This is a genomic window from Rhizobium sp. TH2, assembly GCF_024707525.1.
Taxonomy (GTDB): domain Bacteria; phylum Pseudomonadota; class Alphaproteobacteria; order Rhizobiales; family Rhizobiaceae; genus Rhizobium_E.
Genome location: NZ_CP062233.1, coordinates 55,611 through 165,712 on the forward strand (window position 1 = coordinate 55,611; position 110,102 = coordinate 165,712).

The following is a 110,102-nucleotide window of genomic DNA, read 5'->3' on the forward strand; positions in this document are numbered from 1 at the left end:
TTGCCTGAGGTGGCCCTGCGCCAACGTGCGGCCAGCGTTCTTCCAGGGCTCTTCGGATAACGGCCGGTAATAGCCACTGTTTTCTTTGGTGACGGCGGAGTGAATGGCATGATGGAAATCATCGTTCCAGTCGGCTTTGTATAGGCGTGTTCCGTGCTCCGTTTCCACCAGGAGGTCGGTGCCGTTGGCGGGGTTCTCGGTGATGAGATGTATCGTCCTGTCCGTCACGGCGGCATGCGTCTTGGGCGAAAGTTCCGCCAAGAAATGAACATCGCTGTCGTCATCGATCTGGTCGATCGCGTCGAGGCGCAGACCATCGAGACGATACTCGGTCAGCCAATAGATTGCGTTTTCAATGAAGAAGCGCCGGACCGGTTCATTGGCGAACGCGATCCTTGATCCCCAGGGCGTCGGGTTATCTTCGTGGAAAAATTCGGGTGCGTATTTCGACAGGAAATTCCCAGTTGGACCAATGTGGTTGTAGACGACGTCCAGAAACACCGTCAATCCCAGGCCGTGCGCCGCGTCGACAAATGCTTTGAGGTCGTCCGCGCTGCCGTAGGGATTGAATGGAGCATAATGGAAAACGCCGTCATAGCCCCAGCCGCGACGACCCGGAAAATGCGCCACCGGCATGATTTCTATAGCGGTGAAGCCGTATCAGCGAGGTCATGCAGATGGCTGATAGCTGCGCGAAAGGTTCCCTCCGGCGTAAAGGTGCCGACGTGAAACTCATAGAAGACGCGGCCGCCCCTGCCACGTCTCGTGCGTCCATCGATATTGGTTTGGATCAATCAGGATGGATGGACCAAGCACGTCGATCTGCCACCAGGAGGCAGGATCTGGTACTGTCAAACCATCTGAGAGCACGAAGATATAATCCTGCCCGAAAGGCTGCGTGTCGATTTCAGCCTGGTGCCAGCCATCGTCCATGCGGTTCATGGAAATGTCGCGACCTCCAATCCTGAGCGCGACAGCCTTCTCGGCCGGCGCCCAAAGGCGGAATCTGGTGCCGCCGCCGGCCATGAAGGTCGGTCCACAGGTATATGCTCGCAGCTCGTCCTTCATCTCAACAGCCCCTGGCCTCCGTCGATCCAAAGGGGCGAGCCAGTGATATGCCGCGCCTTGTCGGATACCAGGAAGAGGATCGCCGCGGCGACATCCTCGCTTCTTCCCGGTTTGCCGCCCGTGATCGGAACCTGGCCTTCCGGCCACTCGACAGGGATTGCTGTTTCCTCTTCGCCGCGCAGGGAGGTGTTATCGTCAATATTGGTTTCGATCTCTCCGGGGCAGACCGCGTTGATACGTATTCCGTGGCGCGCCAGTTCCAGGGCGAGCTGCTGAACCATTGCCACCTGCCCAGCCTTGGTCGCCGTGTATGCGGTCGCGCCGGGCGTGGTGAACGTCCGCGTTCCATTGATCGAGGACACGACTACTATCGCACCGCCACCCACCGTCTTGAGGTGGGGAACCGTCGTGTGAATCGTGAGATATGTTCCCCTGAGATTGACAGCGAATGTACGGTCCCACTCGTCCGGCTTGAGGTCGTCGATCGGAGCCCATACGCCGTTGATCCCCGCATTGGCGATCACAACATCTAGCCTTCCGAATCCCGCGATGAGATGCTCGACTGCCTTGCGCATTTCGCTTTCGACGGAAATATCCGCCTTCAGCGCGGTCGCAATGAACCCGAGCGCCTTCAGTTCGCCGGCAAGAGGAATGACATCCTCGAGGTTGTTGCCGAGCAGCCCGACCGCATATCCGTCTGCGGCAAGCGCTGTTGCCGTCGCTTTGCCGATACCAGATCCGGCTCCGGTCACAAGCGCGACCTTGCGGCCCTCATCGAGTTTCATTTCGAGCCTCCAGGGGTTTGCGATCGCTGGCCGATGGTTCGGCCAACGCTGTTAAACCGATGTGAATAATAGCTAGTCGCTACTTCGGGGGGGCATCGACGCTTTGCCGAGTTTGACGCTCGGCTCCCGTGCCCAGACACGGAGTTTTCCCAGATCTTCAACGAAGGTTGCGAGGCTCTCGCCGGGAAGCTCAATCGTCCCCTGATCCAGCTTATCCGCGATGCCAGCCACTTGTAGGAGCGGCCTAGCGTCGCCAACATAACCTATAAACTTGCAATGCTGGAATGCGTCGGCGACGAAATCCCGCGCCGCCGCCTCGTTGACGAGGTCGTCGACTGCGGGAGCAGCGATGAGCAAAGCAACGGCGTCGAAGAGCACCGATGGGCCGCCGTCGATCATGTGGTTGGCAGGAACCCAACTCCCATTGGAGGCGGTTACACCGCCGACCTTGGGCGCAATGAGTTCGAACTGCGCCTTTGCGGCAACAATGGCATCCTGAAGACCCTTGAGCAGATTGGCATCTACTCCATCCGAAATCAGGATGCCGAGCTTTCGGCCTTCAAAGCGTTTCGGTCCGCGTTCGACGATGCTGAGCGCGGGTGACGGGTCTAGGTCCTGCCGCGTGGGCATGGCAGCATCGGCAGCCTTCGGCATCGATTGAAAGCCGAGTTTCTGCGCCACAGCGTTGGCCAGGGTCTCATCGATGTTCATAAGATGCGACACCACGCGCTCGCGGATGACAGGTGTTTCCACCTTGCTCAGCTCGAATGTCAGAGCCATCTGGATATGACGCTGTTCCGGTGGGGTCTGACTGATGTAGAACTGCCGCGCCTGACTGTAATGGTCGGCGAAGCTTTCTGGCCGCAGTCGTACTTTCTGTCCCTGCTCCTCGGCAGGAAAATGCGTGAAGCCGCTGATCGGAGACTCTCTTGGTCCTTCGCCCCAAGAGTTCGGCTGATAGTTCACGCGCCCGACCGGATTGCGCATTGTCATGTGGCCGTCCTGCTGGAAATGATGCATCGGACACTTCGGCGCATTGATCGGGATATGGGTGAAGTTCGGGCCACCAAGCCGCTTGAGCTGCGTGTCGAGGTAGCTGAAGTTGCGACCTTGGAGCAGCGGATCGTTGGAAAAATCGATGCCGGGCGGCACGTTCTGGGTCATGAACGCCACCTGCTCCGTCTCGGCGAAGAAGTTGTCCGGCATGCGGTCGAGGACAAGGCGGCCGACTGGCTTGGCAGGCAGGATTTCTTCCGGAATGATTTTGGTGGGATCAAGAATGTCGAAATCGAAGTTGTCGGCAAAGTCCTGATCGAAGAGCTGCAGACAGAGTTCCCATTCCGGGAAATTGCCAGACTTGATGGCGTTCCAAAGGTCGCGGCGGTGGAAGTCCGGATCGGCACCGTTGATCTTGACGGCTTCGTTCCAAGCGACAGACTGGAGGCCCAGCTTCGGCTTCCAATGGAATTTGACGAAAGTCGACTCGCCTTTTGCGTTCACGAGCCTGAATGTGTGAACCCCAAAGCCTTCCATAAAGCGGAACGAGCGAGGGATCGCGCGATCGGACATCACCCACATGATCATGTGCATGCTTTCGGGTGTCAGGCTGATGAAGTCCCAGAAATTGTCATGCGCGCTCTGGGCCTGCGGAAATGCGCGGTCCGGTTCCTGCTGGACCGCATGCACCATGTCAGGAAACTTGATTGGGTCCTGGATGAAGAAGACCGGTATGTTATTGCCGACAAGATCCCAGTTTCCCTCCTGCGTGTATAGCTTCACCGCGAAGCCGCGAACGTCACGTGCCAGATCGAACGAGCCCTTGTTTCCGGCAACTGTCGAGAAGCGGACGAAGGCCGGCGTCTTCTCACCGGGCCGCTGGAACAAGTCGGCGCGCGTGTAGGCGGCAAGCGACTCATAGGTTTCGAAAAAACCGTGCGCGCCGTAACCACGGGCATGCACAACGCGCTCGGGAATGCGCTCATGATCGAAGTGGAAAATCTTCTCACGGAAATGAAAATCGTCCACGAGAAGAGGGCCGCGCGCTCCGAGCCTGAGAGAGTTCTGATCGTCCGCGACCGGGCCTCCCTGGGCGGTCGTCAAGATAGGATATCCATCTTCGGCGACCTGATGAAGTTCCCCTCCATCTCCCCTCGACAGCGTCTGGTCGTGGATCACCGCCTCACCGCTGGCGGACTTTTTCGGTGATAAGTTTGGCGAAATTTTCTTGGCCATTGGAACGCTCCCAGGTTGCGCATAATTCGCTGGAGTCGAAAACACCGAAATGCGTGACAAGTTCCTGAGCGATACCGCACACTCGAACGTCCGGTTTTGCGACGGTGCGCGGCGAGCCGTCGACGACGGACAATCTCGGGAAACGATGAGGTCTGAGCGCCGGAGTTTTTTTCGAGTCTTGATTGGAATCGAGCTTCCAACCCTGCGAGGCGGACCTCTCGCAGATGGGTTGGTGTCCGTGTCAAAGGATCTATGGCGACGGTCGGCTCGCCGACCGAGTTTCCAGAGGGCACAGGCAGAGGCCGGCGATTGCAACATACGATCGACTTGCCCTGGAAACGGGGCAGCCTCCATCGCTGATGGAAAGCACGCTGCTGAAGAACTCTCCGTTTCTGGCTGACTTCGGAGTGGTCAGTCGCTGTTAGTCTGGTTGCGAAAGTCGAAGCCTGGGTGAGGCGAAGTCTTCTTGTCCGACGTGTACAAGGTGGCATCATCGTAGCCCGTGACTTTAGTGGGGATCGCATTCGCCACGCCGTCGCTGTTGGCAGCGGCTTGCGACTTAGCGAAATGTCCGCGTGCGTCAGCCTCGATTTCTTTTTTCGACATTACGTTTGTTCACTGACGAGTTCGGCTGGGCGAGCGACTGTGGCCCCGTCGTCACGACGGTGGTTTCCACTGGTCGCCCCGCAGGGCGGATGAGCTCCTCCAGAGCTTTCTGCCAATGGGACTCATGTTCGCCATCGGGCCGCCCGTCACGTTCCCAGATTTGATAGGCGCGCAGCCTTACCGCTTCTTCGCTATCGTCCATCGGAGCCTCCGTTCGGCGAAAATAACCGGGAAACCTCATGTATGTTCCTATTGAAACGGTGCAAGACAACGACCGTACGGTATCGCACTAAAAGTCGGTTTACAGCAAAGGCCAGTTTTGCCACTCTGGTTTCCGCTAGGCTTCTCCCCTGATTTTGCACTGCCCTTATTCCTCAAAAGGGGACCATTCCCCGCGAGCCGGGATTCATCGTTGACCGATGGCGGACGTGCTGTGGCGGCGAACGATCAATCGACTCCGAACCCGTGTCGTGTCATGATCGCAAAGGCTTCGTAGGGTGCAGATCGACAAAGAACCACTTTCGACTTCTCTCCCTGTTCCGGTTGAGCATCGGCTTCGACCGCTCGCCCTCGCTTTTGCCATCTTGTGCATTCCATTGCTCGGCGCCATGCGGTTGGCATTGGATTATATCCGGGCGTTGAATTTACACCGCGAAATTCGCGGAAACCTTAATGTCGCTCTCGTCGATAGCGTACCGAAAGCGTCCGTTCGCTCCCGTGTATGAACCATGGATGGGCCGGCTATACCCCAAGCGCCCTGATGCGCCCGCGCGCCCTCGCGGCGGCTTGCTGGTTCGGCCACCCACGCTTGACTCGAGAAGGACACCGGATCGTACGAAACAACCGGACAGGGAACTTAAACCATCCTCCGAAATTACGACGGCACACCGATCGGAGATAAGGGAATGAAGCGCTCTCAGGTCTTAACAACCACTGTGGCCCTGGTAACCTTGCCTGCCCGGGTTGCGCCCAATGTGTTCTCGCAATTGCGCGTGAAGAACGGCAGAAGCCAGACTATAAGAAATCCGGGAACAGTCAGTCGTCCGTTGGCGATGGGCAAGTCGTCACAACAGGATAGGACAGCGCTATGACTAACGAAAAGGATCTTGGCCATCCAAAAACCACCGAAGGCTCCGGGAAGTTTCACCAACCCGTGTTGAGGGGCGACAATGCCCTCCACATCGATCCAGAGACGAAGCTACCGATGGTCAAAACCGTCCAGCCGCCAAACGGTGGATCGCCGGGCACAAATGCCCAAACGCCGGACCTGAAAGACTGAGCGCACTATTACCCACCGCGCCCTCGATGATCCGGAAAGATCGAACTCAAGTCGGCCTTCGATGACCGCGTCTCTGAATTGCTGGACGAGCCAACAATGCAGGCTATAGCACTGACGAGGCGATCGAACCTTCGCGGGACGGGGTTGAAAATCAGGCCGTTATAGCGGGCAAAGACCCTGATCCGGCAAATGCCCAAGCAACTAAATGACCTACTAGCCGGCATCATCATGGCAGAAGAAAATCTCGATGGCGGCGGACGTGGCTGGATGAGATCGATTTGAATGGTGAACCGTTCGAGGACTATCGCGCGTTCGATCGCGATATCTATGGCGGTAGAAGCCGCGAGTTCGCATGCCTCGTACAGCCGTGCTGATTCGTGCCCTGACAACGCCGTGACCAGTCACGAATTCCATTTCAGATTATAGCCGCGCGATCAGTGAATCTCGATCCTTCTGATTGGTTTCAGGGATACGGATGGCGTCTGACACCAAATAGCGTGTCTGAGCGTGGGACCATCCGCGCTTTTTACTTCATCGGCATATTACAACATCTTGGGAGGAGTGGAGCCCAGCCGCCGAAGCAGCCGGGCAAGTCTGAGGTTTGGACGGCGCATGAACGCGCTACGATATTGACAGTTCCTTCAGGTCCTAAATGTCTCGCGAGCCATCCGCTCGCATGCTTCGAAGAGACGATCGGGATCGGTCTCACCCGCTTGATAGGTATGTAAACAGTAGCTGGCAAACTGCTGCTGTCTCACAATGTCTCGGCTGAACCAAGGTTCGCCCGCAAGCCGCTTGAACACGCCATGAACAATATCGAACTGCTCTGGCTGCAACGGTGTATTCATCTTCCCGCCCCCGCTTGAGATGACGTACATTATCTACTTACTTCAGAAATCGGCAATCAGAATGGCAGCGTTCGATCCTGAGAGTATATCGTTCCAATAGCGGTGAATCAGGCCCAGCACAAAACCGAGCCATGGCGTTTTACGGTCCCGTCCCTGAAACACGGCAGACCGAAATCTGCAAAACCGCCTGCCAAGATGTCGCACCGAGAGGCTCCAGAACAGCAACTGACCTGTGAGACCGACGCGTGTCAGCGCACCGAATGCCGGCTCTTGTACGGTTCCGGACTGAGACGAAACCTACTCACGTGTCCTCTGTTATTGGCGCGGGGAATCATCCCCTTTCCATGAGGAGTAAGAAAATGGCAAATCAAGGTGGAAACCAAGCTGGTAACCAAGGTGGTAACAATCAAGGTGGCAGCCAGGGCGGCGATACGTCCAAGCGCGGCTTTGCTTCGATGGATGATGACAAGCAGAAAGAGATCGCCAGCAAGGGTGGTCAGGCTTCCGGTGGAAACTTCAAGAATGATCCTGAACGCGCTTCGGAGGCTGGTAAAGAGGGTGGCGAGAATTCCAACGGCGGCAATCGCTGACCGTCAGCAATCGTGACCACGGATGTACTCGCACGATTGCGCGCAGGGCCGAGACCCCGTGACAACTAACATGGCAAAGCGACCGAGCTGGTCCGCTACCGTACAGGAACCTTCGTGCGATGAGGAGGTTATCGATCCCGCCACAACAGGAGAACATCGATGAACCGCAGACATATGCTCAAGACTACCGTCGCGCTGGCCGCCCTCCCCGCCATGCTCGCCTCCGTCGCCCGTGCGCAGGGCACCGCTATGACGCCCGAAAAGAAGCATGCCGAGGACACCAAGAAGGCCGGATCGCTGTCGCTTGCGACCAGCCGTGTCGCCCAAGAGAAGGCCACCGACCCGATGGTGAAGGCTTTCGCGGGATGGGAAGTCGCTGAACAGGAGACAATCGCCGACATCCTGAAATCGATGGAGTCTGAGGGCAAAGCTGAAGGCGCGTTGAAGCCTCCGTCCGATTCCGAAGTGGAGGCCATGCTGGATGCAGAGGGCAAGGCAACGCTCGACAAACTCAAGGCAGCTTCAGGCGCCGAGTTCGACCACGCCTATGTTGCCGCGCAGCTTGATGGGCATAGGAAGCTTCTCGCGATCCAGGAAGAATACCTGAAGGTCGGGCAGAACCGCGAGCGCCTGAGCGTGACCAAGCTGGCTCGTGGCCAAATCAAGGAACATATCGATCACCTGCAGATGATGACGGATGCGAAGTGAGCCCACGGCAAGAGCCGGACGGCCGTCATAGCTGCGCCATGCTCATGCATATCCGATCTCGCGCTCAGCGCCGGGTCGGACCCACGGCACCTTCTCTATCATAGGCGCGACAGGAAACCGTCGGTGGGCAACAATTCCAACTGAACGGAGAACCTGTCCCCGAGCAGTTTGAGCGACGCGTCATGGGTTTCGTCGGCGCTGCCGCAGACCGCGTCCGTTAGAACAATCGCGCGGTAACCGAGGTCGATCGCTCCCAGGACCGCGGCGAGGACGCAAACATCGGTTTCGCCGCCGGTAAAGACGATAGTTTCAATGCTCTCCGCTTGCAGCCGCCTGTCCAACTCTCCATTGACCCATGGAGAGTATGTCATCTTGTCGAATACGCGGCCTGGCGGTACGAAACGCGCCAACTCCGGCATCAGGCCGATCATCTCGGGGGAAAGGCGCTCTCGGGTCATTTCCTGCCATTTCCGATAGTAGGCGCGCCAAGCGCCGACTGCCTGTTCCGGGTTTTCAGGCGGGACGAACCGCGTGAAGATCGTTCGTTCTGGGTGACGGCCGGCCACCTCTATGACTTCGGGCGAAACCTTCTCCATCCATGCAACCCGCCACGGCGTGTCCTCGGCGAACATGCGTTGCATGTCTACGCACAGATGAATCCAATTGCCCGGGTGTCGCATGGTTATTTCCTCGGCATGTCGCGGCGACGGTTAGCTCGCGGATCCCTGACGGTTTGATTAGTTGGGGTATCAATCGCGTTTATTGGTCTGCGTGCGGACATCAAAGCCCGGATTCGGCGACTGCTTCTTCTCCGACTTGTACAACGTAGCATCGTCATAGCCAGTCACGTCAGGGGTATCGCATTCGCCACGCCGTCGCTTTTCGGGTCGGCCCGTGACTTGGCGTACTGCCCGCGTGCGTTAGCCTCGATTTCCTTCTTCGACATTTCGTTCTCCTCGGTACCTGAGCTTTCGACGTGAGGTCAAACGGCTCGTTCGACCCTTCATCGCCACTAAAAAGCGACAACGCCACCTCGGTTCCGGTCGACCTGTAACTTGAACCGAATTGTGCGCTATGGAACACTCCGGAGCCTTCAGGAACTCTCGCGCCATTTCGAAGTTGTGGCGAAATGGGTAGCAACAACGGAAACATCGAACATCTCCGTCAGGAGGAACTGCGCGAACTGGTCGATCTCGAGGTCGCCGACATCCTCGCGACGGCGACAAAAAGGCTTGTCAGCGCAAGAACTCTCGCGGCCTTGGCCTCGTCCGTCGCCATGGCGGCGAGCAAGCAAGGCTCCGGCCCCGAGGGGACATCCGATGAACTCCCGGCCGGAGCGGTCGAGGTTGATTCGGGTGTCGGCTGATCGAAGAAGGAGCGCCGAACTATGAAGATCGATACGGGGTCTAAAAACACGAGGATGAGAATTCTGGCACTCGCCGCCGTAGCCGCATGCGTAGCCCTGGTTTGCTACATGGTGCTTGGCTTGCCCGGATTGGAAACGCCAGCCGGCTATATGGCAGAGCGCTGAAAGGACGAAAGATGCCGCGGCCAACCGACCAAGAACTGCTGTTTCAGCCCAATCTTTCGATCAACGGATCGATCACGCCTGACACCGTTGGATTCGTGCTGGGTCGTCTGGAAGACATCCGCAGCAACCAGGCGCCCCTGATCGCCGAAATCAATACCGACGGCGGCGATGCCGATGCCGCGCGCCGGATCGCGCTTGAGGTGCGGCTGTTCCAAAGGCATTCGGGCCAGGAAGCCTACTGCGTCGGAAAGTCGAACGTTTATTCGGCGGGCGTAACAATACTCGCGGCGTTCACCCGCACGAACCGCTTCCTGACCGACGACGCCATTCTCCTGATTCACGAGCGCAGGCTGGACACCACACTCCAGCTCGACGGCCCGATCCGGTCATGCATGCAGATCGTTCGCGAAGAGCTCGCGCTGCTCGAGACCGCTCAGAAACTCGAACTCGCGGGTTTTGAGGAACTTGTCGAAGGCAGCGACCTGACCGTCGAACGGCTCTACAAGATGGCCACCACCAACTGCTACATGGTCGCCAAAGACGCGTTCAAACATGGGTTGATTGGGGGAGTCCTGGCCTGACGGCCAGAACGAAACACACTCACCTGCGTTTAGCCGTCCTCGGGAGGCTCCCGGTCCGCGCTCAGTGTGCTCACCTAAGTATTCGGTCTCGGCACAGGCCCATCGCACAAGCGTCCTACTCCTCGGCAGCAGCGAATACATTGCAGACGCTAGCAGGAACCGGTCATTCGACTATGAGTTGAACTTGCCTTGGGATGGAGAAGAGAATGTCGCGCATTTCAGATGATGCTGCCCCGTGTCACGGCCACCTGGACCAGGTCTGGTCATGCGGAATCGAATTGGAGCTCAAGCGGTGGGAAGTCATCGCCTCGACCGGCCAAGCCCTGCGGGCGCTGACTGAGCTCTGGCCTCCTAAACGTAAGACAGGTGTCCAGGAAGCCATTGAAATATGTAAGGCCAATCTGGCCGGTACCAGGACGACGCATGAATGCAAACGGGCCCTGTTGTGGGCTGCGTTGCAATCAAACGTAGAGGTTAATCGGCTGTGGGTGCGCGAGACACTCCCTGCTCGCAAACGCGCTTTGACCCGTCAGGAACAACTTCAAGATCACACATGAGCAGAGAACCCAGCCGAAAAGATCCAATTGACAGCCATCGACACGTTTGAGCCCTTCAGCGTGGGCATAGTCCTCGATCACCGCACGCATGCTGATGTGCAGTGGTAGGCTCTCCAAAATGAAGGACAGCAGCGGCGGAGCGACCCACATACTCCTCATGGCGGCTACGACTTCCAAGGGTGGACTACCTCTCAATCGCGGCCCTGATCGAACTCTGCGTCCACTATTGTCCATTAGAACCATACACCGAGGTCCGGTCGGCTGATCATTTGCCAAAAAATTGCAAGCACAGCTGCGAATGCCGGAAATCCGAAGGCGAACCAGCGCCAGAACAGATGGTGGTATTCAGGGGGCAAGGGGTCGTTGGCTTCCACCGACGCCTCGGCCAGCCGGCGCATTTTCATTTGCATGCGGACGACCGGCAGCCAGAACACGCCGGTAAAAACAGAATTGATCGTGAAAGTTTTCGAACGTTGCTGCCTGAACAACTGCGGTTAGTCAGGAATGTTTTCGTCGAAATTGCCCACAAGGAATGGTTCGACTCTCAGCGGAAAAATGAGCTAGCTCACTACGTGATTTCCATGTACCCAGCGGGGCGTGACCGATCCGATGAAGCTCAAAAGCCTCGGTACTGCTTACGCGACAGATAGATTTTCACGCGCGCTGAATGAAAGAAGGCAGTTTCAGACCGAGCTTGAAAGCGCACTGTGAGACACTCCAAACTTTTGATGCGTTCTGCCCGTTAGCCCTAACCTTCGGTGCAATTGCGTACCTCTCCGCGCCCTCACACATGGACAAAAACATTATCGCCTTCGACTGACACTGCAAATGTCCGCGCCCGGATTTTCTTGTCGACCAGGAACTCCCCGGTGCGAATGTCAAACTCCCATCCGTGCCACGCGCAGCGAACGATTTCACCGGCTCGTTCATAGACGAACTCCCGATCGTCGGTTTGACGTGTTGTGCCACAAACCGGTCCTTCGCACACGGCCGCGCCCTTGTGGGGACAGACATTGAGCATGGCATAGTATCCGTCCGGAAGCTTGAACACACCCACGGTAAGGCTCTTGACCCTGGCGATCTTTGCCGCACCGAGTGGCACCTCGAACGTTTTACAGGCAAAATGCTTCTCACGCATGCCGTCTCCTTATTCTGCCGCCATGGCGGCTGGACGAGGGATACGTGTGTAGACATCGAGCGCATTGAGACCCAGCACCTTCTCGCGCCATGCCGGAGGAATGTGGAGCTTGGTCACGTCATCGTAATCCCAATGCGGATAATCTGAAGCGAAGAGCAAGGTGTTTTCACCATCCATCGCCTCCAGCGTTGCCCAGAGATGCTGCATGTTGGCCGGCTGCTCGAGCGGCTGTGTCGACATGCGGATGTTGGAGCGGAAATATTCAGATGGCAGGCGCTTGAGCCAGGGCGTCTCCTTGCGCAGCGCGCGATAATTGGAATCCATGCGCCAGAGCACCGAAGGCACCCAGGCGACGCCGCACTCGATAATTACCACTTTGAGATCAGGCCACTTTTCGAAAACACCCTGAGCGATCAACGAAGCCAGGTGGGTCATCGCCGACTGAGGCAGAATCGCGTGCGTTTCCCAGAAGAAGGTTGATGGGCCGGCAGCGATCGCATTGGAATTTACACCGCCCTGCCCGCCCAAATGCATGGCAAATGGCAAGCCCATGTCGGCGCAGGCTTCAAAGATCGGATGATAGAAAGGATCGCCATAGGGGCGCTGAGCACCATGGCTCACGAGAACCTGGGCGATACGCGGGTGAGCGCCAAGGCGACGGATTTCCTCTGCGGCGAGCTTTGGATCCTGCGGTGCCACCACCAGCGATCCGAAGAAGCGTTCGTCCTTCGGCAGCCAGTAGTCGATCATGTAATCGTTATAAGCCTTGCAGAGTGCGTTGGCATAATAGGGATTGGCGAGGGTGGAGGCTTCGATCGGCTCGTCCCCAGTGAGGATTGCAACGTCAATCGCGTATTTATCGAGGTGCTTCTCTCTCATGATCCGATAGTTGTCGTCTTCCTCGATCGGATTGACGTCATGCCGGGAGAAGCCCTCTGGATGAAACCATGCGCGATGACCATGCGGAAATGCGCCCCGCGGCCCGGTCTTCTCACCGCGGATGAACATGTCCTTGAATACCCCTTCCATGTAGGGCTCAAGGACGGTGGCGCTGCACCAGTAGTTATGACAATCAGTGTCGACAATGAACATTTCGATTTCCCCATGCAATTGCGGACCTTTGACGAACCCCGCGTGACTCCAGTCTATTGACCCACGTCCCATCGGCAAATATCGTCCCAATTCGATTATCGATCGGAATTTGCGATTGAACCGATGAACATTCCCCTGCTGCTCACCTTCCTCGATGTCATGGAGACTGGCAATTTCAAGCGCACGGCCGAGCGCATGAACATCATGCAGTCGACGGTGAGCGCCCGGATCCGGCAACTCGAGGAGACCGTCGGCGCGCGGCTGTTCGAACGCGGCCGTGGCGGCGCGGAGCCGACGCCGGCCGGACGGCGCTTTGAAGGCCATAGCCGGGCATTCCTTACGCTTTGGGGTCATGCGAAACGGGATCTGGCAAGTGGTGCGGCGACCCGAAGACGGCGTCTCCACGTCTCTTGCCAGTACAGCCTGGTCCGGGCCTATCTGCTGGATTGGATCGACAGGATCAGGAGCAATGACCCCGATCTCGACCTGCATGTCGAAATCAACTTTTCCTCGCAAATCCAACGCGACATTCTTTCAGGCGAAACAGATATAGGCATCATGTTTGCACCGCAAATGACGCCCGATGTACAGATTGAGGATGTCGGAGCGGCGGAATTCGTCATGGTCTCGACCGATCACGATACGCTCGCCGAGGTGGATATCAGCCGCTACGTCAAAGTCGCCTACACGAGCGCGTTTGAGCGGGCGCTCGATGAGGCGCTTCCAGACTTTGCCTTTCCAGGCATGGTGATCGGCAGCGATGATCTGGCTATAGAGCTGCTGGCGCGCCATGGCGGCACGCTCTATCTCCCCCGCTTTGCCATCGCCGGTGCGCAAGCCAAGATTCTCGGCCTCGCGATGGTGCAGGACGCTCCGGCCTTGCTGCAGCCAGTTTTTTCGGCAGTGCATATCCGTCGACGACGGGATCCACTGGTCGTCTGGGCGCTGAAGCTGCTCAAGGATGTGAGCACGGAGAGATGAAAGCGGCAGGCCGAGACACTGGTCTGCTTAACGGTCCGCGAGAGCGCTGGGCAGTTGGAAATTCTAAAAACAGTCGAAAATGCCAGTCTGGTTTGAGAAGGATTGACCGAGGTTCCTTGATACCGACGGGTGTTCCGATACCGCCAGTGCCCGGGGGGGGAGCGCGCAGAAGGCAAGCTTCACTCCGTGCGTAACAAGTTAAGATCGTTACGGGAAATAACCCGCCATCGAGTACTGATCAGTCGGACGGATCGGATTTCCCTCCGTTGATAGGGCCGCCGCCGGGGATAGTGGTGGTCACTGTCGATACCGGATCGCTGGCCGGAAACGTCTCTTCCAATCCTTCGTCGAGTTGATCCCGATCCGTGGCCTCCGGTCTTTGAGCACGTTCGCGTTCCAGCGAGGCTACCGCGGGAGAGACGTTCGTATTCGACACTGCCGGATCAGCGGATTCGCATGGGTAATCAGGAAGATCGGCCGCGGCCACATGAAGCAACATCACTTTGGCGCGGTCCTCAGCATTGGACTTCGTCAGGTTGTCGTCTTCGGTATGCTTGATGTGAACCGAGACGACATCGCCACCTTCTCCGACGAATTCCACGGTCATGTCGCCTGAGGGCTCTTTGTGTACCTGTTTGCCGACAACTTCCATCTTAGTTTCTCCTTGCGCGTCACTGGAGCGCCTCCGCATGGACGAGTAAACGCACGGGGCTGAATTTCGTTCTGGTGTTAAATACGCTCTCGATCAGATTCTTTTAGAGGGCGTCCTTGGCAATTCTCGCTACAGTTGGCGGCGGCAGTCGTGTAAAGTTGTCCAAGCTCGGATCACAGCCTACCTGGACGGTTTCAAACTCTGACAGTTCGGAAACGACCTCATGCAGGACCAGGCCGGGCGATTGATTTGTTGGCCAGTCGTTCCGCTAATACACGCGCGACTTATCAATCAAATAGCTTCCTCGCCGTAATGCTTCCTGAGAGCCGCACCTATAGCGCGGCCCTGCGCCGCTTCCTCGGCCCCCTCATTTACGCGACAGTCGCGCATTGAAATCTCAAACTAGATTGTGCGTTCCCGTACAGTTTGGGCGGGCAAGGGAACGGGGTGGGGCTGGTCTTGTTGCAGTACGCTCAACAAGGATACCGTCAATGCTCTACAACGAAAACCTCATAATGTTTTGCCTTTGCGTTGGGACCATGACGGTCTTCGGTGTGCTGATCTCAGTCGCCCTTGGCCTCTCGCTCGAAGGTCAGGAATCCATCGCATCAGATTTCGCGTCGGTCTCCGAAATCTAACGCGGGGCCGTCTTCCGACCGTGCTCGATGCGTTTGCGACAGCGATCGGCATCGTCACAAAAGAATAGTGATAGTCTTTGGACGACCAGTCGCCATCAACTAAGGTGCTTGGACAATCGCAATGCGAGCGCGGTCAGCGTGCGCACCGGGTTGGCTGCAAGGCGAACAGGTTGACCCATGGGACCCGGAAGACAACTGTCGCGACTTTCGCGGCCAGGCCGATCATTACGCGACCGCTCTCGAGCTTATATCAAATTGCGTCCAGCTGCCCACCGCTGATCAGAAAGTTCGCTGCACCAACAAGGTGCTTTCCGAAGTGGAGTACTGACCCAGTCAACGCAGCCCGAATGTTCAGCCGAATTGCGCTACGAACTGCGGCGATCATTCAGGTGGCCTCAGCCGATGTTGGTGCCCCGTCTGAAGAGCGTGGTCATTAGCCCAACAACTGGATGGCGGCCGACCGTCGCTGTGGATTGCTCGTCAACACCAAGGGCATACACCCCTCTAGACATGCGGAAATGAACGCTTCACGCGCCGCCTCCGACGTCACGTATCGCTTCTGGGCTGCTCGGCAAAGATCCAATGCGCGACGATGATGATTCCCGAACCGAGTTGGCCACTCATTCTCGAGAAAGTCGATGGTATCTTCGAGGGAATGAAAGGTATGCAAAAGGCCGTTCTGCAGGCGCACGGTGACCGGCTTACTCCACAACGTATCAATCGCAAGCATCTTATCCTCCTTCCATTTCTTAGTAGTCCAACAACGAAGACGGTCAAGGAAGGTTACACCGCGTGCCAGCTTGGTCAGCTAGCGTACAGTGAGCGAGAAAATCTTTCAGGTAACAACATGGACACATTCCCAGCCACCCAGACTTCCAGGGGATACCGGCTTGTCCCTTTGTCGCATTCATGGCTGAAAGACGTTCGACGCTGTCGAGGGTCTTCCGGGGAAAGTAAAAGGGCCAGAAGGTACAGACATCGCGGCCCGGCTTTATCCATCCTGCTTATCGGTCCATCGACCTTAACAAAGCCCGACCGGCGCCTCCCAACGCCGATCGGGATTGAGCAGAGCAGCATGGCAGTGCGCTCAGGCTGGCCACAGGTGCCGTGAGGCACTTCTTGTGGCCTAACCTGGATAGAGCTCGGAATACGACCGACTGATAGGCCCGCTCATTCGTGCGTGACGGTCGCCTCGGTAAACGCCACTCTAAGAAGAACTTCGCCCGCCTCGTCACAAATTTCGATCGATCGCCCGGAAATATCCCAACCGTCAAGCATCGCGGCACTCATCAGAGCACGGGCGTCCTGCAACGCCTCGTCCCTTGCCGCGTCGAGGTCCATCAGTTCCGTGCCTTCATAGTCTTCAATGATTGTTCCGGCCTGGGCGGCTGCGGCGATCGGCACCCCCCTGCCCTGGCCGGCGCCGGAAAGCCTGCTCCTGAAATTCGTCGCCCATCATCTCTGGGACCCCATTCGCCGCCAGACCGACCCGCGGGGCTGGCCGAGCATCTCAAGACCCGTGGCTGGCTCAGGACCGACGGGCCGCACGCGCCGGCGACCGTCCGGCGCCGGCTGACCAGCTGGTCGATCCTCACCCGCTGGAGAGGGCTGACCGGTAATTTTGGTGCCCCCTCGCTGAAGAGCGCACTCCGGTTCGCGGTTCGCGCCACCGGCCGGCCACGGCAACGCAAGAGAAGAAGGCGGTGACCGGCGATGTGCTGGCCAAACTACTCGCGACCTGTGCCACTGACCGCCCTGTCGATATCAGGGATCGCGCCCTGCTGCTGCTCGCCTTTGCCTCTGGCGGAAGGCGACGCTCCGAAGTGGCCGGTCTGCGCGTCGAGGTTCTCGTCGATGAAGATCCAGTGCCCACCGATCCGAAGGTGTTGGATTCTCCCATGTTGGCCTGCCTGAGCATCCATCTCGGCCGCACCAAGACCACGGATATCGAGGACGACGCCACCGTGCTGCTGATCGGCCGGCCGGTGGTCGCACTGAAGGCGTGGCTGGCAACGGCCGGGATCGAAGCCGGACCGGTCTTCCGAAAGGTCGATCAATGGGGCAATCTCAGTCGCCGGGCGCTGACACCGCAGTCCGTCAATCTCGTGTTGAAAACCCGGGCCGTCCTGGCAGGGCTCGATGCCACCGCCTATTCCGCCCATGGCCTGCGCGCCGGCTATCTGACCGAGGCCCCCAATCGCGGCATTCCGCTGCCCGAGGCGATGCAACAGTCGCAGCACAAATCGCTCACCCAAGCAGCAAGCTATTACAACAACAGCGAACGCAAGCTCGGCCGGGCGGCGCGGCTGGTCGTCTGATGGCCGATATTCCTCCCAGTCCGTTGACGACGGCAGATTGCGCACTGTGTGTGATCCTTTCCAAATTCTCCGGCTGCATGGAACTCATTGGAGCCTCGTGACTTTTCCTGCCAACTGAGGATCATAGGTGAGAGCGAGTCCCGCTCTCCGGGGATGTAGAGGCTGGCGCCTCCGTCCACACTGCGAACCGACGGCCCAATGGCCCATGCCTGGCATGGGCCTCGGGAACGGTCGTCTCCGTAGCCATCTCCACGCATGATCCTGTTCATCCTGAGGACGGGTCCGCTCGCCCTCCGGACGGCAGCGCGACGGAGGCGTCGTCGGCCCAACCGCGAATGGACCCAGGGCCATTCGCTTACCCAACCATGCGTAAAGGAGAAATCCCATGGCAAAACTTCCCAAACATCTCGCGCTGATGGCGCTACTGGCTGGCACCGCACTGGCGACGGCGCCAGCTCTTGTCCACGCTCAGTCCGGCTCTGACACGATGGATCAGTCCCAGCAAATGGATCAATCGAACGACGGCGGCAAGTCTGAGGAAATGCTGCTCAAGAACCAGGATGACGCCAGTTCGGGCGAGCAGACGATGCCGGACGAAGAACAGCAGGACCAGGCGGTAACCGATGACGCGCAGGACCCCGCCACGCAGAACCAGGATCATGCTACCGACGAGGAACTCCTCAAGAAGAAGAACCAGTCAGAGGATCAGGCCCAGTCGCCGAGCCAGGAAGAACAGTCGGAAGATCAGGCATCCGACGAGAACCTGAGGAAACCGAAGAACCAGACCGAAGACCAGGCACAGTCGCCGTCGGAGGAAACCGAAAAGACAAAGACTGCCGATCGCGACCGCCGCAAGGACAAGAACGCCAACGAAGACACCGCGACCGACACCAATGCTAAGAAGACTGACGAAACAGCGTCCGACAGCAAGGCGAAAGCCGACAAGAACAGCGACCAGGCCGCGTCCGAAAAGCCCTCGGACGAAACCACTGGCAGCATAAACATCTCGAGCGAGCAGAAAACGGTGATCAAGAATACGATCGTCGAAACGCACGTGGAGCCTGTCAAGGTCAACTTCAAGGTATCGATTGGCGTCAACGTACCCAAGACCATCGAACTGCATCCATTGCCGCCCAAGGTCGTCGAGATCGTGCCGGCTTACCGCGAGTACGTCTACTTCATCATCGCGGACGGCAGCATCGTTATCGTCGATCCGGGAAGCTACGAAGTGGTCTACGTCATCTCGGTCTGACCGCAGTTCTCGCCTCCAACCTGCGGGAACCTTCCTTCGCTGGAGGCATTAGCCGTCCATCAACCGGAAAGGAGATATCCAATGAGGAAGATACTGTCACTGGCCCTTGCGGCAACATTCGCCAGCGCTTCGTTAGCCTACGCCGACAGCGTGACGATCCGGCAAACCGATCCCGAGCCCACCAGCAGCATCGTGGTCAAGGAAAAGCAGGATCCCGATCTCATCATCAAACAGAAGAAGAAGAAGGTGGTAATCAAGGAACACGACGATCCGGATGTTACGATCAAAGGATCGATCAACGTCGATTAAAGTCACCGCCCGCTCGCAGAACGAATCTGCGAGCGGGCATTTTATTTGGATGAGATCGGCAATTCATACAGCCGCCTGATCAAAGCGCCGCCCTTGGTGCCTAGCAGCCGGCTGAAATACCTTTTGGGAACAACTGGTGCTGTCGTGAGTTTTGTTCGCCAAGGAGACTTGGATGTCGTCTCGGACGGTATGTTGCCCGCTTGATCCTCTGCGCTGTTATAGTGCTTGCCTCGACATACGTCCAAGCGACGGCGCACGTCGATGAATTTCGGGCCGTTCCAACGGTCGAAATTGCCAAATCTAAGCTCCCGCCTTGTCATCACGCAATGAATGACGGCCAATCGGACAAAAATGACCGCCATAACAGTGGATGCTGCTCCAACTTTGCATGCGCTGTCGGCTTGGTCGTGGACTATGTTCCTTCAATCCAGCGACGCGGCATTATCATCCACGACATCGACTACGGCCATACCTCGCGTTCGACTTCGCGTCGGCCTCTCAATCCTCCACCCAAAACAATCTGACCCTCGGACAACATCGACCATCAGGTGCGCCGTCGAAACCGGCCCCCTCAACGATTCGAGGTACAGAATGAAAAAGCTGTCATTTTTGCTTGCCCTGGTGGCGAGCGTATTGGCCATGGCATCCCTGCAGGCTGTGGGTTCTAACCCCTCAACCGTCATCTGCCCCGCCCGTGACCTCCGTACTTGCAGAGCGCTGGTGCAAAAAATGGAACGGTCCGCCTCGATGAACACTTGGCGGAACCGCGTACTCAGTTGGAAATGAGCTCCTCCGACATCTGTCCAATACTTCGAGGAAAGCGCCTCCTTGTTGTCGGAACCGAGAATCTGCTCCCCTCACCGAATACCAGGCGTTGGAGCGGCTCGGCGCGAAGATCGTCGGTCCGGTCAGTTTCATGGACGACGTATTGATCTTGGTCGACGGTTGTAGCTTTGACGGAGCCATCCTTGAGTACAGCATGCACGCCGATCTCCGCTGTGCAGTCCATTCGCTCATGGAGCGCAAAAACATCGCCATCGTCGAAGCTTGCCGCTCTGCGGTTTGCAGCGGGAAGGCGGGCTGCGGCCGGCTATTAGAGACTGAGGGCGACCTTGCAATTCTCGCACGCACATTGTTCGCCGAACCGCCAAGGGGTCCCAAACGCGGTCGACTTCTTTTCGCGCCGGCGTGGCGACGCCATCAGCCAGCCGTTCGAGCGCGGGTGGATCTTTCCGCCGGTTGGAGCGGCATAGACCAAATGCGCGGTATCAACCCAACTGAGCCGAACCAGAGGAGCGAGTCATGAGACATCGAGTAAGGATCTTGATGGCCGCCGCGCTGTCGTTGCCTTCATTTAGCGCAATCGCCTCTGATTTCACAAAGGGTGAGGTAATCGCCGTTGATCAGGCGCAGCGAACCGTCACACTCGAGCATGAGGATACCCAACCGGAAATGCAGTTTTGAGACTGGATCAAAAACGCGCATGCAAGCGTTTATGAGCAGTTTCAATGAGGTACTCCGTGTCTGAATCCATTCATTCCTCAGCCCGTTTCCATGGTGATCTCCCCTCGGCGACGTCAGACAAGGCTTTTCTTGATCATAAGGAACTGGCAGCTACGGCGTTCGAGCGGACCCGGATGCCGATTACTATCGCCGATGCGCGGGCGCCGGACGTTCCCATCGTTCTCGCCAACGAGGCTTTCTTGCAACTGACCGGATATGGCGCCGACGAGGTCATTGGCCGCAACTGCCGATTTCTGCAAGGTGCAGGCACCTCACCGGTGGCTGTTGCAGAAGTCCGGGCGGGGATAAAGGAACAGCGTGAGGTCAGCGTCGAAATCCTGAACTACCGCAAAGATGGCTCAGCCTTCTGGAACAAGCTACACCTGAGCCCTATACACGACGACGACGGGCAGCTTATTTATTGGTTCGCCTCCCAGATTGACGATACCCAGTTTCGCAAAGTCCAATCGCTCGAAGCGTCTGAGCATCGCCTGCTCATGGAAGTCGATCACCGGGCAAAAAACGTGTTGGCGATCGTAGACAGCATTGTGCGCCTCAGCAATGCAAGTGACCCACATCTGTATGCCGCCTCGATCCAGCATCGCGTGCAGGCGCTTTCTCGCGTCCACGGCCTGTTTTCAGAACGTGGATGGAGTGACATCCCGCTTGAGGACGTGGCGCGGCTGCAGGTTCAGCCATTTGTAGGAAGCCGGGCGACCTTCAAGGGTCCGCCCGTTATGCTGTCCCCAATCATGCTGCAGCCGTTAGGGCTTATTTTTCATGAGCTTGCTACCAATGCGGCAAGCCACGGAGCGCTGGAGGATGGCAAGGGAACGGTTAGCGTGGAATGGACCACAAATGACGGCCAGCTCATCATCTCCTGGAGCGAGGCGCCTATTGCTTCGACGGCTGGTGCCCGAGCGAAGGGGTTTGGCACAGTCATGATCGATGCGATGGCAGAGCGGCAGCTGAATGGACAGATTGAACGCGAATGGGGACCAGACAGTCTAACGGCTGTAGTCACCCTGCCGCTTGGGGTTTTGGGCGCATAAGCTGTACATGATCAGCCAAAGCCGATAATCGATGCTTACACCGGTCTCCTCCGATCACTTGGCCGTTCCCAATGGAGAGCTTATGTCAGTGCAACACCGCAACAATGTTAAAGTCCAAGGTCATGGAAGACGTTTCATGATGTTCGCGCATGGATTCGGCTGTGACCAAAATATGTGGCGCTTCGTGGCGCCGGCATTCGAGCAGGATTTTAAGACAGTGCTTTTCGACCATGTCGGCGCGGGAGCCTCCGATCTTTCAGCCTATGATCCGGATAAATATAGCACGTTGGACGGCTATGCCGAAGACGTCGTCGAGATCGGGAAAAGCCTTGATTTCCAGGATGCTGTTTTCGTCGGTCATTCCGTAAGTGCGATGATCGGTGTCTTGGCATCACTTAGCGCCCCCAGCATATTTTCACACCTGGTCCTGGTCGGACCCTCGCCGCGCTACATTGACGACGAGAATTATGTTGGCGGGTTCAAGGCCAATGACATCGAGGAAATGCTTGAATTCCTGGCCGACAACCACATGGGATGGTCCGCGGCCATGGCGCCGATGATCATGGGAAATCCGGACCGTCCGGAGCTAAGCCAGGAACTCGAAAACAGTTTCTGTCGCACTGATCCTGATATCGCCAAGGCCTTCGCCAGAGTCACCTTCACGTCGGATAATCGTGCCGATCTTCCGAAGGTCACAGCCAGAAGCCTCGTTCTCCAATGTAGCGACGACGTTATCGCATCGGACGTGGTCGGAGAATATGTTCAGCAACATATCCCGGGTAGCCAGTTGGTCAAATTGGATGCGGTTGGGCACTGCCCTAACCTGAGTGCGCCGGACCAGGTGATCGCTGCGGTCCGCAGCTTTGTCTAGGATAGACGCTGAAGCACTCGGGAACGCGCCAAGCGAGGACCTGCTGGATCTCTACGAGAACGCGCCCTGTGGCTACCTCTCCCTGTTACCAGATGGGCGCATCTTCAAGGTCAACGTAACTTTCCTGAATTGGACAGGTTTTCAGCGAGAGGAACTGGTCGGCAAGCTGTTGCGTGATCTGCTGAGTGTGGCAGCACGCATCTTTTATGAAACCCATTTTGCCCCCTTGCTCAGAATGCAGGGCTTTTTCCATGAAGTTGCCCTCGATATAGCCGCTGCCGACGGGTCGAGGCTAGCGGTGCTAGCCAACGCCGTCGAGCGCAAGAACCCCGAAGGCGAGCTGGTTTTTATCCGCGTGACAATGTTCCAGGCGACAGAGCGCCGGCGCTACGAACGGGAACTGGTCGGTTGGCCTCGATTAAATCCGGTCTCCGCATGCTGTCACGCGAGCCAGCAAATGAGAAGGCCAGATCTATTCTCGCTCTCATGAGGGCAGCGCCGACCGGATGTCAGGGCTTATCAATGATGTCATGGACTTGGCACGTGGCCGTCTCGGCGGCGGCATTGGCCTGATGCGACAGAAAAACCAGGAACTGGAGCCGATTTTACGACAGGTAGTTTCGGAACTCCAGGCGAGCCGGCCCGATCGCGTGATGATCACTTCCTTCAGTCTGGCAATACCGGTCACCTGTGATCCAGCGCGTATCGGACAAATGGCATCCAATCTTTTGGGCAATGCGCTCACCCATGGTTCCGCTGAAAAGCCGGTCCGCGTCGAGGCATCGAGCACCAACGAGATCCTTGAGATCGAGGTCGCGAATGCTGGCAAGCCCATTTCGCCATTCACCATGCAGAAGCTGTTCCAGCCGTTCTTCCGGGGCGAAGGCTCAACGGCCGAGCAGCAAGGTCTTGGATTGGGACTATACATTTCTTCGGAGATTGCCAAAGCTCATGGAGGGAGTCTCACGGTCTCTAGTAGCGACGTTGAGACGAGATTCTGCTTCCAAATTCCGAACCGTTCCAACTGATCGCGCCGCCGACCTAGGAAAGTCAGCAACAGCGATAATTCGAACGTCGGGTCAAAGATCGTTCGGCATACATAGCCATTGTGCGACATGCATAGAAGGTACTAACTCCTCTGCTTATTTTGATCTGAGACCCACTAAGGGCCGCTTTGCTAGTCGTGACTAAGCAGCTCGCGCATGGATTCCACAAGTTTCGAAGGCAAGTAGGGTTGTGAAAAAAACATACTTCCGTCGGGAAGGTCCGTGACTTCAATCGTATGGTGCCCTGAAACAACGATGATTTTAACCGGAGGCCATCTGTCTCGAACAGCTGCCGCCAATTTAAGGCCGTCCATCGATCCCGGCATGTCGATGTCGGTTACGATCAGGCGAATATTTTTATGATTTTCCAGGATGACGATAGCCTCATCGGCATTGCCAGCTTCGTAAACAACGTAACCTCGATCAGCAAGATGATCAGCAATATCCATGCGGACCAGAAGTTCATCTTCCACCACCAGGATCTCGATCGTTTGGGGCATGTCAGCGCTCTCTGAAAGTGCAGCTCCCTACAATGCTGTTCGAGCGGCAAAGGTCCCTCGCATTACGATCTTTCTATCTTGTTGAACTTTTCTTGCGCTAATGTTGCTGAGCGCCTCCGCGGAATGAGAGATGGATTCGATGCCCTTTAGCGACCCTCTTCATCCACTTTGGAAAATCGAAAACCTGCGTCGCGCCATTCATGCAGCTGGTGTGGCACTATGGTCCTGGAACGTCACTGATGATCGCTTCGCTATGGACGAACAAGCCTTTCAACTCTGGGGCTTGCAGAAGAGTGGCGAAGTCAGATTTGAAGACCTTTCTGCCCATATCCATCCGGTGGATCGGGACCGCGTGCGGGCAGCATTCACGGCGACACGAGGGATCGTCGGCTCGTATGAAATCGACTTCCGCATCATCGTTGGCGAAGATATTCGCTGGATATCGGCTCGCGGAATCGGCGAGCGGTCTCACCAGTCCCAAGGGACGAGGCGTCGGTGGCATCCCTCAGGCCGCGTTGGACGCCCTGCCGGCGCGGTCAGGCCTGTTCGCCCTGACCTCACGAAGTCTGGGCGGCCTGCTGGATATCAACCCCGCCTAACGCTCAGCGGATATGGGGGTCGTTTGGTCGGCGTGCGCCAGCGGCGACGAGATAATCCACGTCCGGCGCGAGCAAATCCTGTTTGCGGGCAAAAGCCTCGAATGCGCCACGGGCGGTCGCGGCTTCGATCTCACCTAACACGGCGGCCTTGCAGGCTTTGAGGGCCATCAGCTGCGCCGGGTTGCGCATATAGTCGGGCGCATCATTTAAAAAGATGTAGGCTTCCAACGCGTTGCGGATTTCTCGCACGACGCCGAGTCCAACTAGAACGCGGACAGGCTTGTCGAATGTATCGGGTTTCATGACTCCTCTCCCTTCTTCCCGATGATCCAACACCGGGCAGGTAAGCCCGGTGCTCAACAGTCCTTGCCGATAGACGGCGCGATATCAGGCGGCCCGCTGGCCTTCGATCTGCTGGGGGTTTGCCGAGGTCAGCGAGGGAGCCACGGTCTGGATCTCAATCTTGTGCGGCTTCATTTCGTCGGGAATCTCGCGGATAAGATCCACAGACAGCAGGCCGTTGACCAGGTTGGCGCCGGTCACCCGCACGTGGTCGGCAAGCTCGAATTTGTGCTCGAACGGCCGGCCGGCAATGCCACGATGGAGATAACCTTCAGCCTTGTCTCCTTCCTTGTGGCCAGTGACGATCAGCAGGTTGGACTTGAAGGTAAGTTCGAGTTCCTCTTCGCTGAATCCCGCCACCGCCAGGCTGATGCGGTAGGTATCATCTCCAGTTTTCACGATATCATAGGGCGGCCAGTCACTGATGGGACGGACGCGCTGGGCATTTTCCAGGAGATTGAAGACCCGGTCAAAACCAACGCTGGACCGGAACAGTGGGCTGTAATCGTAAGATGTTGCCATAGCCATATCCTCCTTGAAGCAACATGGGTATTAAGGCAGTCAAGCCTTGTTAAACCGGCCCTCTTCGGCGCCGGCAAGGATCGATTTAGTTGGGCGAATTTTGCAGTTCAAGATCCACCGCAAGATTTTTTTGCGGGGCCGCTTTTGACCCATGCTGGCCAGCTCTGTTCATTCTCCTGGGCCACTTCAAAGACCATGAGCCCCGGATCTCAACTTGGGGTGCATCGAGCTGCTTCAGCGCGGCAAGAATATCCTGGACGCTCACCAGTGCATGGGACCCTGGGAGCTCGCGGAGGGCCGGAACGGATTCCACGGCATACTGATCAGACGCCCAGGACGCTAGAATAGCGCGCTTTTCCTGTGGCGAGAGCGTCGGCGCCTCCAGGACTTGCCTGGGGCTGGAAAAGTATTCTGCCGGGTTGAGTAATGCCACGAGGTCGATGCCGGCGTGGGTTTCATGCTTGGGGTTAAAGCTTTCTACCTTTCTCATAAAAGCCTCCTGACTGATGTTAGGATGGGAAAAATCTAAAAATGTCTGGAATTTTTTCAAGGCCTGCGCGCTGCTGCGAATTCAAAAAAGACACACCATTGAGGTGAAGGTTCGTGGATTATGGTGGACATGCACCGAGCGATACCGACCTGGGCGTGATCGGAAGACGGTATTCATATCTGGAAACGATCCGCTACTGCTCGTGTGCGGAGGCCCCGTGATTTTAGTAAAACGCGTCAGGCAAACTGGCGGCGGGCCAATCCCCCGAAATACGGTGCACATCTCGCTGTTCGAGGTGCTCTTAAAAGCTGGAGCGCTGGAGAAAAAGAACTGCGAAGTCGTGGACACCACGATGTGACGGCCCACTACGACCAATATGAGTACCCGCTTCCGGTCCTTGGTTATGTCGGCGCCTCCATCATTACGGCGAGGACATCTTTCCCCTTCGCACGACAACGAGCTGTACGAGACCCAACTTTAAATTTGGCGGGCCGCCTTGAGAATTCGCCTTCTTGACCCCTCCCGGCGCTTGATTATATCGACTGTCGATAACGACTGCACCTACAGGGAGGTTTGAATGTCTGGCGGGTCCATGTTCCGGCCCGGAGTGAACTGTTGGCGGGTCGAACGGGCCGACGATTTTTCGATCATCGTCGATGCGGACGATTATTTCAGTACAATCCGTACTGCGATGATAGCCGCGCGCCGCATGATTTTCCTGGTGGGTTGGGATTTCGACGCCGGCACAACGCTGGGCCGACCAGATGTCGATGACGGGGCGCCTCGAAAAGTCGGCGACTTCATCATCTGGCTTGCTCGGCAAAACCCGGACCTCGAGATTAGAATCCTTCTTTGGAGCCCTGCCCTATTTGCAAGCTGGATGCGCCCGGCGAACCTTCCCTATTTGCTTCGGTGGAAATTGCATCCGCGGATTTCCGTTAGACTGGACGGTAGACATCCGATCGGAAGTTCACATCACCAGAAGATGCTGGTCGTGGATGACGCGATCGCTTTCTGCGGCGGGATCGATGTGACCCTTGATCGCTGGGATACGCGAGACCACCTCGACGACAATCCGATGCGACGACGGCCAAATGGCACGCCATACGGGCCGTGGCACGACGCATCTAGCAGGTTCACAGGCAAGGCAGCGAGCGCGCTCGCGGAACTTTGCCGCATGCGCTGGCATCGTGCTGGAGGAACCGACGTCCCTCTTATGGTAGAGGAGGAACTGCCTGAGTCACCGCCCGCTCTTGGCACTTCGTTTGGTCCCGTCGACGTTGCCATTGTCCGGACAGAGCCCTCCCATCTCGACGAGCCCCGCGTGACTGAGATTGAGAAGCTCTATGTCGACATGATCGGCGCCGCCCGGACGTTGATTTACGCCGAGAGTCAATATTTCGCGTCGAGGAGCATCGCTCAAGCGATTGCGCGTCGGCTTGACGAACCTGACGGTCCGGAGGTCGTGCTGATCAATCCCCTCGCTTCTGACAACTGGCTCGGAGCGCTGGCGATGGACACGGCCTGAGCTCGACTGAGGGAGTCGCTGAGGCGGCACGATCCTCATGGTCGGTTCCGTATCTATCACCCGGTAACCGCAAAGAGCCAACCGATCTATGTGCATTCCAAATTGATGATCGTGGATGACAAGATCGTCCGCGTTGGCTCTTCCAATATCAATAATCGCTCAATGCGCTTTGATCGGGAGTGCGACGTCGCATTCGAGGCAAGTGGTTCAAAAGAGATGCACCGTCGTATCGCCGCGCTGAGAAACAGCTTGATTGCCGAGCACTTGGGTGTTTCCACCGAAATCGTTTCGCGCGAGGCCGAAAAGGGGTCAATGATCGCGGCTATCGAAACTCTTCGGAAACTGCGGCAGGGGCGCACCCTCGTATCCTATGAAACGCCCGAGGTCTCCGACCTTGAGCGATGGCTTGCCGACAACGAGATCCTCGATCCCGAGGGACCTGAAGGACTGTTGGAACCAATCGAGCGCCGGGGCCTGTTTCGAGGCCGTTTGCATTTGCCCCATGGAAGGCACAAACGCGAAAATTAAGCACACGCGCCGACGCTCGTGCCAAGTCGTTGTCGCCTCTGCGGCGCCCCAGCGCCAAGGTCGGAACTCCGTTCAGGCCTAAACGTTGCTGGGGGCTGGTGAAGTCCACAACGAAGAAATGCAATGGCTGTTCGACCAAATATTCAGTGGATCGCTCGGACAGGATACACCGCCCGAGCGGTCGTGTTCTTCCTCGTTGGTGGCCTAGCTCTGTTCGCCGGGATTGGTGGAGGAAAGTCCGATACCAAGTTAGCTCTCGACAGTCTCCTTGAGCAGCCGTTCGGCCGTGTGTGGGTTGGCCTTATCGCCGTCGGCCTGCTCGGCTTCGTGGTCTGGCGGCTCGCACAATCGGTCGGCAATGCCGATCACTTGCCTCACGACGTTAAAGGAACAGCGACCAGGACTGCCCTCTTTGGTAGTGGCGTAGTCTACGTCGGTCTAGCCTATTACGCTTTGGAACATGCGTTCACGTCGGGTTCGAACGGCGGCGGAGGCACCGAGAAAGGGTTGGCTGAATGGGCAATGTCGCAACCCTTTGGCAAATATCTGGCAGGAGCGATCGGCATTGGCTTCATCATTGGCGGTTGCGTCACCATTGCCAAAGGTGTTCTACGAAAATATGAGCAGTATCAAAGCGCAGAGGCGAGGCACAATCGTGCCATCACAGCCGTGTGCATTTACGGCTTGAGCGCCCGCGGCGTCCTCTTTGCCATTGTCGGCTGCTTTTTTGTTTATGCCGCATTCACTGTCAATCCTGACCAGGCGGGCAGCGTTCCAGACGCGTTGAATTGGATACGAGGCCTACCCTTTGGAGGAGTCCTCTATTCGATAGTAGCTGTCGGGCTGGCGTCTTTCGGGGCGTATAACTTGATCCAGGCTCGCTACCGCGTCGTCCGTGAGCCCGAGTTCCCGAACGAGTTTGAGACAGCTAATCACAGTCTTCACCGCGCTGGAATTATCCCGGAATAGAAAATATGGGATGAGGTTCTGCCCAGAATGATCGAGTAGCGCAAGCCGTGATGACCGCTTAGTCTGAACTCGACGAGGCCCCATTGAGCTTTCCAGTCGTCGGACCAGTGAGCGACGATCGTTCGACAACCGAACAGACCATTTTGTAAGGGGTGTGGCGGGAGCCGATCGTCGCCGAATGTTTTCCAAGTTGCTGAACAGCCCAGGCGCCCATAGGACGATGAGGAAGCTCTAACGTAGTTAGCTGGGGTCTAAGATGACGTGCGAGCTCGTCGTCATCATAGCCGACAACCGACATGTCTCGCGGGATGACGAGGCCTGCTTCTGCGAGAGCGATGAAGCACCCCATTGCCATCTTATCGTTTTGACAAAATATTGCCGTGGGTCGTTCTTCGAGCGAAAGCAGTCTCTGCGCTGCCTCAAATCCGGAAGTGGGAGACCAATTACCTTCAACAACAAGACTGTCTTCGTAGGTGATACCAGCCTCAGCAAGGGCTTCCCGATAACCTATAAGCCGATCCTGTGCTGCTTCCATAAAGAGCTCGCCGGTGATGGTCGCGATGCGGCGGTGCCCCAATTTGATAAGAGATCTTGTTGCGGTTCTACCGCCGATGACCTCGTCGGGCACGACAGATGGATAGCGATTTTCTCGGGTGTAGCAATTGAGCAAAACAAGAGGGATGGGAAGGTCTTCGAACACTCGTGCAAGCGACACACGTCGGGTGAATATCGACATGTAGACGATACCCTGAGCGCCGGCGCGCAACAGCCGCTCCACTGCTCGTACCTCATGCTCTTCCCTGGCTTGGGTTTGCGCCACAAGGATCGTGATATCATTTTCCCAAGATTCGTGCCGCGCGCCCTCGATGGCATTAACGGCTTCTGGCGTCGTGGCGAGCTGGTCGACGATAAAGCCTATGCAGTCTCCCTTGAGCTCATCCAATGCCGCATGCCGGATGACGCTACCGACGCCGTAGCCGAGCCCTCGTGCGGCCTTTATCACCCGTGTCCGCAATTCCGGGGAAATCTTAACGTCAGACACTCCATTCAGAACGACCGAGACCGTTGCCTGCGAGCAGCCTGCGGCTTTGGCCACGTCCATCATCGTTACGCGTTTGCTTGGCTTGCGTGTGCTCATGCTGGGCTCCTACCCACTCCATACGCCAACTGATAAAATTCTTCCATTGACTAATATTTATTAGCTGCCGTATTGTGCTCGCACCTGAGGAGGTATTTCCCCATGACGGCGAGCACGATCGATTACAATATTTCTGCACAGGTCAAACAGCTGGCCGATGACGGCATTATCGGCCTAAAGGGGGCATTTACGCCTCAATGGGCCGATGCAATGCGGGAAGATATGATGACTGCCTTCTGGTCGGCCATTCAACGACCCGGTGGCGCTGTGGGGCGCGGCCCGCGCCGCTGGTATGTCGAAATTCACCCCGAGAACTTCGGAGGGTTTGTAGATCTCGTGACCCATCCCTGGGTCGTGGACGTATGCAATAATGTGCTTGGCCCAGACTACCAGATCGTGGAAATCGGTTTTGACGTGCCGTTTCAGGGCGCGAAGTATCAACCGTGGCATCGCGACTTCCCCTCCCCAGTCGATACGTATCGCGATCGAAAGATCACGTCGCTAGCATTCAATCTCACGGGGGTCGATGTAACGGAGGACATGGGGCCGTTCGAAGTCGCCCCCGGCACACAATACGATGACGGGCGCGATTGGAAGCATGAGATGTTTCCCAACAAGTGCCTCTGGGGTCGCTTCCAGGAGCGGGCAACGCGGAAGTATCCTCGCCGAGGGGACATCTCTTGTCGTTCGGCCCTGACAGTTCACCGCGGCACCGAACACCTGTCCCCTATTGCGAGGCCCGTCATGGTGCTTGGCGTCGATGCCCCTGGCGCCGGCCATGCTGCCCTGCATGACATGATGGTCACCCAGGAATGGCATGCAGCGCTACCGCAAAGCGTCAAGAAGCATTTGATTTGCCGTGTGGTCGACGAGCTCGTGCCGGTCACTCAGAAGCATGACATCGAGGGGCTTGTCATGGGTGCTGACCCAGTGTGATTAGTTTGGACTCTGGTGGACTACCTAGGCTTCAGGTAGCAATTCGTCGGACACTTGCCACGACGCGTTTCCGATGCCTGGCCGTCCCTGCAATCTTCAGAGATGGCAGACACATTGGGCGATGCTGCGGCTCAGCAAGCACACGACAGGGATTCCTCCGTCGTCATAAGTTCAAGCTGATCCGCCTATCGCCGAGCACGGTAAGCGATGCGTCGTGCGTTTCGTCGGCGCCATTACAAACCGCGTCCTTCAGGACGACAACCCGATACCTCAGGTGATACCGCCGAGCGCCGTGGCCAACACGCATACATTAGTCTCTCCCCCCGCCACGACGATCATGTCGATGGCGACTTTGGAGGTATGCGTGCAGCCGCCCGTCCACCCACTGAGAGTAGGCGACTTTGTCGAAGACGGCTGCGGGTGGACAGAAGCCTATCAGCTCCGGCACTAGGTCCAGCATCTCCGTTCTGAGTTGCTCGCGCGTCATCATCCACCATTTCTCGTAATATGGGCGCCACATACCTCGGGCTTCGGCGGGGTTTGCCGGAGTGATGAACCTGGTGAAAATCGTTCGCTCGCTGTACCGTCAAGCCACTTGCAGCACCTGAGTGGACATGGCTTCCATCCCCGGCACGCGCCACGGCGTGTCCTCGGCGAACAATGGCGGACGCTGGACCGGCGGAACCCACTTAACGAGCATGACATGGACGAAGAGCCCACGCGCATAGCCGCGGAACCCCCGTATTTGCACCCGATCGCGAGATAGAATTTCGCGTCGCTTTTCCAGGCAGAATTACTCCTGGCTCGCTCGAACTTGCTCGACCATTGCCGGAACCCCGAGGCGTGCATGGCCGTTCATAGTCCAATGTCCAACAAGGAGTTCGCCATGGCCGCCCTGACGCTCGAAGACCTTTCCGAAAAAATGCGGAAGATCGATTTCTGCATGCTCTCTACGCGGGAGGGTGACGGAGCGATTTCGACGCGCCCGATGAGTAACAACGGAGACGTCGAGTACGACGGCGACTCCTGGTTCTTTTCCTTCGAAAATACCCGCAAGGTGGCTGCAATCTCGCGCGATTCGAGAGTGTCCCTTTCCCTCTCCGGGGCTCCGAGCCTACTCGGCAAACCCGGCATCTTCGTCGCCATTGATGGTGAGGCTTCTATCATCAAGAGCAAAGCGGAGTTTGAGAAGCACTGGGTAACGGACCTCGAAAGGTGGTTCGCCGACGGCATCGACACGCCGGGATTGGTTCTCATCAAGGTGCATGCCGGCCGGATCGAATACTGGGACGGCGAAGAAAACGAAGTCATCGCTGTAGATTGAGGGAGACGATCTTGGATATTAGGGATTTCGAGGACAAGGGACTGAGGCTTCGTCTCGAGGAGTTCTTCGCTGGCACGCTCAAGGGCTGGGGCTTCACAGTCAGCCGTTTCGGCAATTTCCAGAACTCGTTCCGCATCGACGCGCAATCGCATTGGGAGGGGGCTACCAACACGCTAAAGATGACTGAGTTCTACAAATTCGATGATGGACATCACGATCCGCTTAGCTGGTCCATCGTCAAAAAATCTGAGGAGGAATACGAAGGGTTCGAGAAGTCAATCGAAGGAAGCGCCACCGGACAACAGCGGGGCAACGCCTTCCACTGGCGGTACTCGAGAAACGTCCCCGATAAGGACGGAAGCATCTCTGGTTTTGGCTTCGATGATTGGTTCTGGCTCATTGAGCCCAAAATCCTATGCGTTTCGGCGTCGATCACAAAGCTTGGAATCGAAGTGGCCCGACTTTCGGGTTTTTATCAGAAGCTAAGTTGAATATTGCCAACCGGATTAGGAACGGCCGCCCGATCGTATCCAAGCGGCCGCTACCTAATATCCTGATTTCGGGATCAAGGCGAGATGCAGGGTACGAGATGCAGGGTAAGGGGTGCCTTGTTAACGCGAAGTTGCCATGGGCCACCTGCTAAGAAATTCGCGGAATGAAAGGCGAACATCTTTGGCGATGCGGGCGTTGCCAGCTTGTCCAGCGAATGTGCCCGGCCTGGGCATCGTCGCTCATCAGCTGGCCTCCTTAGGCATGCGCCTAACTGCGTACCGCGAGCGTTCGTATTTCCAATATTGATCACTCCCCTCTGCCAAATCGCTTCGAGCAGTCCGGACCGGGGCAGTTGTCAACATCGCGAAGGATGGTGGTTGGTCGCCGTCGCCTTCCGTCAGAGTCCGGCAATTACCTTCATCGAATGATCTGCCAGCGTGAAGCGATGCTTGCCCTTAGGTTATTTCGTTCCCGTGAATTCGAAGAACGCGGCGCTCGATGTGTCTTTTTGGAAGGCGGAACCGGAAGCTCGCTTGGCCGTTCGAATGGATTGCTCGTCGGGAATTGGAGATCTCATGCCTCTAAAAGCTGTCGCATTCAACGCTACTCTTAAAGCCGCCAGCTCGGAAGAGCCTTCTTCCACTGACCGGGTGTTGACGCTCATTCAAGAAGAGCTGAAGAAGTTCGACGTGGAGACTGAGTTGGTGCGGCTTGCCGAGTACAACATCAAACCCGGCGTGACATCTGATGAGGGCGAAGGCGACGACTGGCCGCCACTTCGGGAAAAACTTCTCAAATCCGACATCCTCATTCTGGGCACTCCTATCTGGCTTGGCCAGCCATCAAGCGTTTGCAAACGCGTGCTCGAGCGAATGGATGCTTTCCTTGAGGAAACCGACAAGCAGGGGCGCATGGTGTCCTACGGAATCGTCGCGTGCGTCGCCGTCGTCGGAAACGAGGATGGCGCTCACCATGTTTCGGCTGAGCTTTATCAAGCGCTCAACGATGTTGGCTTTACGATTCCTGCCAATGCAGTCGCCTACTGGGTTGGCGAAGCGATGAGCTCTGTGAATTTTGTAGACTTGCCCGAGGTGCCGGACGTTGTCACGAAATCCATTAGCATGTTGGCAAGGAATACGGCGCATCTGGCTCAACTCCTGAAGGACCAGGAATACCCGGGCGAATAAACGTTCATGGCGAGGAACAAGAGGCAAGTAGCCGCTGCTTTCACGGAAACCTGGACGCTCTCACCCTGCCTCCACGTTGGGATCGTCGGTGCGCGCGAAGGGCATCTTACTGGAACTGCGCGCTCACCTGTCCTTGGCAACGCGGAAGTCGCTAGATGTCAGTGGTAATATTTTAACTCTCGCAATGCCCGATGGATCCGACGATGAGTTTCGCTCGACCGCGCTCATCATTGCGCACTCCCTTGAGAATATAGAAAGCCTGCCGGTCATCCCTCGCGAGATTGAGGACATCTTGACGATCTCGACAACCGAGCGGCGGCGCTGGTTGGAAGACGGCCGCCTGCCCAGTGCCGGCACTCGAACAGTCAGATGGCGAGGTCGCGCAAGGCAGATCACGTTGCACGTTTTCGAGCCGAGGGTTGTAGAAGATCTGCTCAACAGCGGCACCGTCGATGAATGGCGTGAGGAAGACGTCGCTACCAGGTTGGAGAATAGGCGTCGGGCCGCATATCACGCGAAGCTCTCGCATGCGTCCAAGAAGGCAGGCAAAGCTAAGCTCAAGTCGGAACGGGGCCCTGAGGATGCTTCCTCGAAACTGGCCGGATGGGACGATTTCGGGCGGGACGGGCTCCTCCGCTAGCTTGCGGCCAGTGCTCATCGGGCGAAGTGCAGGTCGCCCGGCCGCTGAGATCACGTGCAATCCCTTCTTTCGGCGATATCTATCACCGAGCCATGGCGGCGGGGCGCGTGCGAAGTTGGCTTGCAAGTTCGGCTACGACGGTCTCCAACGCGTAGGGCTTGGAAAGGAAAATGACGCCTGCAGGTAAGGCATTTTCAGGAGGTATCGCCCGACCGGACGTGACTATGATTCCCATCGTTCGGGAAAATCCTGCGACCATGTCCACCAAGTCTAGACCGGAAAGTCCTCCGGGCATGTCGACATCGGTTACCACAGCATGGACATCGTACTTGGCTAGCATGGCAATCGCTTGAAGGACTGTTCGGGCCTCGACTACGGCGTAGTCTTCGTCCTCGAGGGCGGACACAAGCGCGAGCCGGATCAGGGGCTCGTCCTCGACGACGAGTACTGTGAGTTTAGATGACATCGTGATCGCCTGTCGCTCGATAGAGGGGCAACTCACCTCGACCGTTTCCAACCGATGCGTGGCCGACAGTCTTTGCTAACAATGTTAATAAAATGCAAAGCACCCGATTGGCTATGGCGGTTGAGCTGGCCCCGGAGAGAATTAATCGCCAGGTTCGAAGCCGCAGAGGAACTCTTACCTGTCGACCAGAAGCTCGACATTAACGGACTTATCATGAGTGCCGATCCAGTCTTAAGCAAAAGCGACATGGCTGTAAGCTTGTCATTGCGTCCAACGGACACTGCGAGGCGGGTGCCAACCAGTTGCACTTGACGAGCCGAAGGGAACAACTTGAGCTGCACAAACTTCTACGGTGATGAGAAACACGATCCGCCACCTAGCCCTTTCGACAGCTCTGACTCTCTGCAGTCCGGCTTTCGCAGCTTCGTTCGACGCGCAAGCTGTCAACGGTGCCGATATTGCCGCCTTGCCAGGTGAAGCGCCAAATGCAACACCCTCCGAGCCTGATCCCGCCATTGTCCATCTTCAGGTCCTGCTCGATCGAGCTGGTGCTTCGCCAGGAGTTATCGACGGATACTTCGGCGAAAACCTCAACAAGGCTGTCGCCGGGTTCGAGGCAATGCAGCATATGCCGGTCGATGGGAAGCTGGACAAGCAGGTGCTGGATAGGCTCGAGGACCAAATGCCTGTCATTCAACCGTATACAATCACGGCAGATGACGCCAAAGATTTGGTTGAGCGCATTCCAAAAGATTACGCGGAGCAGGCCAAAATGGAGCACCTGGCCTATACCAGCGTCGAGGAAAAACTCGCTGAACGGTTTCACATGGATGTGGGCCTGCTTAAGGCGCTCAATCCCTCCGCTGCCTTTACCCCAGGCGAAAAGATCGAAGTGGCTATGCCCGGCGCGGCAAAGTCCGGTACGGTCAAACGGATCGAAATTCGCAGAAGATCTGGAGAAGCGTTCGCGTTGGCGGAGGATGGATCGCTGCTCAGCGTGTATCCCGCCACCATCGGCAGTGAAGACTCCCCTTCCCCCAAAGGTACCCACAAGGTGAAGGGTGTCTCACGCATGCCAGTTTATTCCTACAATCCTAAGGTCAATTTCCAACAGGGCGACAATAAGAAAACATTAGAATTGCCAGGTGGCCCTAATGGTCCGGTTGGCACGGTTTGGATCGATTTGACGGAACCCACCTACGGTATCCATGGAACACCCGAGCCGGAACTCATCGACAAAGTCGGGTCGCATGGATGTGTTCGTTTGACCAATTGGGATGTCGAGGAGCTGGCAGACATGGTTAAGCCGGGGGTTGTCGTCAAATTCATCGACTAGCGGCTGATCTTGCTATCCAAAATCGACGGGCAGCAAGGGCGGGTTGTCTAGAGTCGGACGATAGGAAGCGCCCGGGAGCGCTTCCTTCGAACATTATAGAGATGCCCCGTCATGCTCTTCGGACGCACCGTGCATTCGTTCTTGCCAACCGTAAAACTCTGTGAAGAATTCAAGGCGGGAGGGAACTTCCATGAGAGGATCGGCATCGGGCAAATATCGGAGCCAAATCTGACACATCCATCGACGCCACCTTGGTGCCGATCAACTCCGTTAAGGGACCAAATGAGCGATGATAGGGAGTGACCTTCATTGTCACTGCGACCGAGCCATCTGTGTAGGTGAGTATATTTCCAAAAGTTGTCACTCCGAATACGAACGTAGCGATCAAAAAACGGAAGAAGAGCTGGCGGCACAGCACAAGCATGAGGGTGTCGAAGTTGCCCAGCCCTACGGGGGCGCCACGATCGAAGTGCCGGTGTTTTTTCGTCAGGAAAGCGATGCTATAGGGGGTCAAGTCCGCGTCTTCGAGATGTTCTTCCTGCAAACCCCAAGGTAGGTTTCCATCCTCCTGGCACATCTTTATGTCAGTCATCACTTTGTCGATTGCCAGATCGAAGGCATTCATCACCCCCGCGAACTTGATGCCGCGGACTTGATCTTCACCACCGATATCGTCCTAGAAGGCAGGCTCGTTGAGATCGAATTCGAACGCTAAAAGAAACAGGTGCGTTTCGTGATAGGCCTCCATTCGGTCTTCGTCGAAAGGACCAATGTCAAAATAGGTCTTGTTATACAGGTTCGTTAGGGCGGCAGAGGAGTAAGCATCGTGACCGATGTTCTTTAATGGGTTTCTCGGGTGGCTGTTCGGTCGGTAAGCTGCCGATCGTGTTTCCGATAGCGCTTGCCTGTGGATCGACCAAAAACACCAAGCGTCACACCCCCGCCGGTGGCGATCCCTTTGCCACACACGACGATTGCCGAAAGGATCTCTGACCCAAAGGTGACGCTGGACAACGGACGATCAATTAATTGGAGGTTCCGAAGGCGGTCTAGGAGTCAAAATGCCGCACGTGGCGGAGTTGCGCATGTGTATAATAACTTACATCGCATACACCCCACCACATTGGTGGTTTCCCGAATGGGAATAGCCGGACCCGCCCTTGCGAAAGCTTGGGCGGGTTTTGCATTTGAGTCCGACTGACCCTCAAATTCCGGTGAAGAAATCATCGAATGAAAGATCGGACTTTTCCATGTTTTTGATCAGTAGGGTATCTTTGCCGTATGTGATCAACAGATCATCGCCTTGCACCTTCAGGTGATGATCGAATAGGTTTCCGAATTCCGTTTCGTTGGTGACGAAATCGGAGAAGATCACGTCCAAGCCGTCTTCAAAGTCCTTGATCGTGTCGTGTTGGGTGTGGGCATTGAATTCGAAGATGTCGGCATTTGCACCCCCGATCATCAGATCATCTCCCTTGCCGCCCGCCAAATAGTCATCTCCATCTTTGCCTTTCAGGACATTGTCACCCTTGTTGCCGGTGATGGAGTTATTGCCTTCATTTCCGCTTCCATTCGTATCACCCTTGCCAAGTAGCCGAAGGTTTTCCAAATTTTCAGCGAGCGTGTAGCTGACTGTGGATTTGACCAAGTCCATGCCGTTGTCTTGCTGTTCGGCGATATCGATATTCGCACTCGAAATCAGGTAGGTATCAGCGGCCGATCCACCATCGACTTTGCCCTTCAGAGTCCCGTGACGGGTATCAAAAATATCTTGTCCAGCTCCAAGCTGTACGAAGCCATCGATGATTCCACGATTATAGACGGTGACATTGCCGCCCATGTCAGAGATTGCGGTGTCACCTTTGATCAGGCCACGATTTGATATCGTGCCGTTACCATCGTCCGTCAATTCGATGCCGAAATCGCCACCGCTGATCTTAGAGTTGTCGGCGTTCACAACGAGTGCATCGGTCGCCATAACTACTACGCCGGAATCCTGTCCTTGTATCTTGCCGTAATTCAGAACCGTCACGCTGTCGCCGGGTGAATAGACCGCATCCCCGCCCTTGATCGTCCCGGTGTTATGAACAAGTGCGCCATCATCGACATAAACCCCTGACAGTTTTCCGCTGATTTCACCGCCATTGTGAAACTTGAAATTGGCACCGGTTGCATAGAGTCCAGCGTTGGACGCCATCGACTCTACGACAGACCCCTTGGCGATCTTCAGAACAGTATCGTCAGCGAGAACCTCGATGATCTTCAGAGGATTTGAAACTTCTATGTCACCCTTAACGACAATGGTGTTGCCGGTGAAAGCATGATCAACAAAGATGGCGGAGTTGGCTCCGCTTGTGATATCAGCGCCTTCTGCCAAAACCCATTTTTCATCACTGGTATTGATGACCCACGTGTTTTCAAGATCGGTAGACTGTGTGTGCGTTGCCATTGGATGTTCCCACTTTTTGAGTTTTTTGTTTCGGTCCTTGGCGGAAGTGACGCCAAACTGAAACGGACATTACCCAATCAGAAAGACATGGATGTTCCTTGGGGAACTAAAGCGACACTTGCCGCCCGAAAAGGATATCTGAGCGGTCTCTTTCGCCGTTCGTACGGCGTCGAGGCGCCGTCTAAGGCCGTGTATTAGTCGCCAGTTGATGCAAACGTCCGTTTTACAGCGGTTACAACGGTCAAGACGTTGCACTGAAACATAAATTTGCAAATACTTTCTAGCTCGATTGCCCATGCGAGGCACCGAAGCCATGGATAAGGGAACAGATGACACTGAGGGAGTAAAACGATGGCACGCGTCACGGTTAGACTTTTTGAATCCATGTACACCGGCGATATGGATACGGATGACGTATATCTTGCTACCGGGAGGAAAACCAAAGCGGTTTTTATCGATAAGACCAGCGGCGACAAGGTAATTTTTGAAGGAGAGAAGCTCGATTATTCGCACGGCATTTTTGAAAGCGGGATTTTGGAAAAGATTACCGTGGTGGATGCGAACGGCGACACATTTAATATTATTGAAGACTTTAAGGTTGATGCGAGGTTCCTGTCTGGAACGACATTTGCAGAGCAACTATTTGATATGAACCCAAGACTCCTTTCGGGCAACTTGAAGGGCATTGGCACGAACGTTGAGGACGCAATACAAACCAGCGTAGGAAACGATATAATTTTAGGACGTGGCGGTGACGATTCCTTAGATGGCAAAGCCGGGAGCGATATACTAAGCGGCGGCCAAGGGAACGACACGTTCATATTCGCAGCCGGGTACGGAAAAGATACGATCAGGGATTTCGATGCCGATGGCGGTGTCGGATTTCAAGACTTGATTTCCGCGACGTTCGGCGACGTGGATGAAATCGTCAAATCCGGAAAAAACACGATCATCGACTTTGGTGGCGGCGACACCCTCACTCTCTTGAACATCAATCCCACGAAAATCGATGTGACCGACTTCGTATAAGGACGTTCTGGTCCAATGGCAGATACAACAAGCGGCCGCAAAGAACGAAGGTCCCGGTCATGAAAAATCGGGAGCGTTATCGCTCGCTTCGAAGGACCTTTGCCATTCCGGCAGTGCGCCAGAAACCAATTAGAATTCCGAAAATCAAACGCTTGTATTTTCGAAATCGATAATATTGAATTGCTCTAGCCAACCACGATCTTTGAGAGAAATGGTAAGCTATGACGATACAAAATCACGTCTTGACGGCAGACGAATTGGCCATGGTGCAGAGGGTCTATAATAACATCGTTTGCCAAGATTGGTTTGATCGAACGGATGAAAACGAAGAAGCGTGTGCAATTGATGTTCTCCATTTTTTTCATCAAGGCATGATCGTGGAAAGCATTCTCGCCCGCATATGCCAAAGTGCGGCAAAGGAAAAATTCACCAAGCCCGTTTGAATCCGTGTTAGATGGTATCTGAGGGGACCAGCACCGGGGAGGAAGTCATGACAGCGAATGGCAGCCATATCGGAAAGTGCTTCTGCGGGTCAGTTGAGATTGAGGTAAGTGGGGACCCGGCTGCCATGGGCTTTTGTCATTGCAGTTCGTGTCGAACATGGTCGGCGGGACCAGTAAACGCCTTCACGCTTTGGCCACCTGAGAAGGTTCCGATCGTCAAGGGCTTGAACACTCTCGTGGACTATCAAAAGACCGCCAACAGCAAGCGCATATGGTGTAAGATATGTGGCGGGCATCTTATGACCGAGCATCCGCTCTGGAATGTCACAGACGTTTATGCAGCAATCATTCCGACACTGCCGTTCCAAGCCGCGCTCCATGTAAACTATCAGGAGACGGTGCTGCCGATGGCGGACGGTTTGCCCAAATATCGGGACGTGCCAACGACCTTGGGCGGCACGGGAGAACTGATCGCAGTGTAAGTTCAAGTGCGCTGTCCTCCCGCTGACGGCATTTTAAGAAATCTCTGGCGCAATGGCGCCATGGCAAAGCGATCCAAACCTCCGAAGTCCGCACCGCTCAAACGCGATATCGACCTTCCGTTGGTCTCGCGACCGATCCTCCCACCCGATACGCGTCAGGCCCGTCTTCCATTCGATCCCATGCCAACGAGGATCGAGCCTTGCCTCGCGCGTCTGGCAGACAAGGTTCCTACCGGCGAGGAATGGCAATACGAGATCAAATTCGATGGCTATCGGCTCGCCATTCATGTCGAGCTCAATGGCATCCGTATTATCACGCGTGGCGGGCACAACTGGACTGATCGCTTTGCGGGGATTGCGGCCGCCGCGCGGGAATTCAGTCCGCGGACGCTCATTCTCGATGGCGAGGCGGTCGTGCTGGACGAGCGGGGCCGGTCAAGTTTCTCCGCGCTGCAAGAAGGCGCTCGGCGGCCGAGGCGGCAAGCGCAATGCCGGTGAGGCGATCTTGTATGCCTTCGATCTGCTTTATCTCGATGGCTATGACCTGACGAAGCTCGGCCAACACGAGCGCCGGGAGATGCTGCAGGATCTTCTCGAGGGCCACGATGGTGCAATCAGGCTGTCGGAAACAATCGAGGCCGACGGCGATGAGCTTCTGAAGCACGCCTGCGAGTTGGGTTTGGAAGGCATCATCGCCAAGCACGAGGATCGCCCCTACCGATCCGGCCGTACCGGTGACTGGCTCAAGATCAAATGCGTCCAGAGCGACAGCTTCGTTATCGTCGGCTATGACCCGTCGACCGCAGTCCCGGGTGCGATTGCCAGTCTCCTCCTCGCCGCCAAGCGAAAGGGTGGTTTGATCTATGTCGGTGGGGTCGGCACCGGCTTCAAGCGGACGCAAGCGATCGCACTTCGGCGGCAGCTCGACGCCATTCGCACGCCAAAACCTGTCGTCTCGACGAAGGGCAAGAACATGGTCTGGGTCGAGCCGAAGCTCGTGGCGGAGATCGAATATCGCGGTTGGACCGATGATCTCAGTTTGCGCCATGCCTCCTTCAAAGGCCTGCGAGATATCGAAGACACTGGGGAAATCTTCTCGATCAATTCGCTGCCCCTTGATCGCTGAGCTCAGCCGGCTATATGAGGCCCATCACCCGTATTGACGGCTTCCTTTCCGAACTTTCGGATGTTCGAAGCTGTCCGGGTCAAGGGCGCTCCCCCTAAAGGGTCGAGCGCCCTTTTCATTTGGCGTGAATCTTGGTCAGAGACATGTCGGTCACCCCGGTCTTTACCAGACCGTCATTTAGGCTCCAGAGACGAGCTCAGTCGGAATGCCATGGCTCACAAGTCTCGTGATCTCGATTTGCGAGGCTTCCTCGGTATAGAGGACACGGACAGTCGAGCCGGCGTCTGCCAATGCCTGCGCTTTGGCAAAGGCATCCTCGAATTCGAGCGGGTCAGCATCCGCAGCAGGAGTGCTTTCGTTCACGAGGTAGAAGCGCGCATCGCGTATGTCGCCGGTCATCACCAATCCTCCCTTGCCTGAATCTCGGCCTCAAAGCTAATCGACCGACTCAACGCGTCGGGTGGCCAAAGGATGCATGCGAGGCATGCTTTTATTTATTTCGGGTTGGATCACGATCAGCTCCTTCATCGTTCCGCTTGCCGGCTGTGCACATGGACATCTGGATATGAGGATGTTTGAATAGTCCGGTGTACGACGAGACCGGTGACGTCAGGGTACGGCTGAATGGCATTACAGTTCGATATGTTTTTGGATGAAGACGGCCAGCAGCCGCCAAAGCGCCGTCTTGGCACGACTTCAATCCGACATGCCCCTGTGGTGACCGAGGCCGGTATGGTCCAGCATCTCACAGAGACAGGCCGATACCGCATTCTGAGAAAGCTCGAGCCGAAAGCCGTTGCCGAATTTATCCGTCCGGAGTTCCCGTTGCGCGGCGTGATCCTGGACACCGAGACCACAGGACTTGATCATCGCAAGGATGAAGTCATCGAGATTGGTGCGATTGCCTTCACCTTCGATGCCGCCGGCAACATTGGCGATGTCACTGGCCTCTATGGTGGACTGCAGCAGCCCGGCATTCCGATACCGGCCGAGATCACAAAGCTCACGGGAATCACCGACGAGATGGTGGCGGGGCAGATCATCGACACCGCCGCGCTGCGAAACCTCATCGACCCGGCCGATCTAATCATTGCCCATAATGCCGGCTTCGATCGGCCATTTTGCGAGGCCTTCTCGCCGATCTTCGCCGACAAAGCCTGGGCGTGCTCGAACTCCGAAATCCAATGGCCGTCCCGCGGCTTTGAAGGCACGAAACTCGGATATCTCATCGGCCAGGCGGGCTATTTCCACGATGGTCATCGCGCGGTGGACGACTGTTTTGCACTGCTCGAGGTGCTGGCGCGTGAGGCGGAAGGCATTCCCGAGACAGCATTTGCCGAACTCTACCAGGCGAGCCAGCGGTCCCGCGTTCGCATCTTCGCCGAAAACAGTCCCTTCGACATGAAGGACCACCTCAAGGCGCGGGGCTACCGGTGGTCGGATGGCAGCGACGGCCGGCCCAAATCCTGGTGGGTCGAACTGGCCGAGGAGCTGCTGGACGACGAACTGCTCTATCTCCGCGCCGAGATCTACCGTTGGCCGGATGCCGATCCACCGATCCGCAGGCTGACGGCATTCGACCGGTTCAAGGCCTGAGCAGACCACATTCAGAAGATTTCGGCACGGCATGCAATTTCTGCATGCCTGAGGTGCCATCTTATCCATTATTTGGGAGGCTTGCCCGACCTATATCAACGTCATCGAAACGACGCCGGGACTGAACAAGCGGTAGCAAGCGTCACATCCTCTCGAAAGGGGACTATCATGAACGTTGCACGCACCTGCACCAACTGGGTCAAGTTTCGCCAGACCGTGAGCGAACTCGGCCGCATGTCGAGCCGCGAACTCCAGGATCTTGGCATCGACCGCGCCGATATCCGTCGCATCGCTCGAGGCTCGGCCTTCTGATTGAATTCAAAGTTCGAGCGGCTCACTCCTCCTCCCAAAGGGGCCGTTCGTCGGAATAGCGATACTCCTCCCCTGATCGCTATTCCACTTTATGAAGCCTGCCGCACCTCCTCCCGCGGCAGGCTTTTTCGTTTGAGCGATTTCCAGCCGCTTGCGCCGTGTTGAGATCGGTTCAGCAAGACTCCTGCACCGTTTTGTTGCATAGGTTACTCGACGCGCGATTCCTTGGGCAAGGCGAAATCGGTCAGCGATGACACACGGAAAAACCGGCTCCGCGAAAATCCCCCATCAAACGTGGACGTCTCCGATGGCAAGCTCGCCTTCCTCGTCCTTTGTAACCACGGCGACGCCAATTAGAACCGCGTAGAGCGCAATCACAATTCCAAAAACGACATACCCCGGCAACGGGCCAAGCGCAGCGTTGTTGACTGCCTCCAGGACCGAGGCGGTGAATTCTCGATTAGAGCCCTCGTCTTGCAGCTTGGGCGTCGAGATTTTCAGTATCCAGGCGAGCAGAAGTATCAGCAAGATATGGATGTAGTTTCTTTGCAAGCGACGGGCAAAAGCGATCCGCCTGGTGATCAAGAACTTAGGTGACCGGAGGGTCTCGCCGAGAATGAGCAGCCAGTTGGACGCAAAATCCGGCTGTGGTGAGAAGATTTGCGCGAAGTAGTGTCGCTCGAATTGCCGCACGCGGCTTCGATAAACGTCGAAAAATCGATAGCGGCGTGCCTCAATCCACAGCAGCACAAGAATAATCAGCATGGCGAATATGAGCACCCCATGATGCGAGCTTGGCGTTGACAGCGAAACCGAAAGCATGGCGGCCGCGACCGTAAGCGCCCAGTTGGTCGTTCGGTCGAGACGATCGCGCCACCCCGCCATACGGGCGATCTCAGCGCGATGGAAATGTGACATCGTCGTTATGAATTCGGATGAGGTCAGGGTTGCGTCCGGGAGGCTGGGGCCGGGTAATGGGGTGGGTTCCGACATGGCTCTTCTCCTTCACACTGACCAAACCAACAAAAGCATAGGGACCGCCACGGCAATCACAAGCAAAGAGAGGGGGAGGCCCAGGCGCCAGTAATCCCCGAAGCGATAGCCACCGGGGCCCATAACCAGTGTATTGCACTGGTGCCCAATCGGCGTGAGGAAATCACATCCTGCGCCGATTGCGACCGCCATCAGGAAGGCATCCGGCGCGAAACCAAGTTTGTCAGCGAAAGTAGCAGCAATCGGCGCCATGACGAGCACAGTCGCCGCGTTGTTGAGGAAAGGCGTGACGGCCATCGCCGCAATCAGGATCAGGGCCAGAGCACCGTAGGGCGGCAGAACAGCGGCGGTGGTTGATAGCAGTCCAGCAATGACATCGGTTGTTCCAGTCGTGCGCAACGCATCACTGACCGGGATGAGGGCCGCGAGCATAATCAAGATGGGAGCATCCAGGTAGCTATAGACGTCACGCAGTGGCATCGCACCCGTTACGACGATCAGGAATGCCGCAGCAAAGAATGCTGCTGCCACCGGCACTCCCCCAAAGGCTGTGCCAGCCATTGCCAGAGCCAGAATGGCGATCGGCACTATTCCGTTTCGCACGCTCCCAAGGCGCACGTCACGTTGGACAAGTGGCAAGCAATCCCACTCCCGCAATAGGTCCGGAAGCGTTTTCAGATGGCCTTGAAGGACCAGCACATCGCCGTTCCGGATCTTGATGTCGCCGAGCCGCTCCACGAAACGTTGACCGCGCCGGCTCAGAGCCAGAACGCTGAGGCCAGCATTGTGAAGCAAATATAGGTCTTTTGCACTATTTCCGATCAGACGTGAATTCTCGCCGACAATCGCTTCCACAGCGCCGGTCTCCGCCGTACTGGCGGGCTTGGCATCGCCCTGGGCTTTGAGCTTTAGCTTCCCCTGGCTCACTATTTTGTCGAGGGCTTCTTGCTCACCTTCGAGCAGAAGAGCATCCCCTAGCTTCAGTGTATTGTCTGGAAGGGGCGCGCGCTTGTTGCCGCCTTCACCGATGATGGCAATGATCATAGCATTTCCACTGCCGAATTTTTGCAGTGCGCCGACCGAACCTGCTGCGGCGAGCGTTTGCTCGGTAACCGCCGCCTCCGTCGTGTAGTTCTTGATCGCCACTGCTTCGTGGAGCGCTCGGTCAGCACTGCTCCTCGCAGGAAGAAGCTTATAGCAGAATACGAGGAACAGGAGGCCGACGATGGCCGGAGTGTAGTCGAACATGGTGAAGGGCGCGCCGGTGATCTCCTCGCGAACTCGTGAGACGATGATATTTGGCGAGGTGCCGATCTGCGTCATCAGCCCACCCAGCAAGGAAGCAAATGACATCGGCATCAGGAACATCGACGGAGACACGTTCGATGCTCGGGCCATCTGCATGGCGACAGGAATCATAATTGCAAGGGCGCCGATATTCTTGACGAAGGCCGATAGAAGGGCAACGACCGCTACGAGGATGAGAAGCTGGGTCCGGGGGCCTCGCCGTTCTGGCTTCAAACCACGGAGTGCGACATCCGTGATTCCCGAGCGCGAAATCGCACCACTGATGACCAGGGCGCTGCCCACGATGATAACAATGTCATCCGCCAAGGGACCGGCGTCGGCACGAGAATCGTGACCGCCATGGCGAAGAGCATGGGTGCGACCATTGACTACATCTCCAAGTCCCCCGGAACGGCTGCGCGCCTTTCGTTTCCGCTTGCCCCTGCGTGACACTTTAAGACTGGTCGCAACCCGCAAATTGATTCATAGATCCATCGTGGAGGCACGATGAAAACCATATTCAATAATTCCATAATCGCTTTGTTGCCGTTTGCCGTCCTTCAGCTCGGTGTGGATGTAGCGTTCGCGCAAACAAAGATCGCGACTGGCATCACCGAGCCGGTCAATCTGCCAGCATTCGATCCCTCGGCCCCAACCTGCGCGAGACCTGCCGGGTTGTCGCGGAAGTTGATCTTCTTCCAGGACAATAGTAGGGAGTTCATGCAAGGCGTGCGCTTCGGGCTGGAACAGGCGGCCAAGGCGCGCGCTCTGAGCTTCACTGTTGATCTGGCAAACGATGATGCGTCGAAAATGGCTGAGGGAGTCGATAAAGCGGTAAAATCGAAGACAGGCGCCCTCGTGGCGGCCCCGGTGGATGCAATCGGGCTGGCACCTCATCTTCAAGCCGCGATCACTTCCGGAACGTATGTCGGCACCGTGGTGCCACCGCCGGCCGTCACCATTCTTAACGCACCGCAATACCTGACAGGCGAGCGGTTGGCATTGGCAGCCTCCGACTACATCGTCCACGAACTGGGAGGACAGGCCAACGTCGTTCTGTTGACGCATGACAGCCTCCAATTCTTGTCCCCTCGCTTTAAGGCAATGCGAGACGTGCTCGGAAAGCTTCCCGGCGTGACCATCGTTGCTGACATCTCCCCCGCCACCGTTAATATGGAGGGCGGCTATGAGACAATGAAGCTAATCCTACTCGCTCACCCTAAAATCGATGTCGTACTCGGCGCAGACACAGTCGTTCTCGGCGCGCTGAAGGCGCTAAAAGAGGCAGGGCTTGCGTCGACGCGTCAGTTCCTAGGTGGCATCGATGGCGAGCCCGCCGCAGTTTCGGAATTAAAGGATAGCCAAAGCCCGTATAAGGTAAGCGTTAGCCTAGCCTCGCCCGTCTTTGGTTACGCTCTGGGCCACTACGCAGCAGACTGGCTGGAAGGCAAGAGTGTTCCCCAGGCAATGGACGTCCTTCCTAAGGTGCTCACGCCAGACATTTTGGCGGACTACGAAGCGGACTTGAAAGATCCTGCTTCGGTCTTCTCAGACCCGGAAAAACATAAGGAATATTTGAGGGAATATGGGAACATCTGTTTTGACTCCCGGGATCGATTCTTGAATTTTCCTTGGTCATCGGATCGTTGACTGTGTGCGATGAGCCTCGGCGGATAACTTGATCAGTCGCTCGCTCCTCCCTATTGGAACCTCTCCCTCTCGGACAAATAGCAAAAGCCCTGGGTCAGGCGTCCCTCGGGCACCCACATCAGGCAAACAGATGTCAATCGGTGCGTCGTATGTCTACCGAGGTGGCGAGCGTGCCAATGAGCTATTTCTCGGACTCGAGCCCTATTCCAGAAAACCGGGGAATTCGCATGGGAATCGGACGGGTCGATCCGACGCCTGAAGAGATAGATTGGTTGTGGATATTCCTGAAAATACCGATGGCCCATGAAAATAGGAAACCACCCAGCGGCCTCCTCACGCAGTTGTAGCTGGGACTTACGACTTCCGATGTGCGCGAGTCTCATGCTGCTCTAGAAACTTCTGAAAATCATTTCCAGACATCGGTCTGCCAAAGCGGTAGCCCTGAGCTGCAGGGCACCCAAACTTCCGCAAGGCTGTCTCTTGCTCCGCGGTTTCGATCCCCTCGGCGATGGTCAGTAGCCCGAGCTCGCCGCTCATTGTAATCAGCGCCTTCGTGATCGCGGCATCTTGCGGACGCGTTTGGATGTCATGAACAAAACCCCGGTCGATCTTGAGCGTCGTCAGCGGGTATCGTTGGAGCGAACTCAGCGACGCATATCCAGTTCCAAAGTCGTCGAACGCAATTCCGACGCCCATGGCGCGCAAGGCGGTCATGGCTTCCAGAGATTTGTCGTCGTCGTGAAGGGCTACGCTTTCTGTGACCTCAAGTTCGAGATCCCCCGGATCGATACCATACTTTTCGATGACCTCCGCGACCTTGCGGCATAGGTTCGGGGACCGCATTTGCGCTGGAAACAGGTTAACCCCCATCTTTATCGGATGCCCCGCCGAGGTCAGGGATGCCACCTGCCGGCATGCCTCGTCGAGAGTCCACCAACCGATCTCCAGGGCGAGCGCGCTTTGGTTTAACGCCGGCAGAAAAGCGCCGGGAAGCAGCAAACCTCGTTGTGGGTGGTTCCATCTGATCAGCGCCTCACAGCCGAAGACCTCGCCAGTATCGAGGTAGACCTGGGGCTGGTAGTGCATCACCAGTTCTTGGTCCCGAAGCGCTCTGTTCAGTTCATCTCTCAGAGACCGCCGGGCGACATCGTCACTGCGCATTGAGGGTTCGAATATCCGGATACTTCGCTTTCCAGCGGCCTTCGCACGATAAAGCGCGAAGTCCGCGCTCGCGATCAACTCCTCCTCGTCAGCGCCGTGGGCGGGAGACATCGCGTAGCCAATGCTTGTGCTGAGGTCCAGCACGTGACCGCCAATGTCGAATGGAGCCGAAAACCCTTCCATGATCGCGGACACTTCACGAGACGCCACGATCGGATCGCCCAGATCGGGGATCAGGATAGCGAAGTCGTCGCCGCCGAAGCGCGCTACCTCGCAACCAGGTTTGAGCATATAGGGCAACCTGACACCAACCGCCTGAAGCAGCGAGTCGCCGACGCCGTGGCCATGGGTGTCGTTTACGTCCTTCAGACCGTCAAGATCCATCAGGATCACCGTGGCCGGCCGGCCGGCGGCAAACTCGGCTTTCAGCAGATCGGTAAACCGGTGGCGATTGTGCAGACCAGTCAGCGTATCCTGGCTAGCCAGACGAAGCAGCCGGCTATCGCGATCCCGGCGTTCGGAAATGTCCTTGATGATAGCGCCTGCGAAAATTCTGTCTTTGTCATGCCAAATGGAAAGCGTGATTTCGATTGGAAACTCGGTCCCATCTTTACGGATTGCTGAGACTTCGACCGTCTTGCCGCCCAGGTTTGGCTTTTCACCTGCCGCCACCCTTGCAAGTCCACTGGTATGAGCGCCGCGCATCCGTTCCGGAATGATGATGGTTATTGGCTGGCCGAGCATCTCATTGTCGGAATACCCAAATAGCTTCAACGCTGACGCGTTCACGAATTCAATGCGGCCTTCGCCGCTAATTGAAATCAGAGAGAGATGCGTAGCGCGGGCAAAGTTCGATGCGATCTCGTTGTCCGCAGGGATAGAGGACATGACCTCATACGGTTGAATTGGACCCGAGGTTGTCTGATCGGCCGATGCCCATCGTCCCTTCCAGCAGCTTTGGCCCGGTAACACGCCTCGTCGGCGAGCGACATGAGCTTGGAAGCGCTGGTCTCGTCACCCGTGATGAACTTTGTACCGACGCTAACGCCAACGCGAAATACTGAGTGCCCAAATTGGAAGGCGTGTTCACCAATTGACTTCGTAATGATGTCGCAAAAGTCGTAAGCTGCGCGACCGTCGGTATCGGCAAGCAAAAGCCCGAATTCATCTCCCCCAAGGCGCGCCACAATGTTGCCTGTGCCGCAGCACTCGACGAGACTTTGCGAAATTCCCTGGAGAACCTTGTCGCCCGCCGCATGCCCCGCGCCATCATTGACCATTTTGAAATGGTCGAGGTCTAACATGCAAAGCGTATGCCCCCGGCCCTCAAGGCGCGCAGCGGTTACCGCTTGGTCGATCGCGGCCTCGAAAAAGATCCTGTTTGGCAGCCCTGTCAGAGGATCGTGCGTTGCTGCATGGTGCAGGCGCGCCTTGTACTCATGTTCATCCGTAGTGTCGCGGATAACCGCTACAAAACCTGTCAGCAGACCTCTGATCATTACCGGGGATATTGAACAGTGTGCCCGCCTGCGCGACCCATCGCGCTGGACGACCTCGGCTTCCTTCCAAAATGTCGAACCGTTCTCCAGCGCCCTGGCGTGGGTCACCACCGAGTGAGCGATTGGAATGTCCGCCGCCGAGCGGAGATCAAGAACCTCGGAAAGATTTCGGCCGACCGCATCGTCCGCTGACCAGCCGGTTAGTTCGGCCGCCGACTGGTTGAAACTGGTGATCAATCCGCCAGAATCCAGGCAGACAAGGCCCTCGCCGATTGATCTGAGCGTCACGAGCAGCCGCTCCTTCTCTTCGGCCAGAGCGAGTTCAGTTTCTTTCAAGGATGAGATGTCGGTGTCGGTGCCGAGTATTCTCGCAACCCGTCCGTCGGGCAGCCACGCAATCGGTCGGCCTCGGCTCAGTATCCAGATCCAGTGCCCATCACGGTGCCGCTCGCGGTATTCAAAGGAGTTGACCTGGAGTTCGCCCGTGTTCTGCCGCATGGTAGTTTCGTCTATGCGCTTCCTGTCATCTGGATGAACGCGGTCGATCCACGGACCGGCAACAATGTCCACGTCATCGTCTGGCATATAGCCGCGAAGCGTTTTCCATGTGGCCGAGTAGCGAACCGTTCCGGAGGCGAGATCGTGATCCCACACGCCTTGCTCCGCTCCCTGCAAGGCCGTTTCCAGCCGTTCCACCTCTTCGCGTAGCGCGTCAAAGTCCAGATGGGCTGCCTTCTTGGCAATCATTTTGGTTTCTCCCCAGCGCAATATTCACGCATGCTAAAGCATGCCTGAAAGGGGTGAACTGAACGTTACTTGTAGAAGCTCGAAGCTCACGCGGGAGGTGCGAAATGTACCTGACCCCTCTCCAATACCGTTGATATACTGGCGGCTGGTCATTGATCGGGCACTGTCAGAACCGCTAGCTGTAGGGAACCGGCCGCGTCCCAATGCATTTATATATCTGATGGGCGCAAGGAAAAATGAAATGATTGAAGAAACCGGCTCAATGCGGAGTGCGGAAGAGCGTTATCGGCTATTGATCGACTCTATAACCGACTATGCCATCTACATGCTGGACGTCGACGGTATTGTGTCAAGTTGGAACCCGGGCGCCGAGCGGTTCAAGCTCTATACAGAGAGCGAGATTATCGGAAAGCACTTCTCAGAATTCTATCTCCCTGAAGACCGCGCCAACGATCGGCCAGCAATAGCGCTACGCACCGCCGCTGAAGAAGGCCGGTTTGAAGGCGAAGGGTGGCGCGTGAAGAAGGATGGCACGCGTTTTTGGGCCCATGTCATCATAGATCCGATCCGCACCACGAGTGGCAAGCTAATTGGATTTGCTAAAATAACGCGGGATCTCTCCGAGCGGAAAGCCACACAGGAACTACTGAGAAAAAGCGAGCAGCAGTTCCGACTCCTGGTTCAGGGGGTAACCGATTACGCGATTTACATGATGGATGTCGAAGGCCATGTCTCAAGCTGGAATGGTGGTGCCGAGCGGATCAAGATGTATTCGGCCGAAGAGATAATTGGAGAACATTTTTCCCGCTTTTTCCAGTCCGAAGATCGAGAATCTGGCTTCCCGCAAAGGGCGCTGGACACGGCGGCAAAAGATGGCAGGTTCGAGTCCGAGGGTTGGCGCATCCGAAAGGACGGATCGAAATTCTGGGCTAACGCCGTCATAGACGCCATCCGTGATGAAAGCGGTACTCTCATAGGGTTCGCAAAGATTACGCGAGACATTTCGCAAAAGCGTGAAACCGAGCGGCAGTTGGAGACCGCGCGGGAAGAGCTATTTCAGGCCCAGAAGATGGAGGCGGTCGGTCAACTCACCGGCGGGGTAGCTCATGACTTCAACAATCTATTGATGGCCATTCAGGGAAGCCTTGAGCTACTCAGGAAGACACTTCCCTACAGTTCCCGAACCGCGCCTCTCCTCGCAAATGCCCTCCAGGCGACACAGCGAGGCGCGTCGTTGACACAACGAATGCTGGCATTTTCCCGTAAGCAGGAACTGACAGTGCACGCAGTCGATATACCGAGCATCGTAACCGGCATGACCGACCTTCTCCAGCGGACACTTGGGCCCTCGGTCATTTTGGAAAACAAAATTCCGTCCCACCTTCCTCTGGTCCATACAGATGCCAACCAGCTTGAAAGCGCGCTGCTCAATCTGGCCCTGAATGCCAAGGATGCAATGCTCAGAGGCGGTTTTCTGACGATTGGCGCCGATGTTCACGTCAAAGGCCGCGAGAATGACGCTGAACTGCAAGGCTGCCAATATGTTTGTCTTTGGATCCGCGATGAAGGGGAGGGTATGGAAGAAGAGACACTCACCAAGGCGACGACTCCCTTCTTCACGACGAAGGGTGTCGGAAAGGGCACGGGCCTCGGATTACCCATGGTGCATGGCCTGATGGCGCAGTCAGGCGGGAAACTTGTCCTCAAGTCTGTCAAAGACGTTGGGACAACGGCGGAGCTTTGGCTCCCCATTGCTGACGCTGCTACCCAAACCGTCGAGGATCAGAAACCCGCCACCAGTTCATCAGCGGATGACCGTGTCGTCATCCTTGCAGTAGATGACGATCCCTTGGTGCTGATGAACACGGTGTTGATGCTTCAGGATCTAGGCCATTATGTAGTTGAAGCAAATTCCGGAATCGAAGCGATGCGAATACTGGCTGAATCGGAGGTGCAATTGGTCGTCACTGATCACGCGATGCCAAAAATGACAGGGTCTGAGCTGGCGGCACAAATCCGCGTTAAGTGGCCGAAAACGCAGTTAATCCTGGCAACGGGGTACGCCGACTTGCCCCCGGGCGCCGATGCTCAACTCCCCCGTCTGGCCAAGCCCTTCACCGAGCAACAGTTGGCCGAAGCGGTGTCGAAAGCCATAAAAAGCATTTAGAGATGCCTGAGGCATGTTAATCCATGCTACGGCCAAGCATTCGTTGTCGTGGGCAATGCCCGGCAAACCCAACAAGTAACTCAATGAGTTACCAATGCGCTCGCTATGCGAGCCGTTATCAAAGGATATCAATGACTGTGAATTCTAACGAACTTCAGGCAATTAATACTGCCTGGCAGATAGCCATTCAGGAAATATTGCGGGTGGTGGTACGGGATCTTTACAAATCTGGAGACGAGGCTTCGTTCCATTCGCATATCAAGCGTATTGAAGAAGCTGCCGTAGACAGCATTTATTCCGGGCTGATGCTCCGAGGAACGAATGAGTGGACGGAAGTTCTCGTCAAGGAAAAGGCGAGCAATTTCGTCACCACCCTTCTCACCTCTTTTACTTACAACAAGGTATGATGTCTTGGGGTTCAGATATCCGAGGCATTGACGAGCACGCAGCTGTTCACCCGCAAAATCTCGCGGGTTGCCCCGCGAGATCGCATTGGCTAAAACACTGTCGAGCCTTCAACCCTTGTATTCTGGCTGCGCCTTGAGGTTGGCTTGGTTGGCGTCGATGTAAACCCGGAATTCGCTGCCATCATTGGTGCGAACGATGTTGAGCTCATCGAGTGATACGGCGATCTGGTGTTCGCCCATGCCTAGGAAGCCTCCGACATCGAGGACGACCTGCTCGATCTGTCCGCTATCGCTCAAGATGAGGCGGTTGATTTCCCCAACGTCTTCATCGTTGGGGCCGTACACTCGCGCTCCCTTCAGTTTGTCGGCCGTGAGTTCAGCAACCTCTGCCGCCTTGTAACCTTCACGTGTTACTTCCGGACGAACCAGCCGGGTACGGTTGTCATTGGCCATCGTTGTTGTGGCGTTGTCAGTGGTGGTCGAAGACGTCTTGGTCTCGGTATCAGCCGGTGCGGTCGTGCTTGCGTCAGTCGTGGTCTGCTGCGCGGCCTTGTCCTCACGCGCAACATAAGCCGGGGCGGCGGTCAGCGCGTCCTTATCGGCGTTCACCACAAGAAAGAAATCATCGGCGTCCTCGCCGTTCTTGATGAACTTGATATCCTGCATCGGCACGGCAACATCTTTCTCGCCGATACCGAGAAAACCGCCAACGCCGAGTACGACCGCTTTGATCTGGCCATCGCGGCCCAGAATGACGTCATTCACTTCGCCGACATTGTCCCAGTCCTTTTCGGCGCCGGCGGCAATGCTGGCGTCGTTGGCCGGCATTTTATCGGTTGCATATATGGTGAGACCGATAAAATCTGATGCCTCGATGTCCTGCGACTGCGCCTGATAGCTACCCATCTGGGCAGCCGAAGCGCCAGCAGCCATAATCATGACGAGTGCAGTCGTTGCAAAAATCCGTTTCATGGTTGTTTCCTCGATTGAATTGCTCCGAACGCATGTCCGGATTGCCGCTTCAACGAGTCACCTCAGCATCAGTTCCGTTCTGCCCGCCCCCAGTTTGGGATGGCGAAGCAGAAGCATCGAAAGATTTGGGAAGCCCCTCCACTGACTCCAGGTAGGCGCGATTTTCCCTGCAAGTTGACGGTGCTTGGTTATGCTGTGACGGTTTTTGGGACGTTGAACGGTAGCAAGTCGCCGATGTCGGCATCTTCGTCGCGCTGTGGCAACTCTGCAAGCACGTGGCGCAGCCAGGTGAGTGGGTCGACGCCACAGGCACTGCAAGTCAGCAGCAGACTGTAAATCACAGCGCTGGCCCTGGCTCCCTGGGCCGTGTCGCTGCACAGCTACGATTTTCTTCCGGTGGCAAAAACTCTGATGTCGTGTTCCACAATGTTGTTATCGATCGGCATCCGCCGGGTCTCTAGACGGCGCTCTTTGAGCAACTGGCGAAGATCCATGGCCCCCCAGCGGCACCTAACCAAAGCCATCCACGGCTTGGACCGTGAATGCAGTGGTGATGCACTCATATATATTTCTGATTGAATTCTGGAGATTAATACCTACATATCATGGATGGACAAATTGCGGACCACAGACATCAATGAACAGATCTTAAAACTTGGTGCCGCGCCTCCAATGTGGGGCTTGGAAGCGAACGATCTGGTGGAACTCTCGCGGAATGTGGAACGCGTTGCCGCGAACGTTAATGCTTGGTTTCGGAGGGGCGTTCCAGGGCTTCTTGAAACCACCACGGTCTGCCACGATACGGTGCTCTATTGGGAGGAACAGGACGCGGCGCCGGCACTAAGTGCAGACATTCGTGTTTTACGAGCCACCTTTGATTCGAAGCGCGCTGAAGTGCACGCGGCGGCTGCGCATTTTAAGTTTAACTAACCCATGGCAGATTCCAGCGACGACGATTGGCACGAATTCGGTAGGCAAGCAGGCCAGGCTGCAGTTGCTGGAAGCGTTGCTGAACTGAGCCAGGCGGGCACCAGTGCTTCCAGTTGGGACTGGCTGGACGGAGTCATCGATGGAGCAGAGGGCAGCGGTAAGCAAATTCGCCTTATAAGGATCGGCGGTGCTCATAGAGAGCAAATGGAACGCGTGTCTGAGAGGACATCCGGACAAACCTATAGGCAATACCCCATCGCTCACGATGAGCTTCTTGAGCCCGGAAACGGCATCCAGGTGGACTTCGACTAGATCTGGCTCGTTAGGGTCCAATCCGCCAGCGAAAGTGGCAGAGAGTAGCTCAACATGTGGCCGCACATGCCGTGTGGAAACATCTCCGGATCGGCTGGATTATCGCAGCCTCCGAAGCAGACCTACCCATCAAACTGGTGGAATGCGCAATAGAATCCATGGAGATCGAATATGGAACTTCCTTCGAATACGATTATAGCCGTCGCGGATGGCGAGAAGCTTAGCCTGTTTCAGAACAAAGGCGATGCAGCCAACGTGAAACTCACCGCGATGGCGAGCGCCGAGGTGGATAGCTCAAAAATCTCATCCGGAGCACGGCATGCCAGTAGTTCCGCGAACCCCGATGACAGTCAGCAGAACGAAGACGGCTTCAGCATCGGCGTGGCAGACATGTTGAACAAGCAGGTGCTTGACGGGAAGATCAAGAGTCTCGTTATCATCGCGGCACCCCGCACATTGGGTGAAATGCGCAAAAGCTACCACAAATCCTTAACCGCCATTCTCATTGGCGAGCTGGATAAGGATCTGACTGGCCATTCGGTGCAGGATATCGAAAAGGCGCTTGCTGCAGCCTGATCTCTACGGCACGCAGCGCACGTCCGGCCGGATCGATGCACCCGTTGTATGGGTCCGGCGACGGGGATTCAAGCGCGCGTGTGCTTCATGGCGTACGAGTCCATCCACTGCTGTCCATGCAGTGGTTGTAAGACTTTTCCGTGCGAACGGCATTCCGGAGCCTCGCGTCCGCGACGAAGTCAGGCGTGCCGCGGGCGTACAGGCCTCGCTGCTGGGCCAGTGCCGCCATTCTACACTGACTATCCGCTATCTCGAACGCATCACCAGGGTATGACTGAACCCATTCCGTCTTGGATGGGCTACTGTTTTGACACGATGCGGCGATCCAGGCGACCACGGTGACTGAGATTATCCTGAGCATCGCGTTCCTCTCGGCGGTTGGCCACTGAGTGATCAAGCCGCTCAGCTATAGGGAATGCAAATGCTAAAGCACAAAATTCAGAATAGCATTAACAGAAGATGCGCCCGGCCGCGTCGGCTGACTCAATGAGACATTCTGGCTCCAGCGGAATAAGGATACCAGCTTAGTCACGGAAATTTCCTCCGGTAGGGCCTCGACCGCACAAACAACAAGGCCGCCGTCGAGATTGCTTACTTTGACAGTGGCCACAGTTTTTGCTTTCGACATTGTTTGACTTGGCGTAGCCGTCTGGCGATTGAGCGAAAGTGCTTTTGTTCGCCTGGGTTGCCTGCGAACCTATCAAGTCGGCGCAACTCTGTTCGCCAGCGAACGGCGTGTGGCCACTCATACTGAGCAGTCATAGGTATGATAGGAACTTACCCGAACGCCGAGCGTTCTGGCGCCGCCACGCTTGTGCTGGTGAATCGTTTTTTGGACCGGGCTTTTTACCTTCATGGACTGACATGGCGCTGCGCCTCGGAATTTGACTTGGGCCATGCATTTTTCAAATACCGCTAAGGAGGCACCCCATGTCCATCAACCCGCCGCGAAATCCAGGGGCTTACCCAGAGAGGAATGAAGATTGCCAATCCGCGATCGAGCGCCACTTTTTGTATGCGACGGTGAACTCGTCGAACCCTTACGTTGATCTTGCCAGAGTGCTCACAGAAATCACCGACGAAGGTACCCAAGCGGGATGGTCTGAAGAGGAGCTGACCGACGCAGTCTTGAATTTAGCGAAGCGGCACGACATGAAACCATCGATTTAAGCAACGGTCGGACCGTCCGCTGTTTGAGGGCGTGCAAATCAAAGTCAGAAGGCTCCTCGATGAGACAGGCGCTCCCCCTTAGCTCAGTGCCTATGAATTTGATTTGAGGCGTACTTCAAGGCTTGTGAGGAGGGGGCCGTGACGGGGCGATTTTGCTGAGCACGCGCCAGATGGCGCAAACATCACCGCATTTCCCCTTTCGCATGATGTTGCGCCAGTTGACGACCGGCGGATCATCCTGCTTCAGAAGGTTAGATGAGCACCACAAGGGCCCGTCTCGTGCTTGACGCCTTGCCTCCCGCTGATCATCTGATTGCCGATTGCCGATTGCCGATTGCCGATTGCCGATGCGAGAGCGCCTAGGTCGCGGGTACCTCGAAGCCAGAGGTATTTAGCCGTGCATCCCGTTATCAAAGAGCTGCAAGCTGCCCTTCGCCTACGACAACATCCTCTTCCGCGCTACGACCGATATGCGCACGGCTCTTCTCAGCAATCTGCGTCGCAGCCGCCGTCATCTTGTTTGACCGATGATTCTGACCTCACCAGCACTGTTCGGAGGTTTGTTTGGAACCATTCCAAATCTCGGCCGTTCTTTGAGCAACTGTGGTCACATCCGTCCCCCCGAATGATCACAGCGGCATCCTTACCCTGGATGCCCTAGTCAGCGACCCGATGCCTCGCCCCGAGGCATCGGGTTTTCATTTGCGGATCGGAACAACCCCGGGCCAATCAGTTAAGGCGCGAAGGACCGCGCCATGCTCAAGCCCTAGTCGGCGTCGTAGAGACCGGATCTTTATTTTGTTGGCACGTCGGTTGGGATGTCGCCTTCAGTTTTTCGCCGCAGGCATCGATATCTTGTCGCGGAAGATTGCCGAGCCTGTGCGTGGGCCACCCGGTAAATGTATGAAGTTCTTTCGCTTGGGCGCGGGCGAGCGTGACGGAGGAGCTTGAATGGACATATACATCGTCACCTTGACGATCCTCGGCTTCGTCGTTCTTCTGACGGCTTGGTTGCCGATGCTATTGCGGCGATTGCCTCTGTCTCTTCCCATCTTCTGCATTTTCTTGGGCGCGGTCCTGGCCTGGTCGCCCCTCCCTCTACTGCCTGCCTTCAATCCGTTGGAAAACAGGGCGTTCACCGAGCATATGACGGAGATCGTTGTGATCGTGGCCCTCATGGGCGCGGGCCTGAAACTGGATCGGAAGATCGGGTGGCGGCGATGGAGCACGACGTGGCGGCTCCTTGGCATCGCCATGCCCCTGACGATCGCAGCCATCGCATTTCTGGGCCATTGGCTTCTGGGGTTGGGTGTCGCCTCTGCGCTTTTGCTCGGAGCGTCGCTGGCTCCAACCGATCCCGTGCTTGCCAGCGACATCCAGGTCGGGCCGCCACAGTCTGGAGAGGAGGATGATGTTCGGTTCGCATTGACATCAGAAGCTGGGCTGAACGACGGCCTGAGCTTTCCATTTGTTCACCTCGCCATTGCAATTGCGCTGGCCGCCAAGCACGGCGCGGACCTCTGGCAGGACTGGCTGTTGATCGACGTCTTGTGGCGGATAGCCTCGGGCGTAGGCATGGGATGGGCAGCGGGATCGCTATTTGGCCATCTTGCGTTTCGGCTGAGGGGTATCAGTCTCGCCCGATCACAGGACGGACTCGTCGCCATCGGCATGGCCTTTGCGGCGTATGGCATGACTGAACTGATCCTTGGCTATGGATTTGTAGCCGTTTTCATCGCCGCGGTTGCTTTCAGGGACTCTGAACGGGCGCACGATTTCCACGAGCAACTTCACGACTTTGCCGAACAGATCGAACGCCTGCTAATGATGGTATTGTTGGTCTGCCTAGGCTCCATCGCCGTGAGCGGCCCGCTGCTCAAGAACATCGATTGGCGGGTTGGTGTCGTGGCGTTCTTAACATTGGTCTTAGTCCGTCCGCTCCTGGGCTGGTTGAGCCTCTTGGGATCGCCGCGATCGACCGGGGAAAACCTTGTGATCGCGGTCTTCGGAATCCGAGGCCTGGGCTCTATCTACTACCTTGCCTATGCGACCGGTCACGCTGAGTTTGATAAGGTCGAGGTAATTTGGGCAACCGTAGTTCTGATCATTTTGACTTCCATCGTTGTCCACGGTGTCGCGGTAACGCCCACAATGCGTTGGATCGACGGAACGAGGAAAAGCAAGCAGCCCAGATCAGACACGAATTCCGCGTAACGACCCTGGAGATCGACAATTGACGAAACTTAGCATTCACCACCGGACGACCTATCGATACCGAGAGGCCGTTTCACTATCGCCGCACAGAATGATGCTGCGGCCTCGAGAAAGCCATGAGCTGAAACTCCTCAGTCATGATCTTTCGATCTCTCCCGAGGCGCAGATCAACTGGTCACATGATGTGTTCGGCAACGCCGTAGCGACCGCCTCCTTCAAGACTCCAGCCGACACCCTCGTGGTGGAAAGCGTCGCAGAGGTGGACCTCACGGCGGCGCAGTGGCCGATCTTCGATATCGACGTTTCAGCGATCAGTTACCCGTTCCTCTATTCGGACCGGGACCGGATCGATCTTGGCGCTTTGGCGGCGCCGCAGTATGTCGATGCGGACAACAAGCTCGGCATATGGGTCAATGGGTTTGTCGCTGGAAATCCGACTGACACACTTTCGCTGCTCAAGGACATCAGTCTGGGCATCGCATCTACGATTTCCTACCAAAGCCGGGAAGCGGAAGGCACACAGGGACCATTGGATACGCTTGCGCGCGGATGGGGTTCCTGCAGGGATTTCGCGGTCCTGTTTGCGGAGGCGGTGAGAAGCCTCGGCTTCGGTGCCCGCATCGTCTCCGGCTACCTGTTCAAGCCGGACGGGTCGCTTGCGGGATCGACAGACAGCGGCTCGACGCATGCCTGGGCCGAAGTATTCATCCCCGGTGCGGGCTGGATTACATTCGACCCAACCAACCGCAGCATGGGCGGCGCCAATCTCATACCGGTCGCGATGACGCGCGACATCGCACAGGCCATTCCCGTGTCCGGCAGCTTCACGGGCCGGGCGGATGCATTCCTTACTATGGATGTCGCGGTCGAAGTTCAGGAAATCAAAGCAGCGACATGACCGACGGCGGATCCCTTCCCTCATTTGTCCGCGCGAGCAATAGCTTAAGAAGATCGTTTTTGTGCCTAAACCTTGGACTGGCAACGCAATCGATGGGAATCTTATCGGTTGTCGTCGAGCATCAATTCTTGCCGTTTCTGGGAGCCGGCAGGCAGACGAGCATAAAAACTGCACCAATCGCGAGATAGGCGGCTAGCAGAGGCCAGGCTGTCGCAAGAACCAAAAGCCAAGCAGCTTGCCGAGGGTTTTCGTGATCGAAAGTTTTGGAAAAATAGATAAATATTAGCGATGAAACGAGTAGCCAGATGACGACAAAGCTGCTTTGCATGGTTGTCTACTCCATTATCGCATGCACGTACGGCCAAAAGAAGAATTTACCGCCGCCGCGGGGCATCGGTGGGCCCACACGGCTAACGAACACTCGTCACTTTCCACACAGACGTTGGAACACCGGGTGCCGAACGTTCGCCATGTGCTGGATGGCCGGCGGGCAGTTCGAGAAAGAGCGTTGGACCTTTCATCATATTGACCGCCAACATTTCGCCGCTCGCAGTCACAATCACGGCCTGAAATTTCTCGCCGCTTACCTCTATGCAAAGCTTGTCGTTTTCTGTCGGAACGGATTCGGTTTCGGCGCGGTCTTCCGGCGAAATCAGGAGGACGGTGCCCATCTCGAGCGACCGGCTCTTGGTTTGTCCAATCCAGCTACGCATTGCTTTTCTTCGATTTACCTGGAGCTTCATGACTATCGGTGGGCCAGTTGTGTTGGGGCGATGTGAGCAATATCGACTCCATATCCGGACACGGGGGGGCGGCCAAGGCTGGCGGCTGACACCAGTAGAGAGCTCGCAATAACGACCAGCGAGCTCACGGCGAGAGCAAGGGGGCGGAGTGGGTTTCGGGGCGAAGGCAAGCTCATTCTGATCTCCAACGGTTTGAAGCCGAATCCGCGAGCGTTCCAAATGTTCCGCCTGTTCTCCCGATATCGTAAAATGACCGTAAGATGAACACGGGTATCCACTTCTGAGTGCACGGCACGCGAGAAATCGAAGGGCAGCTCGTCGATTTTCCGGATGGTGGGAACAATCGAGCTCGCCGCCCGTTTGTCGCCGCACCACGCAATTCGGGCGATATGTCGCCCCTCTCCAGGAGAGAAAATATGAAGAACGTTCTAGCCGGCTCAATTCTAGCCCTGTCCATTTCCTTCCCGGTATTCGCTCAGGACGTCGTGGTCGTTCCTGATCCGGTGACGACTTGGGTAACCGAGCAGCCGATGGACGGCGATGTCGTGGTGGAAGAGAAGTTCGTTGTCGGCGACGCCCTGCCTGACAAAGTCGTGATCAAGACTGTCAAGGACCACGACGACTACGGCTTTGCCGTCGTCAACAAGAAGCGTGTGATCGTCGAGCCCAAGACCCGCAAGGTCGTGAAGATCATCGACTAACGCATAATCGTCCAACCGGGACGTCAGGGCGGGGCTGAGGGTATCAGTGCCGCCCCTCCTCAATTTCGAAAAGGAGAAAGCAATGAACCGAATTATTTGGATCATCGGCGCAATTGTGATTGTTGTTGCTATTTTGAGTTTTTTTGGGCTTCGCTAAAGGCGCCCGGTCAGCGCGGTCGGCATGAGCGAAGCCTCAGGATGCGATTGTTTGCGGCTACCTTTTAGCAGTTGCTTAAGTCGAATGGCCAACAACTTCCCGCTTACGCGAGCAACCGAACGAGTAGGACCTGCCATGCAAGATAAAGATTGGGACGCCACTCCTAACGCCGACCCGGAATCACGTCGTGAAGAAATCAACAGCGCGTATGCAAAAATAACAAACGAGGAGCGCCAGGCTAATCAAGCCAAGACTTTGCGCGAGCACAATATGAAACTACTTGGCTGGCCACCGCCGCCCAACCGAGGCTGATCAAATAACTGCCGCGGATGGAACATCACCGGCTTGTCGAAGGCTTAGCGTTCCGCTGGACGCCGAGCGCACCACGTTGCCGCCACGGAGGGCGTGGATTTAAGCACACACGTTCCATATCGAATTTCGTGATAGGCACGGATCGATTTTCATAACCCTGCGTTGTCTGCTGAAGACCTACCCTTGAGGTATTCGAGAGGGGCAACATTGATGATCCGGCGGCGTCCTAAACCTTGCGGCTTTATCCTTACCAGCAACGTCAGCTATCAAACTTTAATGATCGCACAACCCAGCAGGGCTGGTTAAGACCCTCATCCGTAATGCCAGCGGGGCTTCGGAGCCGTTCCGTGCAGTTTCACGCCTGCTCGCTCCCCGGACCGCCACCGGAGTTCACAGGCGTAGGCTACGCCGTCAACGGGCACGTAAAGTAAAAACCGTTCCGGTACCAACGCGCTGCTGCTTACTTTGAGTTCCGCGCCGTCCTTGTTCATATTACGAATGCTGCAAGGTATTTCGGAATTCGAAACGCCCGTGATGATGGTTGCGCCTTTTAGGACGCGATTCCGATGAGACCTGGGCGAAACGCTTGATTTCGTATCTTCCATTTTTCTAAATTACCGGATTAGGCGGTACGGAGCAAGCGTGCCGGAAGTGGGCCACTTCCTCACCAAACTGCCCCACGGGCGCTCCGAGGCTTGCCACCAAGCACCTGGTTTCGTGATGCGTTGAGCGCCACGCTTGGCTATTTCGACAATACATTCGTTTGTGATCTTGAGGACCCCGCCGAACAGGGCTTTGTTGCCAAGAAAGTGGAGCAATTGATGCGCGCCTTCCAGTCCAAAATGGACTTTAAAGGTGCGATCAGCGCGCCCGAGAGCGGATGATCAGCGCCAAATCTAAGAGACGTTACTCCGTCTCCGGAACAGCCATGTTGGCACTTCTTCAAGGATAACCTTGATCACAAGATCTGTACCTCAATCGAATAGTTTAAGCTGACCTGCCGCCGCATTGGCCTCATCCATAGAAGCGTCCAAAGTTGCCTTGAGGATGCGAAGCTCAGCCAGCAGGCGTGGGCTGAGAGGCTGCTTTTGCCAGTCGCTCAATTTTTGCTGCCACTCGGCAACTTCGACAATGAGCCTGCGCGAGCGGTCGGCTGTTTCAGGATTGATGTCCCTCGCGGCACGCTCGGCGTTTTCGGCCAATTCGACGAGTTCGACGGTGCTTATGACCCAGGTGGGTAGAGCGATACGCAATGTTTCGACCTGCGAGAGGACTGCTTGATCAGCGGAATAGTCGGGCATGTTTGGATTCCTAGAGTTTGAGGATTCGAGAATGCACGAAACATGGAGTCGATAGGAGTTTCCGCCGGTGAGGCCATTGCAATCCGGAGCGCACTTGCCGTTTTTTCAGCCGAACTTGGCAAATAGGCTTGCTTTTAGACCGCCGTCGGTTCCCGCGTGCACATCACCGGCCTACGAAGTCGTCAACCTGGAGCCAACATATTCCTCATTGTGTCTATGCGATGGACGTATCGTAGGGTTTGGCAAAAAACCTGCCTTCGACGGGAAGCAGCTCGTCGCTCAGGTGTCGATGTCCTGACGTGACGATTATCCTGATCGGCGGCCATCTGTCTCGCACTGCGGCGGCGAGCTTTAAGCCGTCCATACTTCCAGGCATGTCGATGTCGGTGAACATCAAACGAATTTCGATGTGCGTGTTTAAGACTTCGATCGCTTCATCCGCGTCGGCCGCTTGGTGAACGGTAAATCCCTGGTCTTCGAGAGCGAACACCATGTCCAAGCGGACAAGAGTTTCGTCCTCGACGACCAGAACCGTGATGCCGTTGTCGCCCACTCCCGAAACTCCGTCATGATGTAGCTACAAGACTCGATGGGTTAACGCGCGGATCATAGGAACGATCCACCGCAAAAAATAAACAGATTTCATAGAGTTAGTTGCGACCTTCGGAAGGCCGTCGCTTGATCCTATTTGGTCGACAATCGGCTCAAAGGACCAGCGACGCTGCATCGAAACCCACTTGGCGCAAAGGCGATCTCCGGAACTGATCCAAACACGGATGCCAGCGCTGAGCGGATGTAGCGCGTGCCGTAGCCTTGCCGTGTCGGCTCGACGACATCAGGGCCGCCGGCCTCCGTCCACTGTAGTGAGACAACCGGCTCGTTCTCTTCCGAAACCGCCCAGACGATGTCGACAACGCCGTCATCCTGCGAAAGCGCGCCATACTTGATGGCGTTGGTAATAAGCTCATGGAGACAAAGGGCGATCGTGGTCGCAGCATCACGGCTGATGGAAATATTCGGTCCGCGGGCACGGATACGATTCAAGCCCTTGCTGTTGTACGGCGACACCGTCAGTTCAACCATGGACGACAGCGAGACGTCCTCGCCATTGGCCTCAAAAACTGCCGTGTGGACACTGGAAAGTGCCTGCAGCCGACCGGTGAAATCACCAGCCAATTCGTCAACGGTCGTCGCTCCGCGTCGCGTCATCCGGAAGATCGAGCTAACGCTTGCCAGAATATTCTTGATCCGGTGGTTGAGCTCGAGGCGCAATTCCCTCTCGCGCTCTATGGCGTTGCGCACCTGGCGTTGCCGTAGCCGAACCAGCAGATTCGATTGAATGCTGTTCATCAATTCCAATCGCGCAATCGGGCGGATATGAAACAGAAGGCGCGCGCCCGGCCAGGAGCGTTCCAAACGACTGCGAATTCTGGAAATCGGCGCGGCGCGCTCCAGCAAGATGAGGATCGGTACTTCTGACCAATCGGGCTGCGAAGCGAGATGCTCGCCTATGCTGGCGAGTACGCTCGGATTCAGGGCTTCATGTGCGATGATGATCACGCCAGGAGACAAGGAGAGAAGATGGGTTACGTCATCGTCGGTCCGTCCGGCCTTCACCTCCACCTTCTGCTCGCCCAGCAGGGCCATGATATAATCGGCGTCCTTGCGGAACGGTGCAAGGATGAGCACCCAATCAAGCTCGCTCTCGATAAAAACTCCGTTCATTTCGGATCAGGAAGTGGATTGTAGGCGACGACGCTGACGCTTCCACTTTCGATCAGAAGTTCCTGGACGTTGAGATCGTGTGGCCCGTGACGTTTTTTGACCACGGTGATATTCCGGCGCAACCGGCCTTCATGCTCCACGATCCGCAGGAGGAGAACTGTGTCACCGAGGAAGCTGACGTCGACATCGATGCCCACGTTTTGCCCGAGCAGGCCATGCTGAGCAACAATCAGCATGGTCAGGACACCGGAGCGTGCGAGGAATTTGAGAAGAGACTGGATATCACGAACGGCTTTATCCCGGTGCGGCAGCGAGCTCAGATATCCCGTCAGGCTGTCGATGACGACGACTCTCACCTTGTTTTCGGCGACTGCATCCTGAACGATCTGGCCGAACTCACCGGGCGAGATTTCGTTCGGGTTGAAATCGCGCAGGATCAGTTTGCCGTCCTTGTGGAATTGTCTCAGCTCCATCCCCAAGCCCTCGGAGCGACGAAAGAACGTCTCCAAGCGCTCTTCGAACAGAAACAGCGCGACACTCTCACCACGTTCAAGCGCCGCGGTTGCATAGAGCGACGACATTGTCGACTTGCCGGTGCCCGACTGACCGATGACAAGCGTCGTGGTTCCGGCCTCCTGACCGCCGCCGAACATATCATCGAGCGCTGCGACGCCAGATTTGATCAGGTCAGGTTTCGTCGTCTCCGACGCGGTGCTCGGCATGATCCGCGGAAACACGACCACGCCCTCACCTTCACGAATTGCCATATCATGATAACCGTCGGCCACCGGAACGCCGCGCATCTTGGAGACTTCGACGCGACGGCGGACTCCCCCATACTCCTCCAGTGCCTTGTCGAAGCGAATGACGCCGTGGCCCAGGCCTTCCACTTCCTCACCGCTGCGGTCGCTGCCAGGGGTCTGCGTATCAAGCAGAAGGGCTACCACTTTCCGTTTGGAAAGGAAGGACTTAAAGCCGATAAGCTCCCGACGAAAACGCGGCGAGTCACCTGTGATCAGGCGGATCTCCAACAGCGAATCATAGACGAGGCGGCGCGGTTTATGTTCATCGATGGCAGCTTCGAGAGCCTTCCGCGTCTCATCAAGCCGCAGGTCCGATGTGAGAAATATGCTTTGGTCATCCGCTTCATTCACGGTGCCGGAGGTGGTCAATTCTTCGACGCGAATGCCATCGAGCGTCCAGCCGTGCGAAACGGCAATAGCCTCCAGCTCAGCGGCCGTCTGTGACAACGTCACATAGAGACAGCTTTCGCCGGCCTCCACGCCGGCACGCAGGAACTGCAGTGCTGCCGTCGTCTTGCCGGATCCCGGTGCTCCCTGAAGCAAATAGAGATTGGATGCCGGCAAGCCCCCACGCAGGATCTTGTCAAGTCCTGCAATTCCGGTGCTGACAACAGCGGGCATTTTTCGTTTTGGCATGGCTCGTCCCGCATTGAGGTTTGGCGTATTCCCGAAATAGAAATCGCTTGCCATCCTAGGAAGATGCATTGCGTTATATTTGTGTTTCTAAAAACATCAATGACGTCGGGGTTTTATCGTTGGCTGCTGGCCAACACGAGCTGCGGCTGGAAGTGGAGCAATGTTAGCAATCGAGCGAGTAAATCATCGCTCCCACCAAACAACATTTCCGGTGCAGTGGATTCGAGCTCAAAACTAGACGTTGACAAAACGGATCGTAGTCTCTATCTGAGGTTTATCGAGATTTGCTTGCTGAGCTTTGGTTACCGCGCGATTGGCACCGCGCCCTGAACGAACCTTTCCTTTCAAAAATCGCTACCACCATCCGCAGCGCGTTTGCGCTTGCGGTCGTTCAATATTGCTATGAAAGGGTTCATCATGACCACTGGCACAGTTAAATGGTTCAATTCCACCAAGGGCTTCGGCTTCATTCAGCCTGACAATGGCGGCGCTGACGCGTTCGTTCACATCTCGGCCGTCGAACGCGCCGGAATGCGCGAAATCGTCGAAGGCCAGAAGATTGGTTACGAGATGGAGCGCGACAACAAGTCGGGCAAGATGTCGGCCTGCAATCTCCAGGCTGCTTAATATCGGCATCTGCTCTCCCTTGACCACGGATGTACTGGCACTGTTGAGAGCGTGATACCGACCAAGGTCAGGCAACTTGCCTGGCCTTTTTTGTTGCTCGCCCGCCGAGCTTTCCATCCAGGAACACCATCATGACACAGACACACAGCAGATCCCGCCAGCAGGCGGAGGTTGCCTTCGGCAAAACCCAGACCGAATTCTTCGCCCGGGGCCAGGCCATGGATGCACTGGATTCCATCGCTCTCGCCCGCGACGAAAAGACCGTCCGCCTGCGGGAAGCCCGCAAGGCCAAGGAACTGGTGGATCGCCTATCAGCCACACCCCTGGTCATCGGCAAGCGCAAAACGCGCGCCTGATCGAACGACCAGGCTCATATCCAACAGGATCCAGATTTGAAAAACTCCAAAGACACCGATCTAACCGATCGCCGCACTGCGGCTGCAGAGGCCAAAGCGGCACTGCTTAACGCCTACCGCGCTGCCAAGGATGCCGCTGGGCCGGAACAGGCCGCCAGGCAGGCCGAGCGCCAAGCAGTCGCCGTTGCCAGAGACCAGCGTCGCGCCGAGCGCGAACAATTAAAGACCGAGGAACAGGAACGCGTTCAGGCCGAAGCCATCGAACGCCAGGCTGAACTCGATGCTGCCGCGAAGGCCGAGGTCGAAGCGCGCGAAACGGCGGAGAAAAACCGCGTTGCCTGGTTGATCGAAGACGAGGCGTCGCGAAAGGCCGAACGCGACCGGCGTTATGCCGCCCGCAAAGCCCGCCAATCGTAATCTGTTCGCAATGAAGTACCCTTATAGCCAGCTTCCGAGCACATCACTTCGCATGAACATGATGCTGTGAAGTCCGGGGTACCCGGATATAGAACTCGATTTCCAAATGTAGGGCATGATGGTCGAATCGAAACTCTTCGTTGGACTCAGATCCACTCGAAAAAAGTCAGCGCCTCATCGCGAATCCACCGGCCCCAAATGTCAGTGGGATTGCTGCGAAAAGAGCGGGACGCACCGTGCGCCTGTCGGACAGGATGCCGAAGGACTGTACCTGCTCTTCTGTCCGGAGCACGTGAAGGAATACAATCGGGGCTATAATTACGCGACGGATCTCTCCAGCCCAAATACCGCCCGCTACCAGCGCGAAGCCGCAGCCGGCGGGCGTCAGACTTGGGGAACCGCTGTCAAGCAATCTCCACACGTCCCGATGCCCTCCACGGCTCCCTCCGGATCGGCGAGAGCTTTGAACGCCCGCATGACCGCTGCGCAGCGCCTCGCCCACCGAGCTGACTCACCGGTTCGAAAACTAAAGACGTTAGAAGTACGCGCGTTGGAGACGCTCGGCCTCCCAGCCAACTCGACACCGCAGGAGATTCAGAGCCGTTATAAGCAGAAGCTTAAAATGCACCATCCGGACGCGAATGGTGGAAGCCGTGCCTCTGAAGAGGCTCTTCGCCTTTCGATCGAGGCCCATAAGATCCTCAGATTGAACGGCTTTTGTTGAGACCGACATTCTCCGGCCATCAGGTTTTGTGCGGTCCGGTTTTTGATGACGACTTTTGTGCGACTGGAAATGACGAATATACGGCTTGGCTTGGCAATCGATAAGGAGACGCACCTCTTCAATCCTTGAAAGCTGGCGAACGCCTCCCACATAAAGGCCGCTCCCCTGGTCCGGGCCCCTCTGGCGAATCTTCGGCACTTTCGTGATGTCGGACCATTTCCGACATATTGCCGGACCCAGAGAGAGTTTCATGATCTCAGATATCGCAGCTTGGCTGTTTGCTCTTTTCGTGATTGATCCGCTTCAGGCGGAGATGCGCGAGCGCCTCGATGGCGCGAATGTTCCCGTTGCGGCCGTTCAGCAGTCGCGGCAGTGTGCGCCGGGGCTTCTGCAACGCGCTGGCGAGGAACCAGGGTGGGCTGTCACCACCGCTTTGGGTGTGGCGATCGGCTGGACGGCGCCCACCCAGCTCTTGGACGCGAACGATCCAAATTGCACCGTCCTCATCCGCAGTTTAAAAAGCGCCCATGATCAGGAAGGCGAAGCCTGATAGTGGATTTGGAGCATGGCAAAGCGAGTATCACTCGCGGTGGTATCCACAGCGCTTATGCAACTTGCAGAGCGCGCCCGGGAACGGGGTGGCTTGACGATCGGCGATGCACTTGCCTCGACCGGAGAAGCAAGCTTCGGCTTCGATCGCGTTGTCGGCTCTCATACCAATCCCAGGTCCGTTTGGCATGGTGTTTGGATCGGCCATGGCAATCGTCGCCTTGCAGCATGCGGTTGGCGCTGGTTCACTTTGGCTTCCATCGTTCCTGAGAAACTGCAGAATCTCCGCATCGGCGTTCGCTGCTCTCCAGCGATACGCCGACCCGATCGTCAGCAGGATCGAGCGCATCATCAGGACGAATGCGGTTGCTGACAGGTCGCGCCCTGCCCTACATCCTGGGGCTCCCCGTCTTTGCTCTGGCGGTCGCGATTGCTCTTCCCATCCCGTTTGGCAATATCGTTCCGGTCATCGCGGTGTGCGTGATAGCGGTTGGGCTGATCGAGAGAGACGGCTTCATTGGGGTTGATATCTTGGCCCTCTTCGTGACCGTCGCACTTCTCCACGGAGCGCTATCCTTCATTTCCACGCTTTGACCGTAAAGATTTCACGGCGACGATCGGTGGCCGGGGGCAGCGTCGTTCCCTGAAACACAGGCCACGCAGTCGTTGCCCAAACGGCCAGCGCACCCCGTCCATCGACATCATGATCTCGCCCGCCACTGCAGGGAGTAGTAGTTCAGGCGCGGAAGCGACGCCGAAAATTGACAACGACGACATTGGTTTCCGGTGGAGGCGGCTCAGAAGGCGGTTCAATTCGCTTGTCCCCGACTTCGCAGTCTGCCAGCGAGAATACTGATTCATTCTCCTGCGCGTCTCGCAGCTTTTGAATTGTCCGGCGCAGATCTGCGACCTCCGTCGCATGGTCATCGACCATCTTCTGGTATTCGGCACGGGGCACGAACCACAGGCGGAACCAATAGCACATCGTCTAGCCTCCCTCGCTGGATTGACGGGAACGCGCCTGATTCGATGCAGTTCCCGCAGGGGCGGCGGTCATCTAATAACCTCTATTGCAGTGCAATAAGGCGAGGAACCTAAGGAAACCATTTTGAAAAAAGCCGAAAAGCATCAAATCATCGTTGGAGCATTTTACAACGCTCGTTACGGAGTTTCACCAACTGCCACCCGCGGAGCCGTTGAAGGTCACGCAAGCAGGCACCAGCTGCGAGGGGCGGAGTACATCCGAGCGCTCGAAAGCGCTATTGCGGACGGTCTGGTCGTACCCATGGCCGACGCCGCGCTTTCCATCAGGAACGTCGGTCGCAAGATGTTGCCGCGGCGGTAGTCTGTACGTTATACGGGGCATCCGTTTAGCGAGGGATAGATGGCCTCAGTCAAGACCAACGCCGAGAAGGGCCGCAATATTCTCAACGCCTTTCGCCACAACTATCTCAGAGCGCACGAGCTGATCACGGTCCGAATGCTCACCGACTACTTCCGGGCCAACGGGCTGGATCTGGATGACATGGAATCCGGGCTTAACTACACCCGCCTGCAGGGCTGGACTGAGAACGGGTCCAACCAGTCCGCGACATTGACCGAGGAAGGTCAGAGGCAGCTGTCAGCTTAGCCAAGTTTCGAGCATCCGCTCCGGTCGCTTGGTCTCGCAATAGCACACTCTCGTTTTCACCTGCACTCTAGGCTCCAAACCCAATCAAACTATTGATTGTATTTTTGCCTTGTGATTCACTGCCATGACAATGGGAGCTTTGGATCATGGCAGGAGAGTTCTGGCTTAGCGATCAGCAGTGGGCCGTCATTGCGCCTCTGCTTCCGACCAATCAACCCGGCGCGCATCGCACTGACGACCGCCGGGTGATCAGCGGGATCATTCATGTGCTACGGTCGGGCTGTCGATGGCAAGATTGCCCTGCCTGCTATGGACCGGCAACGACAATCTACAACCGGTTTCATCGCTGGTCGGCACGGGGAATCTGGCGTCGGTTGTTTGAGGCTTTGGTGCAAACCAGCGATCGGGATATCCATATGATCGACAGCACCACTGCCAAGGCCCATCGATCAGCGGCCGGCGGAAAAGGGGGGCGGATGGCGAAGCAATCGGTCGCTCGCGAGGCGGCAGATCGACAAAAATCCATGCTGTTGTCGATGGTTGCGGCCGTCCCATCGCACTGCGAATAACGCCTGGACAGCGTGGCGACGCACCCGTTGCCATTCCGCTGCTCGCGCCTCTGCCTCCGAGCCGCCTATGCGCCGCAGACACTGCTTACGACAGCAATGCTTTACGCGACTTCCTCATCAAGCGCGGCACCGAGCCGGTCATTCCCAACAATCCTACTCGAAAGAGGATGCAACCCTTCGACCCTGTCGCCTACAGGCGCAGAAATATTATTGAACGCACCTTCTGCCGTCTCAAGGATTGGAGGCGTGTCGCGACACGATATGACAAGCTGATGCTCAACTTCGCAGCGACATGCTACATCGCTGCTCTTGTCATCTGGTGACCTTGATTGAGTCTGGAGCCTAGACCGAGATGAACCAGCAGACCACCCATCGCGGTTAAGGACTCCCGGACCCGAAGCGATGCGTATTTTTATTTTCATAATAATGATTTAGGGCGAAACGGATGTCATGCAAGCGGGTTGCCTGACCAGGGTGTCCACGTGCGATGCCCCGAGACGTCACCCGCTCATCGCGTAGTGCTGGTCCGGCCCGGTCCGTCGGAGATTCGGTGCAGGCCTGCGTTGATGTTTTCATCTCCGGTCTTGACGGATCCGAACCACTGGCCGTGTTATCTTTCTCGAACTTGTTCCCGCGAGATCGCTCAGAGCATAGACAATGCTTGACGCTCGCGCTGATTCCCGATGGCGCGGGAGGTACGATACTCCTACTACAGCATCAATGTTGCTGTCCTATCGCTCATGTAGTGGTCGATCACCCGCCTAGCGGGCGGTGAAGAATGTCAAAAGGACTTTTCCCTTCTCGCCGAGCAGGCAAACGAACCGATCGGCTTTTGCCGACTGTTCTTTTCGGCTGATATAGGCTTCTCCAAGGACCACAGCTGTTACGGGAATGTTCTCGATCTTGGTATCCGCGGCGCTGACAGCCAGCGTCTCCATATCGAATATCAGGTCGGTTATTTCAGGTGCCTGCGCCTGTAATGCAAGGAGCCCAGTCGCCTTACACGCAGCTATGGTGGGATCGTCTGGTGTTTGCGCGGCCGAGGAATTGGCCACCGTGGCTAAAATCAAAGATGCATAGGCAATAAAAGATAACCTCATTCGGCTGCCACTTTCAATGTTCATATTAAGAAAGATTGGTGAGAGAGCACCGCTGGAACGCGCTCATCTTGATACAGTTCCCGCTGACCACTTCCCTATGAAATTCTCCAAGCCCGTCCCAGCTGGCCTTAGCGACGGACGGAGTAGAGCACTTGCCCGATCAACTCTTGGGTCTGGGTCTTGCTGAGCGCCGCGTGCCGGCGGCTGGCAGTTCCCTCAAAGCACCCTACGTCCGATCTGCTGCGGAATCGACGGTCGCCTTGAACTGTTCGAGCAGGCCGGTAAGGTATTCGTCGAACGCCACCTCCTCGACATTGCTGTCGTCATGAAGGCGCTTGTGGACCATGGTAATTGCCTTCGCATCACGCACTTCCAGGACGTCGCGCAAATAGCGACGGGCGCGTTCCACCAAATGTTTGTCGCAACGACTGCCAAAAGCGCCAGGAAGCCGATGGCAAGCAGCGCGAGCTTTGAACTGACGAATTGGCAACTGCCAATCGGCATCCTAATGACAGACTTGGCTCCAGCTGACGAGGTGGATTTCCATCGGGCTACCGTCGTGCACTGCACCAGGTGCATTACCCGCCGCACGATGGAACTCGAGGGGCGCCATTTCTGTTACCTCGCCAACGAGACGATCATGTTTCGCGTAAAGGAGAATGGACATGGGCAGCACTACAGACAAGGTCGTGGGCAAGGCAAATGAAATCGCCGGTCAGGCCCGTCAGGACGTGGGCAAAGCGGTCGGCAACAAGGAAATGCAGGGCAAGGGCATGGTCCAAGAAGCCAAGGGCGATGCCCAGCAGCTGAAGGGTAAGGCCAAGGACGCCCTCAAGAATGTCGTGGATGGCGCCTGAGCATCACTCTTTCCCAAAAAGTGGAAGAGGCGCTTGACCAGAAATGGGAGCGCCTCTTTTTATCACCATCCGGTACCAGCAAGGCTGATCCACGTCGTCGGTTCCGGCGGTAGATAGTCTCTCAGCGCCATTTCGATGGCCCGACGCTGCACCGCTTCTAGCAATCCTATTCATACAACGCCTGTCGGCGTCCAACCAGCTTGGTTGGCGCCGCGTCAACCAAGGACGATTTCCTGTGAAAACTCTTGCCGAACTGTTCGAGCATACGCTCAAGGACGTCTACTATGCCGAGAACGCCCTTACCAAAGCGCTCCCCAAAGTCGCCGGCGCCGTCAGGAATGCCAAGCTGAAAGCGGCGGTCGAGGCCCATCTTGAAGAGACCAAGGAGCAGATCGAAACGCTCAAGAAGGTCTTCAAGACGATCGAGGTCAAGCCGGAAGGCGTGAAGTGCGACGCCACCGATGGCCTGATCAAGGAGGCCGAGGGGTTGATGGAAGAAGCAGAAGGCGTCGCTCTTGATGCCGGGCTAATCGGCGCCTGTCAGGCCGTCGAACACTATGAAATCTCGCGCTATGGATCACTGCGCGAATGGGCCAAGGTGCTCGGCAACGAGAAGGCACATGTGCTGCTGACCGAGATTCTTGACCAGGAAAAGGCGGCTAACGCCAAACTGACAACGCTAGCAATCACCACCATCAATTCAAAATAGGCGGTTCCTGACTTTGAAATCTCTGGCCTCGTCGCAACAGCGTCGGGGCTCTTTTTCATTTTCATACCAATCAAGGAGTGGCTTTCATGACCCGCGATCCCGAGGTAGATCTTGCGCAGGTGAGTGATGTCCCGCAGGGATCAACCAGGCTACAGAAATATGTCGGGTGCATGTTGTTCCTGATGGTCATCTACAGCCTCTACATCGGGCGAGAGTTTCTCACACCGATCGTGCTCGCCTTCCTGCTGGCGCTCACTCTGACACCGGTGGTTCGCTTCCTAGCCAAACGATCCATTCCGTCGGCACTTTCCGCAACGCTGCTGATAGTCGTGACCGCTGGGGCGATCGCCGTACTCGTCTACGTCACCAGCGGGCCGATCTCGGCCCTTGTCGCCGATGCGCCGGCCATCGGCCAGAAACTGCAGAACAAAGTCCACACTCTCCAGACGACGGTGGAGAAGGCGATCAAGGCAACCGCTCAGATCGACTCGGCCACGGACGCCGTCTCCGACACCAATGTCCAGAAAGTTGTTGTCGCCCAACCCGGCATTCTGTCTCGCGCGGCCGGCAACGCCGTATCCATCGGCACGACACTCGCCATTACATTCGTGCTCTCCCTGTTTCTGCTCGCATCGGGCACGATGTTCTACGAGAAGATAATCCAGAGCGTGCCCAAGCTGAGCGAAGAAGCGAGCCCTGAAAGTGGTCTACAGCGTCGAGCGGGAAATCTCCCGATACCTTTTCACGATAACCATCATCAACGCGGCGCTGGGCGTGGCGGTCGGCGTGGGCCTGTGGCTGATCGGCATTCCCAACGCGCTCGTCTGGGGCGTGGCAGCGGCGATCCTGAACTTTCTTCCCTATATCGGAGCATTGGTGACCATCCTGCTAGTCGCGGTGATCTCGCTCGCAACCTTGGACGGCATTGTATTGGGTCTCGTGGCACCAGCGTTCGTGCTCGCATGCAACCTTGTCGAAGGGCAGTTCGTCACACCGCTGATGCTGGGCCGTCGGCTCGAGCTGAACACTGTCGCCGTCTTCATCTCGATCTCTTTCTGGTCCTGGATCTGGGGTTTCATCGGCGCGCTACTGGCCGTTCCCATCCTTGTGGTGATCAAAGTCGTCTGCGATCATTTCGACCCGCTCCAAGCCTTCGGCAACTTCCTGTCGGCACAGCAGACGATGCAGAAATCCGAGGAGTCAAGGGCTCCTCTACTTTTGGAACCAAAGTGGCCGCATCGGTGTCGCTCTATAAGGTGCGAACGCATTTCCGCCGCAGAGAACAAACGGTCTCCGGCAAACCCGGCGCGGTTCACACCCGACAGGCCCCGGCGAACTTACATCGTGCCCGACATCGGCAATAGATATGTCAGCATCAACGCCCAGCCAGGGAGTTTGAACGTGAATTACGAGGCAGAGGTGACACTCGATGTATTCCGGGCCGTTCCCTCGACGATCGACGAGATGCCGCTCGCCGAAATACCGCTCGACATTATGCCGTCCCTGCTGCCGTCGCGTTTCGTTCCTTCGGACCGCCTGGCAGCCTTCGCCGAGCGGGAGTTTGGCCACTTGCCCAAGGGCCATCAGCGCGTAACGGCGATCTGCAACTGGATCTACGACAATCTGGAATATCGTCGCGGCTCATCGAACGAGCAGACGACTGCCACGGAGAGCCTGCTGTTGCGGGCCGGGGTCTGCCGCGACTTCTCGCACCTTGGCATCGCCTTCTGCCGGGCGCTCGACATTTCCGCCCGCTTCGTGAGTTGCTATACCTACGGCCTAGAACCACGGGATTTCCACGCCGCCTTCGAATGCTTTCTGTCGGGCCGCTGGTGGCTGTTCGACGCGACGCGGCAGGCCGATCTGGATGGCCTCGTCCGTATCGGCGTCGGTCGCGACGCCGCGGAGATCGCCTTCGCCTCGCCCTTCGGCGAAATGGAAGCAGGGCCGATCAAGATCACGATCGAACATGCGGATGGTTCGCCGGAACTGCCGGGCAGGACCACTGACGCGATCTCGACCGAAGAGCACGCTCCGAACGCAGGTGCCAACTGATCTTGGCCAGTCTACTGGTCCGGTTTCGTGCACAGCTCACGCTGGGCTCAGGGATGAGTTGCCCGGGTGATGTCAGGTTAACTTTCCTTGAAGGCGTTCGTTGTTAGCTCGCCGCATGAGCCAGAATCCTGTCAGCTACAAACGCCCTCGTTACCCGGCTTCGGTGATCGCGCACGCGGTCTGGCTGTATTTCCGATTTCCGCTGAGCCTGCGTCTGGTCGAAGAGATGCTGCTGGAGCGCGGCGTCGTGGTTTCCTATGAAACGATCCGGTGTTGGGCGAAGAAGTTCGCGCCAGATTAAGCCGGCCGCTTGCGGCGGAGAGCGCCGAATCCAACTGATGTATGGCATCTGGACGAAGTCGTGGTGACGATCGGCCGCCGCAAACATTGGCTCTGGCGCGCCGTCGATCAGGACGGCTACGTTCTCGACGAAATCGTCCAGGCGCGCCGCAACACCAAGACTGCCATGCGCCTGCTGATCCGGCTGATGAAGAAGCAGGGATGCCTGCCGAAGCGCATCGTCACCGACAAGCTTGCCTCCTATGGCGCCGCACGGCGGCAGGTAATGCCCACGGTCGAGCATCGATCGCTAAAGGGATTGAACAACCGAGCCGAAAACTCGCATCTGCCGCTGCGGAAACGGGAGCGGATCATGCAGCGATTTCGCTCGCGGGTTCGCTGCAACGTTTCATTAGCGTCTTCTCCGCGGTTCGAAATCTCTTCGTCCCTGCCAGCTCCAAACACTCAGCAATGCCCTTCATCTGCATCGCCTCGGAGCGATGGCACATTGGAAGGCGGTCACGTCGACAACCGCCTAATCCAACCAGCGTGCCGAAAGTGTACGTGATCGAGTTAACCTGACATCACCGCTCCAGCTGCAAGCGCGCGCTGCATCGCATCATCAATATTGCTGACCTTGAGTTGAAAAATCGAGCTTACCGCGCCCGGGTTCTCTCGGAAAGAACGGTCCACCGTAGGAAGGGATCTTTTCGCGGTTGGGCTTTGAGCTTGCGACCCACATCGGAAGACTTCAGATCCGCATCTCGACGCCGCTAAATCGCCCGTAAAATTCCCTGCGCGTGGCTTCGGCAGAATCTTGAGTGACGAGATACGAAACTTTACCTCGCCTCATGTCCCGAGCAAATGCGGGCCGCTTTCGATTCGACGTCCTTCGGATCCAGCGTTGCGCTTCCGCCTTGGCGATAAATGTCATCCGAAATGATTTTCGAACAGGCCTCGAAATCAGATGGGCGAAGCAGCATAGCGCTCACAATACTGGCCGCCGAGAGCGCGATTGCCAGCAAAAAAAGCCCGGCAACGCCCAGCCTGAAGCGCCCCACCGTATGGATTCACTTTTCCCGACATATCTCCAGGTTTCGTGATAGCGGCCCACCTATTCAGTTTGACTTTTCCTCGGCGATCTCGGCCATATCAAGCCGCCAGCATGGCATCGAAGAGGGAGTTGAAAACATGGGTATCGAAAGTCTCGTCATATTTCTGATCATCGGAGCAGTCGCAGGCTGGTTAGCCGGTGTTATCGTCAAAGGTTATGGCTTTGGCCTGCTGGGAAACATCGTCGTGGGCATTGTAGGCGCCCTTATCGCAGGCCTGCTGTTTCCGCGTCTTGGCATAAGCCTGGGGGCTGGCTACGTGGGTGCTATTTTGTCTGCCGCACTCGGCGCCATTATTCTGTTGCTCCTGCTTCGTCTGATAAGACGGGCTTAACTTCAACGATCGTCCAATCCGGCGGTACTTCGGTTTCGCCGGATTGGGCAAAATCGTCCGCACTTGGTCCTCGAGTTCTTTGACGAGGAGATTTCCGCGTTCCAACACACAGGCAAGCGAAGGTCTTAATGGGAGCAGAACCTGAGACCCGTCATTGCTCTGGCTTGGTCCTGATCGGGTTCGACCCCCCGACTTCGTTATAAGTGCCAAACGCTCTCAATAGTAGAGTCCAAGACCCATTCAATCTGTTGCGCTTGTAGTGATCACGACATATCCGTGATCAGCAAGGTTCGGCCCAGCGCGGCGCCGAATGCCGCCAGGCTCGCCCACTGTAGGACCATGGATCTTCGGAACCAAGCATGTCGATACAAAGCTGAACGCTCGATCGATGCTCTGTGGGACACCGTCTGAGATATCGAATGCACCACTATTTTGCCGCCTGCGGAGGTGATCCTGATTAAAGTGGGCCTGTTTTATCAGCACACCAAGACGGATCTAATGTGATTGCAACTTCTTTATGAACTCGGCGCGGGCTGCGAACCGCCGTTGAAGAATTAAGCCGGCCGCCTCAGACACCGAGATATCTGTCCTGGAATTCCGGTGTCAGGGCGTCGGGCGGGCCTTCGAATACCGTCACGCCCTTTTCCAGCACGAAGCACCGGTCGGCGACCGGCAAAAGTTCGGACAGGGTCTTATCGACGACAAGGATCGATTGGCCGGCCTCTTTGAGGGCCCGGATCGCCGACCAGATATCGCGGCGGATGACAGGTGCGAGACCCTCAGTCGCTTCGTCGAGAACCAGAAGGGCCGGATTGGTCATCAGCGCGCGGCCAATGGCGAGCATTTGCTGCTCGCCGCCCGAGAGAGTATTGGCATATTGGCTGCGTCTTTCACCCAATCGGGGAAAAAGCTTGATAACCCGGTCGAGCGTCCATGCGCCGCCGCGCGCGGCGGCGACCAGATTTTCCGTCACGGTAAGGTTGGGAAAGCAGCGGCGTCCCTCCGGCACGAGGCCGAGGCCGAGGCGCGCGATGCGGTGCGGCTGCATGCCGGCCACTTTGCGGCCAGCGAACGTGATGCTGCCGGCGCGCGGCCGGACCAGACCGAGGATGGAGTTGATCGTCGTCGTCTTGCCCATGCCGTTGCGGCCCATCAGCGCCACGACCTCGCCCTCGCTGATATCGAGAGATACGCCGAACAACGCCTGGGAGGCACCATAGAAGACTTCAAGTCCCTGGACAGAAAGCATTGTCATGCCGTCTCTCCTAGATAGGCACGGCGGACTTCGGGGTCGTTGCGGATCTGATCCACCGTGCCGGTGGCGATGATCCGTCCATATACGAGGACCGATATCCGGTCGGCCAAGGCGAAGACCGCATCCATGTCGTGCTCGACCAGCAGGATCGGCGCTTCATGCCGCAGGCCGTCGAGGAACCTTGTCAGGGTCTTCGAGCCTTCGGGGCCCATCCCGGCCATCGGCTCGTCAAACAGGAACGCCTTCGAGCGGAGTGCTAGTGCGATCGCGATCTCGAGCTGGCGGCGTTCGCCGTGTGACAGTTCGGCGGCCGGCAAGCGGGCGCGGCCGGCCAGGCCAACGCGCTCCAGTACGGCCATCGCGGGGCCGGTCAGGCTCTTGTCGCCGGAGACGGACCGGAAGAACCGGAAGCTTGAGCCCTGGCGTGCCTGCACGGCGAGCATGACATTGCGCAACGCCGAGAATTCCGGCGCCAGAGACGAGATCTGGAAGCTGCGGCCCAAGCCTGCTCGTGCCCGCGCGGCCATATCCATGCCGGCCATGTCCCGGCCGAGAAAATGGATCGCGCCGCTGTCGAGCCTGATCGAGCCGGAGATCTGGTGGATCAGCGTGCTCTTTCCCGCACCGTTGGGGCCGATCAAAGCATGGATCTCGCCCGGCATCAGGTCGAGGCTGACGCCATCCGTGGCCTTCAGCGCGCCGAAGGATTTTCTGAGGTCGCGTATTTCGAGGACCGGCTCAGCCATGGCGGACGTTTCCTGACAGCAGGCCGAGAAGTCCGCCCCGCGCGAACAGCACGACGCCGAGCAGAACGAGGCCGAGGAAGAACTGCCAGCGCTCGGTCAATCCGCCGAGTGCATATTCGAAGAGCACATAGAGCGCAGCACCGGCGACCGGGCCGAAGAGCCGGCCTTTGCCACCCAGGATGATGAGCACGATCAATTCGCCGGACATATGCCAGGACAGCATCGAAGGACTGACGAACTTGTTGAGATCGGCGAAGAGCGCGCCGGCGACGCCCGTGATCATCGCCGAAATGACGAAGGCAGTCAGCCTGATGCCGAACGGCGCGATGCCGACCGCGGAAAGGCGCGTCGCATTCTGTCTTGCCGCCTGCAGCGCGGCGCCGAAGCGCGAGCCCTGGAGCAGCCAGAATAGGCCAAGCGCCAGCATCAACATGCAATAGCAGATGAGGAAATAAGGCAGCGGTTTGGCCGTGTTCAGGCCCGGGAACTCATTCCTGATATAGATGGACAGCCCGTCTCCGCCGCCATAGGCAGGCCATGACTCGGCGAAATAGTAGATCATCTGCGCGAAGGCGAGCGTGATCATGATGAAATAGACGCCTGTCGTACGCAAACTGATCGCGCCGATCGGGAGGGCAATCAGGGCGCAAACCACGACCGCGATCAGCCAAATGACCGGCATGGATGTCGTGCCGTCGAATCCGAAAACCAGCGGCGTCGCTTCGTAGGCATGCGTCGCGAGAATGCCGGCGACGTAGCCGCCCAATCCGAAGAAGGCCGCGTGTCCGAAGGACACGAGCCCACCTAGGCCGAGCGCGATATTGATGCCGACCGCCGCCAGCGCCAGTACCGCGATACGTGCAGCGAGGGTGACGTAGAACGGTTCGCCGAATGCAGACGCGCCGAGCGGCACCGCCAGCAAGAGCAGGGCCAGCAGCGTGTTGACCAGGATTTCTCTGTTCATGCCGGGGTGGCTCACCATGACCGCCTCATGTCTGTGCCGAAAACAGGCCGCTCGGCCTGAAGGCGAGGATGAGCGCCATTACGATGTAGATCAGCATCGAAGCCACTGCAGCGCCGATCGTGCTGGCCTGCGCCGCCGGAAGGGCCAGGGCGAGCATTTTCGGAAGTAGGAAACGGCCCATCGTATCGACCAGTCCGACAAGGAGGGCACCGAACATCGCGCCCTTTATCGATCCGATGCCGCCGATGACGATGACGACGAAGGCGAGGATCAACACTGGCTCGCCCATCCCGACCTGAACTGATTGCAAAGCGCCGACCAGGGCGCCCGCGAGACCGGCAAGGGCCGCTCCGAGCGCGAAGACCACGGTGTCGAGCGTCCGGATATCGACGCCGAGTGCGGCAATCATTTCCCGGTCGGACTCGCCGGCGCGAATGCGCATGCCGAGACGGGTGCGCGAGATCAGGACATAGAGGCCTACCGCGACCACTACGCCGACGCCGATGATGGCAAGACGGTAGAGCTGGTATTGACCGACGCCGGGTAGCGGGACTGCGCCCTGGAGAAGCGGTGGGATGTTCAGATAGAGAGGAAACGAGCCGAACAGCCAGCGCGTGCCCTCCGAGAGGATGAGGATCAGCGCGAAGGTGGCGAGCACCTGATCGAGATGATCGCGTTCATAAAGCCTGCGGATGACGACGATTTCGATGATCGCGCCGGCGGCCGCCGCCGCGACCAGGCTGGCCACCAGCCCGAGCCAGAATGAACCGGTCGCCGCAGCGACGGCCGCGCAGGCAAAGGCGCCGATCATGAACAGCGAGCCGTGAGCGAGGTTGATGAGGCCCATGACGCCGAAGATCAACGTCAGCCCCGCAGCCATCAGGAACAGCATCACCCCCAACTGCAGCCCGTTTAGAATTTGCTCTACCAGCAGTGCGATGGACATGGGCGATCGTCTGTTCTCGATTCAGGAAACGATGCGAGTGCGAGGCATGCGCCGACAGTCAATCTGCCGGCGCGCGAGCCCGTGAAACGCCGGTGATGGCGGAGCCTACATCTTGCACTGTTCGGCGTAAGCGTCCTTGTGCTGCTCAAAGGCTGTGGCGATGATCTTGTTGGTCAGCACGTCGCCTTCTTTCACAACCTCGCGGACATAGATGTCCTGGATCGGATGGTTATTGGTGTTGAAGGAGAACTTGCCTCGCACCGATTTGAAGTCCGCGGCCTTGAGTGCGGCACGGAACGCGTCCTTGTCTTTGACGCTCGCCTTGGACAACGCCGAGAGGATCAGGTTGGCCGTGTCCCAGCTCTGGGCAGCATAGACCGAGGGCAGACGATCGTATTCGGTCTTGAACGCTTCGACGAACTTCTTGTTGGCTTCGTTGTCGAGATCCTTCGCCCAGCTTGCTGAATTCTTGACCCCGAGGGCCGCGTCACCCACGGCCGGTAGAATGTCCTGGCTGAACGAGAATGCGGGGCCGAGAAGAGGTGTGTTGACGCCCGACTGGGCATATTGCTTCATGAACGCGATGCCCATACCGCCGGGTAAGAAAAAGTACACCGAATCCGCGCCGGAGTCGCGGATCTGGGCGATTTCCGCAGCATAATCCGGCTGGCCGATCTGGGTATAGATCTCGCCGGCCAGTTCGCCCTCGTAATAACGCTTGAAGCCGGTCAACGCATCCTTGCCGGCCGGATAGTTCGGCGCGAGGATGAACGTCTTCTTGTAATCCTTGTTGGCATACTCTCCCATCGCCTCGTGGAAATTGTCGTTCTGGTAGGCGACGTTGAAGTAGTTCGGATTGCATTTGGCGCCGGCAAGCGTCGACGGCCCGGCGTTCGGCGACAGATAAATGATGTCCTGCCCCACCACACTCGGCACGACCGCCATGGCGAGGTTCGACCAGATGATGCCGGTCATCAGGTCAACCTTGTCGCTTTGGATCATCTTTTCGGCAAGCTGGACGGCGATTTCGGGCTTTTGTGCGTCGTCCTCGATGACCAGTTCGATCTCCTTGTTGCCGGAAAGCTTAATGGCGAGGGTGAATGCATCGCGCATATCGATGCCGAGGCCCGCGCCGCCGCCCGAAAGCGTGGTGATGATGCCGATCTTCACCGGCTCGGCATATGCAAGGCTTGATGCAGCCAGCGACAGGCCGACGATGCCGGCTACGATGATTTTCCTCATTATGGTCCTCCTCCTGGTGTTCCCGATATTCAGTCGTCACCTGTTCCAAGCACGGTGCAAACGTCCATGCGGTAATGCGTTCCGCACTGGCAACGGATTGCGCCGCCACCGGCAGAAACGGATTCCGAAATCGAACCGACCGATCTCCCTTGCATGGGTCCCGGCGCCTTTTATGCACGGGACCGCGATGGTCGATCAACCGGCCTCTCATATGCGCTGCCTGCCTTGAGAATCTACTCAAGAGTCGCATCAGTCAGATGATAGTTCAAGCATAAAATTTCGCAGGCTCAGCGGAAACGGAAAATAGAGGCGCTGGTGCACGGACCAAATTTCAACAGTTCCCGCCTATGTAGCTTCGATTGAAAACAGCTTGATTGATCATCCATGCCACACAAACATAACGCCGCTCGCCGTCATCACATCAGCAAGATGAATTAAGGTGACGAACTGGGCCGAGTATGATGCGGGTCTGCGCCAACGTGGCAGTCTGACCATTTGGGTGACGTCGGAGGCTGTGGACGGTTGGGCAGCACCACGACGCAAGACAAGAGGAGGCCAGCCGCGTTATTCCAATCTGGCGATAGAGACCGCCCTGACCCTGGGCCTCGTATTCGGCTTGCGGCTGCGCCAGGCGGAGGGCTTTCTGACATCAGTGCTGCGGCTGATGGGACTGGATCTCGCCGTTCCCGACCATACGACGCTGAGCCGTCGGGCGAACAAATGGCGATCGCCGAACAAGCGGCAAGGTCATCGACTCCCAGGAAAAGGGCCTTTCCATGTTCTCGTCGACAGCACCGGGCTGGAGGTCTACGGCGCCGGCCAATGGCTGGAAGAGAAGCATGGTGCCAACTCCCGTCGGCGATGGCGGAAACTGCACCTGGCGCTGGATGCCGACAGCGGCGAGATCATCGCTCACGTCATGACCGACCAGGATGACGGCGACGCCTCGCAGGTGGAGATGTTGCTCGACCAGATCGACGACCCCATCGGCCAGTTCACGGCCGATGGGGCTTACGACGGCAACCCAACTTATGACGCCGTGACCAAGCATAGCGCCGGCGCTGCGGTGGTCATTCCGCCACGCGCCAATGCGGTGGGACGGCCAGACACCGATCTCTCCTGCCAACGAGACCGTCATATCGCTGCGATCAACGCCGATGGACGGATGAAATGGCAGGCCGCTACCGACTACGGCAAGCGATCTCTGGTCGAGACCGCGTTCGGTCGCTATAAGTCGATTATCGGGCACCGACTGAGGGCACGCTCATTCGCCGCGCAACAGACGGAAGTCGCCATCGGCTGCGCCATCCTCAATCGAATGCTGGCATGCGCGCGCCCGAAGTCCGTCCGGTGCGTGACAGCTCCCGCATAGACACAGCATCAAAGACGGAAATCCGTTCAGTTATCGACCGATGCACCAACGCCGGACGCGATTCAAAAAACTTTCGCTATGGCCGGAAAGTCGGACAAGCATGCGGAACGGCAGCCGCCTTCTTGCATTGTTCCGGCATAAGAACTCGGATGACGTCATGCTTGAAAAGGCAAACACCAAACCGGAGGAAGACCCTCACGGGCGACTAGCCGAACGGCCTTCCGAGATACCCGCTCTTGGTCTGTGGGATGTGATTGTCCGGGTTTATAGCGAGGTGGTCGCCGACCGCGTAACCTTGATCGCCGCCGGCGCGACTTACTTTATTGTTCTGGCGCTGTTTCCAGGAATGGGCGTTCTCGTTTCAATCTACGGCTTCATGTCCGATCCCTCCGATATTGGCGAGCAAATGGGGTTCGTCAGCTCTTTTCTGCCGCCAGGGGCGTTCGACCTTCTTTTGCCGCAGTTGCAAGCGCTTTCGAGCAAAGGCCGGTCAGAGCTGAGTTTTGCCTTCGGGTTGAGTCTGCTGCTCGCCTTTTGGAGTGCCACCAGCGGTGTGAAAGCACTATTTGATGCCATGAACATCGCGTACGCAGAAGTCGAAAAACGCAGTCTGGTTCGCCTCAATCTCATGGCATTCGGGTTCACATTAGGCGCTATAATCGTGCTCGTACTTTTGCTCGCGATCATCGGGGTCATCCCGCTGATATTGAAGGCGCTTTACCTCGACCAATGGGCGGAACTGCTGGCACGGGTCGCGCGATGGCCGTTCGTGCTGCTTCTGAGCGGATGCGCGACCATGGTAATTTATCGATACGGACCGAGCAGGGAGAACGCCAAGCTACGCTGGATTACATGGGGAGCGGCGTTCAGCACGCTTACATGGGCAGTTACTACGGTAGCGTTTTCAGTCTATTTACTCAACTTTGCCAACTATAATGCTACCTACGGAACGCTGGGCGCTCTTGTTGCCTTTATGATCTGGATCTGGTTGTCAATCGTAATCCTTATCGTCGGCGCGGAACTGAATGCCGAGCTCGAACATCAAACAAAATGCGATTCAACAACGGGCCCGCCCCGTCCTATGGGCGAACGAGGTGCAGTGATGGCCGACACATTGGGTGAAGAGGCAGGTTAACAACCTTCATGGATTTTCGCTGGGTGAAGGTGTCGTAATACTCGACCATCTTCCAATAGGAATGCAGGGGCGGACGCGGTTACCCCGGCGATACTCATTGCCGCTTCACGGAACGCCCCCGAAATCACAATGCCCGCCGGATGCCTGCCCTTAGAAACTCATCGGCGGTCTTTCGGCTCGGTGATCAGTCCGGGAACGTTCGAACGCTATCACTGTTGTATCCTGTCCAATTCGGAAGGAAAGTTCATGCGCGATTGTGTTATTGTTGGCGGGGGCCCAGCCGGGTTGACTGCAGCGCTGTACCTTGCACGCTACCATCTCTCATCGACTCTAATCGATGGTGGAAAAAGTCGTGCAGCTCTGATCCCGCTGTCACACAATCACGCCGGATTCCCGGACGGGATAAGTGGGCGTGACCTTCTGGAGCGAATTCGCCGACAGCTGGCATTATACCCCGCGGAACTCATTCACGGGCAGGTCGAAAGCATTGATCTGGAAGACGGCATTTTCCGCCTCAAGGTCGAAGGGAGCCTGCTGGACGCGAAGAAGGTCCTCCTAGCGACCGGAGTGATCAACCATCGGCCGCAGATGCCGGATGATCTTCACGACGCGGCGTTAATGCGCGGACTGCTGCGCTATTGTCCCGTCTGCGACGGGTACGAAATCACCGATAAAGACATCGCCGTGACGGGTTCGGGAAGCCGTGCATACGCTGAGGCGAAATTCCTTCGCAGCTATACGGCGTCGATTGCGGTGTTTCCCGATCACGGTTCGCTGGACATGTGCGAAGAAGAACTGGCCGAACTCTCGGACCTCGGCATTACGGTGCTCGATGAGCCGCCGCTCGGCTTTTCGATTGCGGAGGGCGCGCTGGAGGTCAAATTCTCCGACCTGACCCGCCGGTTTGCTTCGGTTTACCCGGCGCTTGGTTCGGACATTCAATCCGACCTCGCCGTCTCATTGGGAGCCGAGCGGTCGGAAGGCGGGTGCCTTTGGGTCGACAAGCATCAGCGCACAACTGTACCCAACCTCTACGCTGCAGGCGACCTGGTTCTCGGACTGGACCAAATATCCCATGCCATGGGTCAAGCGGCGGTTGCCGCGACCGCCATTCGGAATGATCTCTCGTCAGAGAAAGTCCTGCAGCGTTAATCGCGCCTCTGATGGTCAAGCTGCTGGCGCGAACGGCGGTGTCTTTGATTGAGTTGCTGCGATCGACGATCAAAGTAGCCATCCCATTCTCACTTTTCGCTTTGCCTGGGAGCCGGCAGAAAGATCAAGGTGAAGATTGCTGCGGCGGCGACACAAGCGACCAGCGGCGGCCAAATAGCAGCGAAGACCAATAGCCAAATTACTTGCCGAGGGTTATCGCGATCGAACGGTTTTGCGAAATGGACAAATATCACCACTGTAACGAGTAGCCAGATCATGACGAGGTTGCTTTGCATGCGCTTTGCTCCTGATGTAGATCTCCGTTGAAAGCACGGCCGCTAACGCACAATCTTGACCTTCCAAACAGATGTTCGAACACCGGTCGACGTACGTTCGCCGTGTGCGGGATGATCAATGGGGACGGGCTCAAGAAGGAGCGTGGGACCCTTCATCATACTGATGCCCAGTAGCTCAGCGCTCGCGTTCACAATCGAAGCTGGAAACTTCTCGCCGCTCACATGTATGCAAAGCTGGTCATTCGTCGAGGGGATGGACTCGGTCTCAGAGTTATCCTCTGGCGAAATCAGCAATACGGAATTCAACTCGAGAGACCGGCTTTTGGTCTGTCCGATCCAACTGCGCATACCTTTGCTTCGCGTTGCCTGGTGGTCCATTTCTATCGGCTAGCCATTTGCGTCGGTGCGATTTGTGCAGTGTCAACTCCGTAACCGGAAACCGCGGAGCTACCGAAAGTGGCGGCTGACACTAGAAGTGAGCTCGCGACAATGATCACCGAACTTACGGCGAGAGCAAGCGGTCTGAGCGGATTTCGGGGCGTCGCGTCCGGCATTTTGTTTCTCCAATGATGTGAGAGTCGAATCCTCGGGCAAGCCAAATGTTCCTAACGATCTAGCCGTTTCGTAAAATTGCGAAACTTGGACGCTTGAATCGACTTTAAAGCTTACGAGAACACTTGGTAGATTACGTTGAATCTCCGAGTTTTCCGATCATATATCCCGACCGGTTCATCTCGCCGTAACCCTCGCCTTCCCTGTCCTCGCTTAGTCGTCGTCGTTTCCAATACCCGATACAACCCGTGACCGAGCAGCCGGCGGATTATTACGTCGTTACGGAAAAGATCGTCGTCGGTAACGCGCACTGCTTGACTTTGTCGCAATCAAGAGCGGCAAGGACCACACCGACTATGGCTTTGCCCTCGTCAACAACAGGCATTTGATGGTCGAGCCGCCGCCCTTTTCATTCAGTGATACAAAAAATAGAGCTTGAGCTTTCGGACTCCTCAGTGGATCGACAACGCCCGGCCGTCGATCATTGCGACGAATTGATGGTCGCGCCCTATGTCATCGGTATCAAAGCCCAGTCCGCACCGACGTTGTGCCAGCAAGGTTTTCACGGTAGCCTTGCGCGGATAGCCAGACACTTCGCATTAGCCTGCGTGGCATACCCGTTCGATCACTAGGAGTTTTTATGAAAAAAGGCTGACTGCGATGTGACGCCTGAAGGCGCTCCGGACTAGCGCGGGATGAAACTAACCAGGCATTCGCAAAAAAGGCAAATGAAGAGAACAGGCTAACCAAGCCAAGACGCTGCGCCATCATAATATGAAGCTTCTCGGTTGGCCCCTACGACGAACCGCGGGTAGAGAGTACGATATCCTGAAGTAAATCACGACGGCGGCGGACGATGTACATAAAAGTCGGCCGCCAGTTATTGACGGCCGACTGACCCTAGTTGTTGGCAATGGACTTTAATCGACGTTTACAGTGCCTTTGATCACGACATCCGGATCGTTGCGCTGTTCCTTGATAATGATCTTCTTCTTGACGACGACATCCGGGTCGCGTTCCTTCACAACGATGCTTCCAGTCGTATCCACATCGGTATCGCGCTTGATGATGGTTACATCGTCGGCGACCGCAAAGGTGCCGAACGAAAAAGCTGCCGCAAGGCCAAGTGCAAGAATCTTCGTCCTTCAAACGATTGGAAAAGCGGGGCCTCCTTCAGGCGAGCCAATACGTCCTTTATTGAGCCGTATTGCGTCCAAGTCCTACCTGCCACCATCATCATTTTCGCTTGGGGGTTCTTCCGGTGGGCGATCCGCCGTCAGAAAAATCCCGATCGGACGCAGCGCCTCGAAATTGTCGCACGCCACTTTGAGAATGACGAGGATGGGCACCGCCATCAAGGCGCCAATAAAGCCCCACAGCCATGACCAGAAAGAAATGGAGATGAAGACGAACACAGCGTTTAGCTCCAGCCGCCTCCCCAAAAGCATTGGCGTGAGGAATTGACCTTCGAGAATATGGACGAATAAAATAAAGGCTGGGGCGATCAAGCCGTAGGCGGTGTTGTCAAACGTCGCAATCGAGATGCTGCCGACGAGAACGATGGCAATCAGCGCCCCGATGTAGGGTAGGAAGTTCAGCACCGCCGAAGCGACTGCCCAAACAAGTGGATTGGGTATTCCGAGTGCCCATACCCCCACGCCGACGACAATACCAACGATTATGTTGATAATGGTAATCGTGAAAAGGTAGCGGGAGATTTCTGTCTGAATGTCGTAGATGATTTTGAGCGCCCGCTTCTTGTCGCTCAGATTGGGAAACAGCTGGAGTATTTTCTGGTAAAACATCGTGCCAGAGGCGAGCAGGAACAGCGAAAGCACAAAGGTTACCGCCAGCGTTGTTCCCACCGACAAAAGATTTCCGGCGGCCCGCGATAATATGCCAGGCTGAGCGACCACGACCTTTTGAGTGCTCTCTCCCGATACATTTTCCGAGACGGCGTCGATCTGGGCTGTTGCCTGGATGGCCTTGTCAAACATCCGGCGCACCGTTTCCATGCGATCGCGAAGCTTGGCTCCTATCTCAGGGGCGTCAGAAATCATCTGAGAAATCGGCCCACTGGTCGCGTAGCTCAACGCTCCGAACGAGCCAGCAGAAAAAATGATGAGAATTGTCGCGGCCACAGCTGGCCGCATCCCCCATTTGCCCATGTATCGTACGACCGGGGTTAGCGTCGTCGCAAGGATGAATGCAAGGAATACCGGCGTAAGAAAGTCTCGCCCGATGTAAAGGCCATAGACCGCAAGCATCAGGAAGATGCCGACGATATAGGGATGAGATTTGCGACTTACCTGGAAGGGCAGGTCCGATGGTTTACGCGATTCATCGTTCGGCATTGCCACCTCGGGTAGTCATTTGCGATCAAAAGTGCAAATCAGGCGGATCCCGAAAATATCCCGTCTTCACAGCGACTGACCGCCGTGAGACAGGAATGTCATACTTGCGGGCTTCTCATAAAAATGCGGCGACCTAGCGGGCCGCCGCAATCCGATTTAAAAGTTTCAGACGCGGGGGTAGCGCCCGCGCTCCTTGGTGATCTCGTCGGCGTTGTAAGGGTCCCGCGTCGGATCGAAGCCAGTCCAGCCTTCCTGCTCGTAGCTGCGGCGGCGTGCAACTGGATCGACCCAGCTTTCGCCTTTGAGAATGCCATCGACTTCAGCGTAGCGGGAGTCGTCAACACGCGCGGTTACCAATGTACCGCCACGCCGAACACCTTCGGCGTAAACATGCGCCTCAGATTCGGACACGCCTTCCTCTGTCAAGGCGCCAACAATGCCACCAGTCGCACCGCCAACTGCGGCGCCCGCCACAGCACCGACGGCCGTTGCAGCCAACCAGCCAGCCGCGACCACGGGTCCGACGCCTGGGATGGCCATCAGCCCGAGGCCGGTAAGCAGTCCACCGGTGCCGCCGACGAGGGCTCCGATGCCGGCGCCCGTGCCCGCCCCTTCAGCGGCGTTGGATTCGTCGGTATAGCGCCCGTCGCCATTGTTGGAGACGATCGAAATGTCGTCAGCGACGATGCCGGCGCTCTCAAGCCTCGAGACGGCAGACTCGGCATCACGGTAATTGTCAAAGAGTCCGGTAACTGTTCTCATGGAAATGCTCCTTGGGTTACAAGCTTATTGGGCGACAACATTACCTTGATAATCCAGTCCCACCGGACCGGACTTGCCGTCTTTCGTCGCCGTGCCGCGCCACACGCCCTGGTCATCGAGTTTGAGCGAACCGACGTCAGTGTAGCCCGCCTCTGCGATCCGTTCCTTGGCCTGCGCCTCAGTAAAGCTGTTGGCGCCTTCCACGGGAGCCGTGGCGTTTTTGGTGTCAGGCGTGGTCACCGCAGGCGCATCTCCCTGCATGCCAAAATGCTCGCAATTTGTGCTGTTGTTGCCGAGATTTAAACAATGTCAGCAGGGACGGACCGCAGACCGTTTGCACCGTCGTTTTATCGAAGGCCGAGGAACGAAAGAATTGCGATAACGACCACAACTGCGCCGACAATCCAGATAATACGATTCATAAGGCTCTCCCAACTTTCAATGCTTAGATTAGCGCGCCTCCAGACTACTAGCGGCGTGCGGGCATTAATGAAATCGGTCGGCTTTTGTTCCAAATCAGCATTGAAATTCGAAAGAATCGACGGCTAAACCGGCTATCCGTGGTGACCAGAGGAGGAACGGTGTACTCAAAGCGACAGCGTCCGCAAAGCTGTTGGATGCAAAAACAGATTCCCTCCTCTACGAACCTACCAACCAGCCTATTGAAAAAGGCGCTCTAAAGCGCCTTGTTCAATATCTTTGACGGGGTCATTAGTCAGGGGTGGGTCGCTGCTGTTTCGCTAGATGTGACGGCATCGGCGATCTTGTCGAACCCTTCATCCACACGCTCCCGAGCAACATCCCGTACATCGGAAACAACATCGGCGGCGGCGTCCAAGGCTTGCGCGGCAATATCACCACCCTTTTCCATCGCCTTATCAGCCTCGACTTTAACGGCATCCTTTACCTTCGTCGCTGTGTCGCCCATCAACGCATCTTCCTGATCCGTGCGTGGCAGAGCCGCGCCAATCGCAGCGCCGAAGGCGAAGGCCAAAGCCCCACCCACCAGCGGCTGATCACGAAATGTAGTCTGGATCATATCGTTGAAACGGGCTGATTGATGCTGCGCGGCTCCAAACGATGACGAGGCAGCTTGCGACACAGATCGACGGCCGTCGGAAACGGTTGAGCCAACTTCCGCCACAGTGTCGGTAATAGCCGTCCATGTACGTTGCGCCCAACCCGATGCCTCATCAAGCGCGCTCCCGGCTTCGTCCACGATGCGGTCGATCTGCTGACCACTCGCATCCACGAAACCGCGGAAGGTGTTTCCGGCATCGTCCATGAAGTGGCCCGCCCGACGGCCGGTCTCATCGGCAAGTGCCCGGAAAGACTTCCCCGAGCTGTCTTGGAAGTGACTGTAACGCTTGTCACCGTCCAGGACGGCTGATCGTGAGCGACGCAGTTCGCCGACGATCGGCGCGAGCGGATAATCGAGTTCCTTGACCGACGCAGCTTCGTTGGTGCTTTGTTGGACTGATGGCTTGGCCATCAGCCAGGCAAGCCCTATCCCAATCAGTGCGACCGGAAGCGGATTGCTCACTGCGGAGCTTTTCAGGTTAGATGCGAACTCCGTGCCGCCATGGCCTTTGGCATAGGCGAGCGCCTCGTCGATCAACTGTCCTGGCGATAGCTTGTCCTGAATGGCGCCGAGCTTGTCCTCGATGCGACGGCGGTCCTGCTCTATTTCCCGCTCAATCTGCGAGCTCTTCTCATCAACATGGATCATGACATTTTCTCCTTGACGACTTCCGCGTCACGACGCAGCGAATTGGCGGTCCGCGGCAGTGTGGGGCTGGTGTTGCGGACGATCGCGATGCCACGAGAAATCGCTACCCACGCGGCCAAGCCGACCACCAAAGCAACGACGAGTGATGCGATGGCGTCCGCATTGGCTTCCCTGAACCCCATCGCGACCAGAATGGCGCCAAGCCCGTTGACGATCGCCGCCAGCATAATGCCTACCGCGCCGATCGCGAGGACGAGCCCGATTGCAAACATCTCCAAACCGGAAAGGGCGTTTGAGAGCTTCGACGACGCCTCGGTCTTCGCCAGCTCTATTTCCTTGCGGAACAGGCCGGAAATGTCCGAGACCAACCCCGATATCAGTTCCCCTAGGGGACGTGAATCTCCATTAGTCATTGTAGGTCTCCCTCTGCTGATTTGATTGTGAAGCGGTCTGCATGGAAGATGTCGTTCGATCGTTCGACGCCATCAGAAACCGGCTGGCAGCCAGTCCGGCGACGGCGGCAATCCCCAAAAACGCAAAGGGCTGGCGGCGACCGAAATCCTCGGCAACCCCCGCGATTTGACTCAAATTCTTATCCTTGACCTTTTCGGCGAATTGGCGAGCGGAGGCGCCGAGTTGGGCCGTATAGTCGCCTATGGCTCCCGCATCTTCTGACTGCATCTCCTTGCCAACGCGTTCGAGTGCGCCGGCTATTTTCTCGATCTGTTCAGCAGCGCGGCTCTTTTGCTGTTCGGCGACGTCAGTTGCCTTTTCGGTCGCCTTGTGGGCTACGTCTTCCACCGTCCGCTTTACGCTGCTAACATCTTCCTCGATCTTGTCTCGAAGCGTCGAGGTGGCGTCTTTCGCAGCGACGGCGTTACGGGCAATTGAACGCTCGAACTCTGTGTTCTCGCCGCTAGGCGGTGCGACGGGGCTGTATGAATTTCCGAATGTGTCTGCCATGAAAACCTCCCAAAAGGATGTGGTTCGCATGACCCGTCTAACGCGGATCATGGATGGACAGAGAATTCTAAAACAAGCGCTTAGTTCCAAACGCCTTAAAACGGCTCGGAAACTGGGCGCCGTTGGTGCACTCGGGAGGCGTTGCTAGCTCGTGCTTTCCGATCAGTCGTCCTGCGAGGTCCGATAGCTCGATCATGGGTTACTCACGTGCGTGATTGGAACCTTGCGCTGCGATATTGGTTCGACCTCGCCATCAAAAACAGATGATAAACAACGCAACACGCTTGGCACGGGGACTCATATGTCGCTGACTAAAATCTACGCTAATCTGAGCTGCTCGGATCTCGCCGCCAGCGCGGCTTGGTTCGGCAAGCTTTTTGGCCGTTCACCCGATGCGCGCCCCATGGCGGGACTGGCCGAATGGCACCATGCAAGTTCGGCAGGCTTTCAGCTTCACCAAAACCCTGACAACGCGGGTCGAGGCACCATAACGCTTATCGTCGATGATCTCGTTGTAGAAATAGCCCGGCTGGGCGAGGAAGGCATTATCACAGGCAAAATAGAAGAGGCGGACTATACGAGCATCGTTCGCCTTCAAGATCCAGATGGCAATCTGGTGGTTCTAGCCCAACCAAAAGCGTAACTCGTTCATCGCTCAGCAAAAGGGGTGCTCAATGATCATTCTGGCAGTCTGCATTGGGCGTCCCGAGATTCTTCCTGGAAAACGTCAGAGGACCGGCATCAACAAGCATGCGGTTATTGGCTCGCTGTCCGTTGACCAAGGGTGGTTTAGCAGGTGACGCGATCTGTGATCGAAGATATCACGGCGACCCTGATCAGGCGGTCTACGTGGAAGGTAGCCGAAGCCTTGATCAGTGGCGCGCCGACCTGGGCATGTCGATAGCGTACGGAGAGTTTGGGGAAAATCTCGTCATCAATGACCTCGACAACAAAATCGTGGCGGTTGGGGACAGACTAGTGATTGGAGAAGTCGTTCTCGAGGTGACGGCACCAAGAATGCCCTGTGCAACCTTCGCAGCCAAAATGAACGATCCGCAATTCGTGAAGCGTTACCGAAAGGCGGAGCGACCCGGCTTTTTCTGCAGAGTGATCAAGGCGGGAGAGGTCAAAGCCGGAATGAGCGCCACGCTGAAACCTTACACCGGAAAACGGATCACCATGCCCGACATGATGAGGGATTACGGCAGGACGATCGCTGGCGAGAGGTTAGCCGACTACTTGGCTACTCCAATTCATGAAAAGCTGCGGGCATCACTAACCACTGGAAAAGTTAAATTCTGAAAGCCACGAGCAAGCACGTCTCCGTATGGCGCTCAGTGGGACGTGTGCGTTCAAGATGTCGGCGGACAGGTGAATTGTGGGGCGCTGGACTGCGCCGCATCCAGGATCGCCGCTGGACCAACATCGCCGCGAGCAACAGACCTAGGCGAGAAGTCGTGGTCAGACGTGCAAGAAGCGGTGAAAACGCGGGGTTTTCGATGAAAGTGTTCCAAAACGATGCTTTAGGAAGCTGGAGTAAAAATATTAGCCACTGCACTCGGTGTTAACGTCAGCGATGATCATCTTGCGCAATAACGATCGGCGTCGAGCGATTTTCTATCGGCGGTTTGGTAATTTTCCGCCTTAATGCGTTTACTCTTGGGCGCCATGGTAAATGATGGTGAGACTCTGAATTTGGAGCGGGCTTTGAGCGGGACTAATAACTTGGGTAACGCGGCGGCAGGGGTCCCTAACGGGTCGGGTTCTCTAGCGGGGAAGACGCTCTCTGGTCGAACTATCCTCACTCTCGTCGGAGTTGCGGTCGTACTCTACGTTGGTCAGGAAGTGTTCGTGCCCCTGGCGCTGGCACTGCTTCTAACCTTCACACTTGCGCCAATCGTGTCGTTCCTGCGCAAACGTTATGTACCCCGGATCGCGGCGGTCCTATTAGCTGTTACCGGCGCTTTCCTTGTGATTGTAGCATTTGGGTTCATCGCTGCGGGACAGGTCGCAAATCTCGCTGAAAACATTCCAACCTATCAGCGCAATATTGTCGCCAAGGTCAACGCGCTCAGCAAAGCTGGATCAGGCAACGGCGTGCTCGAACATCTCAGCAAAGTCGTTGAGCGGATCGGCTCGGAAATGCAGGACACGGCCGAGGAAAGCAAGCAGAACCAGAGCGGACCTGATCCTGTGCCCGTGGAGATCATCACGCGCGCCAATCCGGTCCAAACGCTGGGCAATTTCATTTTGCCGCTGATCAGACCTTTTGCAACGGCCGGTCTTGTTATCGTCCTCGTGATTTTCATGTTGCTGGAGCGTGAAGAGTTGCGGGACAGATTCATCCGCCTGGTTGGATTGGGAGATCTCCACCGGACGACCACAGCACTTCAGGACGCCGGGACACGGCTGGGCAAATACCTGTTGATGCAGTTGATGGTGAATACTCTGTATGCCCTGCCCATTTCAATCGGCCTGTGGATGCTCGGCATTCCGAACGCAATTCTTTGGGGCCTGCTCACCCTCGTTCTCCGCTTCGTCCCCTATATTGGGCCTGTTATCGGCATGATCTTGCCGTTGTTTCTAGCACTTGCAATCGCACCGGGCTGGTCATTGGTGGCCTGGGTCGCCTCTCTTTTCATTGTTACTGAGCTGATCAGTAACAACGTCGTTGAACCCTGGCTTTACGGAAGCCACACTGGACTTTCCCCGTTTGCCATTATCGTATCCGCAATCTTCTGGTCGTGGCTCTGGGGGCCAGTAGGGCTTATGCTATCGACGCCGCTAACCGTGTGCCTCATGGTCCTTGGACGATACGTTCCGCAGTTCAGTTTCCTCGACGTGCTTTTTGGGAACGAGCCCGTGTTGCAGCCTCAGGAGAAGCTTTATCAAAGGTTGCTCGCGGGCGATCCGAACGAGGCGACGGACAATGCCGAGGATTTTCTCGAAGATGAATATCTTATCAATTACTATGAGAAAGTCGGCCTCCCGGCTCTGCTGCTTGGCGAGCTGGACCGCCAGCGGGGGGTAATGACGGAGGCTCAGATCGCCGTGTTCGCATCCACCAGTCAAGTTTTAATAGGCAACCTTGCAGACATCGCGATAGAGGAGGAGTCGGAGGACGAGGACGTCGAAGCCGCCATACAAAGTCAACTTGACCTTGAAACCAACCTGCCGGATGGCGAAGGGAAAACCGTACTTTGCGTTGGCGGCCGAGGTGCGATCGATGACGCAGCCGCCTCGATGATCTCTCAGATTTTGGCGGTCCAGGGCGCGTCGGTTTCGCAGGCTGACCATTCGGCGTTGAGTGGCAAAAACCTAAACGCTTCAAGTCTCTCTGAGATCGACACCGTTCTACTGGTGTTCCTCAATGCAGGCTCCAAAGCTCATGCCCGGCAGAGCGTCCGTCGTCTGAAGAGATTAAAGCCCACGCTTCGTGTTGGGATCGTAATGCCTTCATTGGACAGTCAGCGCGCTGCTCCGATATCGGCGGACGAAATCGATGCCGACTTTATCGCCTCTAACATCACGGAAGCAGTTCGCGATGCGCTGATCGTAGTCGAAGCTGTTGTGGTAAAGCCGATCACGAGGCGGGTAGTGAAACGTCGTCAACGTCGCAGTGGGGCACCAAAACCGAACGACGTTGTGGTTTGACTGAACCGCTCCGGGTTTGCCGGAGGCCATTTCGTTTTTATGCGGCCATGGCTGCTTCGTCCGGCATGGCGTGACATCACTCTTCAGCTTCGGCTCGCGGTATATCCTTCTGATAGGAAGAGCGTCCGAATATGGCTCTGCCGACGACGCCCGTGAGACCGGCGTCCTCAAATGCGTCCGTCAAGACGCACCAACGCTTGAGTGCCCTTTCGGGACGCTCCATCGGGCAGTCCGGTGGCTTCCGACAAGAAGGCCTTCAACGAGCCACGCCTGTCTCGGCGGTAGCAGATGGCGCCCACCTGCGCGACGTCGAACTCGACGATTTCATCGGAAACTTCGTTCTGGAAATCGTCGTCAAGCATGTTCGCCTCCGGTTGATGGGGCGACCCCCAGATACATTAGTACGCACCCGTAATCGATACCATCTGGGCTGCTGATCGACAGGGGTGTATTAATCACCTCTCAAGCAAGCGCCTGGCGGCCGGTCACGACATCCATAGATATCGAGTAATAGGTCGGCGTTCGGTCGCCATCTTTGTCGCCATGATGAACGACCTGCCCCCCTACCTCCCACCAGTCATTGTGCCGTTGAAGGATTTTCCAAGCCTGCTGTTTCTCATCGTCGCCAGTAAATTCATGAAATAGGCCCTGCACGACCGCACACTGCCATTTGTCGCGCCTCTCGATGTTCTCTACTTCAAGACAAACAACTGGATTTGACCGCATGAATTCGAGTTTCTGCCCCGGCATGGAAAAGGAATATATAAGTCTATTTGAACACACGAAGGTGATTGGAACAACGTAGGGCCGACCATCCTTGCAGCAGCCAAGCCGGCCTATGCGTTGGCTTTCAATGAACGCAACGCAAGCGCTGTCCGACATATCTTTGATGTTCATGGATGCTCCTCAATGGCAACAACGGTGTCTGGGAAAGCCCAAGCCCTTGGCTTCAGCTCGATCCCTCTACAGCCGATACTTAGGAACCGCCTTCTTCGCGCCACCGATCAAGCGCTTCAACCTTAACCTGAACGGGCGTGCTGTCGCCGGGGCCGACACTAGCGCCCCGCGCATTGAGCGCGGCAGTCAGCTCGGGTTCTGTAGTGACGCCCGACTGAAACAAGCTGATAAGAAAGCGCGCCGCGTCTCCGGTGGATTCCGGATCGACTTCGGCCTCCGTCCCACGGAAACCTGCCTTAATCAATATGGTATCAAGCATCGTTAGATTAGCCGATGTGAGGAAATGGCGGTGATTGGATACGGACATTGGTTTTCCTTTCAGTCTGGCACAGAGTTTTGGAAGTCACGCGCGCGCGCCATCATCGAATCACGGCTGTAAAGCTCGTGGATTGTTTCCTCGTCGGAAACGAGAGCCGCGTCCTTTTCGAGGGCCACGTCCAGATCCGTGGGCGCAACATCGATGAATTGCCTGACGGCTGTTCCAATGCCCATGGCAGGGATTTCGAGCACTGTCGAAAGCCGACGATAGGCCAAGAAGGACAGGCCCTCGATTAATTCCTCCTCTATCACGAGCTTGTAGGCTCCGGCCGGTTGGCTGGATATTTCCTTACCGACTGAAAAAGGGCGCCTGAAGGTTAGAAAGGATTCCACCGATCGGTTTGCCATCGGATTAGCCACCGGCCGCTGGGGCTATATTGTGCGCTTCGGAAACTTGGCCTGCGTAGCCTTCGACCATCATTCGCCCAATGGGCGACGTGCCGGAGCCATGGCGGAAAAGACGGTCGTGGGGCGAGGCCTGGTTCTTGCTCACTTGACCCCCGAAACGATAGCCGGGCCGTGTGCCGAGCATCATCAGATCGCCTGCCGCCAGCATTCTCATCGGCACTTCCACCGGGGATTTCGTGGGCAATTCCATCGGGGTCAGATCATCTACGAGCGCGGCATAGAGTCGGTGCTCTTCGATGATTCCGGCCTGGAAGTTTCTCAGCATCCCCATCGTTCGCGATATTATAAATGCCTGCATGATGGGAACGCGTTCCAGCATGCCAAGGTCATCATTTGTGAAATATTGGCGAAATTCGGAAGACATGACGTCCTCCTTCGGTTGGGGCTAGGGTTTCTGGTGTCCTACAAAAGCAGCGCCCGCTTTAAATGCTGCCAACGAATCCACGCTGCACTCAATTCGCGAACGAGGCAACTGAATTCCACATTGCGTTGCAGATCCGTGGTAGAACGTAGACGAGCTCTGCCCAGGACAGGCGAAGCGTGAAGCGACTGCACATGCTGCCTCCTTGCCCCGCTCTTCGGCGAGGCGTCATCGACCGCCTCTGATGTAGCGCAAAATTGCCAGAGTAAGGAATACAGGCCAGAACACGACCTCCGCCAAATCCATTGGCCACGATCACTTGGCCCTGCCGCCAACGCGGAAAACAAATGAAATCGGGGTAAGGTCACCTGCAACTCGCGGGTCGCAGGCTGTGCCAATACGGATCGACACGACAAAGTTCTTCTAATTGAACTCTCGTGAGTTTCGGTTCACTATGCTTCGGGCAAGGGCGCTTTCATGGCACAGGGTCACACACATGAGCAACCGATCGAGCTGAGACTTGCGCTGCGCTTTGCCAGGGTCGGGTACTACCTTGCGGCGATAGTAGGGGCCGTCTTCACGCCCATCGGATATTTCACCTTTCAATCCCCAGATTTCGCGATAGTCAGTATGTTCTTTGCACTGTGCTATCTTGTCTGTGCAATTATTGCGACGACGAAGGTCGCCGCCTGGGCCAGACTGCTCATGTGCATCGTCGGTGGCGCTCATTACGCGACGACTCTTTTCTTTGTCGGTCCGTACGCCGGACTTCAAGCATTCGTAGCCGTGCTGATGGCGATGCCGATGGTCATGTTTGCCCGCAGCGAGCTGCGGCTGATAGTGCCCGCCTATGCTCTACAGCTGTCCTGTATCATTGCTGGCGACGTCCTCGTGCACCGTTAGGGCGCACTGCTCGATCTGCCTTATGAGGCGCGACGGACCGCCTACTATAGCAATTTTCTCGCGGCCGCCGCGTTCATAACTTTCCTGCTGTACACCTACTCGCGATCTTCCATCCGCAACTATGTCAAGCTGCTTCATGAACGGGAGAAGACGGAACTGATGCTATATGAACTGGTTCCGGCTGTGATCGCGGACAAGATGATCCGTGGTCAAAGCATTGATGCTGAAAGCCATGGCGAATGCTCTGTCTTGTTTGCCGATCTTGTCGGCTCCACGGACCTAGCCGCGCATTTGTCGCCGATGCATCTGGTCGAAGTGCTCAACGGCATTTTCAGCGACATTGACCAGGCATGCGAGCAGAACGGCATCGAAAAGATCAAGACGATTGGCGATTGTTACATGGCCGCGACGGGTGTTTTTCCCGGCCAGAACGGGCTGGGAGCCCTTGTTGTCGTTGGACTCTCGATCATCGACATCGTCAACTCTTGGTCGGATCAGATCGGGCACCCGCTTGCCGTTCGCGTTGGCATCAGCACGGGTCAGGTCGTTTCAGGAGTCATCGGGCGCACGCGGCCCTTGTTCGACGTGTGGGGCCAGACGGTCAACAACGCCAAACTGATGGAGGCAAATTGCGACCCCAACAGGGTCCTGGTCGCGGAGATGACGCATTGGCGTGTCAAGTCCAGCTTCGAGTTTGAACCCGCGCGCTCCATCACAGCCAAGAACAAAGCCGTATTCAAAGCCTACCTCGTGACCGGCCCCAAGAAGCTCGACACAGGCGCATGAACGGAACCCCGGCCCGCCGCATTTTTTCTAGCAGTACCTCAAGGTCATCGCATCCATGTTGCCGCGTGACGTGAACTTGACCGTCAACCCGGTCGGCGAAATGACAGATGAGGAATTGCTTGAGCGAAAACGAGACCTCGACGAAGAGATTATGCCAAAGCTGTTAGATCGGCCAAAAACCCATTGATGTGACGATTTATAGGTTTTCAAAGCGCCCACGGGCGCGCGCGTTAGGTGATCCAATGATTTGCAGCGTGGCCGGGCTGTTCGGCGTCATTCTCTTCATTCGCTAGTTCGATCGGCGAAACCGCCCGCATCACCCCCAGACGACTAGCCACGCTGACCGACATAATCGACCACATCTCCTCGATGGCAAGCGCCTCATCAATCAATGGGTGCTCAAGGCCGAGTGCGTCGGACATCGCCAAGAAAGTCGCGTCGAACTGCCTGGCTTTCTCCTCCACATCGCGATACAGCTTGGAAACCGTGTCAAGGCTCGCGTCCTGATCGGTCAGCATAGTCGTGACGACATTCATTTTGATATTCGCGATTTCGCGCTGCTCTGTCATGCCGGCAAGCCAGTCGCGTTCGATTTCCTCGTCGACCACGACCATCAATCCGCAGCCCGCTTCGAGTAGCGCTCGCGTGCCCCGGCCTCGCAGGCGCTCAAAAGTTCGTCTGCGCCAACATGACCCATGCGATACTGGCGCATGATGAGGTCAGCAAGATCCTGTCGCGTCTCCTCGGTGTCGTAAAACCAATCCGCTGAGATGAGGGTGCCATATACGTGCTTGATCGATTGGAATTGCACCGGATCGATGCTCGTCGCTAGGGGAGTGGCATGCATGTCTGGCTCCATCATGTCTTGCAGCGGGACGACATACTGAACTGCGATTTCCACGCTAAATACGTCGAACCAAGTGAACCTGACATGCATGGATGGGCTCGAAGGGAACGCCAGCAGTCGCGCGCCTCAAAGCAGGGCTGCGTGAGAAGACCGGGGTAATCTTAGGCAAAGGCCTGCGCGCTTAAGTATAGAACGCGCGCAGGCGAGCTTTGGTTCAGATATCAGGCCGGCGAGCCGCTATCAGCTTAGGGGTAGACCGCCGACTGATCGCTTGTACTCTGAAGTGATTTGGTCGTATGCGCAATCGCTAAGATACAACGCGACAAAATATGCCAGTTCTACTTGGCGGCCTCAGCGACCAGCGTTGCCATCGCCGCACGGACCTCAGCTTGGGGCCAGCCCTCAGCGACCGCTGCCGCGATCAGGTGCGCGCCGCCGCCAGTCTTCATCATAACGAAGTTGCCCCGCAAGGCCGCCTGGCACGTGACAGCGCGATTTGGGTGTCTCCGGGGGAGCAATGGGGGAGCGATCGGCAGCATCGCGTCGTCCTTCCTACGCGCATTTATCTTCGGTTTTCATCGTGTGTGGCGGCGATCTGAAACCGCCAACTTGTACATAGATTCGCATACTTCGTGTTCGAAGCTTGTCACGAAAGTAACTTGCTGCCTGACGTCAGCCGGATGTAGCTGCAATCACAAAAAACCCGATCGTGAGCAACGCAAAGACACATGCTTTTAGCCTGGCGCCACGGTGGTTCCTCCTCTAGGCCTCCGGAAGGTTCGAGAACATGCAGAGCGAGCGAAAACGCGGCATCCGGTAGCTCAGTTGGAGTTCGCAGCCATATGCCTGTGGTCGCGGGACCTCACCAAGTGCAGGCAGTAGTCATCCATTGCGTCAGCAAGCGACAGCGCGGCGTCGGTCTCGCGCCAACCTGATTGCACCATCGCCAGAACGGCCTGCCGCGCAATGTCCCGCGCCTCGCTCGCAGTTGTTGATCTTGATGCTTTAATGAACTTTGGCATGCGCAAGTCCCTCCTTAGGTCTCGGCATTGATCGTCCCGGGCAGTGCGTGGATGCGTGGGCAGTGTAGTCCACCGGCTCTGTTTGCGCAGATCCAACTGCCCGGGATTTCACGATGCCACAGGTGAGGAGCGTCGCAACCGAAACCAATCCTTAACCTTACCGTCAAACGACTTTCCCAGCCTTGACCACATGCTGACTGCCATGCCATTTGTTTTGGGACGCGCCTGTTTCATTTTGATATCGCGCATCTGCACCTTGCTGGCGATCAAATTTGGCCGAGAAGCTCAGCGATTCGACAACCTCATCACATGATGGACAGTATGAGGCCTATCCCGATCGGGAAGGGCTGATCCTGCGCACGGGCGACCGGAAGCGAGGGGGCTCCTGTTTCGTTGTCGGACCCGACTGGAAAGGAGAGAAGCCCATCGCCATCAAGCAGGTCTTCATCTCCTTCACCTCGTTTGATTTGCCAACTTCGCACTTCTGAGAGTTGACAGCGGCATGGTCTACGGAACCTTTCCGGAGCCGATCCATTCTAGATGCACAGCTGTGGATCGTCCCCCGCCTCTTTTGACCACAGCCAAGAGCATCCTTCCCCCCGTGGGATGACTCCAGTCAAATAACCCGATGCCTTCCCCCTGAGGCGTCGGGTTTTTCATGGGAAGATTACGTTCGTTGCCTTGTTCATGCACCGAATACAAATGCTAGTCTATTGAATAATATATAAAATACTGAAGGGATATTTTTTCAGTCCACCCAATTATCCACCATGGCATTCGATGCTACCTGACACTTTTGACCAAAAGGGCCGCGCGGAGTTAGAGCTGTGGATGGCGGTGCGCTTATAAAGGGACGGTGTTTTCCGCAAGGGTCTTTGATTGTGCGCCGCCAATCGTTTGCAATGCGACTCCAGTCAGGAAAAAGAGCATTGCAAATGTTATGACTGCTGCACCGATACGGACTATCGAATAGGTGCTCATGCGTTCAAACCTCCGTCGTGAACGAGGGTAACCGGCCGCCAGAGTTTGTGCGTGTCAGGCGGTCGGCTCCTCAGGAGAGACGTAGTTGAACGCGGCAACCATCGACTGGTTCCGCTCTCAGGATCCGCCTCCGGCGACCCTGTGCAGTGAGGGTGGCTGGAGCGGGTAAGCAAAAAAGAACCGGCCACTGGGACCGGCAAAGTTTGGACGGGCTCATAATGCGGATCCCGGAAGGTTGTTCCAAGCGGCGCCCAATGGGAGTGACACCGGTTGCCATCTGATATCGATTTGGATAAGAAGAAGGCGCAGGAGCGCGCGGCCAAAATCTATGGAAACGCGATCGAGCTAGGTGCGATTGCGCCATGCTCCACATCTACGGCCTGGCACAAATGAGTACCTGAACACGCGCTGGTTTGGAGATTGCATTCCAACCCAATAGCCTACCGGCCGGCATCCGGCACTCGTGGGAGTAAAGTTATCTGGCTAGCGATGCGAACCGGGTTCGGGCGCGGCGCTCCAAGATATGGTCGTGCTCCTCCTGGGTCAGGTCCAAGCTGATCAAGTCGGGGGCGTCATTTTCGCCGACCTGCGACGCTGTGTGCGGCTCAAGTGTCTTAGAATCGCCGGCGATTTCCATCATTTCAGCGACTTTGGTTTCGAGGGCGTCCGCGCCGTGGGGAAACAGCCCTGCGGCGATGGCCTCGTCAAAAGTCCTCGCATTTTCGTTGTTATTGGTCATGCGCTTTACCTTTCGTGTGTGCGTTATGCGCCAGGCGTGGTCGCGCTGATCAGTGGTGTTGCAAGCTAGCGAGTATGAGCGCCATTCAAGGTGACACCAAGGCACGGTGGCCTCACTTCCCACTGACCTCAACGTGCCGGACCAAGGCTACGGCAAAAGAAATGGCGCGATTATGAGCGCGTTCTCGTGCGGGCTTTCATCCGATCCCAATAGTCCTCAACCGCCTTCGCAGCCTCAGCCGCCGATAGGCTATATCCGGCATTTGGCATGATAGGCGAGCCGCGAAATCGCGGAGGATAACTGCCAGACCACCGCCACTGACCTTTTTTCAGGCTCTCTCGGTCAAGTCGGATTCTTCCTGCGTTCATATCGCCATCAAACGCGCAGTAGTCTTCGAATGGCTTTCCATCAATGTCTTGTTCATCCTGCCAGGTTCGGCGCCAGCGGTATTTTTTCTGCCAGTCGTCAGCCATGATCAATCCGGATCATCTGCGGGGTCTGGTTCTTCGGCAGCAATTGCTGACTGGTTCTTCACGACCGCTTGCAGGGCGTTCATTGCTTCCACCGTGCTGTAGCCGGCGTCATTGGCTTCGGCCATCAATTCAGAGACGCGGTCATCCATGGTGGCTTGAAGTTCGGTCTTCCTATCTGGGTCATCGAGGGCGCGGCGGGCAAGTTTCATGGTCAATCCTCGCTGTTACGTCTGTCTCGAAAGAAGCGCTCTCGTTCCGCCTTGAGCTTGATAACGGACGCCTCGATCGATTTCATCATCGTTTTCTGGGCAGCCATGAATGCCTTCGAATTGGAAGACGGGAGCGAAGCCGCGCCCTTCATATGATCGATCGGGCGCGGCCGGCCAGGCCGGGTACTCTCTACATGTTCGGCCATATTGAAACCTCCGAAACTCAACTAACGCGAGTCAATCGAATCACTGGCGACTCGTTCCGCAAGAGAGAAAAGAATCTTCGAAACCGTGCAGACCCGACGATTGACTAGTCGGCATTGGATGCAAATATTTCTGACAAGGAGGCAATTCATGTCGATCAACTCGCCTCGACATCCTGGACCATACATTAATCGAGCCTTGGACTGCATGGCTGCGATAGAGCGCGATTTTCTTCGTGAGACTGTGAACTCGACAACGCCTTATGTAAATCTCGATCGAGTGTTGACTGAGATTGCAGAAGACGCGACCCGAGCCGGTTGGTCCGAACAAGAACTGACCGACGCAGTGCTCAAGCTTGCTTTGCGCTACAACATGAAGCCGCCCGTCAAGGGAATATAGGCGGCTGTCGGATGCATAAGGAGCGTTGATTGCCTTCGATTGCTGCCCCGGCCGACTGGGATCCATGTTTTCATGGGCGTCGGCCGGGGTGCACTCCGCGATTGAGGCGCGGAATTAGTCAATCTAGAACAGATACCGCAGCAAGCTTACTACGGTACCGCCGGCCATCGCGCTTCTTCCGACACCTATCAATGCACCCGCGCCAAGCACGACGAAAGCGATCCGCCGAAAACCCATTGGTATAAAAGCTTGCCCCCTGTCCTTCCTAGCCATGGTGGGACGACGATTACTTGTCGCAACAAGCTTGTAGGAGATATCTGGTTCGAGTTTTGAAGGAATTTTACTCATGATACACTCCGCTTGACGCCTGAAAATCCCGCCCAAATTGCCCGGCGGCGGTTCGTCCCTAGTCTTAGAACAAAATTGGGGAGCTCGGAACGCGCGTCCGCCTCTGTCTCTCAGGTTCGCCGTCTGTGCCATCGTTACGCATGAAATCATTAAAAAGCGCGATCAGCGTCGTGGCAAGATAGGCGTTCGACCAGCCCGCTGTCCGGCCCTCGTTAACAATGGCAATCACCAGAGGCTCCAAGGACTCTAGGGAGTTGGAGCGATGGTCACGGTTACGGGCGAGCATTGGAATTTGCCGCGTTCATTCCGGCCGAGGGTTCTTTGGAGAGATATACGCAATAATCATCGCAGGCATCAGCAAGAGCGAGTGCCGCTTCACTTTCGCGCCAACCCCCCATTACCATTTGGACAATCACTTGCCTGATTGTTGATCGGGCCTCTTTTTGACAATCGATAGGCCTTGCGAATGATGACGGCGCCGTCCTCGGCTCCCGAACTTTAATCCTCTCCAGCACAACGATTTCCTCCAGTTGCACTACTCAGCCGACTATTAACCCCTAAAATTCTAGGGGAATCCAGAAGATTTTTGTTTTGTACGAAAACGAACCAGGCGGTCGAACCAGCGAGCCGCACGAGGCGACTGGGGTAAAGCCGGACGACCGATTTTGATACGCTTGTGGATCGTACGCTATCGCACGGTTCGGGCTACACGGCGCTTTAATTAATCTGTGGCGAAATGGCGCCATGGTAAAGCGTCCGAAGCCTCCGTCCTCCGCGCCGTTGAAGCGCGATGTCGATCTGCCGTTAGTCTCACGGCCGATCGTTGCTCCCGATCCTCTCCAAGCGCGTCTCCCCTTCGATCCCATGCCGGCAAGGATAGAGCCGTGCCTGGCTCTATTCTCGCAGAAGGTCCCCAAGAGCGAGGAATGGCAATACGAGATCAAATGGGATGGCTATCGCCTCGCAATCCATGTCGAGCTCAACGGCATTCGCATCATTACGCGCGGCGGCCACAACTGGACTGACCGATTTCCCCCTATCGCAGCGGCGGCACGAGCCTTCAGCCCCAGGACGCTCATTCTTGACGGCGAGGCCGTTGTGCTGGACGAGCAAGGCCGATCCGACTTCAGCGCGCTCCAGAAGGCGCTTGGCGGGCGTGGTGGCAAGCGCAACGCGGGCGAGGCTGTCTTCATCGCGTTCGATCTGCTTTATCTCGACGGCCACGACTTGACCGTGCTGGGCCAGCACGAGCGCCGGGAGATGTTGAGGGATCTGCTCGAAGGCAATGAAGGCGCCATCAAGTTCTCGGAATCGATCGACGCCGATGGAAACGAGTTGCTGAAGCAGGCATGCGCCCTCGGCTTGGAAGGCATCATCGCCAAGCACGCAGACCGACCCTATAGATCAGGGCGCACTGGCGATTGGCTGAAGATCAAATGCGTCCAGAGCGACAGTTTCGTGGTCGTCGGCTATGAGCCATCCACTGCCATGCCCGGCGCCGTCGCACGGCTTCTCCTGGCAGCGATGAAGGATGGCAAGCTCGTCTATGTCGGTTCGGCGGGACTAGCTTCAAACACGCTCAGGCGCGCGAAATTAAGACGCTACTGGATGGGATGGTCACAGATCGGCCGGCTGTTGCGAAGAAGGGCAAGACGCTCGTGTTTGTTCGGCCCGAACTCGTCGCCGAGATCGAGTATCGCGGCTGGACCGATGACGCGAAATTGCGACACTCCTCATTCAAGGGGCTGAGAGACGACGCCGATGATGGTTCGGTCTATTCGCTCTGAATATCCTTCACCAGCCGCATCTTTCGTAGCCGCATCGTCTTTTCTAATCGCTCCCTACGGTCCTTCTCTTCCATCTCTCGATAGGCACGATCGGTCTCAGCCTTCCGCTTGTCGCGGCTTTCCCTACTGCTCGGCACCTTGGGTTTTTCCTCTTGCATTAGCAAACCCTTTCGGACCTGCAAAACGCGCCGCGAATATCTGGGTTCCAAGGAGGGTCCCGTCCTAGTCCTCGTTGAACGCCGCCATGACTATGAGTCGTCCAGGTATCTGAGCCATGTTTCCGAGCGGCCTTGCGCACTGCGAAAATTCGGCGACCCTGACAAAACACACGCGGGTGTCAATATTGCGTTACAGGGATCGACAGGCTGGCCAAACATCTTGTCGTAGATCGCCGACCCAAGGACAATCATCGGCGAGGCCAGCATTAAAGACCCAAGCAAGGTGACGAGAACCAAGAGAGCCACCACCCACAACAGTGTGACCTTGCGCATTGCGCACTCCTTTTCGCAAGTGGTCACTTCTGGGTATCCGGTTCGAATATCATGCCGCAGGGAACTAGAAGGCGCAAGCATCCACGTTTGACGAGGGTGTGCCTACATTCAGCAAATTGGATTGAATAATGTTGCGGGGGGCCACTCCTGAGAACAGCGCAGTAACAGCACGGATCGCGGCTCAAGGCGCAAAATTATTCCATTAGCCGCTCCAATATTTCGACCGGTTACTAGGTAAAAAGCCTCGAAAACTACAGCCGGGGAGTCTGGCCTGCGCGACGCGCCTAGCCGGAAACCAGCCTCATCCCTATCATCGAGATTTGGAATAAGACGTCTGATACACCAAAGCAATTAATGGGTACAGGATCAAGATGAGCTGCAAGAGCTTCGAGTTAAGTCCCGCCAATTCCAAAGGCCATCTGTCTGCGCGTACGGTGCTATGACCCAGATCCGTGCATCGCTTCAGCGCTCGACAACGCACGGCAGTGGTTTTGTCTTGCTGGAGGCCGTTCATCTGACGATTCTTCCTGGTTTGAGGTTATCGCGAAAGTTGCTTAGGTTTCTCTATATTAGTTTTGCTTGACCTTCTCCGGGGAGAGGTTCAACTTGGCTGCCGTTGATACTTCATAAAGGGAGAATGAAGTCATGGCAGTGTTTACATATGGCGCTGATTTGCCGCCCTTTTCGTCAGTTCACCAACTATACGATATCAACAGTCTGGACCTCATTGACGAGGGTAGCTCACAGGCGATTTTCGAAGACGAGAACGGGTATCAGATCGTTCTGATCGGCACAGGATTTACATATAATTCCGGAATCATGACCGGCGGTACGGTCACGGGCCTCAACCTGTTGGACGATCAAGGCGGTGACTTGCTGAGCGTGACAGGCACAAACTTCGACGTTCTGGATTTGATAGCGAAGTTCACAGATGAGCCGGATCTGTGGGAGTTCCTGAAGCTGCTGACGAGCGGTAACGACGTTTATCACGGCAACG

Annotated in this window: 115 protein-coding genes and 18 pseudogenes (2 of these 133 cut by a window edge); 69 read left to right on the forward strand and 64 right to left on the reverse strand. The window is 56.6% G+C overall.

Going from position 1 to position 110,102, the window contains the following annotated elements:
* From IHQ71_RS30290 to IHQ71_RS30310, 5 genes are all read right to left on the reverse strand, one after another.
* Window positions 1-636 carry the 5' end (the start) of an alpha-amylase family glycosyl hydrolase gene (locus IHQ71_RS30290; RefSeq protein WP_374990084.1) on the reverse strand. Its footprint begins 861 nt before the window's first position, so only the first 636 of its 1,497 coding nucleotides appear in the window; its start codon is at window positions 634-636; its stop codon lies beyond the left edge, outside the window.
* A gap of 96 nt (window positions 637-732) precedes the next feature.
* The gene (locus tag IHQ71_RS30295) at window positions 733-1,068 is read right to left on the reverse strand and encodes a hypothetical protein (protein ID WP_258163430.1); all 336 of its coding nucleotides are present in this window, start codon (window positions 1,066-1,068) and stop codon (window positions 733-735) included.
* A complete protein-coding gene (locus tag IHQ71_RS30300) occupies window positions 1,065-1,853 on the reverse strand; it encodes an SDR family NAD(P)-dependent oxidoreductase (RefSeq protein ID WP_258163431.1) in 789 nt (262 codons plus the stop codon). The genes IHQ71_RS30295 and IHQ71_RS30300 overlap by 4 nt, the downstream gene beginning before the upstream one ends.
* Before the next feature lie 72 nt (window positions 1,854-1,925).
* Window positions 1,926-4,085 carry a catalase C gene (gene catE / locus IHQ71_RS30305; protein WP_258163432.1) on the reverse strand — a complete coding sequence of 720 codons (2,160 nt, stop codon included), beginning with the start codon at window positions 4,083-4,085 and terminating at the stop codon, window positions 1,926-1,928.
* Between the two features lie 580 nt (window positions 4,086-4,665).
* Window positions 4,666-4,893 carry a DUF2934 domain-containing protein gene (locus IHQ71_RS30310; protein WP_258163433.1) on the reverse strand — a complete coding sequence of 76 codons (228 nt, stop codon included), beginning with the start codon at window positions 4,891-4,893 and terminating at the stop codon, window positions 4,666-4,668.
* Between the two features lie 885 nt (window positions 4,894-5,778).
* On the opposite strand from IHQ71_RS30310, the gene IHQ71_RS30315 reads away from it, so the two are divergent.
* Entirely contained in the window at window positions 5,779-5,970 is a 192-nt protein-coding gene (locus tag IHQ71_RS30315; protein WP_258163434.1) for a hypothetical protein, read from the forward strand.
* Window positions 5,971-6,611: 641 nt separating this feature from the next.
* Here IHQ71_RS30315 and IHQ71_RS30320 read toward each other — a convergent pair.
* Window positions 6,612-6,818 (reverse strand): hypothetical protein, encoded by a 207-nt coding sequence (locus IHQ71_RS30320; RefSeq protein WP_258163435.1) that lies wholly within the window; start codon window positions 6,816-6,818, stop codon window positions 6,612-6,614.
* Window positions 6,819-7,177: 359 nt separating this feature from the next.
* Here IHQ71_RS30320 and IHQ71_RS30325 point away from each other — a divergent pair, with 359 nt between their 5' ends.
* Together IHQ71_RS30325 and IHQ71_RS30330 are read left to right on the forward strand one after the other, a co-directional pair.
* Window positions 7,178-7,408, forward strand: coding sequence for a general stress protein (locus IHQ71_RS30325; protein WP_258163436.1), 231 nt, complete (start codon window positions 7,178-7,180; stop codon window positions 7,406-7,408).
* A gap of 159 nt (window positions 7,409-7,567) precedes the next feature.
* Window positions 7,568-8,116, forward strand: a complete 549-nt coding sequence (locus IHQ71_RS30330) for a DUF4142 domain-containing protein (RefSeq protein ID WP_258163437.1) — start codon at window positions 7,568-7,570, stop codon at window positions 8,114-8,116.
* A 98-nt stretch (window positions 8,117-8,214) separates the two neighbouring features.
* Here the strand turns inward: IHQ71_RS30330 and IHQ71_RS30335 are convergent, their stop codons facing one another.
* Window positions 8,215-8,796, reverse strand: a complete 582-nt coding sequence (locus IHQ71_RS30335; RefSeq protein WP_258163438.1) for a cysteine hydrolase family protein — start codon at window positions 8,794-8,796, stop codon at window positions 8,215-8,217.
* Between the two features lie 449 nt (window positions 8,797-9,245).
* Here IHQ71_RS30335 and IHQ71_RS30340 point away from each other — a divergent pair, with 449 nt between their 5' ends.
* The 3 genes from IHQ71_RS30340 (at window position 9,246) to IHQ71_RS30350 (ending at window position 10,785) form a co-directional block, all read left to right on the forward strand.
* Entirely contained in the window at window positions 9,246-9,482 is a 237-nt protein-coding gene (locus IHQ71_RS30340; RefSeq protein ID WP_258163439.1) for a hypothetical protein, read from the forward strand.
* A gap of 176 nt (window positions 9,483-9,658) precedes the next feature.
* Window positions 9,659-10,228: an ATP-dependent Clp protease proteolytic subunit gene (locus IHQ71_RS30345; RefSeq protein WP_258163440.1), complete on the forward strand. Its 570-nt coding sequence runs from the start codon at window positions 9,659-9,661 to the stop codon at window positions 10,226-10,228.
* Between the two features lie 206 nt (window positions 10,229-10,434).
* Entirely contained in the window at window positions 10,435-10,785 is a 351-nt protein-coding gene (locus IHQ71_RS30350; protein WP_258163441.1) for a DUF982 domain-containing protein, read from the forward strand.
* A gap of 233 nt (window positions 10,786-11,018) precedes the next feature.
* On the opposite strand, the pseudogene IHQ71_RS30355 reads toward IHQ71_RS30350, so the two are convergent.
* The 3 genes and pseudogenes from IHQ71_RS30355 to IHQ71_RS30365 form a co-directional block, all read right to left on the reverse strand.
* Window positions 11,019-11,231 (reverse strand): annotated as a pseudogene (locus IHQ71_RS30355) (DUF2269 family protein); the annotation flags it as partial.
* Window positions 11,232-11,569: 338 nt separating this feature from the next.
* A complete protein-coding gene (locus IHQ71_RS30360) occupies window positions 11,570-11,923 on the reverse strand; it encodes a Rieske (2Fe-2S) protein (protein ID WP_258163442.1) in 354 nt (117 codons plus the stop codon).
* Window positions 11,924-11,932: 9 nt separating this feature from the next.
* Window positions 11,933-13,015: an amidohydrolase family protein gene (locus tag IHQ71_RS30365; RefSeq protein WP_308737991.1), complete on the reverse strand. Its 1,083-nt coding sequence runs from the start codon at window positions 13,013-13,015 to the stop codon at window positions 11,933-11,935.
* Window positions 13,016-13,210: 195 nt separating this feature from the next.
* Between IHQ71_RS30365 and IHQ71_RS30370 the strand changes: the two genes are divergently transcribed.
* On the forward strand, window positions 13,211-13,996 hold the full coding sequence (locus IHQ71_RS30370; protein ID WP_374990085.1) for a LysR family transcriptional regulator: 786 nt from the start codon (window positions 13,211-13,213) through the stop codon (window positions 13,994-13,996).
* 238 nt (window positions 13,997-14,234) lie between these two features.
* Here the strand turns inward: IHQ71_RS30370 and IHQ71_RS30375 are convergent, their stop codons facing one another.
* The 3 genes from IHQ71_RS30375 to IHQ71_RS30385 all read right to left on the reverse strand — a co-directional run bounded on the left by IHQ71_RS30375 (window position 14,235) and on the right by IHQ71_RS30385 (window position 16,690).
* Complete coding sequence (locus tag IHQ71_RS30375; RefSeq protein ID WP_258163444.1) at window positions 14,235-14,648, reverse strand: hypothetical protein; 414 nt, start codon at window positions 14,646-14,648, stop codon at window positions 14,235-14,237.
* A 1,071-nt stretch (window positions 14,649-15,719) separates the two neighbouring features.
* Window positions 15,720-16,016, reverse strand: coding sequence for a DUF982 domain-containing protein (locus IHQ71_RS30380; RefSeq protein WP_258163445.1), 297 nt, complete (start codon window positions 16,014-16,016; stop codon window positions 15,720-15,722).
* Window positions 16,017-16,456: 440 nt separating this feature from the next.
* Window positions 16,457-16,690 (reverse strand): DUF6894 family protein, encoded by a 234-nt coding sequence (locus IHQ71_RS30385; protein ID WP_258163446.1) that lies wholly within the window; start codon window positions 16,688-16,690, stop codon window positions 16,457-16,459.
* Here IHQ71_RS30385 and IHQ71_RS30390 point away from each other — a divergent pair.
* The 7 genes and pseudogenes from IHQ71_RS30390 to IHQ71_RS30420 all read left to right on the forward strand — a co-directional run.
* Window positions 16,665-17,604 (forward strand): annotated as a pseudogene (locus tag IHQ71_RS30390) (site-specific integrase); the annotation flags it as partial. The gene IHQ71_RS30385 and the pseudogene IHQ71_RS30390 sit on opposite strands and share 26 nt — an antisense overlap.
* Before the next feature lie 385 nt (window positions 17,605-17,989).
* Complete coding sequence (locus IHQ71_RS30395) at window positions 17,990-18,856, forward strand: DUF1236 domain-containing protein (RefSeq protein ID WP_258163447.1); 867 nt, start codon at window positions 17,990-17,992, stop codon at window positions 18,854-18,856.
* An 81-nt stretch (window positions 18,857-18,937) separates the two neighbouring features.
* Window positions 18,938-19,165 (forward strand): hypothetical protein, encoded by a 228-nt coding sequence (locus tag IHQ71_RS30400; RefSeq protein ID WP_258163448.1) that lies wholly within the window; start codon window positions 18,938-18,940, stop codon window positions 19,163-19,165.
* A 1,326-nt stretch (window positions 19,166-20,491) separates the two neighbouring features.
* A complete protein-coding gene (locus tag IHQ71_RS30405; protein ID WP_258163449.1) occupies window positions 20,492-20,629 on the forward strand; it encodes a hypothetical protein in 138 nt (45 codons plus the stop codon).
* 56 nt (window positions 20,630-20,685) lie between these two features.
* On the forward strand, window positions 20,686-21,720 hold the full coding sequence (locus IHQ71_RS30410; RefSeq protein WP_258163450.1) for a PAS domain-containing protein: 1,035 nt from the start codon (window positions 20,686-20,688) through the stop codon (window positions 21,718-21,720).
* 82 nt (window positions 21,721-21,802) lie between these two features.
* The gene (locus IHQ71_RS30415) at window positions 21,803-22,591 is read left to right on the forward strand and encodes an alpha/beta fold hydrolase (protein WP_258163451.1); all 789 of its coding nucleotides are present in this window, start codon (window positions 21,803-21,805) and stop codon (window positions 22,589-22,591) included.
* A gap of 1 nt (window position 22,592) precedes the next feature.
* Window positions 22,593-23,619: pseudogene (locus IHQ71_RS30420) on the forward strand (PAS domain-containing sensor histidine kinase).
* Window positions 23,620-23,768: 149 nt separating this feature from the next.
* Here the strand turns inward: IHQ71_RS30420 and IHQ71_RS30425 are convergent.
* Window positions 23,769-24,137, reverse strand: a complete 369-nt coding sequence (locus tag IHQ71_RS30425) for a response regulator transcription factor (RefSeq protein WP_258163452.1) — start codon at window positions 24,135-24,137, stop codon at window positions 23,769-23,771.
* 139 nt (window positions 24,138-24,276) lie between these two features.
* Between IHQ71_RS30425 and IHQ71_RS30430 the strand changes: the two are divergent.
* Window positions 24,277-24,600, forward strand: a pseudogene (locus tag IHQ71_RS30430) (histidine kinase); the annotation flags it as partial.
* 139 nt (window positions 24,601-24,739) lie between these two features.
* Here the strand turns inward: IHQ71_RS30430 and IHQ71_RS30435 are convergent.
* The 3 genes from IHQ71_RS30435 to IHQ71_RS30445 form a co-directional block, all read right to left on the reverse strand.
* Window positions 24,740-25,039, reverse strand: a complete 300-nt coding sequence (locus tag IHQ71_RS30435; RefSeq protein WP_258163453.1) for a DUF982 domain-containing protein — start codon at window positions 25,037-25,039, stop codon at window positions 24,740-24,742.
* Window positions 25,040-25,123: 84 nt separating this feature from the next.
* The gene (locus IHQ71_RS30440) at window positions 25,124-25,600 is read right to left on the reverse strand and encodes an Hsp20 family protein (protein ID WP_258163454.1); all 477 of its coding nucleotides are present in this window, start codon (window positions 25,598-25,600) and stop codon (window positions 25,124-25,126) included.
* 85 nt (window positions 25,601-25,685) lie between these two features.
* Window positions 25,686-26,090, reverse strand: coding sequence for a hypothetical protein (locus IHQ71_RS30445; protein ID WP_258163455.1), 405 nt, complete (start codon window positions 26,088-26,090; stop codon window positions 25,686-25,688).
* A 204-nt stretch (window positions 26,091-26,294) separates the two neighbouring features.
* Here IHQ71_RS30445 and IHQ71_RS30450 point away from each other — a divergent pair.
* The 3 genes and pseudogenes from IHQ71_RS30450 to IHQ71_RS30460 all read left to right on the forward strand — a co-directional run bounded on the left by IHQ71_RS30450 (window position 26,295) and on the right by IHQ71_RS30460 (window position 29,115).
* Window positions 26,295-26,590 (forward strand): annotated as a pseudogene (locus IHQ71_RS30450) (hypothetical protein).
* A gap of 77 nt (window positions 26,591-26,667) precedes the next feature.
* A pseudogene (locus tag IHQ71_RS30455) lies at window positions 26,668-28,146 on the forward strand (phospholipase D-like domain-containing protein).
* A gap of 123 nt (window positions 28,147-28,269) precedes the next feature.
* The gene (locus IHQ71_RS30460) at window positions 28,270-29,115 is read left to right on the forward strand and encodes a DUF1206 domain-containing protein (protein WP_258163456.1); all 846 of its coding nucleotides are present in this window, start codon (window positions 28,270-28,272) and stop codon (window positions 29,113-29,115) included.
* Window positions 29,116-29,173: 58 nt separating this feature from the next.
* Here the strand turns inward: IHQ71_RS30460 and IHQ71_RS30465 are convergent, their stop codons facing one another.
* Window positions 29,174-30,253 (reverse strand): LacI family DNA-binding transcriptional regulator, encoded by a 1,080-nt coding sequence (locus IHQ71_RS30465; protein WP_258163457.1) that lies wholly within the window; start codon window positions 30,251-30,253, stop codon window positions 29,174-29,176.
* Between the two features lie 102 nt (window positions 30,254-30,355).
* Here IHQ71_RS30465 and IHQ71_RS30470 point away from each other — a divergent pair, with 102 nt between their 5' ends.
* Window positions 30,356-31,189, forward strand: coding sequence for a phytanoyl-CoA dioxygenase family protein (locus IHQ71_RS30470; protein ID WP_258163458.1), 834 nt, complete (start codon window positions 30,356-30,358; stop codon window positions 31,187-31,189).
* A 131-nt stretch (window positions 31,190-31,320) separates the two neighbouring features.
* Here IHQ71_RS30470 and IHQ71_RS30475 read toward each other — a convergent pair.
* A pseudogene (locus tag IHQ71_RS30475) lies at window positions 31,321-31,889 on the reverse strand (cysteine hydrolase family protein).
* 186 nt (window positions 31,890-32,075) lie between these two features.
* Between IHQ71_RS30475 and IHQ71_RS30480 the strand changes: the two are divergent.
* The 4 genes from IHQ71_RS30480 (at window position 32,076) to IHQ71_RS30495 (ending at window position 34,832) form a co-directional block, all read left to right on the forward strand.
* A complete protein-coding gene (locus tag IHQ71_RS30480) occupies window positions 32,076-32,513 on the forward strand; it encodes a pyridoxamine 5'-phosphate oxidase family protein (protein WP_258163459.1) in 438 nt (145 codons plus the stop codon).
* Window positions 32,514-32,524: 11 nt separating this feature from the next.
* On the forward strand, window positions 32,525-33,004 hold the full coding sequence (locus IHQ71_RS30485; protein WP_258163460.1) for a DUF3833 domain-containing protein: 480 nt from the start codon (window positions 32,525-32,527) through the stop codon (window positions 33,002-33,004).
* 576 nt (window positions 33,005-33,580) lie between these two features.
* On the forward strand, window positions 33,581-34,192 hold the full coding sequence (locus IHQ71_RS30490; RefSeq protein ID WP_258163490.1) for a flavodoxin family protein: 612 nt from the start codon (window positions 33,581-33,583) through the stop codon (window positions 34,190-34,192).
* A gap of 34 nt (window positions 34,193-34,226) precedes the next feature.
* Window positions 34,227-34,832: a hypothetical protein gene (locus tag IHQ71_RS30495; RefSeq protein ID WP_374990086.1), complete on the forward strand. Its 606-nt coding sequence runs from the start codon at window positions 34,227-34,229 to the stop codon at window positions 34,830-34,832.
* Between the two features lie 82 nt (window positions 34,833-34,914).
* On the opposite strand, the gene IHQ71_RS30500 is transcribed toward IHQ71_RS30495, so the two are convergent.
* On the reverse strand, window positions 34,915-35,298 hold the full coding sequence (locus tag IHQ71_RS30500) for a response regulator (RefSeq protein ID WP_258163462.1): 384 nt from the start codon (window positions 35,296-35,298) through the stop codon (window positions 34,915-34,917).
* Between the two features lie 355 nt (window positions 35,299-35,653).
* Between IHQ71_RS30500 and IHQ71_RS30505 the strand changes: the two genes are divergently transcribed.
* On the forward strand, window positions 35,654-36,634 hold the full coding sequence (locus IHQ71_RS30505; protein ID WP_258163463.1) for a L,D-transpeptidase: 981 nt from the start codon (window positions 35,654-35,656) through the stop codon (window positions 36,632-36,634).
* A gap of 169 nt (window positions 36,635-36,803) precedes the next feature.
* On the opposite strand, the gene IHQ71_RS30510 is transcribed toward IHQ71_RS30505, so the two are convergent.
* On the reverse strand, window positions 36,804-37,259 hold the full coding sequence (locus tag IHQ71_RS30510; RefSeq protein WP_258163464.1) for a hypothetical protein: 456 nt from the start codon (window positions 37,257-37,259) through the stop codon (window positions 36,804-36,806).
* Window positions 37,260-37,838: 579 nt separating this feature from the next.
* A complete protein-coding gene (locus tag IHQ71_RS30515) occupies window positions 37,839-39,083 on the reverse strand; it encodes a calcium-binding protein (RefSeq protein ID WP_258163465.1) in 1,245 nt (414 codons plus the stop codon).
* 351 nt (window positions 39,084-39,434) lie between these two features.
* Here IHQ71_RS30515 and IHQ71_RS30520 point away from each other — a divergent pair, with 351 nt between their 5' ends.
* The 4 genes and pseudogenes from IHQ71_RS30520 to ligD (IHQ71_RS30535) all read left to right on the forward strand — a co-directional run bounded on the left by IHQ71_RS30520 (window position 39,435) and on the right by ligD (IHQ71_RS30535) (window position 42,163).
* Window positions 39,435-40,112: a hypothetical protein gene (locus IHQ71_RS30520; protein WP_258163466.1), complete on the forward strand. Its 678-nt coding sequence runs from the start codon at window positions 39,435-39,437 to the stop codon at window positions 40,110-40,112.
* 221 nt (window positions 40,113-40,333) lie between these two features.
* Entirely contained in the window at window positions 40,334-40,555 is a 222-nt protein-coding gene (locus IHQ71_RS30525; protein ID WP_258163467.1) for a hypothetical protein, read from the forward strand.
* 47 nt (window positions 40,556-40,602) lie between these two features.
* Window positions 40,603-41,037: a GFA family protein gene (locus IHQ71_RS30530; protein ID WP_258163468.1), complete on the forward strand. Its 435-nt coding sequence runs from the start codon at window positions 40,603-40,605 to the stop codon at window positions 41,035-41,037.
* A 60-nt stretch (window positions 41,038-41,097) separates the two neighbouring features.
* Window positions 41,098-42,163 (forward strand): annotated as a pseudogene (gene ligD / locus IHQ71_RS30535) (non-homologous end-joining DNA ligase).
* Window positions 42,164-42,340: 177 nt separating this feature from the next.
* On the opposite strand, the gene IHQ71_RS30540 reads toward ligD (IHQ71_RS30535), so the two are convergent.
* Complete coding sequence (locus IHQ71_RS30540) at window positions 42,341-42,562, reverse strand: hypothetical protein (protein WP_258163469.1); 222 nt, start codon at window positions 42,560-42,562, stop codon at window positions 42,341-42,343.
* A gap of 225 nt (window positions 42,563-42,787) precedes the next feature.
* On the opposite strand from IHQ71_RS30540, the gene IHQ71_RS30545 reads away from it, so the two are divergent.
* A complete protein-coding gene (locus IHQ71_RS30545) occupies window positions 42,788-43,759 on the forward strand; it encodes a 3'-5' exonuclease (protein ID WP_258163470.1) in 972 nt (323 codons plus the stop codon).
* A gap of 168 nt (window positions 43,760-43,927) precedes the next feature.
* Window positions 43,928-44,071 (forward strand): DUF1127 domain-containing protein, encoded by a 144-nt coding sequence (locus tag IHQ71_RS30550; protein WP_258163471.1) that lies wholly within the window; start codon window positions 43,928-43,930, stop codon window positions 44,069-44,071.
* 288 nt (window positions 44,072-44,359) lie between these two features.
* Here IHQ71_RS30550 and IHQ71_RS30555 read toward each other — a convergent pair whose 3' ends face one another.
* Window positions 44,360-45,064 (reverse strand): DUF2270 domain-containing protein, encoded by a 705-nt coding sequence (locus IHQ71_RS30555; RefSeq protein WP_258163472.1) that lies wholly within the window; start codon window positions 45,062-45,064, stop codon window positions 44,360-44,362.
* 12 nt (window positions 45,065-45,076) lie between these two features.
* A complete protein-coding gene (locus IHQ71_RS30560; RefSeq protein WP_258163473.1) occupies window positions 45,077-46,678 on the reverse strand; it encodes an SLC13 family permease in 1,602 nt (533 codons plus the stop codon).
* A 180-nt stretch (window positions 46,679-46,858) separates the two neighbouring features.
* On the opposite strand from IHQ71_RS30560, the gene IHQ71_RS30565 reads away from it, so the two are divergent.
* The gene (locus IHQ71_RS30565; RefSeq protein ID WP_258163474.1) at window positions 46,859-48,001 is read left to right on the forward strand and encodes a sugar ABC transporter substrate-binding protein; all 1,143 of its coding nucleotides are present in this window, start codon (window positions 46,859-46,861) and stop codon (window positions 47,999-48,001) included.
* 354 nt (window positions 48,002-48,355) lie between these two features.
* On the opposite strand, the gene IHQ71_RS30570 is transcribed toward IHQ71_RS30565, so the two are convergent.
* Together IHQ71_RS30570 and IHQ71_RS30575 are read right to left on the reverse strand one after the other, a co-directional pair.
* The gene (locus IHQ71_RS30570) at window positions 48,356-50,050 is read right to left on the reverse strand and encodes a bifunctional diguanylate cyclase/phosphodiesterase (protein WP_258163475.1); all 1,695 of its coding nucleotides are present in this window, start codon (window positions 50,048-50,050) and stop codon (window positions 48,356-48,358) included.
* Window positions 49,984-51,408 carry a diguanylate cyclase domain-containing protein gene (locus tag IHQ71_RS30575; protein ID WP_258163476.1) on the reverse strand — a complete coding sequence of 475 codons (1,425 nt, stop codon included), beginning with the start codon at window positions 51,406-51,408 and terminating at the stop codon, window positions 49,984-49,986. The genes IHQ71_RS30570 and IHQ71_RS30575 overlap by 67 nt, the downstream gene beginning before the upstream one ends.
* Window positions 51,409-51,649: 241 nt before the next feature.
* On the opposite strand from IHQ71_RS30575, the gene IHQ71_RS30580 reads away from it, so the two are divergent.
* Window positions 51,650-53,575: a PAS domain-containing sensor histidine kinase gene (locus IHQ71_RS30580; RefSeq protein ID WP_258163477.1), complete on the forward strand. Its 1,926-nt coding sequence runs from the start codon at window positions 51,650-51,652 to the stop codon at window positions 53,573-53,575.
* Window positions 53,576-53,706: 131 nt separating this feature from the next.
* Window positions 53,707-53,982, forward strand: a complete 276-nt coding sequence (locus IHQ71_RS30585; protein ID WP_258163478.1) for a hypothetical protein — start codon at window positions 53,707-53,709, stop codon at window positions 53,980-53,982.
* A gap of 108 nt (window positions 53,983-54,090) precedes the next feature.
* On the opposite strand, the gene IHQ71_RS30590 is transcribed toward IHQ71_RS30585, so the two are convergent.
* Both IHQ71_RS30590 and IHQ71_RS30595 read right to left on the reverse strand, forming a co-directional pair.
* The gene (locus IHQ71_RS30590) at window positions 54,091-54,954 is read right to left on the reverse strand and encodes a PRC-barrel domain-containing protein (protein WP_258163479.1); all 864 of its coding nucleotides are present in this window, start codon (window positions 54,952-54,954) and stop codon (window positions 54,091-54,093) included.
* A gap of 188 nt (window positions 54,955-55,142) precedes the next feature.
* Window positions 55,143-55,421 (reverse strand): annotated as a pseudogene (locus tag IHQ71_RS30595) (transposase domain-containing protein); the annotation flags it as partial.
* A gap of 151 nt (window positions 55,422-55,572) precedes the next feature.
* On the opposite strand from IHQ71_RS30595, the gene IHQ71_RS30600 reads away from it, so the two are divergent.
* The 6 genes from IHQ71_RS30600 to IHQ71_RS30625 all read left to right on the forward strand — a co-directional run bounded on the left by IHQ71_RS30600 (window position 55,573) and on the right by IHQ71_RS30625 (window position 61,054).
* Window positions 55,573-55,884, forward strand: a complete 312-nt coding sequence (locus tag IHQ71_RS30600) for a hypothetical protein (RefSeq protein ID WP_258163480.1) — start codon at window positions 55,573-55,575, stop codon at window positions 55,882-55,884.
* A gap of 3 nt (window positions 55,885-55,887) precedes the next feature.
* Entirely contained in the window at window positions 55,888-56,196 is a 309-nt protein-coding gene (locus IHQ71_RS30605; RefSeq protein ID WP_258163481.1) for a hypothetical protein, read from the forward strand.
* A 171-nt stretch (window positions 56,197-56,367) separates the two neighbouring features.
* Window positions 56,368-56,772: a host attachment protein gene (locus tag IHQ71_RS30610; RefSeq protein WP_258163239.1), complete on the forward strand. Its 405-nt coding sequence runs from the start codon at window positions 56,368-56,370 to the stop codon at window positions 56,770-56,772.
* A 930-nt stretch (window positions 56,773-57,702) separates the two neighbouring features.
* Window positions 57,703-57,942 carry a hypothetical protein gene (locus IHQ71_RS30615; protein WP_258163240.1) on the forward strand — a complete coding sequence of 80 codons (240 nt, stop codon included), beginning with the start codon at window positions 57,703-57,705 and terminating at the stop codon, window positions 57,940-57,942.
* A gap of 951 nt (window positions 57,943-58,893) precedes the next feature.
* On the forward strand, window positions 58,894-60,156 hold the full coding sequence (locus IHQ71_RS30620) for a sodium:proton antiporter (protein WP_258163241.1): 1,263 nt from the start codon (window positions 58,894-58,896) through the stop codon (window positions 60,154-60,156).
* Between the two features lie 19 nt (window positions 60,157-60,175).
* Complete coding sequence (locus IHQ71_RS30625; protein WP_258163242.1) at window positions 60,176-61,054, forward strand: transglutaminase family protein; 879 nt, start codon at window positions 60,176-60,178, stop codon at window positions 61,052-61,054.
* Between the two features lie 121 nt (window positions 61,055-61,175).
* Here the strand turns inward: IHQ71_RS30625 and IHQ71_RS30630 are convergent, their stop codons facing one another.
* Window positions 61,176-61,382, reverse strand: coding sequence for a hypothetical protein (locus tag IHQ71_RS30630; protein WP_258163243.1), 207 nt, complete (start codon window positions 61,380-61,382; stop codon window positions 61,176-61,178).
* Window positions 61,383-61,464: 82 nt separating this feature from the next.
* Window positions 61,465-61,767 carry a hypothetical protein gene (locus tag IHQ71_RS30635; protein WP_258163244.1) on the reverse strand — a complete coding sequence of 101 codons (303 nt, stop codon included), beginning with the start codon at window positions 61,765-61,767 and terminating at the stop codon, window positions 61,465-61,467.
* A gap of 446 nt (window positions 61,768-62,213) precedes the next feature.
* On the opposite strand from IHQ71_RS30635, the gene IHQ71_RS30640 reads away from it, so the two are divergent.
* The 3 genes from IHQ71_RS30640 to IHQ71_RS30655 all read left to right on the forward strand — a co-directional run bounded on the left by IHQ71_RS30640 (window position 62,214) and on the right by IHQ71_RS30655 (window position 63,851).
* A complete protein-coding gene (locus tag IHQ71_RS30640; protein WP_258163245.1) occupies window positions 62,214-62,498 on the forward strand; it encodes a DUF1236 domain-containing protein in 285 nt (94 codons plus the stop codon).
* Between the two features lie 292 nt (window positions 62,499-62,790).
* Window positions 62,791-62,967 carry a hypothetical protein gene (locus tag IHQ71_RS30645; RefSeq protein WP_258163246.1) on the forward strand — a complete coding sequence of 59 codons (177 nt, stop codon included), beginning with the start codon at window positions 62,791-62,793 and terminating at the stop codon, window positions 62,965-62,967.
* Between the two features lie 695 nt (window positions 62,968-63,662).
* Window positions 63,663-63,851 carry a hypothetical protein gene (locus IHQ71_RS30655; protein ID WP_258163248.1) on the forward strand — a complete coding sequence of 63 codons (189 nt, stop codon included), beginning with the start codon at window positions 63,663-63,665 and terminating at the stop codon, window positions 63,849-63,851.
* Between the two features lie 90 nt (window positions 63,852-63,941).
* On the opposite strand, the gene IHQ71_RS30660 is transcribed toward IHQ71_RS30655, so the two are convergent.
* The 4 genes from IHQ71_RS30660 to IHQ71_RS30675 form a co-directional block, all read right to left on the reverse strand.
* The gene (locus IHQ71_RS30660; RefSeq protein WP_258163249.1) at window positions 63,942-64,268 is read right to left on the reverse strand and encodes a hypothetical protein; all 327 of its coding nucleotides are present in this window, start codon (window positions 64,266-64,268) and stop codon (window positions 63,942-63,944) included.
* Between the two features lie 214 nt (window positions 64,269-64,482).
* A complete protein-coding gene (locus IHQ71_RS30665) occupies window positions 64,483-64,821 on the reverse strand; it encodes a response regulator (RefSeq protein ID WP_258163250.1) in 339 nt (112 codons plus the stop codon).
* 131 nt (window positions 64,822-64,952) lie between these two features.
* The gene (locus IHQ71_RS30670) at window positions 64,953-65,993 is read right to left on the reverse strand and encodes a sensor histidine kinase (protein WP_258163251.1); all 1,041 of its coding nucleotides are present in this window, start codon (window positions 65,991-65,993) and stop codon (window positions 64,953-64,955) included.
* Complete coding sequence (locus tag IHQ71_RS30675) at window positions 65,990-67,432, reverse strand: ATPase domain-containing protein (RefSeq protein ID WP_258163491.1); 1,443 nt, start codon at window positions 67,430-67,432, stop codon at window positions 65,990-65,992. Before IHQ71_RS30675 ends, IHQ71_RS30670 begins: the two co-directional genes overlap by 4 nt.
* Window positions 67,433-67,849: 417 nt before the next feature.
* Here IHQ71_RS30675 and IHQ71_RS30680 point away from each other — a divergent pair, with 417 nt between their 5' ends.
* The 6 genes and pseudogenes from IHQ71_RS30680 (at window position 67,850) to IHQ71_RS30705 (ending at window position 70,699) form a co-directional block, all read left to right on the forward strand.
* Window positions 67,850-68,059: a cold-shock protein gene (locus IHQ71_RS30680; protein WP_258163252.1), complete on the forward strand. Its 210-nt coding sequence runs from the start codon at window positions 67,850-67,852 to the stop codon at window positions 68,057-68,059.
* A gap of 131 nt (window positions 68,060-68,190) precedes the next feature.
* Entirely contained in the window at window positions 68,191-68,415 is a 225-nt protein-coding gene (locus tag IHQ71_RS30685) for a hypothetical protein (protein ID WP_258163253.1), read from the forward strand.
* Window positions 68,416-68,451: 36 nt separating this feature from the next.
* Window positions 68,452-68,832 carry a DUF6481 family protein gene (locus IHQ71_RS30690; RefSeq protein WP_258163254.1) on the forward strand — a complete coding sequence of 127 codons (381 nt, stop codon included), beginning with the start codon at window positions 68,452-68,454 and terminating at the stop codon, window positions 68,830-68,832.
* 115 nt (window positions 68,833-68,947) lie between these two features.
* Window positions 68,948-69,556, forward strand: a complete 609-nt coding sequence (locus IHQ71_RS30695; protein WP_258163255.1) for a J domain-containing protein — start codon at window positions 68,948-68,950, stop codon at window positions 69,554-69,556.
* 250 nt (window positions 69,557-69,806) lie between these two features.
* Window positions 69,807-70,106, forward strand: coding sequence for a hypothetical protein (locus IHQ71_RS30700; RefSeq protein WP_258163256.1), 300 nt, complete (start codon window positions 69,807-69,809; stop codon window positions 70,104-70,106).
* Window positions 70,107-70,311: 205 nt separating this feature from the next.
* Window positions 70,312-70,699 (forward strand): annotated as a pseudogene (locus tag IHQ71_RS30705) (exopolysaccharide biosynthesis protein).
* Between the two features lie 142 nt (window positions 70,700-70,841).
* On the opposite strand, the gene IHQ71_RS30710 reads toward IHQ71_RS30705, so the two are convergent.
* Window positions 70,842-71,090 (reverse strand): hypothetical protein, encoded by a 249-nt coding sequence (locus IHQ71_RS30710; protein ID WP_258163257.1) that lies wholly within the window; start codon window positions 71,088-71,090, stop codon window positions 70,842-70,844.
* A 399-nt stretch (window positions 71,091-71,489) separates the two neighbouring features.
* Between IHQ71_RS30710 and IHQ71_RS30715 the strand changes: the two genes are divergently transcribed.
* Both IHQ71_RS30715 and IHQ71_RS30720 read left to right on the forward strand, forming a co-directional pair.
* Window positions 71,490-71,735, forward strand: a complete 246-nt coding sequence (locus IHQ71_RS30715) for a hypothetical protein (RefSeq protein WP_258163258.1) — start codon at window positions 71,490-71,492, stop codon at window positions 71,733-71,735.
* A 146-nt stretch (window positions 71,736-71,881) separates the two neighbouring features.
* A pseudogene (locus IHQ71_RS30720) lies at window positions 71,882-72,564 on the forward strand (IS5 family transposase); the annotation flags it as partial.
* A gap of 501 nt (window positions 72,565-73,065) precedes the next feature.
* On the opposite strand, the gene IHQ71_RS30725 reads toward IHQ71_RS30720, so the two are convergent.
* Both IHQ71_RS30725 and IHQ71_RS30730 read right to left on the reverse strand, forming a co-directional pair.
* The gene (locus IHQ71_RS30725; RefSeq protein WP_258163260.1) at window positions 73,066-73,428 is read right to left on the reverse strand and encodes a hypothetical protein; all 363 of its coding nucleotides are present in this window, start codon (window positions 73,426-73,428) and stop codon (window positions 73,066-73,068) included.
* 202 nt (window positions 73,429-73,630) lie between these two features.
* Window positions 73,631-73,750, reverse strand: a complete 120-nt coding sequence (locus tag IHQ71_RS30730; RefSeq protein ID WP_374990081.1) for a hypothetical protein — start codon at window positions 73,748-73,750, stop codon at window positions 73,631-73,633.
* Window positions 73,751-74,069: 319 nt separating this feature from the next.
* Between IHQ71_RS30730 and IHQ71_RS30735 the strand changes: the two genes are divergently transcribed.
* The 7 genes and pseudogenes from IHQ71_RS30735 (at window position 74,070) to IHQ71_RS30765 (ending at window position 78,750) form a co-directional block, all read left to right on the forward strand.
* The gene (locus IHQ71_RS30735; protein WP_258163261.1) at window positions 74,070-74,261 is read left to right on the forward strand and encodes a CsbD family protein; all 192 of its coding nucleotides are present in this window, start codon (window positions 74,070-74,072) and stop codon (window positions 74,259-74,261) included.
* A gap of 235 nt (window positions 74,262-74,496) precedes the next feature.
* Complete coding sequence (locus tag IHQ71_RS30740) at window positions 74,497-74,970, forward strand: ferritin-like domain-containing protein (RefSeq protein ID WP_258163262.1); 474 nt, start codon at window positions 74,497-74,499, stop codon at window positions 74,968-74,970.
* A 182-nt stretch (window positions 74,971-75,152) separates the two neighbouring features.
* Window positions 75,153-75,593: pseudogene (locus IHQ71_RS30745) on the forward strand (AI-2E family transporter); the annotation flags it as partial.
* Window positions 75,594-75,672: 79 nt separating this feature from the next.
* A pseudogene (locus IHQ71_RS30750) lies at window positions 75,673-76,044 on the forward strand (AI-2E family transporter); the annotation flags it as partial.
* 243 nt (window positions 76,045-76,287) lie between these two features.
* A pseudogene (locus IHQ71_RS30755) lies at window positions 76,288-77,025 on the forward strand (transglutaminase family protein); the annotation flags it as partial.
* 115 nt (window positions 77,026-77,140) lie between these two features.
* Window positions 77,141-77,843 (forward strand): annotated as a pseudogene (locus IHQ71_RS30760) (IS6 family transposase).
* A gap of 652 nt (window positions 77,844-78,495) precedes the next feature.
* Window positions 78,496-78,750 (forward strand): GlsB/YeaQ/YmgE family stress response membrane protein, encoded by a 255-nt coding sequence (locus IHQ71_RS30765; RefSeq protein WP_258163493.1) that lies wholly within the window; start codon window positions 78,496-78,498, stop codon window positions 78,748-78,750.
* A gap of 568 nt (window positions 78,751-79,318) precedes the next feature.
* Here IHQ71_RS30765 and IHQ71_RS30770 read toward each other — a convergent pair.
* The 5 genes from IHQ71_RS30770 to IHQ71_RS30790 all read right to left on the reverse strand — a co-directional run bounded on the left by IHQ71_RS30770 (window position 79,319) and on the right by IHQ71_RS30790 (window position 83,903).
* Entirely contained in the window at window positions 79,319-80,005 is a 687-nt protein-coding gene (locus IHQ71_RS30770; protein ID WP_258163263.1) for an ABC transporter ATP-binding protein, read from the reverse strand.
* Window positions 80,002-80,751: an ABC transporter ATP-binding protein gene (locus tag IHQ71_RS30775; protein WP_258163264.1), complete on the reverse strand. Its 750-nt coding sequence runs from the start codon at window positions 80,749-80,751 to the stop codon at window positions 80,002-80,004. Before IHQ71_RS30775 ends, IHQ71_RS30770 begins: the two co-directional genes overlap by 4 nt.
* Window positions 80,744-81,715, reverse strand: a complete 972-nt coding sequence (locus IHQ71_RS30780; protein ID WP_258163494.1) for a branched-chain amino acid ABC transporter permease — start codon at window positions 81,713-81,715, stop codon at window positions 80,744-80,746. Before IHQ71_RS30780 ends, IHQ71_RS30775 begins: the two co-directional genes overlap by 8 nt.
* A 25-nt stretch (window positions 81,716-81,740) precedes the next feature.
* Complete coding sequence (locus IHQ71_RS30785) at window positions 81,741-82,661, reverse strand: branched-chain amino acid ABC transporter permease (protein WP_258163265.1); 921 nt, start codon at window positions 82,659-82,661, stop codon at window positions 81,741-81,743.
* A 105-nt stretch (window positions 82,662-82,766) separates the two neighbouring features.
* A complete protein-coding gene (locus tag IHQ71_RS30790) occupies window positions 82,767-83,903 on the reverse strand; it encodes an ABC transporter substrate-binding protein (RefSeq protein WP_258163266.1) in 1,137 nt (378 codons plus the stop codon).
* A 384-nt stretch (window positions 83,904-84,287) separates the two neighbouring features.
* Between IHQ71_RS30790 and IHQ71_RS30795 the strand changes: the two are divergent.
* The 3 genes and pseudogenes from IHQ71_RS30795 to IHQ71_RS30805 all read left to right on the forward strand — a co-directional run bounded on the left by IHQ71_RS30795 (window position 84,288) and on the right by IHQ71_RS30805 (window position 87,562).
* Window positions 84,288-85,275 (forward strand): annotated as a pseudogene (locus IHQ71_RS30795) (IS5 family transposase).
* Window positions 85,276-85,432: 157 nt separating this feature from the next.
* On the forward strand, window positions 85,433-86,410 hold the full coding sequence (locus IHQ71_RS30800; RefSeq protein ID WP_258163267.1) for a YihY/virulence factor BrkB family protein: 978 nt from the start codon (window positions 85,433-85,435) through the stop codon (window positions 86,408-86,410).
* Window positions 86,411-86,656: 246 nt separating this feature from the next.
* On the forward strand, window positions 86,657-87,562 hold the full coding sequence (locus tag IHQ71_RS30805) for an NAD(P)/FAD-dependent oxidoreductase (RefSeq protein WP_258163495.1): 906 nt from the start codon (window positions 86,657-86,659) through the stop codon (window positions 87,560-87,562).
* 89 nt (window positions 87,563-87,651) lie between these two features.
* Here the strand turns inward: IHQ71_RS30805 and IHQ71_RS30810 are convergent, their stop codons facing one another.
* The 7 genes from IHQ71_RS30810 to IHQ71_RS30840 all read right to left on the reverse strand — a co-directional run bounded on the left by IHQ71_RS30810 (window position 87,652) and on the right by IHQ71_RS30840 (window position 94,218).
* Window positions 87,652-87,858: a hypothetical protein gene (locus IHQ71_RS30810; RefSeq protein ID WP_258163268.1), complete on the reverse strand. Its 207-nt coding sequence runs from the start codon at window positions 87,856-87,858 to the stop codon at window positions 87,652-87,654.
* Between the two features lie 1,772 nt (window positions 87,859-89,630).
* Window positions 89,631-90,764 (reverse strand): AI-2E family transporter, encoded by a 1,134-nt coding sequence (locus IHQ71_RS30815; RefSeq protein WP_258163269.1) that lies wholly within the window; start codon window positions 90,762-90,764, stop codon window positions 89,631-89,633.
* 165 nt (window positions 90,765-90,929) lie between these two features.
* Window positions 90,930-91,526 (reverse strand): general stress protein, encoded by a 597-nt coding sequence (locus IHQ71_RS30820; protein ID WP_258163271.1) that lies wholly within the window; start codon window positions 91,524-91,526, stop codon window positions 90,930-90,932.
* Between the two features lie 24 nt (window positions 91,527-91,550).
* On the reverse strand, window positions 91,551-91,787 hold the full coding sequence (locus IHQ71_RS30825; RefSeq protein ID WP_258163272.1) for a PepSY domain-containing protein: 237 nt from the start codon (window positions 91,785-91,787) through the stop codon (window positions 91,551-91,553).
* Window positions 91,788-92,241: 454 nt separating this feature from the next.
* Window positions 92,242-93,255 carry a DUF3618 domain-containing protein gene (locus tag IHQ71_RS30830; protein WP_258163273.1) on the reverse strand — a complete coding sequence of 338 codons (1,014 nt, stop codon included), beginning with the start codon at window positions 93,253-93,255 and terminating at the stop codon, window positions 92,242-92,244.
* Window positions 93,252-93,668, reverse strand: a complete 417-nt coding sequence (locus tag IHQ71_RS30835) for a phage holin family protein (RefSeq protein WP_258163276.1) — start codon at window positions 93,666-93,668, stop codon at window positions 93,252-93,254. The genes IHQ71_RS30830 and IHQ71_RS30835 overlap by 4 nt, the downstream gene beginning before the upstream one ends.
* Window positions 93,661-94,218, reverse strand: coding sequence for a nutrient deprivation-induced protein (locus tag IHQ71_RS30840; RefSeq protein ID WP_258163277.1), 558 nt, complete (start codon window positions 94,216-94,218; stop codon window positions 93,661-93,663). Before IHQ71_RS30840 ends, IHQ71_RS30835 begins: the two co-directional genes overlap by 8 nt.
* Window positions 94,219-94,519: 301 nt before the next feature.
* On the opposite strand from IHQ71_RS30840, the gene IHQ71_RS30845 reads away from it, so the two are divergent.
* From IHQ71_RS30845 to IHQ71_RS30855, 3 genes and pseudogenes are all read left to right on the forward strand, one after another.
* Window positions 94,520-94,861 (forward strand): VOC family protein, encoded by a 342-nt coding sequence (locus IHQ71_RS30845; RefSeq protein ID WP_258163278.1) that lies wholly within the window; start codon window positions 94,520-94,522, stop codon window positions 94,859-94,861.
* Between the two features lie 31 nt (window positions 94,862-94,892).
* Window positions 94,893-95,520 (forward strand): annotated as a pseudogene (locus IHQ71_RS30850) (MOSC domain-containing protein).
* Window positions 95,521-95,886: 366 nt separating this feature from the next.
* Window positions 95,887-97,872, forward strand: a complete 1,986-nt coding sequence (locus IHQ71_RS30855) for an AI-2E family transporter (protein ID WP_258163496.1) — start codon at window positions 95,887-95,889, stop codon at window positions 97,870-97,872.
* A gap of 167 nt (window positions 97,873-98,039) precedes the next feature.
* Here the strand turns inward: IHQ71_RS30855 and IHQ71_RS30860 are convergent, their stop codons facing one another.
* From IHQ71_RS30860 to IHQ71_RS30880, 5 genes are all read right to left on the reverse strand, one after another.
* Window positions 98,040-98,234 (reverse strand): hypothetical protein, encoded by a 195-nt coding sequence (locus tag IHQ71_RS30860; protein ID WP_258163280.1) that lies wholly within the window; start codon window positions 98,232-98,234, stop codon window positions 98,040-98,042.
* Between the two features lie 100 nt (window positions 98,235-98,334).
* Complete coding sequence (locus IHQ71_RS30865; protein WP_258163282.1) at window positions 98,335-98,769, reverse strand: pyridoxamine 5'-phosphate oxidase family protein; 435 nt, start codon at window positions 98,767-98,769, stop codon at window positions 98,335-98,337.
* Window positions 98,770-98,848: 79 nt separating this feature from the next.
* Window positions 98,849-99,136, reverse strand: coding sequence for a hypothetical protein (locus IHQ71_RS30870; protein ID WP_258163283.1), 288 nt, complete (start codon window positions 99,134-99,136; stop codon window positions 98,849-98,851).
* An 11-nt stretch (window positions 99,137-99,147) separates the two neighbouring features.
* Window positions 99,148-99,495: a hypothetical protein gene (locus IHQ71_RS30875; RefSeq protein WP_258163284.1), complete on the reverse strand. Its 348-nt coding sequence runs from the start codon at window positions 99,493-99,495 to the stop codon at window positions 99,148-99,150.
* A 4-nt stretch (window positions 99,496-99,499) separates the two neighbouring features.
* Window positions 99,500-99,919, reverse strand: a complete 420-nt coding sequence (locus tag IHQ71_RS30880; RefSeq protein WP_258163285.1) for a hypothetical protein — start codon at window positions 99,917-99,919, stop codon at window positions 99,500-99,502.
* Between the two features lie 474 nt (window positions 99,920-100,393).
* Here IHQ71_RS30880 and IHQ71_RS30885 point away from each other — a divergent pair, with 474 nt between their 5' ends.
* Both IHQ71_RS30885 and IHQ71_RS30890 read left to right on the forward strand, forming a co-directional pair.
* Window positions 100,394-100,819, forward strand: coding sequence for a hypothetical protein (locus IHQ71_RS30885; RefSeq protein WP_258163286.1), 426 nt, complete (start codon window positions 100,394-100,396; stop codon window positions 100,817-100,819).
* 159 nt (window positions 100,820-100,978) lie between these two features.
* Window positions 100,979-101,605, forward strand: a complete 627-nt coding sequence (locus IHQ71_RS30890; RefSeq protein WP_258163288.1) for an adenylate/guanylate cyclase domain-containing protein — start codon at window positions 100,979-100,981, stop codon at window positions 101,603-101,605.
* A gap of 230 nt (window positions 101,606-101,835) precedes the next feature.
* Here the strand turns inward: IHQ71_RS30890 and IHQ71_RS30895 are convergent, their stop codons facing one another.
* From IHQ71_RS30895 to IHQ71_RS30905, 3 genes are all read right to left on the reverse strand, one after another.
* The gene (locus IHQ71_RS30895) at window positions 101,836-102,219 is read right to left on the reverse strand and encodes a hypothetical protein (RefSeq protein ID WP_258163290.1); all 384 of its coding nucleotides are present in this window, start codon (window positions 102,217-102,219) and stop codon (window positions 101,836-101,838) included.
* Window positions 102,219-102,542, reverse strand: a complete 324-nt coding sequence (locus IHQ71_RS30900; protein WP_258163291.1) for a hypothetical protein — start codon at window positions 102,540-102,542, stop codon at window positions 102,219-102,221. Before IHQ71_RS30900 ends, IHQ71_RS30895 begins: the two co-directional genes overlap by 1 nt.
* Window positions 102,543-103,273: 731 nt before the next feature.
* Window positions 103,274-103,474, reverse strand: a complete 201-nt coding sequence (locus tag IHQ71_RS30905; RefSeq protein WP_258163292.1) for a hypothetical protein — start codon at window positions 103,472-103,474, stop codon at window positions 103,274-103,276.
* Between the two features lie 272 nt (window positions 103,475-103,746).
* On the opposite strand from IHQ71_RS30905, the gene IHQ71_RS30910 reads away from it, so the two are divergent.
* Complete coding sequence (locus tag IHQ71_RS30910) at window positions 103,747-103,962, forward strand: hypothetical protein (protein WP_258163498.1); 216 nt, start codon at window positions 103,747-103,749, stop codon at window positions 103,960-103,962.
* Between the two features lie 968 nt (window positions 103,963-104,930).
* Here IHQ71_RS30910 and IHQ71_RS30915 read toward each other — a convergent pair.
* From IHQ71_RS30915 to IHQ71_RS30930, 4 genes are all read right to left on the reverse strand, one after another.
* A complete protein-coding gene (locus tag IHQ71_RS30915) occupies window positions 104,931-105,194 on the reverse strand; it encodes a hypothetical protein (protein ID WP_258163294.1) in 264 nt (87 codons plus the stop codon).
* A gap of 170 nt (window positions 105,195-105,364) precedes the next feature.
* Complete coding sequence (locus IHQ71_RS30920; protein WP_258163295.1) at window positions 105,365-105,667, reverse strand: hypothetical protein; 303 nt, start codon at window positions 105,665-105,667, stop codon at window positions 105,365-105,367.
* 2 nt (window positions 105,668-105,669) lie between these two features.
* Window positions 105,670-105,876 (reverse strand): hypothetical protein, encoded by a 207-nt coding sequence (locus tag IHQ71_RS30925; RefSeq protein ID WP_258163297.1) that lies wholly within the window; start codon window positions 105,874-105,876, stop codon window positions 105,670-105,672.
* Window positions 105,877-105,878: 2 nt separating this feature from the next.
* Window positions 105,879-106,082 (reverse strand): hypothetical protein, encoded by a 204-nt coding sequence (locus tag IHQ71_RS30930; protein ID WP_258163298.1) that lies wholly within the window; start codon window positions 106,080-106,082, stop codon window positions 105,879-105,881.
* A 148-nt stretch (window positions 106,083-106,230) separates the two neighbouring features.
* On the opposite strand from IHQ71_RS30930, the gene IHQ71_RS30935 reads away from it, so the two are divergent.
* Window positions 106,231-106,479, forward strand: coding sequence for a hypothetical protein (locus tag IHQ71_RS30935; protein ID WP_258163299.1), 249 nt, complete (start codon window positions 106,231-106,233; stop codon window positions 106,477-106,479).
* Between the two features lie 123 nt (window positions 106,480-106,602).
* Here the strand turns inward: IHQ71_RS30935 and IHQ71_RS30940 are convergent, their stop codons facing one another.
* Complete coding sequence (locus tag IHQ71_RS30940; RefSeq protein WP_258163300.1) at window positions 106,603-106,827, reverse strand: hypothetical protein; 225 nt, start codon at window positions 106,825-106,827, stop codon at window positions 106,603-106,605.
* A gap of 744 nt (window positions 106,828-107,571) precedes the next feature.
* Between IHQ71_RS30940 and ligD (IHQ71_RS30945) the strand changes: the two are divergent.
* Window positions 107,572-108,614, forward strand: a pseudogene (ligD, locus tag IHQ71_RS30945) (non-homologous end-joining DNA ligase).
* A 248-nt stretch (window positions 108,615-108,862) separates the two neighbouring features.
* On the opposite strand, the gene IHQ71_RS30950 reads toward ligD (IHQ71_RS30945), so the two are convergent.
* Entirely contained in the window at window positions 108,863-109,105 is a 243-nt protein-coding gene (locus tag IHQ71_RS30950) for a hypothetical protein (RefSeq protein WP_258163301.1), read from the reverse strand.
* A gap of 645 nt (window positions 109,106-109,750) precedes the next feature.
* Here IHQ71_RS30950 and IHQ71_RS30955 point away from each other — a divergent pair.
* Window positions 109,751-110,102: the start of a hypothetical protein gene (locus IHQ71_RS30955; RefSeq protein WP_258163302.1), read on the forward strand. 1,127 nt of this gene lie beyond the right edge of the window; 352 of the gene's 1,479 nt are visible here — the first part of the coding sequence; its start codon is at window positions 109,751-109,753; its stop codon lies beyond the right edge, outside the window.

Coding starts and splice junctions, on each gene's coding strand:
- IHQ71_RS30660 (WP_258163249.1), bottom strand. CDS start 64,268: ATGCCCGACTATTCCGCTGATCAAGCAGTCCTCTCGCAGGTCGAAACA.
- IHQ71_RS30870 (WP_258163283.1), bottom strand. CDS start 99,136: ATGTCCGTATCCAATCACCGCCATTTCCTCACATCGGCTAATCTAACG.
- IHQ71_RS30800 (WP_258163267.1), top strand. CDS start 85,433: ATGCTTGAAAAGGCAAACACCAAACCGGAGGAAGACCCTCACGGGCGA.
- IHQ71_RS30505 (WP_258163463.1), top strand. CDS start 35,654: ATGAGAAACACGATCCGCCACCTAGCCCTTTCGACAGCTCTGACTCTC.
- IHQ71_RS30445 (WP_258163455.1), bottom strand. CDS start 26,090: ATGAGAAAGGTAGAAAGCTTTAACCCCAAGCATGAAACCCACGCCGGC.
- IHQ71_RS30360 (WP_258163442.1), bottom strand. CDS start 11,923: ATGCGTGAGAAGCATTTTGCCTGTAAAACGTTCGAGGTGCCACTCGGT.
- IHQ71_RS30500 (WP_258163462.1), bottom strand. CDS start 35,298: ATGTCATCTAAACTCACAGTACTCGTCGTCGAGGACGAGCCCCTGATC.
- IHQ71_RS30670 (WP_258163251.1), bottom strand. CDS start 65,993: ATGAACGGAGTTTTTATCGAGAGCGAGCTTGATTGGGTGCTCATCCTT.
- IHQ71_RS30815 (WP_258163269.1), bottom strand. CDS start 90,764: ATGCCGAACGATGAATCGCGTAAACCATCGGACCTGCCCTTCCAGGTA.
- IHQ71_RS30335 (WP_258163438.1), bottom strand. CDS start 8,796: ATGCGACACCCGGGCAATTGGATTCATCTGTGCGTAGACATGCAACGC.
- IHQ71_RS30935 (WP_258163299.1), top strand. CDS start 106,231: ATGTCGATCAACTCGCCTCGACATCCTGGACCATACATTAATCGAGCC.
- IHQ71_RS30830 (WP_258163273.1), bottom strand. CDS start 93,255: ATGATCCATGTTGATGAGAAGAGCTCGCAGATTGAGCGGGAAATAGAG.
- IHQ71_RS30770 (WP_258163263.1), bottom strand. CDS start 80,005: ATGACAATGCTTTCTGTCCAGGGACTTGAAGTCTTCTATGGTGCCTCC.
- IHQ71_RS30700 (WP_258163256.1), top strand. CDS start 69,807: ATGATCTCAGATATCGCAGCTTGGCTGTTTGCTCTTTTCGTGATTGAT.
- IHQ71_RS30835 (WP_258163276.1), bottom strand. CDS start 93,668: ATGACTAATGGAGATTCACGTCCCCTAGGGGAACTGATATCGGGGTTG.
- IHQ71_RS30675 (WP_258163491.1), bottom strand. CDS start 67,432: ATGCCAAAACGAAAAATGCCCGCTGTTGTCAGCACCGGAATTGCAGGA.
- IHQ71_RS30895 (WP_258163290.1), bottom strand. CDS start 102,219: ATGGTCGTGGTCGACGAGGAAATCGAACGCGACTGGCTTGCCGGCATG.
- IHQ71_RS30845 (WP_258163278.1), top strand. CDS start 94,520: ATGTCGCTGACTAAAATCTACGCTAATCTGAGCTGCTCGGATCTCGCC.
- IHQ71_RS30315 (WP_258163434.1), top strand. CDS start 5,779: ATGACTAACGAAAAGGATCTTGGCCATCCAAAAACCACCGAAGGCTCC.
- IHQ71_RS30380 (WP_258163445.1), bottom strand. CDS start 16,016: ATGCTTGCGATTGATACGTTGTGGAGTAAGCCGGTCACCGTGCGCCTG.
- IHQ71_RS30880 (WP_258163285.1), bottom strand. CDS start 99,919: ATGTCTTCCGAATTTCGCCAATATTTCACAAATGATGACCTTGGCATG.
- IHQ71_RS30530 (WP_258163468.1), top strand. CDS start 40,603: ATGACAGCGAATGGCAGCCATATCGGAAAGTGCTTCTGCGGGTCAGTT.
- IHQ71_RS30940 (WP_258163300.1), bottom strand. CDS start 106,827: ATGAGTAAAATTCCTTCAAAACTCGAACCAGATATCTCCTACAAGCTT.
- IHQ71_RS30565 (WP_258163474.1), top strand. CDS start 46,859: ATGAAAACCATATTCAATAATTCCATAATCGCTTTGTTGCCGTTTGCC.
- IHQ71_RS30930 (WP_258163298.1), bottom strand. CDS start 106,082: ATGGCCGAACATGTAGAGAGTACCCGGCCTGGCCGGCCGCGCCCGATC.
- IHQ71_RS30585 (WP_258163478.1), top strand. CDS start 53,707: ATGACTGTGAATTCTAACGAACTTCAGGCAATTAATACTGCCTGGCAG.
- IHQ71_RS30325 (WP_258163436.1), top strand. CDS start 7,178: ATGGCAAATCAAGGTGGAAACCAAGCTGGTAACCAAGGTGGTAACAAT.
- IHQ71_RS30545 (WP_258163470.1), top strand. CDS start 42,788: ATGGCATTACAGTTCGATATGTTTTTGGATGAAGACGGCCAGCAGCCG.
- IHQ71_RS30765 (WP_258163493.1), top strand. CDS start 78,496: ATGGGTATCGAAAGTCTCGTCATATTTCTGATCATCGGAGCAGTCGCA.
- IHQ71_RS30375 (WP_258163444.1), bottom strand. CDS start 14,648: ATGGAAGTTGTCGGCAAACAGGTACACAAAGAGCCCTCAGGCGACATG.
- IHQ71_RS30510 (WP_258163464.1), bottom strand. CDS start 37,259: ATGAATGCCTTCGATCTGGCAATCGACAAAGTGATGACTGACATAAAG.
- IHQ71_RS30395 (WP_258163447.1), top strand. CDS start 17,990: ATGGCAAAACTTCCCAAACATCTCGCGCTGATGGCGCTACTGGCTGGC.
- IHQ71_RS30620 (WP_258163241.1), top strand. CDS start 58,894: ATGGACATATACATCGTCACCTTGACGATCCTCGGCTTCGTCGTTCTT.
- IHQ71_RS30640 (WP_258163245.1), top strand. CDS start 62,214: ATGAAGAACGTTCTAGCCGGCTCAATTCTAGCCCTGTCCATTTCCTTC.
- IHQ71_RS30555 (WP_258163472.1), bottom strand. CDS start 45,064: ATGTCGGAACCCACCCCATTACCCGGCCCCAGCCTCCCGGACGCAACC.
- IHQ71_RS30920 (WP_258163295.1), bottom strand. CDS start 105,667: ATGGCTGACGACTGGCAGAAAAAATACCGCTGGCGCCGAACCTGGCAG.
- IHQ71_RS30540 (WP_258163469.1), bottom strand. CDS start 42,562: ATGACCGGCGACATACGCGATGCGCGCTTCTACCTCGTGAACGAAAGC.
- IHQ71_RS30890 (WP_258163288.1), top strand. CDS start 100,979: ATGCTATATGAACTGGTTCCGGCTGTGATCGCGGACAAGATGATCCGT.
- IHQ71_RS30605 (WP_258163481.1), top strand. CDS start 55,888: ATGGCAGATTCCAGCGACGACGATTGGCACGAATTCGGTAGGCAAGCA.
- IHQ71_RS30340 (WP_258163439.1), top strand. CDS start 9,246: ATGGGTAGCAACAACGGAAACATCGAACATCTCCGTCAGGAGGAACTG.
- catE (WP_258163432.1), bottom strand. CDS start 4,085: ATGGCCAAGAAAATTTCGCCAAACTTATCACCGAAAAAGTCCGCCAGC.
- IHQ71_RS30860 (WP_258163280.1), bottom strand. CDS start 98,234: ATGCTTGACGACGATTTCCAGAACGAAGTTTCCGATGAAATCGTCGAG.
- IHQ71_RS30480 (WP_258163459.1), top strand. CDS start 32,076: ATGGCCGCCCTGACGCTCGAAGACCTTTCCGAAAAAATGCGGAAGATC.
- IHQ71_RS30365 (WP_308737991.1), bottom strand. CDS start 13,015: ATGTTCATTGTCGACACTGATTGTCATAACTACTGGTGCAGCGCCACC.
- IHQ71_RS30840 (WP_258163277.1), bottom strand. CDS start 94,218: ATGGCAGACACATTCGGAAATTCATACAGCCCCGTCGCACCGCCTAGC.
- IHQ71_RS30525 (WP_258163467.1), top strand. CDS start 40,334: ATGACGATACAAAATCACGTCTTGACGGCAGACGAATTGGCCATGGTG.
- IHQ71_RS30915 (WP_258163294.1), bottom strand. CDS start 105,194: ATGACCAATAACAACGAAAATGCGAGGACTTTTGACGAGGCCATCGCC.
- IHQ71_RS30820 (WP_258163271.1), bottom strand. CDS start 91,526: ATGAGAACAGTTACCGGACTCTTTGACAATTACCGTGATGCCGAGTCT.
- IHQ71_RS30610 (WP_258163239.1), top strand. CDS start 56,368: ATGGAACTTCCTTCGAATACGATTATAGCCGTCGCGGATGGCGAGAAG.
- IHQ71_RS30780 (WP_258163494.1), bottom strand. CDS start 81,715: ATGAACAGAGAAATCCTGGTCAACACGCTGCTGGCCCTGCTCTTGCTG.
- IHQ71_RS30950 (WP_258163301.1), bottom strand. CDS start 109,105: ATGCGCAAGGTCACACTGTTGTGGGTGGTGGCTCTCTTGGTTCTCGTC.
- IHQ71_RS30425 (WP_258163452.1), bottom strand. CDS start 24,137: ATGCCCCAAACGATCGAGATCCTGGTGGTGGAAGATGAACTTCTGGTC.
- IHQ71_RS30790 (WP_258163266.1), bottom strand. CDS start 83,903: ATGAGGAAAATCATCGTAGCCGGCATCGTCGGCCTGTCGCTGGCTGCA.
- IHQ71_RS30630 (WP_258163243.1), bottom strand. CDS start 61,382: ATGCAAAGCAGCTTTGTCGTCATCTGGCTACTCGTTTCATCGCTAATA.
- IHQ71_RS30570 (WP_258163475.1), bottom strand. CDS start 50,050: ATGTCCTCTATCCCTGCGGACAACGAGATCGCATCGAACTTTGCCCGC.
- IHQ71_RS30470 (WP_258163458.1), top strand. CDS start 30,356: ATGACGGCGAGCACGATCGATTACAATATTTCTGCACAGGTCAAACAG.
- IHQ71_RS30805 (WP_258163495.1), top strand. CDS start 86,657: ATGCGCGATTGTGTTATTGTTGGCGGGGGCCCAGCCGGGTTGACTGCA.
- IHQ71_RS30370 (WP_374990085.1), top strand. CDS start 13,211: ATGAACATCATGCAGTCGACGGTGAGCGCCCGGATCCGGCAACTCGAG.
- IHQ71_RS30825 (WP_258163272.1), bottom strand. CDS start 91,787: ATGCAGGGAGATGCGCCTGCGGTGACCACGCCTGACACCAAAAACGCC.
- IHQ71_RS30435 (WP_258163453.1), bottom strand. CDS start 25,039: ATGAAACCCGATACATTCGACAAGCCTGTCCGCGTTCTAGTTGGACTC.
- IHQ71_RS30515 (WP_258163465.1), bottom strand. CDS start 39,083: ATGGCAACGCACACACAGTCTACCGATCTTGAAAACACGTGGGTCATC.
- IHQ71_RS30900 (WP_258163291.1), bottom strand. CDS start 102,542: ATGCATGTCAGGTTCACTTGGTTCGACGTATTTAGCGTGGAAATCGCA.
- IHQ71_RS30590 (WP_258163479.1), bottom strand. CDS start 54,954: ATGAAACGGATTTTTGCAACGACTGCACTCGTCATGATTATGGCTGCT.
- IHQ71_RS30520 (WP_258163466.1), top strand. CDS start 39,435: ATGGCACGCGTCACGGTTAGACTTTTTGAATCCATGTACACCGGCGAT.
- IHQ71_RS30405 (WP_258163449.1), top strand. CDS start 20,492: ATGGCCGCCGCGCTGTCGTTGCCTTCATTTAGCGCAATCGCCTCTGAT.
- IHQ71_RS30465 (WP_258163457.1), bottom strand. CDS start 30,253: ATGAGCACACGCAAGCCAAGCAAACGCGTAACGATGATGGACGTGGCC.
- IHQ71_RS30735 (WP_258163261.1), top strand. CDS start 74,070: ATGGGCAGCACTACAGACAAGGTCGTGGGCAAGGCAAATGAAATCGCC.
- IHQ71_RS30685 (WP_258163253.1), top strand. CDS start 68,191: ATGACACAGACACACAGCAGATCCCGCCAGCAGGCGGAGGTTGCCTTC.
- IHQ71_RS30635 (WP_258163244.1), bottom strand. CDS start 61,767: ATGCGTAGCTGGATTGGACAAACCAAGAGCCGGTCGCTCGAGATGGGC.
- IHQ71_RS30855 (WP_258163496.1), top strand. CDS start 95,887: ATGGTAAATGATGGTGAGACTCTGAATTTGGAGCGGGCTTTGAGCGGG.
- IHQ71_RS30785 (WP_258163265.1), bottom strand. CDS start 82,661: ATGTCCATCGCACTGCTGGTAGAGCAAATTCTAAACGGGCTGCAGTTG.
- IHQ71_RS30680 (WP_258163252.1), top strand. CDS start 67,850: ATGACCACTGGCACAGTTAAATGGTTCAATTCCACCAAGGGCTTCGGC.
- IHQ71_RS30440 (WP_258163454.1), bottom strand. CDS start 25,600: ATGGCAACATCTTACGATTACAGCCCACTGTTCCGGTCCAGCGTTGGT.
- IHQ71_RS30725 (WP_258163260.1), bottom strand. CDS start 73,428: ATGAACATTGAAAGTGGCAGCCGAATGAGGTTATCTTTTATTGCCTAT.
- IHQ71_RS30875 (WP_258163284.1), bottom strand. CDS start 99,495: ATGGCAAACCGATCGGTGGAATCCTTTCTAACCTTCAGGCGCCCTTTT.
- IHQ71_RS30490 (WP_258163490.1), top strand. CDS start 33,581: ATGCCTCTAAAAGCTGTCGCATTCAACGCTACTCTTAAAGCCGCCAGC.
- IHQ71_RS30345 (WP_258163440.1), top strand. CDS start 9,659: ATGCCGCGGCCAACCGACCAAGAACTGCTGTTTCAGCCCAATCTTTCG.
- IHQ71_RS30715 (WP_258163258.1), top strand. CDS start 71,490: ATGGCCTCAGTCAAGACCAACGCCGAGAAGGGCCGCAATATTCTCAAC.
- IHQ71_RS30550 (WP_258163471.1), top strand. CDS start 43,928: ATGAACGTTGCACGCACCTGCACCAACTGGGTCAAGTTTCGCCAGACC.
- IHQ71_RS30775 (WP_258163264.1), bottom strand. CDS start 80,751: ATGGCTGAGCCGGTCCTCGAAATACGCGACCTCAGAAAATCCTTCGGC.
- IHQ71_RS30295 (WP_258163430.1), bottom strand. CDS start 1,068: ATGAAGGACGAGCTGCGAGCATATACCTGTGGACCGACCTTCATGGCC.
- IHQ71_RS30350 (WP_258163441.1), top strand. CDS start 10,435: ATGTCGCGCATTTCAGATGATGCTGCCCCGTGTCACGGCCACCTGGAC.
- IHQ71_RS30300 (WP_258163431.1), bottom strand. CDS start 1,853: ATGAAACTCGATGAGGGCCGCAAGGTCGCGCTTGTGACCGGAGCCGGA.
- IHQ71_RS30575 (WP_258163476.1), bottom strand. CDS start 51,408: ATGATTGCCAAGAAGGCAGCCCATCTGGACTTTGACGCGCTACGCGAA.
- IHQ71_RS30885 (WP_258163286.1), top strand. CDS start 100,394: ATGGCACAGGGTCACACACATGAGCAACCGATCGAGCTGAGACTTGCG.
- IHQ71_RS30330 (WP_258163437.1), top strand. CDS start 7,568: ATGAACCGCAGACATATGCTCAAGACTACCGTCGCGCTGGCCGCCCTC.
- IHQ71_RS30320 (WP_258163435.1), bottom strand. CDS start 6,818: ATGAATACACCGTTGCAGCCAGAGCAGTTCGATATTGTTCATGGCGTG.
- IHQ71_RS30865 (WP_258163282.1), bottom strand. CDS start 98,769: ATGAACATCAAAGATATGTCGGACAGCGCTTGCGTTGCGTTCATTGAA.
- IHQ71_RS30580 (WP_258163477.1), top strand. CDS start 51,650: ATGATTGAAGAAACCGGCTCAATGCGGAGTGCGGAAGAGCGTTATCGG.
- IHQ71_RS30925 (WP_258163297.1), bottom strand. CDS start 105,876: ATGAAACTTGCCCGCCGCGCCCTCGATGACCCAGATAGGAAGACCGAA.
- IHQ71_RS30905 (WP_258163292.1), bottom strand. CDS start 103,474: ATGCCAAAGTTCATTAAAGCATCAAGATCAACAACTGCGAGCGAGGCG.
- IHQ71_RS30615 (WP_258163240.1), top strand. CDS start 57,703: ATGTCCATCAACCCGCCGCGAAATCCAGGGGCTTACCCAGAGAGGAAT.
- IHQ71_RS30645 (WP_258163246.1), top strand. CDS start 62,791: ATGCAAGATAAAGATTGGGACGCCACTCCTAACGCCGACCCGGAATCA.
- IHQ71_RS30730 (WP_374990081.1), bottom strand. CDS start 73,750: ATGGTCCACAAGCGCCTTCATGACGACAGCAATGTCGAGGAGGTGGCG.
- IHQ71_RS30695 (WP_258163255.1), top strand. CDS start 68,948: ATGATGGTCGAATCGAAACTCTTCGTTGGACTCAGATCCACTCGAAAA.
- IHQ71_RS30460 (WP_258163456.1), top strand. CDS start 28,270: ATGGCTGTTCGACCAAATATTCAGTGGATCGCTCGGACAGGATACACC.
- IHQ71_RS30710 (WP_258163257.1), bottom strand. CDS start 71,090: ATGTGCTATTGGTTCCGCCTGTGGTTCGTGCCCCGTGCCGAATACCAG.
- IHQ71_RS30400 (WP_258163448.1), top strand. CDS start 18,938: ATGAGGAAGATACTGTCACTGGCCCTTGCGGCAACATTCGCCAGCGCT.
- IHQ71_RS30415 (WP_258163451.1), top strand. CDS start 21,803: ATGTCAGTGCAACACCGCAACAATGTTAAAGTCCAAGGTCATGGAAGA.
- IHQ71_RS30310 (WP_258163433.1), bottom strand. CDS start 4,893: ATGGACGATAGCGAAGAAGCGGTAAGGCTGCGCGCCTATCAAATCTGG.
- IHQ71_RS30810 (WP_258163268.1), bottom strand. CDS start 87,858: ATGCAAAGCAACCTCGTCATGATCTGGCTACTCGTTACAGTGGTGATA.